Raw genomic sequence first — 115343 nt, forward strand, 5'->3', positions numbered from 1 at the left:
CGACAATTGACGAGCTTCGTTTGGATCAGTGATCCCCGTGATACGGAATTGGCTTCCGAAACGCGCAGAAATATTCGCCGCGTTAATCACTTTCTCATCTTTCATCAAAATTACACGGCCTTCGGCATCTTTTTTCCCGCTGTCTTTATATTCAACAAACAGCGTTGCCATTTGTTTACCCTGATTGTCACGGGTAAAATCAGACATGACAGAGCCACCCGCGCTATCAAGGCCAATACTTACTTGTGGCGCACCATTTTCATCACTACCTGAAGTTGAGTCAGTGATGTGGTCACCAGTCAGGACGACTCGCTTATACAGAACGTAAGGGAAGCCATTACGATCATACTTAACCTCAGAATCGCCTGGCACACGGCCATTTTCTGCCGCTGCTGGGTCAACACTTTGGTTAACTAAACGGAACTCTAAGGTTGCCGTTGCCCCTAAAATTTCTTTGGCACGCGCGGTATCTTGGATACCAGGTAACTCAACAACAATACGCTCCGCACCTTGGCGCTGAACAAGAGGTTCTGCAACACCCAATTGGTTTACACGGTTACGAATAATGGTAATGTTTTGAGATACGGCATAGTTACGAGCCTCACGTAGACGCTCATCCGTCATAACCGCAGTCATGGTATTATTGTTACCATTAGAAAATACAAGATCTTGGAACTTACGAAGGAGTATTTTCTCTGCTTGGCTACGATCATCAGCATTACGGAAACGGATCTCAACGCTGTAATTGTCGCCTTTACGGATAGAAGAGTACGGAACTTTTGCTTGGCGCAAATCGTTACGTATACCGTCCATGTTTTGTTCCTGCAATTTACTTAATGCAGTGTCCATATCGACTTCCATGAGGAAGTGAACCCCACCACGCAGGTCTAGACCGAGTTTCATCGGCTCACCACCAACAGCTTCTAGCCATTTAGGTGTTGCAGGTGCAAGGTTTAATGCAACAACATATTGGTCACCTAGAGCGCTAACCAGTGCTTCACGAGCGCGCAATTGAATATCCGGGTTGTTGAATCGGGCAAGTACAGCCCCATTTTCCAAGGCAATAGATTTGCTCTGGATATTGTCTTTTTCTAACGTTTTTTGGACTTGGATCAGCGTTTGCTCATTGGCGGCGGTTCCCCGCACGCCAGTGATTTGAACAGCCGGATCCTCACCATATAGGTTTGGAAGCGCATAAAGCAGACCGATGAGGATCGCAGCGATCAGCATCAGATACTTCCACAAAGGATAACGGTTTAGCACGGCAGTTCCCTTCGGGAAAAATCAGAAATTAAATACCTTTCATTGTGCCTTTAGGTAAAACAGCAGCAACGAAATCACGTTTGATAGTTACTTCGGTGTTCTCACTCAGTTCAAGAACAACATAACCATTATCAGAAACTTTGGTTACACGACCAATCAAACCACCTGTTGTTAAAACTTCATCGCCCTTAGTGATTGACTCCATCAGTTTACGATGCTCTTTAGCACGTTTTTGCTGTGGACGTAAAATCATAAAATAGAAGATCAAAGCAAACACGGCGAGCATAATAATCATCGTATACGGGTTGCCCTGTGCTGGCGCGCCTGCAGATGCCGCTGCTTCAGAAATAAAAAAACTCATTCAACTTTCCTCATTGTTATTGAACGCTATTTAAAACATAAGTACAGCAAAGCTTAATATGCTACACAGATTAAGCTCATTTCGCACTTAAATTCATTCCATATTTAATGAAGGTTGGCTTTTGCCAATCTTCTGATAGAAATCTTTCGCAAACTCTTCAAAGTTACCATCTTCAATCGCTTGACGAATACCAGCCATTAGACGCTGATAATAACGCAAATTATGAATGGTATTTAGCCTTGCGCCAAGAATTTCATTACAACGATCGAGATGGTGTAAATACGCACGACTATAATGACGGCAAGTATAGCAATCACACTCAGGATCGAGTGTTGAAGTATCCGATTTATACTTCGCATTGCGAATTTTTACCACGCCATTCGTGACAAATAAATGACCATTGCGCGCATTTCGTGTTGGCATCACACAATCAAACATATCGATGCCACGGCGAACACCTTCAACTAAATCTTCCGGTTTACCAACCCCCATTAAATAGCGAGGTTTATCCGCCGGAATTTGTGGGCATACATGTTCTAAGATACGATGCATATCTTCTTTTGGCTCACCTACCGCGAGGCCGCCTACAGCGTACCCATCAAAGCCGATCTCTACCAGCCCCTTAACTGAAATATCACGTAAATCTTCGTAAACACTACCTTGAATGATGCCAAATAGTGCGTTTTTGTTGTTTAATTCATCAAAGCGTTGACGGCTACGTGCAGCCCAACGTAAGGACATCTCCATGGATGTCTTCGCGTAATCCCAATCGGCAGGATATGGCGTACACTCATCAAAAATCATCACGATATCTGAGCCGAGATCGTATTGAATTTCCATTGACTTTTCAGGGCTTAAGAAGATTTTTTCACCGTTAATAGGGTTACGGAAATGCACACCTTCTTCTTTAATTTTACGCATAGCACCAAGGCTAAAGACTTGGAAACCGCCTGAGTCAGTCAAGATAGGACCTTGCCATTGCATAAAATCGTGTAAGTCACCATGCAATTTCATGATCTCTTGCCCTGGGCGCAACCATAAATGGAAGGTGTTACCAAGCAGAATTTGTGCACCTGTTTCTTTGACCTCTTCTGGGGTCATCCCTTTGACTGTTCCATAAGTACCAACAGGCATAAAAGCGGGGGTTTCCACCACGCCACGCTCAAAAATCAAGCGCCCACGACGCGCATTGCCATCCGTGGTTTGTAATTCATATTTCACGTTTATTTCTCCTAGCAGCAGAAAAACAGTCTGTTGCTGATATTAACTTTCACAGGCGAGCAGCTTATCCACCGCCTATCTAACTCACGCTACTGCCCAATCTGCTCAAAACGAGCATCAGGATTACGCGTGATATACATAGCATCACCATAACTAAAGAAACGATATTTTTGTGCTACTGCTTCTTTATAGGCCTGCATAGTATTTTGATATCCAGCAAATGCAGAAACTAACATAATCAGTGTCGATTCTGGCAAATGGAAGTTGGTGATCAAAGCATCAACCACTTGATACTCAAACCCTGGATAAATAAAGATTTGGGTATCATCAAAAAATGGGGCAATGAGCGCATCTTGGCTCGCTTTTGCCGCACTTTCTAATGAGCGTACAGAAGTGGTTCCGACAGCGACCACACGGTTACCTCTCGCTTTACATGCCAATACGGCATCCACAACCTCTTGTGGCACCTCTGCATATTCAGAATGCATGACATGATCTTCGATAGTGTCAACACGCACGGGTTGAAAGGTTCCCGCGCCGACGTGTAAGGTGACGAACGCCATTTCAACGCCTTTTTCACGTAGTGCATCCAATAAAGGCTCATCAAAATGCAAGCCAGCGGTAGGAGCTGCAACCGCGCCAGGACGTTGGCTATAAACGGTTTGGTACAGTTCTTTATCCGATTCTTCATCAGGGCGGTCGATATAAGGTGGTAATGGCATATGCCCGATTTCATTGAGGATACTCAATACATCGCGCTGATCATCAAACTGCACTTCAAATAAAGCCCCATGGCGCGCAACCATAGTCGCATTAACGCTTTCATCTTCACCTAAAATCAGCTCTGCCCCCTCTTTCGGGGCTTTAGATGCCCGAATATGAGCAAGTACGCGATGCTCATCCAGCATTCGTTCGACCAGCATTTCGATTTTGCCACCGCTCGCCTTACGACCAAATAGCCTTGCTGGAATGACACGCGTGTTGTTAAACACCAGCAGATCACCGGGTGACAGTTTCTCAAGGATATCCGTAAAAATACCATGCGTGAGCTGCCCCGTTGGGCCATCAAGGCTTAGCAGTCTACATGCGCTTCGCTGCGCTTGAGGATAATGGGCAATTAATTCTTCAGGTAACTCAAAAGTAAAATCGGAAACACGCATTGTCTTAACTTCAATCTAAAAAAACAGGCGACTAGTCTAGTGCTGAGCACTCAAAGGCGCAAGAAATAAGCGTATTTTTGCCGAAAAAACCTTCAATATTTAACAAATATTTCTCAAGTCACGAAAATTTTCTTCCTTATGTCATCGCTGCATCTCTGTTTTCTATTCGATTTCGTGCTAAACGGATATCTCTAGGCAATTTCAGATCCGTGTTAAAACAACAGACCATAGACATCTAAAGATGCGTGCACAGTAAACGGGCTATAATTTACCAAGCATCGAGTATATGATATCAACATGAACTTTCTTGCTCACTTGCATCTTGCCTATAAAGCGAATAGCTCCCTATTGGGCAATATCATGGCCGACTTCGTTCGTGGCAACCCAGAAGGCCATTATGCGCCCGATGTTGTCGCGGGGATCACTATGCATCGAGCTGTTGATAAGGCGACAGACTCTCACCCTTTAGTCAAAGAAGCGCGCGCACTGTTCAGGCCGGATTACCGTCGGGTCGCGCCGATCACACTTGACCTTGTATGGGATCATTTCCTCTCATTGCATTGGTCTAAAATCGAACAAACTATCGGATTGGCCGATTTTATCTATTATGCACGTCGCCAAATTGAACCTAATCTGCGTCATACGCCTGAAAAGTTTCAGGAGTTAAATGAGTTTCTCTGGCCCCAAAATTGGTTAATTCGCTATGCAGATAAAACATATATAGGGCAATCGTTGAATGGAATGGCACGTCGGCGGCCTAAACTACATGCGCTTAGCGGCTCTTTTGATGACTTTTTATTGCAATATAAGCCACTTGAACAGATTTTTTTCCAGTTTTATCCGCAAATGATACAACAGGCTGAACAAGGAATATTTGTCGGTCACCTCACAACACTGAAGCCTTGATCAATTATCACTTGTACTTTACCGTAATAAAACTATTGTATTGATATCAATTTGTTAAATAAGTATAATTGATAGATAAAAACTATCACAGAAATTGGTATTTATACCTTTATTCTTTGTAGGGAATTTCATATTCTCTCTTGATATATTGCCTAAATAATTTGAACGGTTTGTTGGCAACCAGCGAAAGGCTTCCTAGCAGCAAAATAGCGCTATCACTAGGCACCTAACGCGGTCCAATAAGTGGTTTAAACTATTATGGATATAAAACCTTTAATTCAAACTCATAGGAGTAAATTATGGTTCTGGTAACACGTCAAGCCCCTGACTTTACTGCTGCAGCTGTTCTAGGTAACGGTGAAATTGTTGACAACTTTAACCTGAAAAATCACCTAAACGGCCGTCCAGCGGTGATCTTCTTCTGGCCAATGGACTTCACTTTTGTTTGTCCTTCAGAACTTATCGCGTTCGACCACCGTTATGAAGAATTCAAAAAACGTGGTGTGGAAGTAATCGGTGTTTCTTTTGACTCTGAATTCGTTCACAACGCATGGCGTAAAACTCCTGTTGATAACGGCGGTATTGGTGAAGTGAAATACCCAATGGTTGCTGACGTCAAACGTGAAATCATGAAAGCATACGGCATTGAGCACCCAGAAGCTGGCGTTGCTCTGCGTGGCTCTTTCTTGGTCGACAAAAATGGCGTTGTGCGTCACCAAGTCGTTAACGACCTACCACTCGGCCGTAACATCGATGAAATGCTGCGTATGGTTGATGCGCTGCAATTCCACGAAGAGCACGGTGATGTTTGCCCAGCGCAATGGGAAAAAGGTAAAGAAGGCATGAACGCATCACCTAAAGGTGTTGCTGACTACCTGACTAAAAACGCAACTGGCCTATAATTCATAGCGTTTACTGTTTTTATGGATCGGCATAAACTTCGGTTTATGCCGATTTTTTATTTTTGACAATCCCATTTGCCCGCTTTTACTTTATTCTCTGCTTTTTATTCGTCTTTTTTCAAATAATTATTGCTAGAAAGTTCTTAATTGATGCTAAAGAACAATATATCTGAGGATATATAGCGCACCATACTTTTACAGGACTGCTATTTATAATATGGTTACATTTATCCATAAATAGTTACATTTTTAACTCAATATAGCGTCAATCGTAAAGTAGGAAAAAAACGATGAAATTTAAACTGTTAGCATCGGTTGTTATAGCTGGTACTTTGCTTGCAGGCTGTGATAACAACCAAACAGCCTCTGAAAGTAATTTCAAAAAATCCATTCAAGATTATCTCGATACTAAATCGGCTATTTGTATCAATACTGGCCCATTCCCTGCTGAGCTTTTAGCACAAGCAAATACTCGAAAAATAGAACAATTAGATAGTTTGGTTGATGCTGGATTATTAAACAAATCAGAAAAAAAAGTCGTTATCAAAGATATGTGGGGAACAGAACAAACAGGTGAAGGTGTTGAATTTACCTTAACGAGTGAAGGTCAAAAATTCTTTGATGAGGCAAAAGCCGAATTTTCTGGGCGTGGCAGCTTCTGTACAGGTAAGTTAGTGGTCACTGAAGTCACGAATTTCACAGAGCCTGCTGAGCGCGGTGGTCAAAAAATCTCTATCGCTAACTTTAAACAAAAAATTGAAGATGTGGCACCTTGGGCCAAAAATGAAAAAGTCATTGCCGCCTACCCACAAATCAAATCAACCCAAGAGCGTGCTGAAAAATCACAACAAAGCCCATTGGTACTGACCAATAACGGCTGGATCCATATTGCATTGTTCAACCAAAAATAAATTGGTCTCCCTAAGCAGAGCCACGATCAGGCTCTGCTTAACCCATTGTTTTATATTTTTAAGTTAATTTTTTCACTACATTGTTAACATTTCTCGATTGTATCTTTCAGTCTCTCCAGCTATTTTATGCTATACATAAAGAACACAATTAATTAACAAATGAATCACATTAGTTAATTGTGTTACTCAATTTCATAAAAAGCCCATTCCATTTTATTCATCGGGAGATACGAATGATAAAAACATCATGGCGCCCCTCTGTCCTATTACTTTCACTGCTTATCTCACCTCAACTCTTTGCCGCCTCAGAACCTGCTGTCGAGGCCAAAAAAGGAATGGTTGTGTCTTCTCAACACCTAGCCTCTCAAATTGGTGCCGACATCCTTAATGCAGGCGGTAATGCAGTTGATGCGGCTGTTGCTGTGGGATATGCCCAAGCCGTGGTTAATCCATGCTGTGGTAATATTGGTGGCGGCGGATTTATGACCATTCACCTTGCTAATGGCAAAGATCTTTTTATCAACTTTAGAGAAACCGCCCCAGAAGCCGCTAGCGCTAATATGTACTTAGATAAGAATGGTAATTTAATAAAAGATGCCAGCCTCTATGGTTACCTCGCATCGGGGGTTCCGGGAACGGTAAAAGGGCTTGATTATGCGCTCGAAAAATATGGCACAATGAGCCGCCAGCAAGTCATGGAGCCGGCAATTAAATTAGCCAGAGAAGGTTTTGTTTTAACGCGGGCAGATACCGATGTCCTAGATACCACTGTCGATCGCTTTAAGCAAGACCCAGAAGTCGCACGCATTTTTTTAAAACCTAATGGTAGTGCCTTTCAACCCGGCGATCTGTTAGTACAAACCGACTTAGCCAATACCCTTGAAAAAATTGCGAAAGAAGGCCCTAAAGCTTTCTATGAAGGCGAAATACCGAAGATCGTAGAAGAAGCGTCTAAAAAGAATGGGGGGATCTTAACCGCAAAAGATTTTGCTAATTATACGATCACCGACACCACACCAATTAGCTGTACCTATCGAGGCTATAAATTTATTTCAGCACCGCCGCCTAGCTCGGGAGGGGTAACCATCTGCCAAACACTCAATATCTTAGAAGGCTATAACCTTAAAGAGATGGGGTTCAATTCGGCAGAATATATTCATACTCTCACAGAGGCAATGCGCCATGCCTACATGGATAGAAACACTTTCCTAGGCGATCCGGCATTTGTCGATAACCCAACCGACAAGTTATTGAGTAAAGCCTACGCAGAAGAGCTACGTAAAGAGATCAAACCTAACCAAGCAACGCCATCAACACAAGTCCAACCCGGTGTAGGGCCACATGAAAAACCAGAAACCACTCATTACTCTGTTGTCGATGACAAAGGTAATGCGGTTTCAACGACTTATACCATCAATGGCCGTTTCGGCTCCGTGGTGATCCCGCCTGGTACAGGGTTCTTTTTAAATGATGAGATGGATGATTTCACCACCAAAGTTGGTGAGAAAAATATGTATGGTTTAGTTCAAGGTGAAAGAAACGCGATTGCTCCTGGTAAGCGCCCACTATCATCGATGAGCCCAACCATAGTGACCAAAGATGGTAAAGTGTTCTTAGTGCTCGGCTCCCCAGGCGGGTCACGGATTATTTCAATCACATTGCAAACCGCCCTAAATATCATTGACCATGGAATGCCTCCTCAAGAAGCCGTGAACGCACCGCGTATCCACCATCAATGGTTACCCGATGAAGTTTACTATGAGGAGCGTGGTGTCTCTAAAGATACCTTAGCGTTGCTCGATAAGATGGGTTACAAAATGGTAGAACAAACACCATGGGGCGCAGCAGAGTTAATTATGGTGCCCGTACCGGATGCTAAAGGAGATAAAACAGACTCATCAGGCAATGATGCCGCAGTTTCAGGCAAAGTTCGCCAAGGCTATATCTACGGTTCAAATGATGTTCGTCGTCCAGCCGGTAAAGCCGTTGGTGTCGATTAAAATCCACACTTAAAACAAATGGCGGGATAACCCGCCATTTAAATGATTAGCTAAGTGGAGAGACCCGCTTAGTGTTATCTACTAAAAAATCAACAAATTGATATTTTTAATGGTTTTCACAGTCTCTTATGGCCGCAGCCAAACACCTTGATGTTGACCCACGACCTGAAATTACCTTGCGTTATTTACGAATAAAATTATCCACAATAAGGCTGATCGCTTCTTCACTACGACCATGTAAAACCGCTTTTGCCGTATAAAGCCCCATACCGACAACACTATTAAGCTCTACATTCGGTGGCATAACCAATTCATTCGGTGAAGTATGCACGTTTAATACCGCTGGGCCATTATAATTTAGGAAGCGGATAACAGCGTCCTCCAATGCTTCTGGGGATTCAACTGATTCACCAAACATCCCTAACGCACTCGCCAACTTACCAAAATCAGGGTTTTCTAAATCGGTATAGTTATTCAATAACCCTTCAACTTTTTGTTCTAATTCAACAAAGTTAAGCGATTTATTGTTGATGATAACGATTTTTGCCGCCAATTTTTCTTGCGTCATAGTGAGTAGATCGCCTAATAGCATCGCTAACCCACCATCACCTGACATAGAGATCACTTGGCGATTAGGAAACGCTTTTTTCAATCCTAATGCTTGAGGCATTGCGTTAGCCATGGTGCCATGTTTTAAGCTCGTTAATGTTCTTCGCTGCCCATTGGTATTGATATAGCGCAGCATCCAAACCATTGCAGAACCCCCATCTGCCGTAAAAATAGCGTCGCTATCTGCATGCTTATCGAGTAGCTGAGCAAGGTATTGAGGGTGGATGACATGAGCTTTCGCCCCTTTTTCTAGCCAGCTAATTTTTTCGAGTGTCTTTTTGTGCAAATCGACAGATTTACGTAAAAACTCATCATCGGTTTTATTGTCAATTAAAGGCAATAATTGCAATAATGTTTCATTGACATCACCATTGAGCCCTAAATTGACAGGGTGGCGTTTACCGATATTTTCTAAATTAATATCAACTTGTACGATGGTTGCTTTTTCAGGGAAAAATTGAGGCCATGCGAAATCAGTACCTAACAGCAGCAAAGTATCGCAGTTTTTTAACATGATAAAACCGGACTCAATACCGATCATTCCCGTCATTCCCACATTATATGGGTTATCATATTCAATAAAATCTTTGGCTCGTGAGGTATGTGCAATTGGCGCTTTTAATTTTTCTGCCAATTGAAGAAGTGCTCCTCTGGCATCTTTACTACCAATCCCCGCATAAATACCTATTTTCTTACCTTTATTTAATACATCTGCCAGCGCTTTAATATCTTCTTGAGCAGGGATAATTCGCGGTTGATGATAATTGACGGCTATTTTATTTGGATAATCTATTTCAGACTTACTTATATTTACTGGAAGAATAATAACAGCGACACCTTTTTGACTTAAAGCTGCACTAATGGCATTTTTTGTCACTTCAATCGCTTTATCAGGGCTAATAATTTCTTCGCAGAATACTGAGCATTCACTATAAACGGATTTAAAATCGACGTATTGAGGGAAAGAACTATCGGTTGTATTAGTATCTAATTGGCTTGCAATCAAAATAACAGGCGCGCCATTGCGATGTGATTCATATAATCCATTAATAAAATGTAAGCTTCCAGGTCCACAGGAGCCTGCACATGCGGTGAGTTGGCCTGAAATAAAGGATTCGGCACCGGCGGCAAATCCCCCAACCTCCTCATGCCTTACATGGATCCACTCCATCTTACTTTCATGTATCGCATCCGTGACATAATTTAAAGTATCACCAACGATGCCATAACAATGCTTCACACCTGAATTTTGGAGAATATCAACAATCACGCTAGCAACATTTTTTTTCATGCAAGGCTCCAATAGCAGATTATTTCTTATAAACAAAAGATCACAGATGACTCTTGTCTACATATTTATATTATTAATATCACAATAAGTAATAACTGCAATTAAAAGCACTATTTTTATTTTAAACCTTTCTTTTTATGATATTTTTCCGTCAGAATAAGAAGTAAAAAAGGAGCTAATAAGCTCCTTTTTCTATTATTGAATATTGATATTTTTAGGCTTGTTTATGTTCGGCTGCGGGTGTGATCACTCGGTCACAAATTGCCGCTACAATTAACACCACAAATGATGGTAATAACCATGCCAAATCTTGTTGATATAACGGGATTCCAGTCATCCAATCAGGAATATACGTTTTCAGATGATCTGACGCTTTCGCTGCACCAATTAACCCCACAATAAAACTGGTCAACATGGTTGGGGCAATCACCACACTTGGGTTACGCCACCACTTTAAAGTAAAGCTTAATAAAATAAGCACAATACAAGGTGGGTAAATCGCCACTAATACAGGAACAGAAAACGCAATCAGTTTACTTAATCCAAGATTAGAAACGACCATGGAGAATGCACCAAGTACCAAAACTAGCGTGCGGTAAGAGATTGGCACATAGCGGCTAAAGAACTCCGCGCAAGCACAGGTCAAACCAACAGCCGTCACCATACAGGCAACAAAAATCAATACGGCAAGGAAGAAGCTACCATAGTTACCAAATGTATACTGAACATAGGCATGCAGAATATCAGCACCATCTTGAGGGTTTGGAATAATGGATGCGCTGTTTTCACCTAATTTAAATAGTGAAAGGTAAACCAGTGTCAGTAGCACTCCCGCAATCAGCCCCGCCCACATGGTATAGCGGGTCAGCAGTGAGGAGTTTTCGATACCTCGCGAACGAGCCGCATTAACAATCACGATACCAAAGACCATTGCCCCCAATGTATCCATCGTCAAATAGCCATTGATAAAGCCATTTGAGAAGGCCATATCGCGGTATTCATCTGTTGATAACATAGGTTGACCTGCCGGCCAAAGCACAGCCGCAACACCAAGGATAGCAAGGGCTAACATTTTTACAGGTGCCAGTATGTGACCTACACTATCCAGCAGTTTACCTGGGTATAGAGAAATACCGATGACTAGCACAAAATAGACTGCACTATAAATTAATAATGATATATCTGATTCGCCACCAAGTAGCGGTGCAATCCCCACTTTGTAAGAAACCGTCGCAGTGCGAGGCGTGGCGAATAGCGGGCCAACGGACAGGTAAGCAACAACAGCAAGCAATAGCCCCGCCGTTTTACCAACAGGTGTACTTAGGGCTTCAATACCCCCACCCACTTTGGCTAATGCCACAACGGTTAAAACAGGCAACCCCACACCTGTAACCAAAAAGCCTAGCGCGGCAGTCCACACTTGCTCGCCAGCCTGTAAGCCAACCATTGGTGGAAATATGATATTTCCAGCACCAACGAAGAGCGCAAAGGTCATAAAACCTAAGGCAAGAATATCTCTGGATGTTAAACGATGAGCCATATTTTATGTTAAATCTTTGTAACGGTGTTAGAAAATATAGAGTAACTAATCAGTAACTCTTTGAATTATAAATGGCGGTATAGAATTCTAATTAACAAGTTGATAAACAATACAATGTGTACGATTTATCACATCAGGCAAGATTAAAAATCAAAAAACAGAAAAAATCGCCAATAACTGGCTACAAGTAAAACTTTTATAGGGAAAAAAGGCAATAGCAAACCTAAAAACAAGAATAAATCTCTAAAGTATTTTTTATAACTAGTGATTACTGTCAGTAAAATAAGAATATGCGCTATATGATTTGAACAAAAAACAACCAATTAAACCATTATTTATCTTATCTTTTAAATCGATTATGGTTTTGCAAAGCGAAATATAGGTTTTTTAGAAAACAGAAATTTTTAATAACCCATCACAAATATAGAGAGATTCATTTTTTAAATAAGAAGGAGCGACATATCTGGCGGTGATAATGATATGTTGGATTGGGTCGATAAGAACGGCTGTTTGCCGCTCTCATCGAGGTATGTCACGTCTTTAATGAAGTGTTTTAGCTGTTTTTTTGTCTGATACAATCAATACAGGAGGCAGGGTAAAAGAGAATTCGCTCCCCTTGCCTAACTGACTGGTTATCATTAATTGGCTATTATGATGCTGCAAAGCGTGTTTGACGATCGCTAAACCAAGCCCCGTTCCTCCCCCTGTTTGGCGAGACCTCGCCTTATCAACACGGTAGAAACGTTCAGTTAAACGTGGAATATGCTCTGGGGGGATCCCCAACCCATTATCAGCAACGCCAAAACGTGCCCCATTATGTGTTTTCTGCCAACTGACTTGGATCGTTGTCCCTTCCGGTGTATGCATAATGGCATTATAGACCAAGTTAGCCACCGCACTACGAAGCTGCTCTTCATTACCGTAAACATACAGCTTTTCATCAACCATAAATTTAAACTGTTGCCGCCCTTGGCTTAAACTCATCGCTTCCTGTTCAATCATTTTTAAAATTACAGGAATATTTACCTGCTCATCTAAATTAATATGAGGCGCCACTTCAATGCGAGATAACTGTAACAGTTGTTTAATCAAATTATCCATTCGATGCGCCTGCTCTTGCATTACCGTTAACGCTTTTTTGTTGGCAGCTGAGGCATTTTCTTGATCATCTAATACTTCAAGATAACCTTGGATCACCGTTAGTGGTGTGCGTAGTTCATGGCTGACATTCGCAAAAAAGTCTCTACGTGCTTTTTCTAATCGGCGCTTTTCCGTGACATCCCTCGCAACCATTAATAGCTGACCTTCGGTATAGGGTAAGACACGAAATTCAACAATAGCGCCACTGTTTAGCTCTATCGTTAACGCTTGTTCATAGTTTTGTAATGTAAAATAACGGCTGAAATCTGGATAGCGTAATAAATTAAAAATCGGTTGCCCGCTATCTTCCGGCCAGCGAAAACCTAATAAATGTTGAGCATGGCGATTACACCAGAAAATATTCCCTTCAAGAGTCATCATTACGACAGCATCAGGGAGAGATTCTGCGCCACTGCGAAAGCGTTTGATCAACTGCCCTAATTCACGCCGACGTTTTCGGTTGCGCTGCTGAAGCTGATAGATCCCATAAAAGATTGGCTCCCAGCCGCCTTTACCATCAGGGGGCAGCATGCTCCGATCAAGCCATAACCAATATGACAACTTCATCAAGTTATAACTGTGCCAAATCAGCGCTGCGGTCAATGAGATGACTAAAAGCCATGCAAGATGGCCGATAAAAATCGATAAGATTAATGCAGGTAAGATGAATAAAAACAGCCCCCAAATTAGCTGTTTCCATGATAGGCGTTCAAGCACTGGTATCTCCTGTTATTGATCAGTAACGCACTGAGAAGCGATAACCAGTACCACGCACTGTTTGAACCATTTTATCATGCCCTTCAGCCTCCAAGGCTTTTCTGAGGCGGCGGATATGCACGTCAACCGTTCTATCTTCAACATACACATTCGCTCCCCATACATAATTGAGTAACTGCTCGCGGCTATATACTCGTTCAGGGTGAGTCATAAAGAAATGCAGCAGCTTATACTCCGTCGGCCCCATATCAATAGGAGTGTCATTACTGCTGACCCGATGAGACGTTGGGTCTAGTGTTAACCCGTTCATTTCAATAATGTCTTCTGTTGCCATCGGGGAAATACGGCGTAGAATGGCTTTCACACGAGCGACGAGCTCTTTGGGTGAAAACGGCTTTATTAGGTAATCATCCGCCCCCACTTCCAATCCTTTTACGCGGTCCTCCTCCTCCCCTCTTGCGGTTAACATCATCACAGGAATATCGCGCGTATCACTGTCACGTTTCATGTGTTTAATCACTTGAATGCCTGAACCACCAGGGATCATCCAGTCTAATAAAACAAGGTCGGGTAATGGATCAACTAACTGCGCGATGGCGGAATCATAATCATCAGCTTCAATCGACTGAAAACCATTCTGCTCTAATACAAAACAAACCATTTCTCGGATGGGCGCTTCATCTTCAACCACTAGAATGCGTCTTGCCATGATTAATCCTGTAAATAAGAAGAGATCATTAAAAGTGAAAGCATTATGCGTCACTTTTATGACAGAATTATGAATACCGTCATCAAATAACAATAATCCTTTCTATATTAGCGGTAAATTGTCATTTAAGTGAAACATTCTCGTCATACTTTACATTGTCGCGCCTGCTGCTTCGCCTATCGTTATCACATTGAATTGTCTGCTTGTTCAGAGATCCCCTTAAAGGGTCATGATAGGGTATACTGAGCATAGTATACATATAAAGCCGTAGGAAGGGGCCTTCATGCGTATTATCCATACCTCTGACTGGCACCTTGGCCAGTATTTTTTCACTAAAAGCCGCGCAGCCGAACATCAACAGTTTTTAACTTGGCTTATTGAGCAGGTCAAACTTCATCAAGTTGATGCCATGATTGTTGCGGGAGATATTTTTGATACCGGCTCCCCCCCAAGTTATGCCCGTGAGCTTTATAATCAATTTGTCGTCTCGCTACAGCAAACAGGTTGCCAATTGGTGATCCTAAGTGGTAACCATGACTCTGTTTCCGTCTTAAATGAAACCAGTTCACTGCTTGCCTATTTGAATACGGATGTCGTCACTTCAGGAGCAACGCCCCATGTGATCACATTAAAGAATGCACAAGGGCAACCCGGAGCACTGTTGTGTGCGATCCCTTTTCTACGCCCTAGAGATATTCAATTAAGTGTTGCAGGACAGAGCAGTGAAGAGAAGCAGCTATCATTACAAACAGCCATTCGTGACTATTACCAAGCTAGCTATCAGCTTGCCGAGCAGCAGCGGCAAACTATGGGGTTAGATATCCCAATTATCGCAACGGGGCATTTAACGGTTGTCGGGGCTGAATTGACGGAGTCTGTGCGTGATATCTATATTGGTACTTTAGACGCATTTCCCTCTGCCGCTTTCCCTCCGGCTGACTATATCGCCTTGGGGCACATTCATCGTCCGCAAGTTATTGGTCAACAGCAACATATTCGTTACTCTGGTTCACCGATTGCATTAAGCTTTGATGAAGCGAACCAACAAAAAAGTGTTTGCTTAGTGGAGTTTGATGGCCGCGAACTGTCGCAGATCCACCAACTTGCGATCCCAATTTTTCAACCTTTGCAAACACTAAAAGGGTCACTTGCAGACATTCAAAAGCAGTTACATGCACTCTCTATCGAGCCAGATACGCCCCCAGTTTGGTTAGATATCGAAGTCGCTTCACAGGACTATCTTGCTGATATCCAACAACGTATTAAAAGTATTATCAAAGGCTTACCCGTTGAAGTTGTATTGTTACGCCGTGCACGTAAACCACAAAACCCCCAACAAGCTCTCGCTAATGAAACCTTAAATGAGCTTACCGCCGAAGAGGTATTTTTGCGTCGTTTAGCGGAAGAGTCGCTAGATGATAAAGAAAAAGAGCAGCGCTTATTAGTACTCTTTAGGCAATCTTATGACGCTTTGCGTGCTGAGTTAGAGGGAAATTCATGAAAATCTTAAGTCTACGCCTAAAAAATATTAACTCTCTAAAAGGCGAATGGAAAATTGACTTCACCCAAGAGCCGTTTGCTAGCCAAGGATTGTTTGCGATCACAGGCCCTACTGGAGCGGGTAAAACCACCTTACTAGATGCTATTTGTCTCGCACTCTATCACCAAACACCTCGTTTAAGTACGCTATCCGTTAAACAGAATGAGCTTATGACACGCCATACTGGCGAGTGCTTGGCTGAAGTGGAATTTGAGGTCAAAGGTATCGCTTACCGCGCATTTTGGAGCCAACGACGAGCCAGCAACAAGCCAGAAGGAAAATTACAACCGCCAAAAGCCGAGCTAGCGATTGTCAGTGACGGCAAAATCATTGCGGAAAAAGTCAGTGACATACGAGAACAAATTGTTCAGATCACAGGGCTAGATTTCGGACGGTTTACAAAGTCTATTTTGCTTTCACAAGGGGATTTTGCCGCCTTTTTAAATGCGAGCGAAAAAGAGCGAGCCGATCTGTTAGAAGAGATCACCGGCACGGAAATTTATAGTCAAATATCCAGCTATATCTATCGCCAGCACAAACAGGTCAAAAATGATTTAGAGATTTTAAAAGCTCGAGCGCAAAGCATTCATTTGCTCACCGAAAGCGAACATCAAGCCCTCATCGAACAACAAACCGTATTAGCAGACCAAGAAAGGCAGCTTAATCAAAAACGAACGCGAAACCAACAAGCGTTATATTGGCAGCAACGCCAACAACAGTTAACTGCCCGCTTACATCAGTTAGAGCTTGATCAACAGCAGGCTGAAAAGGCATATCAAGACGCTGAGCCTCAGTTTAAAAAACTCTCAGACAATCTGCCTGCCGAAAATTTGCGTCCTTTATGGCAGGATGTGGAACGCCAACAACAGGCATTAAATGAATTATTAGAGAAGCAACAGAGCCTTTCACAACAGTGTGAAAATAACACTCAACAACTTGCGCCTTTACAAGCACAACTTGCTCAAGTCCAACATGAGCATAGCCAGCACCAAAATTATGTTCAGCAGCAAACCGTGTTGATCGATACCCACGTTCGCCCATTAGATAATGCGACTCTTCATCTACACCAACAGATTAAAGAAATTTCAGAACAAAAAGAGCAATATCACACGGAATATCAATCGAAGCACAGCTTAATTACTCGAACCCAACATCAAGCTCATTTGGACCGTGAAGAGTTACAGCAAATTGAACATTACCTACAGCAACATCCCCAAGATGCGGCTATTACCCAACAAATAGGTTTATGGCGGCAACAAGGTCAATTTATTGATGAATTGAGTCAAAAAGTACAAGCCTTAGAGCAAAAACAACAACTACTGCAACAAGAGCAGTCAGCATTAGTTAGCGAGCAACAACAGCAAATTGAGCAAAATGCCCAAACGCAGCACCAACTTGAACAGGATACTGCGGCATATCAACTCGTTGAAAGTCGCTATCTAGAGTGGCAAGAAAAACAAGATATTGAACAACTTAATCAATCAATAGAACAGCTACACACCAGATCACAACATGCCCAACTTTTACCTTTATTGTTATCTCAATGGCAAGAGCAGCAAAACCAATTAAAAATCAAACAACACCAGCAAGAGGAGCTAACCCAATCAATTTCTCAGGCTGAAAAGCAGCTCCAGCTAACTGAAATACAAATTACGCACCTTCAGCCTCATTTAACAGATTTGAATGTGCGGTTACGCTTAGAGCAGAAAATCGTCAGTTTAGAAAAGGAGCGCCAACAACTTATTGCGGGTGAGCCTTGCCCACTTTGTGGCTCTACCGAACACCCTGCAATTGAACAATATCAATCTGTAGAGCCAACGCAAACTGAACAGCGCTTAATCGCATTAACCAAACAGTTAGAAGAGCTTAAGCAAACGCAAGTCACTCAACAGTCGCTACTGCAAAGAGAAATGCAGCGCCAAGCAGAAAATCAACAGGCACAACAGCAGCTTATAGCTCAAGAGCGTCAGCTGCGAACACAATGGATGACCGCGTGCCAGAAGGCTCTCGCCCCTGAACTGACCACGACTCATGCTGCCGTAGAGCAGTTGCTCACGGATATCCAAAAACAGTTATCAGAGAAACAGCAGTCATTACAGGCGTTCACCGCCCTCGAACGTGAATATCAACAACTTAAACACCGATTACATGAGCAGCAGTCATTAAATAAACAGCAACAATCCTCGCTCGCCTTGCTTACTGAACGAATTAAGCATCAGCACCAACTTATTGATGAAACACAAAAAGAGCATGTCGTACACCAACAGCGCCATAATCAGCAGCAGCAACAGCTCCACGGGGCTTTGGCTGAATTTAGGTTGCCTGAAAGCAAAAGTTTTGAACAGTGGTTTACGTTACTAGAGCAGCGTGGTCAGCTATATGCTGCGAAAAAACAAAGTGCGCAAGATATTAGCCAAAAAATAGCGGTCGCTGAGGCGACGTTGCAAGTTGAGTTAGCTCAACAAACCCATTTAAGTAAACGGCTAGAAAATACGCAACAGCAATTGCAACAGTTACAACAACAGGTTGAACAAAAACAGGCGGCACGGCAGCTATTACTTGATGGGCAATCTATTTCACAATTTATGGGTCAATTGCAAGATCAGCAAAACAAACTGGCTCATCAGCAACAACAACTTAATGAGCAGGTCACGCATCATGAAAAACACTTAGCTTCTCTAAAAGGCAGCCTTAACGAGGTCATCACGACGATAGAAAAGACACGATATCAGTTAACCACAGCACAGCAGCGCTTCGAGCATGCCCTTTCGACTAGCCCATTTGCAACACAGCAAGCATTCTTAGCCGCACTATTATCGCCGGATGAAAAGCTGCAACTTGAACAATTGCAACAACGATTACTCCAGTCACGTTTACAAGCGCAAACCCGTTATAAAGAAGGTGAGCGCGCACGACAAGAACATTTGGCCCAAAAGCCCGATGATCATATTGAGGTAAGCTTGGAGGAGTGGCAGCAAGCAATTACTCAGCTTGATGAGGAGATTAAAAATCTCAATAAACAACAGGGGCAGATCTTCAGCCAACTCGAAGCAGACAAACAACAACGTCACCAACAACGTGGCTTATTACAAGAAATCGAGCAGAGCCAATCCCACTATGAAGATTGGGGATATCTCTGCGAACTGATTGGCTCAGCGGAAGGAGATAAATTCCGCCGTTACGCGCAAGGGTTAACCTTTGATTGCCTCATTTCTCTCGCTAATCTGCGCTTGGATAAGCTACATGGTCGCTATTTGCTAAAACGTAATCATAATGCGGATCTGGAATTACAAGTGATTGATGGCTGGCAGGCCGATACTATCAGGGATATTAAAACCCTCTCTGGCGGAGAAAGTTTCTTAGTCAGCCTAGCGCTTGCTCTCGCATTATCGGATATGGTGAGTAACAAAACTCAACTCGAGTCTTTATTTCTCGACGAAGGCTTTGGCACACTCGACCCTGAAACATTAGATATTGCCTTAGATGCGTTAGAAAGCCTGAATGCATCCGGAAAAACGATTGGGGTAATTAGCCATGTTGAAGCGATGAAAGAGCGAATTTCTGTACAGATCCCCGTGAAAAAGACCAACGGTTTTGGCTTTAGTGAATTACCTAGCCGATATCGTATCCGTTAAAATATAAATGGCGCTTTATCATAGGAACAAGGCATTCCTAGATAAAAGCGCCTTACCACATCAATCAAAAATTTCTTTCAATTTTCTATCATGAAGGGCTGATAGATGCTCCCCAATGCAATCATAAAAAATAACAATTTGTATTTAATTGATTTTAATAAAAAACAATTAAATTGACTCAGCCGAAAAATTTGAACCTTACCGTTAATTTTTTTTTCTATGATTTTCCCTTCACAGCGCTATAGTAATACTTAACAAATAGCTAGGAGACTCACATGTCAAACGCATTTATTGAAATGATTAAAAATCGTCGCACTATTTATAACCTCGGCGATGCATTACCAGTTTCTGAAGAGCATGTTACAAAATTAATTAAAGAAGCAGTAAAACATTCACCTTCTTCTTTTAACTCACAAACATCACGTGTTGTGATCTTATTTGGCGCAGAGCATAAAAAACTGTGGAACATCACCAAAGAAACATTGCGCGCCATCGTGCCAGAACAGGCATTTGCAGCTACTGAACAAAAAATTGATAGCTTCGCTGCGGGTGCTGGCTCTATCTTATTTTTCGAAGATATGGCGGTCGTGAAAGGCTTACAAGAGCAATTCCCACTTTATGCCGACAATTTCCCAATCTGGTCAGAACAAGCCAGCGGTATCGCACAATTTGCGGTATGGACAGCCTTAGCGCAAGAAAACGTCGGGGCATCACTGCAACACTATAATCCACTCATTGATACTCAGGTACAAAAAGAGTGGGGAACACCTGATAATTGGGTACTACGTGCTCAAATGGTATTTGGGTCAATTAATGCTCCTGCGGGTGATAAAGACTTTATGGATGATGAAATTCGTTTCAAAATCTTTAAATAATCAGAATAAAATTCGAATAAAAAGCCCTTGTTGATTAAAACAAGGGCAAATCACCTGCCAAATAATGTGATATATCACTTTTCAATACCAGCCAACACCAAGGGATCCGATTATTATTGATATGCAATATCAATTAGTTATTCCACAACCCATGCTATCAAACGCTAATCCTTTAGAATATAAAATCAATTAATAGCAATCTAATAAAATTTCATATTGATAATCTCTATTAGATACCGACTTATTGTCGGTATCTATCTATTTTTAGCTATCTTTTTAGAATATTACACTAAATAAATTAGTTTAAATTTCATACTGTTACAAAATAAACTAAATAAAATCGATATTTTATTAGCATAAATCATATTTTTTACTCGTATTTGAACTAAACTAGTCAGTGAGAATTTTGTAACGCGCTACTCGTGTTATTTAACTAGCGCTAGTTCAACTAGGAGGTAGAAGCAATGAAATGTTTATCCTCAATTGTAACAGTGACTGCTTTACTCATTTCCAGTTTTACTTTTACCCATGCTGCAACCAATCGAATCGGAGGTGGAACCATTACTTTTATTGGCTATGTCTATGAGCCACAATGCGCAGTTAAAGTATCCAGTAGCGAACAAATTGATCTTGAATGTTTCCGCAATGGTAAAAATATCACCAAAACCAGTTCACTTAAAAATGCCAAAAAACTCAGTTCTGATTTTGTAAAAGTCGAATATAATCAATTCAACAATAAACCCACTCTAAATGTGACCTACGATTAATGCTCTTTATTTATTAAAAGAGTTAGCGAAATCTTGCTAACTCTTTCAACGATACTAAAATTAACTAAGCTTTTATTTGATAGTTAAATTTAATTAGTATTTAACGTTATGGTCATTTTACTGTTTGCTTTACCTGGTTTAATTGGCTCAGTTCCATAACGAACATAGCGTGCTGTAAAGTTTAATAGCAGCTCATGTGTTGCAGCGCCTGTCGTTGGCACAGAAACGCTAGTCCAATTATTTGCTGTAGGAATTGGTGAATCAATTGCTCCTAAACGAAGTAGTTTATTTCTCTGCCCCGATGAATTTAATATTTCTATCGCGACCCCTTTTGCTGTCGAGCCTAAATTAGGATCTAATAATAAATAGTCAACCTCATTCATAGCCCTATTTTCTTCACCAGGTGCAAAACCATAACTAATTTTAGCCCCTTTCTGACATTCTAATGTGAAAGAAAAAGGAGTAGGAGTTGATGGAATATCATTTGATGAATGGCTACCTAAATAAACGGTTGATGTCGACGATTTCAAACCACAAGTTGTAACCTGACGTCCCCCGACTGGACGCTGACGTATTTTAAAAAAAGTGTAGCCTGCGGGTTCATAGTTATTATTTATCGTATTATTGATCCCAGGGCCTTTGAACCCAACAACCCCTCTATTAACGACCCCAACGGTACCTAACGAGTTACCACTGACATTTTGCTGAGAGCGAACCTGTTCAATAGAAAGACCCGAAAAATGTTTCAGCTTAATATTAATTTTTTGTGGGTTATCAGGATCTATGTCATATGCCATAGGCTTCGCATTCACCACATTATCAAATTGATATGAAGCATCTCTATTCATACCTAGAAATAGTTCAAAAGCCATTCCTTGAATATTCGTTCCCCAATATTTTATATTGTCATACGTAAACGCGGGAGCGGCGTTATCGAAAATATAAGTTTTAGGTAAATAGTATATTTCAAAAATAGAGGATGCATCAGCGATATCACATTTAAAAACGACACGATCTGGCGGAGCGCCCATTAATGATGCCATTTGAGTGCTCGTTATAGAATCAAAAGCAATTCTTGTTCCAGCAGGCTGAAATTGTAACCCATATATACTGACGTCAACCTTAGAGCCAATACTCACTTGTGTTCCAGGTATCCCACCATTTTGGATAATACAAGTGGAATTTGCTGTTCCAGCGAAAAATAAAATCATAAAACCAATTGATGTTATGGCTCGTTTAGATATAAACATAACGCCCCCAAAATACTTGTTAACGAATAAGTCTTCTTTAAAAACTTATGGGTAAATTAATAAAAAACATAATGATTAATAAGCCCAACACTGAATAGTTAATCTTTAAAAGATACTAATTTTCATATTTTAGAAAAGTATCGAAACTTATTAACCCTAAAAACCGTAAATTAAATAAGGCACAGTAGCACTTTAAGAAATCATTTCTTCTTAAACAACATACAACCTTAATAAAAATAACAAACAGATTCAGAAATAGAACTATTACTTGAGATGTTATAATCAAATTTACAACGTTGATGACTACCTTCACCCCATTTAACAATAACTGTTCCTTGTTCAGATTGAGAATTAAAATGTACTAAGCCACCTTGCCCAACTAAACCAATCTTATTATTATTTTCATCATAAATATCGGCACCAAACGGCACTGCTTTTTTATCTTGTAAAATAATACGATAAGTAATGTTGTTACCTTTTTGTGTATTAAATTTCACTAATACCGCAGACCCTGCATAAGGTGCTATCTTGGCTAAGTTATTATCTAATTCAACATCTGTATCCATATTTTCTGTATTAAGATACAGTGTATTATATTGATAAGGTACTAATGAAGGTACAACGGCTTTTCCGCTATCATTAATAACAATATTACTCCATGAGGCTACTGATGCACCTTCCGCTTCATTAGCTTCCACAATCGCAAAAGTATCACTTAAATAGCGAGACGGAATAACGCCACCTTGATAAGCCACTAATGCACCACTTGCTCCCACCGATAATGACTTGTAATTATTACCTTGTGAATAACCCGCGTTTACAGAAGCCGAAGAGAAATCTTTCTGAATATTTCCAGAGAAGCTACTGTTTGAATTACCAATATCACTCGCTGTCGCGTTCCAAGAAATAGAATTATCTTCACCGAAAGAGCTACTAATTGTCGTATTATTTGACCAACGATGATCTGAATCAGAACGTGTTATGGAGCTACTTAATAACGTATTCTGTTCTGGATACCAAAGTGAGAATGGTACAGAGACGTTAAACATATAGTTATTATCTCCACCCTGATCGCCATTTCGATACATTTTTATATAGGTAAAGCTATAACCAATACCTTTAAAGTTATTCATATAGCCAGCTTGCAATTGCTTAGTATCTGGCAAATTATCACGCCAAGTTTGCAATGAACCACTGACATACACAGTACCATAATCCGCTAAATTTTGGTTAACCGTTAATACATATTGGGAACGTCTTGGGTTAATGCTTTCGCCATTAAACAAATAACTATCACGATAAGAACTTGCTTCATATAAGCTTAAATAGTTCTGCGATTCATAACGGTAACCAGCTAACGCAATATTTGTACCAGTGGCATTAATGTCTTTATTCCACGTGACTCGCGCACGAGCACCGTTATAAGTACGTTTATTGTCTAATTCAGCTTTTGAGCTTGCCATATCAAAGCTAAATGCACCGACTTGTGTATTAACCGCAAAACCTAATAACCCAGATTGGTATTTATTGGAGTACTGCACCCCTGCAAATGGCGTTAGAATATTACTTAAACCATATTTTATTGTTGATTGAGCAAAAATATCGGAAGAAGTATGATCACCCCGTAACTTACCACTCACAATGCTATAATCAATCTGACCCGGCCTTAATAAACCTGGTACCGTTGAGAATGGCACGACAAACGTGGAAACACTTCCATTTGCTTCAGTCACTTCAACAGTTAAATCACCGCCATAACCTGTTGCATAAAGGTCATTGATCGTAAATTCACCGGGAGAGACATTCGTTTCGTATATTACAAAACCATTTTGTATTATTCTTACCCGAGCATTACTATTTGCAACCCCCCTAACTGTTGGCGCAAACCCTTGCATTGATTGTGGACGCATTCGGTTATCAGTCGCTAATTCAGCACCGGTATACGAAAAGCTATCAAATAGGCTTCCATCGGTAAAAGATTGCCCAACCGTTAATTCACTTTTTATTTGTGGAATAGCTCTCTGAACATACGTTCTGATGCTTTCATGATGAAATTTATCATCTTCATTGTATTGCAAATTAGATTGATGGCGAATTCTAAACAAGCCTAAATTAAGCCCAGCCGATATATTTCCGTAAGCAGAATGTTCGTCCTTACCATGACTACGAGTACTATACCCATTAAGGTTATAGTTCATAAAAAAAGCAGGAACCCCTTCATTAAGAGCACTGATTGGTACAGAGCCGCGTGCTGAATACTCCACCATTGCTTGAGGAATTAAAATATCTAATCGTAATATATCTTGCTTTAAATTAACTTGAACATCTTTTGATAATGATTTTAAGTCTTCACATTCACCATTAGACTCTATTAGCCCTAAATATTCTGGTTTTATGTTAAACCCATCAACATCTTCTTTGGTTAAACAAGGAACAACACGTCCCTGTTCATTTTCATAAAATCTAATCTCTTTATTATAAAGAAATTCATTATTTAAATATAAATCGACATACCAATTACCTGGAGTAATTTGGTCTTCTGTTAATTTATCTATTGATATATCTTTAGCATTACCTAATAAGAACCCCTCATTGTAAGAGTATTTCTTTTCATTTTGGTTTTCTTCTACCGCTAATGCAAATCTACCATACCCTAAAGACAAAGAAACAAGAACAAAAAGTAATTTTATTTTCATAGCAATACCATTTATTATAAATTAGACTCGTAGGAATCTAAGCCACCATAATCATTAATGACTGAGTAGCTAACTTTTTTTGCATTAATAAAATCATTGGGTATTGCTACACCTTTTCCTCTATTCAGATAAATATCAGAGAATGGCGCAACCATATTCCCTTCTAAGCTTAACTTTCTATTCCCTTCAGATAATGTAACATCCTGAAAAGTAATAAACCATGGCGAGTTATTTTTAACAAGCAACTCATTTCCTTTTGCCGTTTTCTTTATTGAGAAAGAAAGTTTTTCATTAACCTGTGCAGGCATTTTAATGTCTGTTGGTCGATAAAATAATTTCACTCTTGTTCGAATGGCAATTTGCATTGTATTCTTATTTTGAGAAGCAGTATCTTCATTCTCAGGTGGAATTTCTAACACGTTCAAATAAAAAATAGACTCTTTATCTTTTGGTAAAGAATCACCAAGATAAGTTAACCTTAAATTTTGACCTGCTCCAGCAGACATTTTAAATATCGGTGGTGTAATTGAAAATGGAGTTTTAATATTTTCAGGTAACTCATTAGGATCTCCATTATCTAGCCAAACTTGCACCAAAGCTGGCCATTTATTATCATTAACCTACTGTACTGTTTTACTTTTAGATTTTTCATTATATATAACACGAGTGCCATTAATAATAACGCTGGCATACATGGATGTTGATACAATGAATAATGAAATAAATAAAACGATTTTATTTATGATAGATAGCCTAGTTATCATAATGACCTAACCCTACTCTAAGTTGTAATAATTTAGTCTTTTATTGATCTGCCAGGGGAATGAATTCCCCCGGCAGAATTAACTTATTATGGATAAGTCAATGTATAGTTAACTTGTGCTGTAACAGCACCTGGAGCGGTTACTACATCTTTCGCATAATAGAATGCTTGGTATGCCAATGTAGCTGCACCATTAACGATTGGCTGGCTACCTGCTGGCGCGCCGTTTACTTTCGCAGCGTTACCAGCTTGGTCTGCTAAACCGATCTGTACGTTAGCAGGTGCAGTTGTTGGGATAAGATTACCAGTTACTGCATCACCACTTGTCAAACTTTCGAAGTTTGCTGCTACATCAACACCACTAACGCTACAGTTAGCCAGTTCGATAGTGAATGATGTATTACCTGCTGTTGCACCAGCAGAACTCAATGCAGTAGTCGATACTGTTGGCAGAGTGACTGTGAAGTCACCACCATTACCCGTAGTGACATCACAAGTTGTTGCAGTGATTTCACCGTTGAACGTAATAGTACCATCTGCCGCTAATGCTGATGCCGAAATTGACGATGCAATGAATAAAACTAAAAGTGATTTTTTCATATTTAACCTTTGTTAAGATAAAACAATTCCAATCCTTTATTATTAAAAATAAGGACAACTGACTACACATTTAAGTAAGAGCTAAATCCATTTAAGACAACATTCCAAAAACTAAATAACTAAAGTATTCGCGACAAATATATTTTTATCGTAAATAGTTTTGTCATAATCAGACAATAACACGACGATATCTACATTAAAGGCATTAGCAAATTTTGCTAATGATTCGACATCAATTCTATTAACTCCACGTTCAAATCTAGAAATTTGCTGTTGGCTTATTCCTGTTATTTTACCTAATGCTTCTCCACTCCAACCATTTTGCAATCTCAGTGACTTTATTCTTTGCCCAACAGACAATGAATATTTATATCTTTCATTTTCCATATGCGGGTACCTCTGAATTTATTATTCACACATTGATTCAGATTAGTTCTTGTCAAATATATTACGTATCCATAATTTAAAAACAAATAACACCACTCACGAAAGAGTAAAATATATTATGAAAATAAAAATAGAAACTAGAATTATCGGAAGTCAAACAACGCCAATAAAAACATAATGTTAATCAAATATCCCAAACCAGAATTAACATCTGATTTAGAAATCAACAAGCAATTAAAGAAGATAAAAAAACCACTTAATGTTGAAAAATCGACATTAACACCAAAAAAATCAATTTTATGTATTAATATATATCAACCTATTTGCATTTTTAGATTATCATCATTAATACTCGCAATTAGAGTAACTCATTTATATTAAAATTTAATCATAAATCAATCATCAATAATAGAAACTAGAAATAAAAAAGTGCCCCCTTTCACAATTTAAAATTGTGTAAAGTTACCTATTTAATTACATAACTAATATTTACATTACATTATCTTTGGATTTCATCTTGAAAAAGCGTCCTTTATAGAAAATCATTTTTTGAATGATATTATAAAAAATGAGTTCATCTTCTTTTTTTAGAAAAATTTCATATTAAAAAAATGAATATATTGAACAGAACTTTTTGTAATGAAAAAAAATTAATTAACATTAAAAATATATAAAAAAATTAATATTTCTCTTATTGTTTATTTCATTCTTAGATAGAAACACAAACACAATTAGACTAACCCTTTTGTTATATATCAGAATTGTATCTCCTATTTTCACCGCCTATTAATGATGTTTTTCAGCTTTTATCTTTAATAACGAGGTAGTGATTTTTATACCTTCAATAAAAAAAGCCCCATTATTATTAAAATGAAATTAACAATAACGAGGCTTTTAATGATCAAATTTTAATAATGGTACTAAATTCGATACTGCTTATTTCTCAGTTAAGTCTATTTGGTAAATAGCAAAACCAATATCATCAGTGCCTACCTGTTTTAATGGGTATTGAGCATTCTGCTGAATGAATTTCGCAGCTTTATCACTCTGAGAGGTTTCAAAACGAATATCGAGAGCCTTATCTGTTTTAATTGGCAAGAATGACCAATTATTATCAGCTCTACTGGTAACCTCACCGTGTTCTTTAGAAACTTTCGCAATATAAGAGGCCAATACGGCACGGTTTTCATCTGGGGAAGCAAACGCAATATGATTATCGCCCGTTCCGGCAAATTTACCGCCGTATGCTCGATAATTATTGGTTGCAACTAAGAAGGTAGCTTTCGGGTCTATTGGTTTCCCTTGATAAGTGACATGCTTAATTCTATTCGCCTGTTTATTGACTAGCTGGCAATCTACATCATATTTTGCAGGCTCAGTGAGGTCGATTTGATAATTTATCCCACTGATAGTGTCAAAATTATAAGTTCTAAAGCCATCCCAGTTAATTAAGCTTTGCGGTGATGTTGATTGAGGATCAATACGGTTAAACATACCCGCTGAACACTCCAGCCACTCGACCACTTCGGCACCTGTCGCTTTCACAACCACTAGTGTATTTGGATATAAATACAAATCAGCGGCATTGCGGAAGGTTAGATCTCCTTTTTCAACCTCAACAAATTCGTCAGGCGCATTTTTACGTCCACCTACTTTGAATGGAGCAGCTGCAGACAATACAGGCAAGTCAGCAAGGTCAGGGTCACCTTGAATATAATGTTTCGTATAATCAACTTGCGCATCATTCACTATCTGTACCGTTGGATCGCTTTGAACTAATGCCAAATAGCTGTACATATTATCGGAGGCTTTTCCGATCAATTTCCCAACAAACTGACGTGTATCGTTATGAGGTTTATCAATGATCTTCGCTAATTCATCATCACGCTCAACCAGCGCTTTTTTGTTGGCTTTATCATAAACGGGTCGAGCATGCGCATTCGCATCAACAACTTTCCAACTGCCGTCGTCATTATTGACGACTAAGTCGACGACACCAAGGTGATCCCCCCATTGGCCTGGCATCACCGCTGGGATCCCGTTAACGGTACCTTTGGTAATATCAACACCTTTAATATTGGCGAAATCTTTACTTGGAAATACCCCATGAGAGTGACCAAACATAATCGCATCTATTCCCGGTACTTCACTCAGATAATAAACAGAGTTTTCAGCCATTGCCTTATAAGGCTCTTGTGAAAAACCGGAGTGAGGGATTGCCACCACTAAATCAGCACCTTCTTTTTTCATTTGAGGCACAAATTTTTTGGCGGTTTCCGTAATATCGTTGACCGTCACTTTGCCACTAAGATTGGGTTTATCCCAAATCATAATTTGTGGGGGAACAAAACCAATATAACCAATTTTTAAGTTATGGGTTTTTCCATCACGATCTTTGACGGGAGTATCAACAATAATATAAGGAGTAAAATAGTTTTTACCCGTTTTAGCATCGATGATATTGGCGTTAACATAAGGGAATTTTGCCCCTGCAATTGCCTTTTGCAGATAATCTAAACCAAAATTAAATTCATGGTTACCAAAGTTACCTACAGTATAGCCCATTGTATTCATTAGACTATGAGCAGGATGTGACTCCCCTTCCTCAAGGCCTTTTGCTGCCATATAATCCGCTAAAGGACTGCCTTGAATTAAATCACCATTATCAACTAAGACGGCATTTGTCACTTCACCTTTAGCCGCCTTAATTAAACTTGCAGTACGCACCAATCCAAATTGATCCGTTGGTTTATCCTTAAAATAATCGAAATCAATCAAGTTGCTGTGTATGTCAGACGTTTCCATAACACGTAAATCAACTGTTGCGGCATTGGCATTGAATGCCACGAATAAAGCTAATGCTGATAATTTAAAAATAGTATTCACCGTAATTCCCCTTACGTTGATTTGTGCAAAATAACCCTTGCTTATATTCTCTGTAAAAATAGTACAAACAGCATTACATATAGTGAATGTGTGCGTTCTATTCGTTGATATTTCGATAAGCGTTGATAAACAGTGCCTCTCTTGTCCATCGAAGTCACTGTTTATCTTAATAAGCACTATTTAATCATATATAAGTCACAAAATTATTGACGGTACATAACTATTTAGGCCAAAGCCATGCAGCCCCACGCACCCCACTTGAGTCACCATGAATGGCCTGCCGAATTGGCGTATCACATTCACGACCGAATACCCAGTTTTTCACCAGTGAAGGTAATGTTTGATATAAGCCTTCGACATTACTCATTCCACCACCGAGCACAATGACATCGGGATCGAGCATATTGATAACTTGAGCTAATGCTCTAGCAAGCCGAGATTGGTAATGTGTCATTGCGGCTATTGCATGTGGATCCCCAGACTTCATCAATTCGATGATTTCTGAACCTATTTTGGTTTCACCAGACAATTTACGATAGTCCGCCATAAAACCTGTTCCAGATACGAATAGTTCAGTGCACCCTGTTAGCCCGCAATAGCATTGCTCTTCTTGAAGAAACAATGCGTCTTGGCTGTCTTGCCAAGGCAATGGATTATGGCCCCATTCCCCCGCGACCCCATTACCACCAGAATGAACCTGACCATTGATCGCAATACCAGCACCACATCCCGTACCAATGATCACTGCAAATACCACTTTTGCCCCTTTGCCTGCACCATCAACGGCTTCTGAAACAGCAAGGCAGTTAGCATCGTTGGCGACTTTTACAGGCCGCTCAAGTATTCGCGCTAAATCTACATCAAAAAATTGACCGTTGAGCCATGTGGAATTGGCATTTTTCACTTTACCTGTCACAGGTGATAGTGTCCCGGGGATCCCAACTCCCACACTTCCTTTTCTCGCCGTGGCCACTTCGGCATCATGAACAAGACCTGCAATCGCATTTAACGTTGCGTTATAGTCTCCTCTGGGCGTCGCCACGCGCTTTCTAAATAGAGTTTCGCCATTATCATCTAATGCAATCACTTCTATTTTTGTACCACCAAGGTCAATTCCAATTCTCATCATCACACCCACTACTTAGCTATTTTCTATATCATTGCCTGTATACCCTATCGATTTCAAGCGATTAGCGACAAAACTGAGGCCTATAAACACAACAAATACGCCAAGAAGGCATTTTTTTTCGCTTAATAACCGACAATTCGTTATCATAGCCACCGGCTAAAACAGGTAATCCATCAACAAAGGTAGGTTTTTCATGTGGTTCAAGAATATATTGGTCTATCGTCTGAATCGTGATCTGGCTCTCAGTGCTGACGATCTGGAAAGACAGCTTGCCCCTCTGGCCTATCATCCTTGTGGTAGTCAAGACATGATGAAAACGGGATGGGTGTCACCCATGAAAGGTTCTGATGCTTTGACCCATGCCGCGGGTAACCAAATACTGATCTGTGCCAAAAAAGAAGAAAAAATGCTGCCTTCCCCTGTCATCAAACAGGAGCTACAAGAAAAAATCGAAAAACTTGAAGCAGACCAAGGCCGTAAACTGAAAAAAACAGAAAAAGATTCTCTTAAAGATGAGGTTGTCCATGCCTTATTACCAAGAGCATTCAGCAAATACAATAAAACCTACATTTGGATTGATACCGTCAATCAATTGATTATTGTTGATGCCGCCAGCGCTAAACGTGCAGAGGATAATTTAGCACTATTGCGTAAAAGCCTCGGTTCACTGCCTGTTGTGCCGCTAACTTTTAAAGATCCTATTGAGCTAACGTTAACCGAATGGATCCGCTCAGGCTCTCTGCCTCAAGGTTTTGCCGTAATGGATGAAGCAGAGTTAAAAGCCATTCTAGAGGAAGGTGGCATCATTCGTTGTAAAAAGCAGGATCTGATTTCTGATGAAATTGCGACCCATATTGAGGCTGGGAAATTAGTGACTAAACTGGCTTTAGACTGGGAAGAACGGATCCAATTTATGCTGTCTGATGATGGTTCACTGAAAAGACTAAAATTCAGTGATACATTAAAAGAACAAAACGATGATATCGGTAAAGAAGATTATGCTCAGCGTTTTGATGCCGATTATGTGCTTATGACAGGGGAACTGAGCGCCCTGATTGCACGCCTTATTGATGTTCTCGGCGGTGAAGCTGAACATTAATCGATGCCATATCCCCAGATGGCAGCAGACGATCCACCGTGTTGCCATCACTTTTTAGACCTCGCTAGCATTGCCACTATTAATTCATTGACTGCCTACTCAATCTCTGGTGAATTGAATTACATCTTGATAACAAAATTATCGCAACGTTTATTTGTTAAATAAAAATAACTAAACGAATCACGTTAACTATCAAAATAAGGTCAACTTCAATCGCAGGAATTGTTATGAAAGAGCTCATCGAACCCGAAGTGGATGAACATTCAGTTGTCACGCTACAAAAAATTACGGCAGATAATTTTTCGGAAATTTGCCTACTCAGCCATACGCTCAGCGAAGCACAACGCGGTATGGTAGCGGATAATGCCTATTCTATTGTTGAAGCTCAATTTTCCGATTGTGCATGGTATCGCGGTATATATGCTGACGATGTTCCCGTTGGTTTTATTATGCTGCATTCGGGGCTAGATGATGACGAGCTTGAATATGATGGAATTATGCTATGGCGCTTTATGATAGCAGAGCCTTATCAAAAATTAGGCTTTGGTCGCGAAGCCCTTCTTCAAGTGATCCGCTATTTAAAAAAGAAAGGTTATCCACGACTTTATAATAGCTGTGGCGAAGGAGAAGAAAGCCCGTTTGAATTCTATAAAAAGCTTGGTTTTATTCCTACAGGGGCTTATTTAGATGATGAATGTGAACTTGTTCTTGATTTAACTAACTGGCAAGAAGAACCGTGATTTAGCAAATAGGGGGATTGCCACCTATTATTATTTAATGATTAACATGGCAATTCATAAGCCTATAATGCCAATATCTCTCTGAGGCGGGAACCTCGAAGCTCACTTCAGCAGATCATCTAACTCATTCAGGTTGCAGCAAGGCGGCAAACGAGCAGATCCCTAGAAGCATACATAAGTATGTCACTAGGGTCTGTGGAAGCCGCCAACAGCGCTGCAACTTAAAGTATGGCAAGTATCGTTATTTCTGGATCAAATAACGTATAGTTGGTCCATCTTGCTGAATATCCAGCACGGTATAACCATAATTTTTGGCATCCAAAGGGATATTATTAATTGATTGTGGGCAATCACTGACCACCTCTAATATTTCCCCTTTTTTTAAGGATGGCATCGCTTCCAATGTCGCTACGGCCGGATAAGGGCAAGGCTCCCCGACCATATCTAATCGATAGTCAGGAATGATTTCTTTATGACTCATACAACCTCCGCTGATGTTGAAACTGGTGATTGACGTTTACGGAAAAAATAGCGTTCCCACACCAACATCAAGATAAATGCTAAAGCTAACAACAGATAAGTCACCGCTAATCCCCCTTGTGGACCAAAGGTTTCTAGCAAATTCACTTTATCGAAATCTGTTGCTAACCAAGGGCCTAAATCATCCCAATAGTAAGCAAGGATGGTTGCTCCGATAATATTACCGAAACCGACCCACCAATAATGGACTTGCCCTTCTACGGCACGGTACATCCAGCCCGTTTCACAGCCCCCCGCAAGCACAATACCAAACCCAAACAATAACCCGCCAATAATGGCATTCGGGCCAGCCCATAAAATTTTTGGCGTTGCACCTAATTGTACATAACTAAAAATACCAATTGCGCTCACCGCCATACCAATAATAATGGCTTTTGCCATATGTGTTCTTCCGGTGATCCATAAGTCACGAAAAGCGGAGGTGAAACAAATTTGTGCTCGTTCAATAAGCAAACCAAACCCAATACCGCATAGAATGGCGATACCTAATACGGGCGCATCCCATAAGGTATAAAAGCCCCACGCGATCGCGACTAAAAAGATAGTCATCCCTAATTTAAAGCGTTTTTTTGCCACATCTAGGTGTTGTGTTAATGGAGAAGCAGCAGAGACTTTTTTGAGCTTAACAGGGATCCTGAACATCGGCATTAATGTGAATTTAGCACCGAAATAGGAGCCTACTGCGGTTGCGATAGCAAAATACCATGCGTGCAGAGAAAACTGAGGGATCCCAGTAAAAAATGCGGCTAAGTTGCACCCCATCGCTAAACGCGCACCAAAACCAGCGATAATACCGCCAATAATTGCTTGGAAAATACGTATCTTGTGTTGTGGCATACGTAATTTTACGTTATTTGCCCATAACGCAGCCGCAAAACACCCCGCAAACATACCGATGATCATCACACCATCAATTCTATCTAGGGGGCTACCTTCTAAGCCAATGACTTTAAAATATCCCCAGTTTTCGGGTTCAGCACCGAATAACTGCATGATATGCCCACCCCAACGGGTGAATTCACCAGTAACAGCCCAGAATGTACCTGTTAAACCAAAGTAATAGGTGGATAAGATCCCTGCCGCAATAACCGCAGGTAGAGGTTTCCAAAAACGGATGAGATAGTGAGATTTAAACTCAGACCAAGTCATTTTAACGTCCAATTCATTCGCGCCAGAACCTGGCAGAGAACCCCGCCGTTGTATAGCATGCCCGCTTCACAAGCCCCCAATGGTTGCAAGAAAGCAAATTGGCATATTCCCCACAGCAGATAGGGATAACATCATACTCCGATAATTAGTTTCGGGAAGCTATATGCTATAAATATTTCACGGTCTATCCCTTCAATCGCTGATTTTTACAGCAGATATAATAACCTATCGAAAATAAAAGGATGGCTCGCAATACCCTAGGTTGATTATATTGCATCTCAGGTTTTTCCATTAACATGAAGATTTTTGAAAACTTACATTAACTTTATGTTTTATAAAAGAAATTTAAGCAAAAAAAAAGCGTTATCAGAGATAACGCGGGAATGTGTAGTCTTATTTTATCTATAGTAGAGGAGTATAATATGAAATTGCCGTATAACGGCGTTGCATGCTATGCGTAGTCTGAAGTCAGCCCATTTGACTCCAGTAATAACATTTATCAACTTAAAAACGCATTCATCCGTAAGTTAAAAAATAATACGATATAGATCATTTTTACTAACTCAAATTATCAAGATGACTTTATTTTTCCCTAGTTTGGCGAATAAAGAAAATAAAAAAATTTGAAAGATGAAAAGTGTTTAAAAGTATTTCTAAATGTTATTGACCGCATTATAACTCAACATAATTGTTGCGCAAGTGTTTTTTTCATTTAACTAAAATTTCAGCGTAAATTCAATTTTAATGAATAAAATCATATTGTTACACTATTATCGTTAAATATAAAAAACATAATTATATATTTTTAATAATAATTTACATAAATAGCGACATCTTTAAAATGTTACAAAACAAATTATTCAATTAACTCTTCTTATCTAGATAATAATTAACATTTAATTGTTAGATTTATTTATATAGATATCATAATTTGAATAAGCATTAATCTAATTTATTTCATTATCTATTCTACTCAATAACACTTGTAATGGATAAATATAATCTGTATTTATACTCTCAATAATATAATCAGAATTTTATATGTAAAACAAAAGGTTATAAAAGATAAATAAAAAACCCTTTATCTACGCAAAAATAAAAAATACGCGTAATTACTTAAATACTCACAAAATAAAATAACATCCTAATAGAAAAATAGTTTATTTTTAATAATCACTTATTGAGAAACTAGGCAAAAAAAGATGTGTTAGTGGACAAAAAAAAACCATACAACTCAACGGATAAATCACAAAGAAGTCATAAAATTAATTCAAAAAACTAATCATTACTCGCAATACGTCATACCGAATCAAGAAAAAAATTGTGACTTAGGCACCTCAATGATGCAGTTTAGTGCCTGTAGATTTAAACCCTCAATAAAAAACGCACCTTATCACCCCCACTATATGTAAAGGGATAAAGTGCGCTTGCTATAGAAAAAGATACTAGCGAACTACTTAGACGCCGCCGCTTCCATGCCTACTAGGCCAATTTTAAGATACCCTGATTGACGCAATGCATTCATTACATCCATCATTGTTTCATAATCAACACTCTTATCCGCTTGGAAGAAAATTGTGGTATCTTTATTCGCATTTGTTGCCAGATCAAGAGAGGCCGCTAACTGCTCTTTTGTTACAGCTTGGTCTCCTATGAATAATTGGCTATCCGCTTTTACCGTCAGAAAGACCGGTTTTTCTGGACGTGGTTGCGGTTTCGCTGTCGAAGCAGGTAAATCCACTTTGATATCAACCGTTGCCAAAGGAGCGGCAACCATAAAGATAATCAACAGAACTAACATAACATCGATAAACGGTGTTACGTTGATCTCGTGCATTTCACCACTATCGTCTTGTTCGTCACCTAAACGCATTGCCATAATCGTTACCTTGCTTTGCTATTTGCCAGATCCAGATCGCGACCTAATAGTAACGCAGCCTGTGCTGCAACATCACCGACCTGACCACGGTAGTTATTAATCATTCTGGCAAAAATGTTATAAATAACAACGGCAGGGATTGCTGCGATCAAACCAATTGCTGTTGCTAATAATGCTTCCGCGATCCCTGGAGCAACAACGGCTAAGTTAGTGGTTTGTGAGTGAGCAATACCAATGAAGCTGTTCATGATCCCCCAAACCGTACCAAACAACCCAACAAACGGAGAAATCGCCCCAATGGTGGCTAAATAACCATTTCCACGCCCCATATGGCGGCTAATTGCAGCGATTGAACGCTCAAGACGGAACCCTGTGCGATCTTTAATACCAGAAAGATCTGTGCTTTGTGCTGACAGTGTTCTTTCCACAACCGCTTGTTTTAACAATAAACGGGTTACACTGTTTGCCTTAAAACCTTCAGCGATGCTCATTGCCTCATCTAACGATTTGACCTTATTAAGCTGTGCTACTTCAGCTTTTAAACGACGGCGCGCTGCCAATAACTCGATGCCTTTAGAGAAGAACAAGGCCCATGTAATCACTGATGCCAAAACCAGACCAATCATGACTGTTTTAACAACGTTATCTGCATTTTGGTACATACCCCAGACCGATAGGTCCTTATCAAAGCCACCTTGGTTTTCGGTCGCAATCTCAATACTTTCGCTAACCACTGGTGTTGTTGCACCATTTTCTGCTGCGGCTTGAGTTTGTGCCGGTGCTGTTGCCGATGGGGTATTTGTTTCAGTCGCCGGTGCCGCTGGTGTTGTTTGGGCTGACGCTGTGGATGTCGCTGGGGTTGTTGCTGGTGTGGTTTCAGCATTTGCTGTCCCCAACAGGCCTATCGCCAATAGAATAGAAGCTGTTAGTTTACGCATCAGTTGGCCTTATACTCTCTTTTTCTGTGTTCTATTAATAAATTCGTGCCGATGATTTCACGTTCACCGACTAACCTATAAAAGCGAAATTGACTCGCCCAATTCATCTCTTTTTTCAAAAGATGGTGCAGATAATATCAAACGCTGCGCGAATTGATAGTAATTATCATTACTATTCAATATTTTTTTCATATTTCTTGCGCTTTAACAAATATGCCCTCAACAACAGTGAGACTATTACTGAGTGACATGAAAAAAAATCCGATTGGACGTTTACACTTGTACATCTTCAACAAAATCATTTAACTTCAAGTATTCTCTTTTTGTTTCGTATCGCTCAGGAGCAGCTAAAGGACGCAATATGGCTAAGATCAAACCAGAAACTCAACTCGTGCACCTTGGTAGAAACCCTGCTTTTACTCAAAAAGGCGTGAACCCTATAATCCAGCGCACCTCATCCGTAATATTCAACACCCTTGCTGAGAAGCGCCATGCGACACAAAACAGAGCCAATTCTGTACTTTTTTATGGGCGTCGTGGAACACAAACTCACTTTGCATTTCAAGAGGCGATGACGGAATTAGAGTGTGGTGCAGGTGCGGTACTTTATCCCTCAGGGGCGGCCGCAATCACCAATGCACTGTTATCTTTTATCTCTTCGGGAGATCATATTCTTGTCACAGGCTCAGCTTATGATCCCACACAAAACTTTTGCGATAAGATCCTAACAAAACTAAACGTTACAACGGACTATTTTGATCCGATGATTGGAGCTGGTATCGCTGAGCTTATCCGTCCTAATACTCGAATAGTCTTTTTAGAAGCGCCCAGTTCTATCACTATGGAGATTCATGATCTCCCTGCTATTGTGCAAGCGATACGTCAAAAAGCCCCCGAAACTATTATTATGATTGACAACACTTGGGCCGCGGGCGTGTTATTAAAACCTTTATTATTAGGCATCGACATCTCTATCCAGTCTGCGACTAAATATATTAATGGTCACTCGGATGGTATGTTAGGCGTTGCCGTTGCTAATGAGCGCTGCATTGAACCCCTTCGCGAAAACTCTTATTTACTCGGTCAGACTGCCGATCCTGATACGGTATATATGGCCGGTCGCGGCTTACATACGTTAGCAACGAGACTCAAACAGCATGAAACCAATGGCTTAGCTGTTGCTCAGTGGTTAGCGCAGCGCCCTGAAGTTGAACGGGTTTTCCATCCCGCGCTTCCTTCTTGTCCGGGGCACTCATTCTTTGTTCGTGATTTTAGTGGCAGCAACGGGCTATTCTCTTTTCAATTAAAATCACGCTTATCCCAAACACAGTTTGAAAATTTCTTAAATCACTTCAGCCATTTTAAGATGGGGTATTCATGGGGAGGTTATGAATCTTTGATTTTGGGATACCAAAAAGAAGATCTTATCAGCATGCGTCAGTATGATTTTACCCCCAATGAGGGTACTTTTTTCCGTATTCATGTTGGTCTGGAGCATCCCCAAGATTTAATTGATGACCTCACATTGGCATTTGAACGTATCCAATAATGGTGTTTTGTTACACGCTTTCATCATCGACCCAAGATGAAAGCGTGAAAATTCAATCATCTTATTTATCAACTAATCCTCTCATTTAGTAAACAAATCAAACTTGGTATGGTTTTTTCCTGTAATATAAGAAAAGAAATTCGCTTTTTCGTAGATAGACAGGAACAATTATGGAAGTACTACGCGAAATCGTGCTGGCGCTTTGGCATCATGATTTCCTTAAACTCTCCAATCCAGAAGTGCTTTGGGTTATTTACACAGTTCTCTTTGTAGTCATTGTGCTAGAAAATGGGGTACTCCCCGCCGCTTTTTTACCTGGTGATACCTTATTGATCCTTTCGGGAGCCTTAATTGCAAAAGGAGTGCTGCACTTTATTCCGACCATTTTGCTACTAACAACAGCGGCAAGCTTGGGGTGTTGGCTCGGTTTTCTTCAAGGAAGGTGGTTGAGTGAAACAAAAATCGTTAAGCGTTGGCTCTCACAGATCCCGCATGAATATCATGATAAAGCCAACCATATGTTTCATAAACAAGGCCTTTACGCCTTACTCATCGGTCGTTTTTTAGCCTTTGTCCGCACACTATTGCCGGTATTAGCTGGGCTGTCTGAGCTAAGCCATCGACGTTTTCAACTCTTCAATTGGTTAAGTGGCTTACTTTGGGTAGGCATTATCGTGACATTAGGATATGCACTGAACCAAATTCCTTTTGTGAAGCAACATGAACAAATCGTCATTAGCGTATTAATGATCTTACCTGTACTTTTGCTCATCGGTGGGCTTATCGGCTCCATCATGATGTATTGGAAGCATCGCAAGTCTATCAATAATAAATCGAAATAATAAAAACCGCCTCATCATTGAGGCGGCATTAGACTTAGTTACGATGGCTGATTTTAATGCGCTGTTAAGGCCGCAAATAAGTATTGACCAATTTCAGGGGTCATCCACGTACCTTGTGAAATAACAGGGTTTTCGCGATAAATTTGACGAATTTTTTCCTGTAATTCAGGGTCTCCCCCAGTAAATTGATTAAACATGTTTAACCATGTTTTAGCCAATGATTGCACTTCTGGTGATTCAGGCGATACACCTGATTGCTGCGCTCTGTATAAGCCCGCAATCAATTCAGGCCATACTTTACCTGATTCAAAGTAGTGTTCACGCACAAATGCAAACTGTGAATCCGTTAAATAAGACTTAAAAATCGCAAGCTGGTGCTCGCTAAACCCTTTCGCCACATATTCAATCATTTCCTCAGTAATACCTGAAGACAATGCAAATTCATTATCCGACAAATGAATTTTATTCAATCTAGCGAAAAAGTCAGGGTTCCCACCAGTATCACGCTCTAAAGCGATCATCCACTCCGCTGACACTTTGCGCGCTTGTTCAGAGTCAGGTGTAACACCTTCTTGCATAAGGTTTTTAACGGTTTCTACGCGTTGCTGCCACTCTTGGCTTTTTAACGTATTCGCCGTATATAATGGCATTTTTTCTAATTCTTTCGGTGTAAAATACTTGTCGTACATAGACATCATCTCCAATATGGAAAACCAATCAGCCTGAGTGAGAATATCGCCAGCTTGCATTTGTAATTGAAGCTGCTCTAACCGATAGCGTAGTTTGGCTATCTGTTTCATCTGTTCAGAAAGCGCGCTAATACGCTCCTGTAACAATTGCGCCATATTCCCACTATGGCCATCTAAGATCTTACCGATGTCTTTGAGTTTAACGCCCACTTGTCTGAGCATTTGAATTTGAGTTAAACGCTCGAGACACTCTACGTTATAGAGTCGATAACCCGCATCGGTTCTCGCAGTTGGAACGAGTAATCCTATCTCTTCATAATGATGAAGTGTGCGAATGGTTAGCCCTGTTTTTTGTGCAATCTCACCCACTTGAAATAGCATATCGAACCTCCTGTGATTGATGTGCAGGTTAGTGCCTCACGTTACGTGAGAGTCAACCGTTTCTGACAATAATTTTATCTTTTTTTCTCTTTCTAGATCATCTTTATCTTCACAAACACACTGATTATAATTTTCGCGGAATAACCCACACTGAATAATAATGGTGAAATTAATGAGTATGAAAGCAATATGTATAGGATTGCTTTTACTCCCTTCTTTAGGGTTAGCAAATTCCCTAAACACCGGAGAGCCGAGTACGCCTGGGTATGAGAAAGCCGAGGAAGCTAAAGCGTGTATTGACCAATATGCTTTTGATATCGCAAGACAATATGACCAACCTGCCAGCCAAATAGCCGAAGCGGCTCTTGGTTACTGTGATCAAAAGATAGAGTCATTTCGCCAATACAACCGAGAAATGAGTGTTGCCAACATTCCACAAAGTAACCTCCGAGAGCTTTCTTTGCGGGGAGCCGCGCTCTATGCTGCCGACCAGCAATTCCATGATCTCAAACTTTCGTGGATAAAAGATATTGAATACAAAATATTAAAACACAGAGAAGCAACACAATAGCATTTTCTTAAAATAAAAAAGCCCTGCCACTTAAGATTAAGGACAGGGCTTTAAACTTATCTTATTGCATTATTTAATTAGAGCATGCATCTCTTGCACTGAAATCACTTTTTCCGTTGGATCAGCGCTTAATGACATTGTGGTCGCAAAGCCGCCATTCAACGTCGTATCATAGTGTACTTTATATTGTAATGCGCTACGGCGTATTAACTTAGAATCCTCAATCGCTTGACGACCAGCCGTAGTGTTCACAATATAATCGTATTCACCATTTTTGATCCTATCTTGGATATGAGGACGACCTTCATGCACTTTGTTGACCAAACGAGGGTTGATCCCAGCTTCACCTAAGACGATAGCCGTACCATGGGTCGCATCCAATTCAAAACCATGCTTAAGCAATTTAGCCGCCAAATCAACGACACGAGTTTTATCCCCTTCGCGCACAGACAACAATGCACGACCGGATTTTTTCATTGTCGAGTTACTGCCTAACATTGCTTTCGCGAAAGCCTCCGCAAATGTACGGCCAACGCCCATCACTTCCCCTGTTGAGCGCATCTCTGGCCCCAAAATTGGGTCAACACCTTGGAATTTATTAAACGGTAGCACCACTTCTTTTACAGAATAATAAGGAGGAATAATCTCTTTCGTCATCCCTTGTTCTGTCAATGATTGACCAACCATCACTCGCGCAGCAATTTTTGCCAGAGGCAGCCCAGTCGCTTTAGATACAAATGGAACAGTACGCGCTGCACGTGGGTTCACTTCGATAAGATAAACTTCGTTATCTTTTACGGCAAACTGGACGTTCATCAAGCCACGAACACGTAACTCAAATGCCAAGTTACGCACTTGCTCACGCATCACATCTTGAATTTCTTGGCTAAGTGTATAAGCAGGTAATGAGCATGCTGAATCACCTGAGTGCACCCCAGCTTGTTCAATATGCTCCATGATGCCGCCAATCAACACCATTTCACCATCACAGATTGCGTCAACGTCTACTTCAACTGCATCATCTAGGAAACGGTCGAGTAGTACTGGTGCATCGTTAGAAACACTCACGGCAGTTTGGAAATAGCGACGTAGATCAGATTCGTCATAAACGATTTCCATCGCACGTCCTCCTAAAACATAGGATGGACGTACCACCAGCGGATAACCGATGCCTGACGCTTTTTCAACCGCCTGCTCAATCGTCACTACAGTCGCATTTTGTGGTTGCTTCAGGTTCAAGCGATTAACCGCTTGTTGGAAACGTTCACGGTCTTCTGCACGGTCAATGGCATCTGGGCTAGTACCGATGACGGGTACACCAGCTGCTTCTAGGGCACGAGCCAGTTTTAATGGCGTCTGCCCGCCATATTGAACAATAACCCCTTTTGGCTGCTCAATACGTACAATTTCAAGTACATCTTCTAAGGTAACTGGCTCAAAATAGAGGCGGTCTGAGGTGTCATAGTCTGTTGAAACCGTCTCAGGGTTACAGTTAACCATGATGGTTTCATACCCATCTTCACGTAGTGCCAACGAAGCATGAACACAGCAATAGTCAAATTCAATACCTTGACCTATACGGTTTGGACCACCACCTAATACCATAACTTTAGGCTTATCGAAATTAGGGTTAGACTCACACTCATCTTCATAGGTGGAGTACATATAAGCGGTATCTGTTGCAAACTCAGCCGCACAGGTATCAACACGCTTATAAACAGGGTGTAAGCCATAACCTTGACGCAGTTTACGTAGCTCAGCTTCAGAGACACCAACAAGTTTTGCTAAACGTGCATCAGCAAAACCTTTGCGTTTCAAAACGCTTAAAAACGTTTTGGTTAACCCATTAATGCCTAGCTCTGTAACTTGTTCTTCTAAGCGCACCAGCTCTTCGATTTGCACTAAAAACCAGCGGTCGATGTTAGTTAGGTTGAAAATACCGTCAACGGATAGTCCTGCACGGAAGGCATCGGCAATATACCAAATACGCTCTGCGCCCGCGTCTTTTAACTCGCGACGAATACGTGTTAGTGCTTCAGGATCATCTTGGCTAACTTTTGGATCAAAACCAGTCGCGCCAACTTCAAGGCCACGTAATGCTTTTTGCATTGACTCTTGGAAGGTGCGACCAATTGCCATCACCTCACCAACGGACTTCATTTGCGTTGTCAGGCGGTCATTCGTGCCCGCAAATTTTTCGAAATTGAAGCGAGGAATTTTTGTGACGACATAGTCAATGGAAGGTTCGAATGATGCAGGTGTACGACCACCTGTAATATCATTCATTAGCTCATCAAGTGTGTAGCCAACAGCAAGCTTAGCGGCAATTTTGGCAATTGGGAAACCAGTCGCTTTCGAAGCAAGTGCGGAAGAGCGCGATACACGAGGGTTCATCTCAATAACAATCAAACGTCCATTTTTGGGATTGACGGCAAATTGAACGTTAGAGCCTCCAGTTTCAACACCAATCTCACGCAATACCGCCATCGAGGCATCACGCATAATTTGATATTCTTTATCGGTCAGTGTCTGGGCTGGCGCAACGGTGATAGAGTCACCCGTATGGATCCCCATCGCATCAAAGTTTTCAATTGAACAAACAATAATGCAGTTATCATTTTTGTCGCGTACCACTTCCATTTCGTACTCTTTCCAGCCAATGAGCGACTCATCAATCAGTAGCTCATTGGTTGGTGAGAGGTCAAGGCCGCGCGTACAGATTTCTTCAAATTCTTCACGGTTATAAGCAATACCACCGCCAGTTCCCCCCATCGTAAATGAAGGACGGATAATACAAGGGAACCCAACATCTTCAGCTACCGCGTAGGCTTCTTCCATATTGTGTGCGATACCGGAGCGCGCTGTATCCAAGCCAATTTTTTTCATGGCTTTATCAAAACGTTGGCGGTCTTCGGCTTTATCAATCGCATCGGCGGTGGCACCAATCATTGTCACACCGAACTCAGCTAATACGCCTTTACGCTCAAGCTCCAGTGCACAGTTCAAAGCAGTTTGCCCACCCATGGTTGGCAGCACCGCATCTGGACGCTCTTTTTCGATGATTTTACGCACCACTTCCCAATGAATTGGCTCAATATACGTTGCATCAGCCATTTCAGGGTCAGTCATGATGGTTGCTGGGTTAGAGTTGACTAAAATAACGCGATAGCCTTCTTCACGCAGTGCTTTACACGCTTGCGCACCTGAATAGTCAAATTCACATGCTTGGCCGATAACAATCGGGCCAGCCCCTAGAATCAGAATACTTTTTATATCTGTACGTTTTGGCATTTTTCTGCTCCCGATTATTTTGCGTTATGACGAGGTTGGTTCTGGCGATATTCATGGATAAGTTCGATGAAGTGATCGAACAATTTCGCCGCATCGTGAGGGCCAGAACTTGCTTCAGGGTGCCCTTGGAAACTAAACGCTGGCTTATCCGTACGGTGAATACCTTGCAGAGTGCCATCAAACAATGACTTATGTGTCACACGTAATGTGTCGGGTAATGTTGACTCATCGACAGCAAAACCATGGTTTTGTGCTGTGATCATGACAACATTTTGATCTAAATCTTTAACTGGATGGTTTGCACCATGGTGACCAAACTTCATTTTCATCGTACTTGCGCCGCTTGCTAACGCCAGTAGCTGGTGCCCTAGGCAGATACCAAAAACAGGAATTTCTGTTTTTAAGAAATCTTGAATTGCTTTGATAGCATAGTCACAAGGGGCAGGGTCGCCAGGCCCGTTAGAAAGGAAAATACCATCTGGATCCATCGCCAATACGGTTTCTGCTGGTGTTGTTGCAGGAACGACAGTCAAACGGCACCCACGATCCACTAGCATACGTAAAATATTACGCTTAGCCCCAAAGTCATAAGCGACTACATGTAACGGTAGCTCATCTTCACTTTTCGCACTCAGTTGACCATCAGCCAAAGTCCAAGAGCCTTGAGTCCAACTGTATGCTTCTTTCGTGCACACTTCTTTCGCCAAATCTAAGCCGTTTAGGCCAGAGAATGCGCGAGCTTTTTCCAGCGCCAACGCTGCATCTGGTGCATCACCGGCAATGATACAGCCGTTCTGAGCCCCTTTTTCTCTTAATAAACGCGTTAATTTACGTGTATCAATATCGGCGATAGCAACGACATTATGACGTTTCAGGTATTCTGATAGGCCTTCCTGACCGCGAAAGTTACTATAAACCAGTGGTAGGTCACGAATAATCAAACCTTGAGCATGAACATTTGGGGATTCTTCGTCATCAGCATTAGTGCCGACATTACCAATATGGGGATAGGTGAGAGTAACAATTTGGCGGGAATAGGAAGGGTCGGTAATTATTTCTTGATATCCGGTCATTGACGTATTGAAAACGACTTCTCCAACAGCGGCCCCTTCAGCACCAATGGCGCGCCCGTGGAATTCGGTTCCGTCTTCGAGAACCAGTATAGCTGACTTAATCAAAACACCCTCCAGGGAATAATAAATCACAATTAGTGCATATTAATTCAGATTTGAGGATCTAAATCAATGCCAAAATGCGTTTTTAAGCAAATTTTTGGCAAATTGCGCGCATTCTAATGATGAGATGAGGTCTTGTCTAGGAAAAAACGCATTTATTTCATTTTTTTGTTACTTTTTTAGTGATCAGCCCGATTTTTAGTGCGATGGCTAGCAAAACTAACACCAATAGTACCTAAGTAAACGGTTGCAAACTGAATTAAGTGAATATCTTATGGTAAAGCAGGAAGAGCATCGAAGAAAGTCTATTTTTTAAGCAGAAGGACTTAGAAAAAACAACTAAACATCAAAAAACAAAGGTAATTTATAAAACATATAACAATAGATGCAAATCACAAAAAATACGTAAATAACATCATGATTTGCATCAATAATATTAAAACATAAATCTATAAATTCTCTAAATCGAGAACATCTTTCATATTATATAAGCCTGCATTTTGAGCAACTACCCATGCAGATGCTTTAATTGCCCCATTAGCAAAGGTCATTCGACTGGAAGCCTTGTGAGTTATCTCTACACGCTCACCAATATCGGCAAACATTGCAGTGTGCTCACCAACAATGTCACCCGCTCGTACAGTCGCAAAACCAATTGTGCCAGCTTCGCGCTCTCCGGTATGGCCTTCACGCGCATATACTGCACACTCTTTAAGATCTTTACCTAGTGCATGAGCAATCGACTCACCCATAGCCAGTGCCGTACCTGAAGGGGCATCGACTTTATGGCGATGGTGAGCCTCGATGATCTCAATATCCGTGTAATCTCCCATCACTTTCGCCGCTTTTTCCAGCAATTTCAGCACTAAGTTAACGCCAACACTGAAATTTGCTGCAAACACAATAGGGATCGATTTAGCGGCTTCGGCGATGGCTTGTTTGCCTTGATCGTCAAAACCGGTTGTACCAATTACCATCGCCTTATGGTTAGCGCGGCAAAAAGCTAAATAATTCAACGTACCTTCGGGACGCGTGAAATCAATCACGACATCAAAATCATCAACAACTTTATCCAATGTATCAACGACAGCAATACCCAGTTTGCCGACTCCCGCAAGCTCACCCGCGTCCGTTCCAACTAATGATGAACCGACGCGCTCAATTGCCGCCCCTAACCGGATACCCTCTTGATTTTGTGTTGCCTGAATAAGCTGACGCCCCATGCGCCCTCCTGCACCAACAATTGCAACACGTACCATTGAATTTGCCATTTGCTATCCTTTTTGTCCGTTTTGCGGTGAATGTGAGGCCCAATACCACTTCACTCGCCACCACAACATCGTCATGTGAAAAATCATTGTGATATAGCTTAGCGAGCCTCTTGAGACTCTGCTAGCTCTAATCTTGAATTATTAACAAAAGCGTATAATGGCTAGAAATTATCAGAAAAAGTTGTGGGAAAAATAGGAATAGCCACAGAAGGGGGTCCTCTGTGGCTGGCGTGTGAGATAAGTCAGCTAATCATTAGAAATTAATTGAACGACGACTAATCGGCCGCCTTCTTCTGTCGATAACACAAACTGCAAGCCATCAGTCAATGCAATCTTATCGCCAATAGGTATCTGTCTTTTTTCTGGTAATACCATCAAGCCATCAATACGTTCATTCACTAGCCACCATTGGTTATTGTGGAAAATAAAATAACCAACACGTTTCTTTTGCTCATCCGTTGTTCGCTCATTAGGCGCAATAAGTCGATTAACATGCCAAGCATAAAGTGATTGCCCACTCCATACCATCAACCGGTGGTCATCTGGTCGATAATTTCCCGCTTTACGTGAAGAGTATAGGTTTAAGATCGGTAATTTACCTGAGTATGCAGTGCCACAATAAGGGCAAACAGGGTGCATTTTCCCAGAAAAAACATACCATTGCTGCTCACAATCATGGTTTTGACACGGTTGAATGAGATCGACAGTTTTTACTAGTGCCGTTTCCCACTCATCCGCAGTAGGCCTGAGAGAGGGTTCGTGCAGACCAGTAATAAACGCTTTTTCAAATAACGGCGTTAAATAAGGCCCCATCACGGTATAAGGGATTTTTTCAGGATCAGCCCAAGGCAAAGATGAAGGTTTAACCTGATTCAATTTAACGGCATTACTTCTATCGGTAGGGTGTTCAATAAAAAGCGCTTTTTCCCCCATTAATAAGCTTTCATCATTCATCTCATCATCCATATCATGAATTTTACCGCCACGCAGTGGATGTCGATAAAATAAATACATATAGATCAGAACTGATAACGCATGCCTATCTGTAGTAATACTCGGTAAAATACGATTTGGGTCGGATTTGGCTAAATGAGCCGTTTTGACCACTTCCGGTGCAATAAAATCTGGCGTACCGACCACATCGGGGGGATATTTTCCAGGAACCACTAACCCATCAATATCAATCACGCACGCATGCCCCTGTTCAGGGTCGATTAGCACGTTTTTATAGCTTAGATCACTGTGACACAGACCCGCAGCGTGCATTCGGCGAACGGCTCTTGCCAACAAAAGACACACTTTCAAGTAATTCAGCATATTGCCGCGTTCACGCGGATCTAAGAATTTATTTTGATTATTTGCGCTGGCAAACCACTTTCCTTCTTTTTCACGGCCTTTAATCGCTAGGAAGTCATTATTCTTAGAGCCATATTTAAAGAAAAAATGGGATTGATAAGTTGGAACAACAATACCAACCTTACCTTCATGCTTCACAATATCGGTTGGCCAACAAAACAAACCCTTCCAGTATTCACCACCAATTTGCTCAAAAATATTTTTTCTGTATTGCCCTGTGATCATATCAATACGTTCAAGCGCTTGCGCATTTTGGGGCGTTTTATAAAATGCGACGACATAGGATCTGTCTGGCGAAAAATAGACATCCTTCATTGAGCCTGAACCAATAATTTCGTCAACGTATTGAACGGTTTTCCCATCCTGAGTTGTACAGGTAATAATATTTGCCATAAAAACCACCAAATTTATATTTCAGAACGGTTACCAAGCAACAATGATGGTGCGATCATCATGATTACCTGCTGAGAAAAAATTTAACCATTCGGCAAGCTTTTTATCAGCCTCTACTGGGCTTTCTAAACAAGGCGTTATTTGCTCAAGAAGATCATCCCATCGCTGTGGATCTTTCAGGCCGTTATCGGTTTCAAAAATAGGATCAGAAACCCCATCAGTCATCAGGATCAGGTGAGTGATTTCAGGCCATTTACCAATCCCGATCCGCCGATTAAAGTCGTTATCATTGATTTCACTCTCATCGAGGAAACGGGTTTGCCCTGCGTACTCCCCACTGTCGGGTACACCAAGAAGACGTACTTTACCTGCTGGACCATAAACAGCAATTGCCCCATCCCCCATCCAAAACGAAGCCGCGAATAACTCATCGCCAACACGCATTGAAGCCGTCGCCAGTAGCGTCGTTGAGAATGATTTAATCGGTTGATCAACTTGAATAGCTTCATTTTTAATATTATTGATCGTCAATTGTGCTGCGTTATGGAACAACTTAGCAAAGTAGGCACCGATATATTTGGTTGATTCCGCATCCCATGACGTCAGCGCTCCCATAAATTGTGCTCTTTCTTCATCGCTAGCACTCGATAACCGCCCGTTAAGGTACTCACCGAATGTATTGACCGCAATACGTGAGCCTTCACGTGAGTTTTTTGCACTGCCTGCGCCATCAGCAACAATCATTAAGCTCCAACCACTTTTATCATCATGGTGAATATAAAAATCATCATCACGAAATGATCCAGCGTGTTCATGAGAGCGACCACGGCGGCTTGCTGCTGCAATACGCAATGGGCCTTCTGAAATAATTTGATGGTCAATATGCTTTTTAGGGTAAGGGCTATCTGCTGGTGGCTCATTAATTTGCCATAGACTACGAGGATCAGGATTGATAATAAAAATCCCCTCTGTGGTACAAGGCTCTCGGCCTTCACTTGACCAAACTACCGACATCTTAATGTTGCCACTTTGTGTTGGTACGCCTGATAACATTGATGTTTCAGCATCAAAGGTAACGCCAATCTCATCTGAAAAATCGACACGCTCAACGGTTGCCGTTTCACCATTACTCAATAACACTTGGACTTGAGAATTAAAGGCAAGCCCAACTCGCCCATTTGCGATCACAATGCTCGCAGTAGGAGGCAGAGAAACGGGTTCTTTCGTGATATTCGCATTGCCTGCTGCGGGGATCTGCCCCGGTTTAAGCACGGGCTCTTTTTCCAAAGATACAGGCTCGGTGACCTGCTGTGACTGGCTTTGCAAATAAGGCAATAATAGAGTCAGTTGTGAATCACTGAATTGGCACTCATTCAACCTATCAGCGAACTGTGCCTGCTCTTTAATATCTGCACATTTTTCTTGGATTTGCTCAAGAATCTTAAAAATGGCTTCAGCTATCTGTTTATCTTCATAAATTGCCACCAAAGCGCTTTCAGAAATAGGCATATTACGATTTCTAATTGCGTGCTCTAGCAGCAATTTAATCAATAGTGCATTTTGATCCATTACCCTTTTCCTCTAGTCACATCAAAATCAGACTGGTCATCACTATTGTTAAAAGAGATCCCCCTTTCACACCAAGGACAGATGACAGATTCAGGGCCATTGACACAGAGTAATTTGCCACAGGCACAGACGGCGAAAGCGGTCGCATTACCACAATATGGGCAACCTGGCGTACCATTTAGCTCGCTAGTGTTCACTTGTGACATATTCGCGCTATCATCGCTCCACGCAAAATAACTTTCATCAATGGTGTAACACCCTGTAAGGTTAAAGTGACTGAGGTTCAATTTGAAGTTCAGGTTAGGTAGATGTGTTGGTGGACGTTCATATTTCATCAAATAAGGCCGTTTAGAACGGTTACAACGCCCGACAAAAGTGACGCAAGTATCATCATAACTTGCCGCAATTTCATCTTTAGCTAACCGCACCACTTGCTCTGTCTTATGCAATAGTGGTGGTGCTTCATCGCCCACACTGCGACTTTGGGAAACAACGGATGCCGTAATCCATTTGATAAATTTAGTAAAATCCCCTTCCTGAGCTTCCGTAAACAATAAAACGTTCTCCGTTAATTGCGATAATACGTTTAAGTCGGCAGAGGCGCCTAAGCCAATCGCAATTAAATTGACTTTAGAGGCATATTTTTCTTTCCAACGCTGAATTTCCGGTGCCACATTATCGGTAGGTCGCCCATCTGTCAGTAAATAGACCACAGGCTTCCAATCCCCTTTTCTTTCATAAGTGGTTTTTTGGACTTGAGTATCTATTTGATAGGATAATTCTTTCAGGGCGCTACCAAGACTGGTTCCACCCCCTATGGGCAATTGAGGTGGATAGAAGGAAACAACTTCCGTTAACGGCACAATTGTTTTAGCAATACCCGCAAAAGCGATAATGGAAATCCAAGCTGTTTCTAATGCATGAGGGTCTTTTCTGAGATCGTTGACGATCATCTGTAGACCATCATTCATTTTTTTTAGGTTTTCTCCCACCATGGATTCAGAACAGTCAAGCACGAAGAAAATAGGCAGTCTTCTCATCACTAAACCTTATTACAAGTAAATTCCTTTCAAGCTGTCCTGTTGTTCATCAAACAGTGGATAGCCCAATAAAAGCAAAGTTTCATAATGAAACTTTGCTTTATTCCTATAATACAAGTTGTATTTCAGGAGGTGGAGGAGGCAAGGTATCCTGATTACTATTAATACCTGCGCTGGAACTCCCTGAAGAGACACTCGCTGAAACCCATTTAAAGAAACCGGAAAAGGCATTCGAGTCGAGTGTTTCAAGTGCAACGACTTGAGAGGTTAGCTGTTTCAGGTGGTCATGTTTTGCTTTTGGCCCCACGGCACAAGCAATAATGGAACCAAAAGAACGCTTTTTGATTTCTTTAATGGCTTCGGTATAAGCATAGCTGTCTGACGGAGTACCATCTGTCATTAAAAAAACTAAAGGTCGCCAATCCCCTTTTTGTGTATCGTCAGTACGTCTAATATCCCTATCAACACATTGAATTAAGCATTCCAATGCAGCGCCAGTGAAGGTCCCTCCAGAGCTAGGCACGACAATATCGGTAAATTGAAAGTTTTCTAATGCGGTAAGAGGAATAAATTCACGTGCTTCGTTATCATAGGTGATGATCGCGATATGAACACTCTCTAATGCGTAAGGATCTTGCCTTAGTGCATTAAGCATAGCTTGGATCCCAACGTTTACGGCATGTATTGATTCACCTCGCATTGAGCCAGATGTATCAATCAAAAGATAAACGGGTAACCTTCTCATTTAGCAATAATCCTTCAAATAAGAGACGAATGAATCTGAGTCTGAAGGTTGACCTATCGCATTCAATTTCCAGCCAGAGTCTTCTCTGACCAACTCAGCAAAAAGCATAGAGCGCTGGTGATTAAATTCTGCACCACCAGATAAATCGAAACGCGCCATTTCAACATTTTTCGCATCGACTGCACGAATAAACGCATTTTGTACTTTGCCAAAATGTTGTTGTAACTGCTTACCGTTATAAATCTGCACAATGAAGACAATTTTGGCATATTTGTCATCGAGGGTGTTCAGTTTTACGATAATCTGTTCATCGTCACCATCACCAGCGCCTGTACGGTTGTCACCCGTCAACCAAATTTGCCCTGATTTATGTCTTAGGCTATTAAAGAAAATAATGTCGCCATCAACAAGAGATGCTTGACCGCCTTCCATTCTGCCTAAATCTGCAACCTTACCATTAGCGTCACATAAAAAAGCAATGACATCTAAGTCGTACTCTTCTTGTTTACCGAAAAGACTTCCTAGAAAACCTTTTTTTTCTTCTTTAATATCCCAACCCAGCCCAATGGTGACAGAGGAAAGATCATATTCACTTTTCTTTAAACTGACGCCTTGGCCTTTCTTTAAGCTAACTGACATAAATTAATCCTTTTTAAAGTACCACATTAACTTCTGGTGGCGGTGGTGGTGGTGGTAAATCATTGAGATCAGCAATATCTTTTTTACTCAAATCCACTTTCTGACTACCTACGGAGATACTTGCAGATACCCACTTAAAGAAAGACTTAATCGTCGTTGAATCCGCGGTATCTAACTGAAGAACAACCTCGGTGATCTCTTTTAACACTTTTGTTTGTGCTGATTGCCCCGCTGCACAAGCAATGACGAGCCCCGTTCTTGCTGCTTTAAATTTGTTTAATCCGGCCTTCCAATCATCAGTTGGTGCCCCATCCGTCATAATAAATACCAACGGACGCCAATCACCTTTTGACTCTACGGTTGTTCTTTGCACTTCATTTTCGATACAGTGAGCCACAACGGAGAGAGCGTCTCCCAATGCTGTCGTGCCACTCGCTTGTAAATCAGGTAAGGAAAAATTGATAAGGTCGGTTAATGGAACAATTTGTTGTGCCGTTGAGTTGAAGGTAATAATGGATACATGGGCTGTTTCGAGTGCATAAGGATCTTGTCTTAGTGTCGATAACAGCGTTTGCACACCATTTTTCACCGCTTCAATCGGCTCTCCGTGCATAGAACCAGAGGTATCAAGTAAAAGATAAACGGGCAATCGGCGCATGAATGAGTCCTATTCAAAATTATGTTTTTTATTTATACAATATCTTAATGCATCTCAACATGAATTCAATCAATATTGCACTTAGTACTCGTAGCAAGGCAATCAGAACAATCCCGTTAATAGTTGAAAATTAAGTAAAAAAATAGCCGACTAAAATTAGTCGGCTATTATTCGGATTAATCATAATTCAGTAAATCTCAATGAATGCTAATGATACGCCTCGACTATATTTCTCGCCCACATTAGGGAAAAGCATCATTAACAATGCGATAACTTAAAGCATAACGAATAGATACACTTAATAAGTTAGCTTTTTTTATTTTCTGCGGAGATTTTTTGAATAAGCTGCTCAATAAAATTATCAACCAGTAATTCAACGGCATCACTACGAGTTGATTTATTTAAACGTGATAGTCGGTCAATCTTTCTTAACGTAAGCATTTTTAATGACAATGAAACTGACTTCTTTTTGTCTTTATCTAATCTTACCCGACTAGTAATTTCTTGATGCATTCTTTCTTCATTAGCCACTAATGCTTCGCGCATGCGACGGATCGTTTTATTATCCAATTGCCCTCTTTCGGTCATTTGATAAGCACGATTCGATTTACTGTATTTTATCTCTGCGCCATAAGCTTCACGCAGCTCTTTCAATACGCGTGTCAACGTTGGCTCTGAGCATTCTAGCGAAGAGATTATTTTTGTCGTAGCAACTGGCTTCCCCGGACTTAAAAGCGCGGCTAATGTATAAACTCTGATTTGGCGAGTACTGAGTTGCATGATTGTTGTCACTTACTTGAATAAAATCGAAAATTAAGGATACAAAATAGATTTGATACTTATATATGATAATATCTTTAAATATTAATAACATATATTATATCAAAAGAAAACTCACCTATTGGCGATAACATGCGAAAATCCATGTATGATAACCATTTTCAACCCAACTAACGATTTTACTTAAAATAATGTCGATAACACAAGCCATACTTCCTATACTATCGAATTATTTAAAACGTCAATCATCAACTTCATCATTGTGTTGCATTTAAACGCGGTGAACCTATTTTGCCTTGCTCTTGTGCGATACCGTAGATTTTTGAACGAGCTAAAATACCGATTGCCCAACGCCGATGAGTCGCAGGCTCGCACATAGCGCCCTGAGATTTAAACACCGCTTGAGTTGAGTTCAAAATACGTAAAGCGTCCGAATGTTCTGACTGAGAGACCATCAGTGCTTGTTCTATTTTACTGATCTGCTTAGGATGGATCGCCGTTTTCCCCACTAAGCCATTAGCAATATCAAGCATCAACTCTTTTTCCATGATTTGATGGTCGTCGATATGCTCGCAAACTGGAGCCGTTAAAAAGAAATTACGGGAGCCAAAAACCGCAACGAGCATTTTGATCACATACCCCATCGGTCCATCATATAACGTAAAATGGCGATTACGTCGCAATGAAATCACATTCATTAAATCATTTCCACCAATTCGTAGCGCAATAATTCGCTCATGACAAGGGTGTACTAGTAAATGATTTGCAAGTTCAGTCATTTGTATTACATCAAAGACTTCTTCTGTTTCCAGTGTCGGCATCATGCACAAATGTGTATTTTCGATGATATTCCACCAGACCGGGAGTGATTCTTGGGTAAATTTTGGCAGTACAAAACCGTCAATTGCACTGAGATCAAGATGTTGCACTATCCATTCACCCATTTCCGTCTCTCTTGGGCGAATAAACACTAACGGCCACGCCTGATTACCCGTTTGTTTTTTAACTTCAGATAATTCAAGTAGTAAAGCTTGCAGGTTATTTAGCGCCAGAGGAATATCCGATTCACTCACCGAATCTTCTAAACAGATGATTAATGAACGTAGTCCTGCTATTTTGTGATTCAAAATAACATCAGCAATATCAGTACGTGTTGCTGGCATATAAAGCGTAGCACCTAGTTTCCAAGGTGAGAGTCTCTGCTCCATTACTTTACCTTCTTAATAATCGTTACTGCACGATATTGGCCGATGTCATTGCCAACCTCAGTGATAGTAATATTTTTCTGTTGTGCTAAATAAACCAACAAAGCGACATCAGGATCACTCATTTTGCGCACTAAAACATGATCGGGAACACGACGTAATACCGCACGAGTTGCCTCTGCAATCCCTGGTTTGATACGGTTAATATTGGTAATACTGTATTGCTCTGCCAACGTGTTGATTACCTGCTCGCTACGCTGTTTGAGCGATGCGCATAATGGGGAGTTTGGAGACGGTGTGGCAATTGAAGCCATCTCTAAAGCATCTCGTTGTTTGGCAACGGTATCGACAAGCAGGCGGCTGCACTCAAATTGGCTTAAATGATCACATTTAACACAGCCATGAAAGCCTGATTCAGTCCATATTGAGCGTGAAATTAACCCTGAAACAGGTGCTCCCATGATACCAAATGGGATCAACCAATCATCATGGCTCGCAGACAACCATGCACACCCACAAGGATCTGCTAGTACGACGAGTCTAGGCTGCGCAGGATAGCCCTCACGCCCCGTTAATGAGCGCACTAATTCACCGGTTATGGCCCCTTTTCCCGTCCAGCCATCAACAAACACAATACCTTCGGTGCCATGACGCTGCTCAATCCACTCTAATGCCGTGGTATCGATTCCTCTATCGCGAATAATACTGATACCATAGTGATAAGACTCTTTCCCCATCGCACGTAGTGTTTGTTGCAACATAACACCTAACGGCACACCTGCCCTCACAAGACTCGTCAGCACAATTGGGGTCTTATCGAACTGCTGAATTAGCGCTTTGGCTAGCATCACAACCTCGCTAGCTAAACGTGCCGCGCCTGAATCAAGGGCTTTCGCAAATAAATCAAGGTGCCACGGAGTCGGTTCAGGCTCTTGGCTTAGCATATCTGAATAGTGCTTTGCCCCTGACTGTATAAGTTGCTCTTTTAGCTCAACAGGTGTCATTTCGATGGTGACGGGCTGCAACAAAAAATGGACATCATCAGGCAAATAGCTACCAGAAAAAGGTTCAAAATCACGCATCGTCTAATCCCTCAAAAATCTTTGTATTAATTTGAGCAGCAAACTGACTCTGTTTTGGCATTCCAAACCAACTACACAGCTTCATAAAACGATGATCGCTTAAGCTATCACCTAAACCAATCACAGGAAAAACGCCTCGTTCACTTCTCAATTTATTAAGTAAATAAGTCACCGCATGCCCTTTTTCTATCGACTCAGGCAACCAAGCAATATTGTTACTGTTACGATGAATATAGAAACCTTTGGTTGAAAATAGCTGCTCAATTTCATCGCCAATGGCATACAGCTCATCTAATTTAGTGCTATCGCGGTGCTTCATAACCAAATAAATGGGCGTATTATCATATTCATAATTAATTCGTGCCCAAGCATCGATATTGCGTTCGGCCATTAACGCGGTGATCTTTTGCTGCATCTGGATCAGTTGTTCAGTGTAATTTTGCAGGCTCGCTAATATTTGTGTTCGCCACTGCCTATCTTCTTCACCCTGTGGATTTAAGATCACCGCCCCGTGTGTCGTAATGGCCCAAGAACGAAAGGGGATGGTGACACGGCGGATCTCTTCCGTTCCACGCGCTGTAACAGGGATCAGATCAGCATTTTCAATCATCCAATCCACTAGCATGGCTTGCTCTTGGGTCATAAAGCTACGTGGCTCTAGGTCTCTGTCTAAGGCGCCAACCTGAAAAGGCATTAAGTCTAGCTCATCAACCATTTTCCGCCGGGTCTGAAACAAAGTGTCATCTAAATCGGTAAAAATCACCGGCCTACTCATAACTTAATACCTCAACTATTGGGGCCACTTTATTCAGTGCTTCAAGTAGTACGGGGTCCACACTCTCCTTGGGTGTTTCGATGCACAGTATGATGCGTGAGAAATGTTGATGGGCAACGTTATAAACAAAATTAGGGATCCCCAAGCCGTAATTATCCTTAAAGGCAATAGCAGATTGAATTGCATAATTAACAGAAATTGGTGAACGCGTTGTGGAGCTATATTTTACCTCCGCACCTTGTTGCTCTAACCTCTCTGCTAACAAAAAGGGTTCCCAAACAAATTCCCCTGAGCCAAGCACCAATATTTTTTCGTCGGAAGAGGCTTGGATATGGCGGCCCAAATCTCCAGCCGGTGCTGCTATCCCCAACCTTCCCCAACTTTGCTTACCTGTAATTGGGAAATGACCTGTTCCTGTAATATTCACATTTGGCATGATGGGGACAGGCGCATCTTTATTTTGCTGCCACTGCCATTGCCCCTGCACTAACGATAGAGTACGTATCGGTAAGGGGCTACGCTCTTGTAAAGCGTCACCACTCCAATCGGTTAAGGTGACAGCTATCACCTGTTTAATCTCAGTCAAACCGCCAGCGTCACGTAAAGCACAAAGTAAATTAATAAAGGTATTTCCCGTGGTTGCCTCATCATCAACAAGGACAACGGTTTGCGCATGCAATACACGGCGTCTTAATTCAGGGTCATGGGGTAAATAAAGCAGATGATCCGTCGCATGGCTGTGATTTTCTTTGAACTCACACAATAACTCACCCCCTTCAACAGGATGACGCGTCGACGTCAAATAGACAGAATCTTTATAATGTTTTCTCGCCTCATCAAACACGCCAGCCCCTAACCCCACGGCGGTTTCTGCCATGCCTATAAATAAAACAGGCCCTTCAAGTGTTGACGGAAATTGTTGGCATAATTGCTGATATGTTTTACGCATCAATTTTGGCTGGACAGGAATATGCCTGCCCAACACTTTACTCACAAATAGAAAGGCACGTTTCGGGTTACGTCTCTCTGCGATTTCAAAGAGTTCATCTAGCGTGTCCAAAGAACAAGTGGGAATAACACTCAAAGTGCCAGTCGTCAGATTGCGGCGGTAAACTACAGGCTCAGTCGTACTCTTCATTATTAGTTTTTATCCGTACTGATTAAATTGGTTGTTATTGAACTATAACTGATTGAATTTGTGATAGGCCGTATAATCGAAGGTGTGAATTTTGCTTTTTCAGCAACGACTTCCTCTTGGCTAATTAAACCAAGCTGCCGCAAAGCAAAAATACCAGGTAGGTTGATACCACTATGTTGTGTGTAACCTATTCCACCAGAAGGACGCATATTGATTTCAAGCAAAACGGCGTTCCCCTGAGCATCATTGCGTGTTTGCACATTAACAATCCCATCGGCTTGCATCACTTGCGCGCAAGCACAGCCTAACTCATAAGCTTCCCCTGAGTTTTCTAAGTGCTGCAAAGAGCCTTCTTTACGGCGAGCAACCGCAGCAATAACACGACCTTGTTCGACAACCATATCTACCGAATATTCAGGCCCCGGCAAATAAGGCATTAAGACTAAAGGTTCAAAGCCGCCTGCCTGTTCCATCGCTTGCAAATAGAGGCGAGGGTTAACTCGACGACTCTCAGGGTGAGTAAATGCCGCCATAGCAGAAACGGAATCATCAAAACGCCAAAATCCCATACCATAAATCCCTTTAATAGGTTTCACACATAATGGCACATTTTTAAAAGGGTTATTCACGATAAATGCTTTTAATTCATCAATTGAGTCAATCTGAATAGAGGGGACAACGGGCAAACCGTGCTTTTCCATTGATTGTGCAAAAGCATATTTATCATCGGCTAACTGAAGTGCACTAACACTCATCGCCCCCGTTGTTAATTTAACGCCAAGAGACTCAATTTGCTGGCGGTGAGATTCAAACCATTCATTATTTCGGCCAGCTTGGATTGCCGATATTTTCTCTTTTTCAACCAGACGAGTGATAAATGCCAATCGCTCAGCACTATCTTCTGGCTCTAATCGTGCATAGTCGGCCTGAGATAAAATTTCATTTCGGGCATGACGATGAGAAGCAAATATCGTTATGTTTTTCAGTTGTTGTTGAGCAAACTCACGAGCACCTTGAATAAGGTCTCGCTGCGAAGACAAGCCTTCCATAAACCATATTTTACTGTTCATCAATCCCTACATCCATCCGAAGCACCCAATAATAAGATCGGCAATAATGCGATTTAAACCGCAACATGTCAATCATATTGTGATTTATTACCGTTAATAGTTTAGAACTACATATATTTACATTTAGTTCGGAAAAATCTCATTAATCAATATACTAAAAATGAATTAATCATTTATATTCAACATGTTAAAATAAAAAGAAATAATATTGAAAAAAATAGCGTTGCCCAACTACTTCATCATGATATGATTAACTTTATATTTGGGATTTTAGTTATGTAAAAACCACTATTTCATCGTAACTTTGAAGGAATTTTATTATGGTTTCATTGAGCAAAAATCAAACCATCTCCCTGAGCAAGCAAGCACCTGCGTTGAATCATCTGATGTTTGGTTTGGGCTGGGATCCGGTTCAGGTTAAGAAAAAAGGATTTTTAAGTGGGCTTTTTGGTGGCGGTAATTCAATCGATTTGGACGCTAGCTGCATTTTACTTGATGCACAAGGAAAGCAAATTGATGTAGTCTCTTTCCGCAAATTAAAATCAAGCTGCAACTCTGTCATTCATTCAGGCGATAACCTTACCGGTGAAGGTGATGGCGATGATGAAACCATTTTTGTAGAACTCAATAAACTGCCAGCCAATACCGAATACCTCGCATTCACAGTCAATAGCTTCCGTGGTCAAACCTTCAATGAAGTCGAAAACGCATTTTGCCGCGTTGTTGATCACGCTACTAAAAAGGAGCTGGCAAACTATAAATTAACGGAACAAGGCTCGCATACAGGGATCATTATTGCTTCTTTGCGTCGTAATAACGGTCAGTGGGATTTCACCGCTCACGGTTCGCCTTCTACAGGTCGCACTATTCAAGATATGCAATCTGACATCGTTAATGTGGTGGTACGCCCATGAATATGACTCCAGGTGCTAATGCTACCGTTCCTTCTCAAACCCTGACGATCCGTATTCAATCTGGCATGGCTGTTGATGCCTCGGCTTTCCGTTTATACGATACAGGTAAAGTTAAAAACGATGCGGATATGGTTTTTTATGGTCAAACAACGAATGATGATCAAACCATTAGCTTTCGTCCTGAAGGCAACAATAGCCTCTTTACCGTCGATTTAAATCGTTTACATCCTAGCGTGCAAAAAGTTGCATTTACAGCAACTTGTGACGGCAACCAAACCATTGCTGGCTTGCAGCGTCTTGCTATTCAAGTTGATGCTAATAATGAAGTTTTGTTAAACGGCACGGTGGAAACTAATGGACGCCAAGAAGCGGCATTAATTCTCGGTGAACTCTATCGCCGTAATGACAGTTGGAAGTTCCGCTTTATTGCTCAAGGGTTTAATGGTGGACTAAAACCTCTCGCTGAGCATTTTGGTGTTGATGTTGAAGATACACCGACACCCGCGCCGACACCCACTCCAGCACCAGCCTCAACACCAACACCGCCCCCTGCTCCGGCTTCCGTGAATCTGAGCAAAGTGTCTCTAACTAAAGAAAAACCTTCAATTAGCCTCGTTAAAAAAGACGATTTTGGGAAGATAAGGATCAACCTTGATTGGCACCGTGGTAGTAATACTGGGTCAACAGGCTTCTTAGGTGGCTTATTTGGTGGTGGAAATAAAGGAATTGACCTTGATTTAGGTGCATTTGTTGAGCTACAGAACCGTGAAAAAGGGGTTATCCAAGCGCTTGGAAACACTTTCGGCTTCTTTAATTCTCCACCGTTCGTCGAGTTACAAGGGGATGACCGCACTGGTGATGTTTCAGGTGGCGAATGGATATATATCAATGGTCGTGAGTGGAAAAATATCAAGCAAATACTGATTTACGCCTTTATTTACGAAGGTGTACCAAGCTGGGATAAAACGGACGGTGTGGTCACTATTCATGTACCAGATCAACCACCAATTGAAACACGTTTAACCGAAGGAAATAATGGTCGCGGCATGTGCGCTATCGCGCGACTCGTGAACGAGCAAGGCGCTATCAAAGTTGAGCGTATCAACCAGTTCTTTAAAGGTCATAAAGATATGGATAACGCCTTTGGCTGGGGGTTTCGCTGGACTGCCGGTTCTAAATAATCAAAAGGAAATTAGGGGATATACCATGAGTTTTTTCAATAAAGTTAAAGATGCATTGAATACAGGCCGAGCAGAGTTAACCAAACAAGTCGGTCGTTTTAAAAACAAAAAATTTATGCAAGGCACCGTGGCTGTTTGTGCTCGTATTGCTATTGCCAGCGATGGCGTTAGCTCTGAAGAGAAGCAGAAAATGCTTGGCTTCTTAAAAGCCTCTGATGAGTTAAAAGTTTTTGATACCACTGAAGTGATTGAGTTTTTTAATAAGCTCATTACAAGCTTTGATTTCGACTCAGAAATTGGCAAGGGTGAAACAATGAAATACATCCTTGCACTAAAAGATCAACCTGAAGCCGCTCAGTTAGCTATCCGCGTTGGTATTGCGGTCGCCAAAAGTGATGGTGATTTTGACAATGATGAGAAAGCCGCGGTACGTGATATTGCAACTGCATTAGGCTTTTCACCAGCAGACTTTGGTCTGTAATTTTAATTAAGGACCCCGTTTAGGAATTATTATGGTATCCACTCATATTGGCTTTCCGACTGAAACCGTAATTGTGTTTGTGGTATTAGCAATCGGAGCTATTTTTATCGATTTATTTATGCACCGTGCTGATAAACCGATCACATTAAAAAATGCAATTTTCTGGTCCATATTCTGGGTTGCCATTGCTATGGCATTTGCTGGATTCCTATATATCCATCATGGCTCGGAAGTTGCCAGCCTATTCGTAACAGGTTATGCGTTGGAAAAAGTCCTCTCGGTCGACAACTTGTTTGTCATGATGGCGATTTTCTCTTGGTTTGCCGTACCGGATCGCTTTCGCCACCGGGTTCTATACTGGGGGATTATCGGTGCCATTATTTTCCGTGGGATCTTCGTCGCCATCGGTACAGGACTTCTCAGCTTAGGACCATACGTTGAAATCATCTTTGCCCTTGTGGTTGCTTGGACAGCGGTAATGATGTTACGTAGCGGCGATGACAGTGATGAAATTGAGGATTATTCTCAGCACTTAGCCTATCGTTTAGTCAAACGTTTCTTCCCAATTTGGCCTAAAATAACGGGGCACGCATTCTTATTAACACAAAAAGAAGTTGATGCAGAGCTAGCCAAACCTGAAAACAAAGATGTGACAATCGGCCGCGGTAAAAAAGCAGCACTTTACGCAACCCCACTTATGTTATGTGTGGCTGTCGTTGAGTTATCTGATGTGATGTTTGCTTTTGACTCTGTACCCGCTATTATCGCGGTAAGCCGTGAGCCACTGATTGTTTACAGCGCAATGATGTTTGCAATATTAGGTTTGCGTACGCTTTATTTCGTTCTGGAAGCATTGAAGCAATATCTTGTCTACTTAGAAAAAGCCGTCATCGTTCTTCTGTTCTTTATTGCCGTTAAACTTGGCTTGAATGCAACAGATCATATTTGGCATCATGGCTTTAGTATCTCTGCTAGCACAAGCTTGTTTGTGGTACTTGGGGTACTTGCATTAGGCATTATCGCAAGCGTACTTTTTCCAGAAAAAGATAAATCTGAGGATGAAAAGCATAGCTAACATTCTTTCACAACATATTTTTGCATAAATTTTCAAGGAGTTATAACAATGAGCGTTTCTCTATCTAAAGGCGGCAATGTTTCGTTAAGCAAAGCAGCACCAACGATGAAAAACGTCCTAGTTGGACTTGGCTGGGATGCTCGTTCAACAGACGGTCAGGACTTTGACTTAGATGCTTCTGCGTTTTTATTAGCCGCTAACGGAAAAGTACGTGGTGATGCAGACTTTATTTTCTATAACAACCTAGCATCTGCCGACGGCTCAGTAACTCATACCGGTGATAACCGTACTGGTGAAGGCGATGGTGACGATGAAGCGCTGAAAATCAAATTAGACCTGATCCCAGCGGACATCGATAAAATCATCTTCGTTGTCACTATTCATGATGCACAAGCTCGTCGCCAAAGTTTCGGCCAAGTTTCTGGTGCATTTATCCGTTTAGTCAATGATGACAACCAAATTGAAGTCGCTCGTTATGACCTGACTGAAGACGCGTCAACGGAAACGGCAATGCTATTCGGTGAATTATACCGTCATAGCAATGAGTGGAAATTCCGTGCCGTCGGTCAAGGCTATGCAGGTGGCCTAGCCTCTGTATGCGCTCAATACGGCATCAATGCATCTTGATATCAGTAAAATCAGTGATAAGTATTGGTAGCGAAAAAACGCTACCAATTTTCAACAGCAAAGGAGCTTTATATGGCAGTTTCCCTCGTTAAAGGTGGTAATGTATCCCTGACTAAAGAAGCACCGACAATGAATGTTGCTATGGTCGGTCTGGGATGGGATGCTCGTGTTACTGACGGCGCAGATTTTGATTTAGATGCTTCTGTATTTATGGTTGGAGAAGACGGTAAAGTTCTCTCTGATGCAAATTTTATCTTCTTCAACAACAAAGTAAGCCCATGTGGTTCTGTTGAACACCAAGGCGATAACCGTACTGGGGAAGGCGACGGTGATGACGAACAAGTCAAAATCGACCTGACTAAAGTTCCTGCTGAAGTGAAAAAACTGGTTTTCTCTGTCACGATTTATGATGCAGAAACACGTAAACAAAACTTTGGCATGGTAAGCAACAGCTTTATGCGTGTTTACAACAACGATACCAATGCTGAAATTGCACGTTTTGACCTATCTGAAGACGCGTCAACTGAAACAGCAATGATTTTTGGTGAGCTATATCGCCATGGTAACGAGTGGAAATTCAAAGCGGTAGGCCAAGGCTTCGCGGGTGGCTTGAGTGCATTAGCAGCTCAACACGGTGTCAATATCTAATTCACCTTAACTAAGATGAGCACTGCCCTCATCTATAAAGATTACTGGCAGTCATCAAGCTCTCATCTCTCTCTTGATGACTTTATTTTCCCAAGAGACTGATAATAAAATCAGTCTCTACTAACCACCTGTTTATGTTTATATTGGTAGTGCTTTTTATGGAAATGGCGCCAGTGTGCGTCTTGCGCAGCTTGCAATAATTCAAAATCCCCACGAGTATCACCCCAAGCGCGTAGGTGATATTGACCCAAGTCACCGTATACCTGCTCTAAACGTTTTACTTTCTGTTCACGGCGGCAGTTTTGGCCAACCAAATTCCCCGTTAATTTACCATTCACCACTTCAAGTTCAGTACTGATCAACTTGATGCCTAACCTTTTTGCAAACGGCTTAAGGACCAGAGATGGTGAGGCGGAACAAATCGTCACTTCAGCACCACTTTCAACTTCAGCGGCAACACCTAATACCCCTTCAGGGCGCATCAATTTCGTCCAATAAATCTTACAAAATTGTTCGGCTTTCTCTTTTAGCCACTTCTCGTCAACCCCCGTGAGAAAGGTCTTAATCAGCACTTCTTTTAATTCGTCACGCGTGAGCTTGCGCCTAGCACATTGCAAAGTAGGCAAAACCAATCTAATAATTTTGCGGGAAAAACGATATTTCCCGAACGCAAATTTTAAAAATGGGATAAAGCTGTCACGATATGTTAATGTGCCATCGAAATCAAAAACAGAAAGTACATTAACGGCATGGGCGGTATTGTTGGGCACGAATGAAAACTCCAAAAACGCTGCGTTGCCTCCAACCTGCCTCTATTAGGCAGATCAGAGGTATTCTATAATAAATAACTAGGCGCCTTGCCATTAGCTAATTTGCTTAACCTCAACACGTAACTCTTTAGGCACTTCAAACACAATATTTTCTTCGCGGCCTTGAAGCTCTACAACCTCATCGGCGCCAAACTCTTTCAGTTTATCGATCACTTGGCGAACTAAAATATCAGGCGCTGAGGCTCCCGCAGTCAAACCGATAATTTTTTTATCGACTAGCCACTCTGTTTTAATGTCTTCAGCACCATCGATGAGATAAGCTGGTTTTTTCATTCGGGAAGCCAATTCCGCCAAACGATTCGAGTTTGACGAATTTTTAGACCCCACAACCAACACAATATCTGCACGCTCAGCAAGTTCACGCGCTGCTTCTTGACGATTGGTCGTCGCATAGCAGATATCATCTTTACGCGGGCCAACAATGCTTGGGAAACGTTGAGTTAATGCATCAATAACATCAGAGGTATCATCGACCGAGAGCGTTGTTTGGGTCATAAAGCACAAATTATTTTCGTCTTTTACTTGCAGCTTCCAGACATCTTCTGGGCTTTCAACAAGGTACATTCCACCTTCTGGATTACTGTACTGCCCCATGGTACCTTCTACTTCTGGATGGCCTGCGTGACCAATCAAAATAGCTTCTTTGCCTTTTCGGCTAGCACGCGCCACTTCCATATGTACTTTGGTCACCAATGGACAAGTCGCATCAAATAACATCGTCAGATCACGTGAGCGCGCTTCTTGACGAATAGCTTGAGAGACGCCATGAGCAGAAAAAATCAGGATCGAGCCATCGGGTACTTCAGAGATCTCTTCAATAAAAATAGCACCGCGCTGACGCAGATCATCTACCACATAACGGTTGTGAACAACCTCATGGCGTACATAAATAGGTGCACCATAAAGCTCAAGTGCTCTTTCTACAATGCTGATCGCACGGTCTACCCCTGCACAAAAGCCACGAGGGTTAGCCATTAATATTTGCATTTTGACTCTCCAATTGCGGGTCAATCTCAAGTACTTCAATATCAAAAGTGATTTGTTGCTCTGCTAACGGATGATTAAAATCAATCGTCACAGATTCACCTTCTATTGATTTTACTACTCCAGGCATCTCACTGCCATTCATTGCAGTAAAAAGCATGATTGTGCCAATCTCAGGTATCCCTGTTTCCGTAAAATCACGCAGAGAAAAGTATTGAATTAAATCAGGATTATGTTTACCAAAGACCGTATCACCCGGTAATGAAAAACTTTTCTTTTCACCCACACTCAGCCCAACTAATTGCGCTTCTAATTCAGGTGAAAGTGAACCATCCCCTAAACTAAACAACGCAGGTTTACCCTGACTATGGGACGAATCGGCTGTCGAACCATCTTCTAGTTTCAACGTAAAATGCAACAATACCGCGCTTTGTGGTTGTACCTGAGTAGACATAAATCGAACCTATTTCTATTATAAAAATCAGCCCGGCAGAACCGGGCTGAGGGTTATTATATCAGTTAATTTGCTTTCTTTTTGTCCTTGTCAGGCAAGAAGCCTTCTAAGATCACTAAAGCGGCACCAATACAAATCGTAACATCTGCAAGGTTAAATGTTGGGTAATGCCAATTGCCTATATAAAAATCAATATAATCAATGACAAAGCCATGTATTAAACGATCACTCAGATTGCCAATTGCTCCACTGATAATCAACGCATAAGCGATATTGCTTAGTCGTTTTTGCGCGCTTTGGCGATACATCATTACCATTAAAATGACAGATATCGTCACCGCGATGCCAGCAAAGAACCAACGTTGCCAGCCTCCCTCATCAGCAAGAAAACTAAATGCGGCACCAAAGTTTTGTGCATACATCAAGTTGAGGTAAGGCATGATTGGATATAATTCATGCAGGTTCATCTCTTTCAAGACTAACTGTTTAATGCCTAAATCCAATGCAATCAGCACAACGGTTAACCACAACCAACGTAACCCAGTAGAACAAATAGGTCTCTTCATTATGCAAACTTACGTATTTCACCGTTTCCGGCTACGTTAGTGACACAGCGACCACACAATTCAGGGTGATCAGCAACGGAACCTACATCATTAGCATAGTGCCAGCAGCGAGGACATTTCTCACCAGCAGCCTTGCTAAAGCCAATTTTCAAGCCACTTAGCTCTGATTGTTGTGCATTCGCTGGTGCCTCAGCAATATCAGCAACTCGTACTTGAGAGGTCAACAACACAAAACGGAGCTCATCCGCTAAGCTATTGAGCTTCTCTGCAAGCGCTTTATCCGCATACAAGGTGACAGAGGCCTCTAATGAGCCACCGATATGTTTATCTGCACGTGCTTGCTCAAGAACTTTGTTAACTTCACCACGAACAGCAAGTAGCTCAGCCCAGAAATCATCATTCATGTTTTCTGTTTCTGCCAAACCAAATAATGCGTCATACCACTCTTCGGTTAATACAAACTTAGCACGCTCACCTGGCAGCTCGTTCCAAATTTCATCCGCAGTGAACGACAGTATTGGTGCAATCCAACGAACCAAGGCTTCCGCAATATGGAATAACGCTGTTTGGCAGCTACGACGAGCAAGGCTATCACTCTTCGCGGTATACTGGCGATCTTTAATGATATCCAGATAGAATGAGCCCATTTCGATAGAGCAGAAATGCATAAGGCGCTGAATGACTGACAAGAAGTCATATTCGTCATAAGCTTTAGTGATCTCTTTTTGAGCCTCAAGTGCACGCCCTACTGCCCATCTATCTAACACCACCATCTCTTCAGGTTTAACCATATCAGTTTCAGGGTTAAAGCCGTTCAGGTTAGCCAGTAAGAAACGTGCAGTGTTACGAATACGGCGATAAGAGTCTGCCGCACGTTTTAAGATCTCATCCGATACCGCAATTTCACCAGTGTAATCGGTAGATGCCACCCATAGACGTAAAATATCAGCACCCAGTTTGTTCATCACATCCTGTGGGCTAATTGTGTTACCTAAAGATTTAGACATCTTGCGGCCTTGACCATCGACAGTAAAGCCATGAGTCAGTACTTGACGATAAGGTGCTTTGCCTTTCATTGCCGTTGAGAGCATCAATGAAGACATAAACCAACCACGATGTTGGTCTGAACCTTCAAGGTACATATCTGCTGAATTACCGTGATACTCAGGACGTGCATCCACAACGGCAAAATGTGTCGACCCTGAATCAAACCATACATCCAGTGTGTCTGGCACTTTACGGTAGATTTCAGCTTCATCACCTAATAGCTCAGCAGCATCCAGATCCCACCATGCTTGAATACCATCAACTTCAACACGTTTAGCGACTTCTTCCATCAACTCCAACGTGCGAGGATGTAACTCTTCGGTCTCTTTATGCACAAACAGTGACATTGGTGTTCCCCACGTACGTTGACGCGAGATACACCAGTCAGGGCGGTTTTCAACCATTGATTCGATACGTGCACGACCCCAACCTGGGATCCACTGAACGATATCAATCTCTTTTAGTGATTGCTCACGCAAGCCATTCTTATCCATGCCAATAAACCATTGTGGTGTAGCACGGAAAATGACTGGGGTTTTATGACGCCAACAGCATGGATAGCTATGTGAAATAGCTTGCTTATACAGCAATGCGCCTTTTTCTTTCAGTAACTCAACGATGACATCGTTAGCTTTGAAGATGAACACACCATCCAAGGTTGGATAGGTATTCGCAAGGAAGCAACCATCTGGACCTACTGGGTTTGCAGTTTCTAGGCCATATTTTTGACCGACTACATAGTCTTCTGGACCATGACCTGGGGCGGTATGCACTGCCCCTGTACCGGCATCTAGAGTAACGTGATCCCCTAAAATAGCAGGCACATCAAAGCCCATAAATGGATGCTCGAAGCGCAATAATTCAAGGGCACTGCCTTCGCATTCGCTCAGCACTTCCCATGACTCAATGCCCACTGTTTTCATGACATCTTCAACGAGATCAGCCGCAAGGATAACGACTTCGCCATTGGCTTCAACCAACTGGTATTTAAACTCAGGGTTCAGTGAGATAGCACGGTTAGCTGGTAACGTCCAAGGCGTTGTGGTCCAAATGACTAGCGCTGGCGTTTTATCACCCACTACGCCAAATTTTTCGTACACCGCGTTGCTATCTACGGCAGGGAAACGAACGTAGATAGATGGTGACGTTTTGTCATAGTATTCAACTTCTGCTTCAGCAAGTGAAGACCCACAAGCAGTACACCAGTGAACTGGTTTTGCCCCTTTCACTAGGTGACCATTAGCGATAGTTTTCGCCAATGCTCTGATAATGTTTGCTTCTGTTTTGAAGTCCATCGTCAGATACGGCTTATCCCACTCACCCAAAACACCAAGGCGAATAAAGTCAGCTTTTTGGCCTTCAATTTGCTCTTTAGCATATTGACGGCATTGTGCACGGAATTCAGCGGCGGAAACTTTTTCCCCTGGCTTGCCTACTATTTGCTCAACTTTATGTTCAATAGGTAAACCATGGCAATCCCAACCAGGGATGTATGGGGAGTCAAAGCCCGCCAGCCCTTTGGATTTAATAATAATGTCTTTGAGAATTTTGTTGACTGAGTGACCAATATGAATACTGCCGTTAGCATACGGAGGACCATCGTGCAGAATAAATGTTTTTTTGCCCGATTTTGCTTTACGGATAGCATGATACAAACCTTCTTTGTACCAGCGCTCTAACATCTGTGGTTCGCGTTTGGCGAGATCGCCACGCATTGGAAACCCTGTTTCTGGTAGATTCAGGGTATTTTTATAGTCACTCATCGATTCTCAGTTCCATTTTCCGCTAAATTATCTGACATTTATTGCCGCTAAGTAATCCCTAGCCGCAATCACATCTTTAGCGATTTGCTCCTTAAGTGCGTCTAATGAAGCAAACCGCTGTTCGTCGCGTAATTTCTTACGCAACACGACATCAATATGACGTCCGTATAAATCCATATTGGCATCAATCAGATGGACTTCTAATTGCTGCCCTTTACCAGATACTGTTGGCCTAGTACCTATATTTGCTACACCAGGCAAGGGCTTATCCCCTAAACCGTAAACTTCTACAGCATACACACCCGTCACAGGTGTGACTAATCGTTTTAATGGCAGGTTTGCCGTTGGAAAACCGATGGTACGCCCAAGTTGGTTTCCATGCACAACACGCCCACTGATACGATATGGGTGGCCTAATAACGTTTCTGCTAATGCCAGATCGTTATCTTGTATTGCTTTGCGAATCGCAGTGCTACTGATACGCAACCCCGAATCACAAAAACTTTCTGTATCCGCGACTTGAAACCCATACTGGCTACCTGCTTGCTGTAGGAAAGCAAAATCGCCCATACGATTCTTACCAAAACGAAAATCATCGCCTATGGCGAGGTATTTTACGCCCAATTTTTTTACCAGTAGTTCAGCGACAAACTCATCTGGCGTTAAAGAGGCAAAATGTTGGTTAAACTCAACACACAGTAGGTAATCAATCCCACTGTCTGCCAAGTATTTCACTTTGTCTCGCAGACGCGTCAAACGAGCAGGCGCTTTATCACCAATAAAAAACTCAAGGGGTTGTGGTTCAAAAATCATCACGACAGAGGGTAACCCCAACTGCTCACCCTTTTGCTTCAAATTTTGAAGTAAAACCTGATGCCCACGATGGACACCATCAAAATTACCAATAGTCAGCACGCAACCATGATGGCACGCCCGGATATTTTGTATACCGCGAATTAGCTCCATAACAGGCTCAATACCGAGGAAATTGCTGGATTATACCTTGTACGACGCTTAAGGTTAACCCAAGTTCGTAAAAGGTTTCATTCAATCGCCATTTTTTGATCAATACACAAGTTACAGCCCAGTTTTAGCCTGAATAAAACCCCGACTAAGCGGTTTTAACGAAAAAAATTTAGCTGTTTCTGAATATAAAGATCAAAATATAGGGATAACCAATGGATTATCAATACAACAAAATTGCGCTGAGGTCTCGAAAAATCGTAAATTTTTCTGATTTTCGTCCAGACTTATGCAAGCCATTGTTCTCAATGACCAATAAACAAACAATTATTGCGTGATAATTATACTAACTGCTATTATCTTCAACTCAAAAATTTTTTCAGTAAAAAAATTTTTTATTATGTGCCATCAAATACGCTTTTTTTTCGCGTGAAGATCTGTATTCCTCTAGCATTTGCTGGTAGAATCTTGCACCATTCACAAACGCACTTACGTCGATGTACACGACGTTTATTTGCACAAATCCATTGACAAATGAAGGGCGAAAGGGCATATTCCTCGACCTTTGAATTGTCCTCAATAGAATACATTTGGGAGTTGGACCTTGGCTAATATCAAATCAGCTAAGAAACGCGCTATACAATCTGAGAAACGTCGTCAGCACAACGCTAGCCGTCGTTCTATGGTGCGTACTTTTATCAAGAAAGTTTACCTTGCTATCGCTGCTGGCGATAAAGAAGCGGCTCAGAAAGCATTCAATGACATGCAACCTATTGTTGATCGTCACGCCACTAAAGGCCTGATCCACAAAAACAAAGCAGCGCGTCATAAAGCTAACTTAGCAGCTCAAATCAAAGCTATGTAATTTTGCTTCTTGATTAGCTAAAAAAACCGGCTTCTGCCGGTTTTTTTGTCTGTTAAACTTTTTTCTCAAGCTTATCAAATGGCGCTGAGAACAGATTGGAAAAATCTTTGTTACAGACACGCTGAACCGCAGGATGTTGGATCATGCGTTCCGCAAAAATGACAAAATACTCTTCTTTAACGCTATCTAACCGACCGAGTTCGATAACATCCTCCCCTCCCAAAATATCCGCGGCATATAATGAGGGAGCAACAAAGATTGCATTGTGATGCATACCAAAGGCTTTCATTAAAGCAGCATCATCAAATTCACCAAGTACTTCAACTTGCAAATTCTTATTACGGATCCAAGTCAATAAGTGGCGTCCTAACATTGAACGGCGACCAGGGATCAGCAAACGACGCTCTTCTAAACATTCAGGGAATGGCTTTTTAGGTGCAGGGTCGCGGCAAAAGAAACTCACACTGCACTCGCCTAACTTCACAGAAAATAGGCCTTCTTGCTGTGATGAATCGACTGGGCAATCAGATAAAATCATATCAAGTTTGTGTTGGCTCAGTTGCTCAAGCAACATTTCATGAGTCGATTCAAAGCAGCGAAGATGGATCTGCTCATGTTCAACAACTGCCGTTTCTAAAACTCGACTTACTAACTGTTTCGATAAGGCATCAGCAACACCGACATCAAACAACAAATTTGATTCTCGGCTATAATTGACAATATCAAGCATTTCTTGGCTTAACATAAACATTTTGTCAGCGTAGCGAAAAATGAGTTGCCCAAGCTCTGAGGGAACTAAACCGCGCCCTTGGCGCTTAAATAATTTACCGCCTAGCCGCTCTTCTAATGCTTTTATTTGCCCGGTAATGGTTTGAGGGGTTAAATACAACGCTTCAGCCGCCCCAACGACAGACCCTTCTTTACAGACATGCCAAAAATAATAAAGGTGGTTAAAATTAAGGTGTGAAACCCGCATATCGATTCCTTCTGTACCGCCAATAATAATCAATACTGACCATACTATTTTTCACTGCTCCTTTTGCAGGAGTTATATAGATATACCCACAACACAAAAAAGGTGTGTTGCGGGTATATCATAGTCCATTAACTCGGAATTTCTTACTATTTATTTCTGAATTTATTGGAATTCAGACAATCACTATTTTTGTTGAGGTTTCGGTAACACTACCTTTAACAAAAAGTAACCTAAAAAGGCAGCTAATGTTGATCCAAGTAAAATTCCTAGTCTTGAATAGGTACTATAGCTATCATCCAACCCATCAAATGCCAGTCCGGTAATAAAGATAGACATAGTAAAACCGATTCCACATAAAACAGATACTGCGAATACTTGCCTCAAATTAATGGACTCAGGTAATTTTGCAAACCCAAGTTTTACCGAAACCCAACTAAAGAGAAAAATCCCTAAAGGCTTACCAAAAAGTAAACCTGCCGCAACCCCTAAAGGTAATGTACTCATCAATCCATCAAACGTGACGCCGTTTAATTGAACACCTGAGTTGGCAAAAGCAAATATCGGTAAAATCATATAAGCAACCCAAGGGTGTAGCACATGCTCAAGCTCTTCTGACGGTTTTGTATTATTTGTGCCATGCAGTGGTATCAAGAAACCGACAATGACCCCCGCGAGAGTTGCATGCACGCCTGATTTAAGAATACAAACCCAAAGGATCAGCCCGATAACTAAATAAGCTGCGGTATTTTCAACTCGCCGCCAATTCATGATAACCAGTAATGCCACACATAAAGCCGCTAAACCAAGCGCGACTAAAGATAACGAACTGGTATAGAAGAATGCGATAATCACAATGACACCAAGGTCATCAATAATCGCTAGTGCCAATAAAAAGACTTTTAACTCTGTTGGCACTCGCTTACCTAAAAGCGCCATAACCCCTAGGGCGAAGGCGATGTCTGTTGCTGCGGGTATTGCCCAACCTTGGCGTGTAATATCATCAGCGCCATTAAACAGCAAATAAATGAGTGCAGGTGCTAACATCCCACCTAGCGCTGCAACAGCAGGAAAAATAGCTTTATCTTTCCCTGCAAGCGACCCCTCAAGCAGTTCTCGTTTAACCTCAAGACCGACGACAAGAAAGAAAATCGCCATCAAAAAATCATTAATCCATAGAATTAATGGCTTATCGAGCTCTAGTGATGAGATCTTAACGGAGATAGGTATATCTAAAAACTGCTGGTATAGTCCCTGAGCTGGCGAATTCGCCATAATTAATGCGACTATGGCAGCAATAATTAGGAGTAGCCCTCCCGCTGCTTCTAACCTTAAAAATTTACGGATGATTGCTGTCATATATTTAACCCCAAAATAAACAGAGTGTTAATATTATGCTAATCATTAGTTCGTAAAAAGTCGTTTATTTATCAGTAATGATTCGACATTCTCGAGCAATATGAGAAATTACTCACTCTTTTTGTTTAATTACTGTTAAATTTAAATATAGACAAATTTATTTGAATCCATATTTTTCTTTTTTACGCAATCGCAGTACACATCCCGTTTATTAAGATAATATGCTTAACAGATCAACCACTAGCCACTTTTTTAGAGTAAACGCTCTTTTTCGTGCCGGCTCACAAAATAAAGCTTCACCATCCAGTGAGTGACAATCAACCTCGTAAGCCCTTCACAAAAAAGCCTCATTACGTAATACTGAATGACAACCTATTTCACCTATTCGTATTATGACAACCTATGTTTTGCTCGCTGTATTATTTGCAGCATTTTGTCACGCCAGTTGGAACGCCATCGTAAAATTCGGTAATGACCGTTTTTTCGGTTTAGTCATGATCTCATTATTTTCTGCGGTGTTAGCAATACCGGCACTGTTTGTGTTGGGGTTGCCTTCCGTTCATGCCATACCTTGGTTAGCCTTATCACTCCTTTTTCATCTTGGCTATGCCTATTTTTTAAGCCAAGCCTATACACATGGTGATTTAGGGCAGATATATCCCATTTCTCGAGGTTCTGCACCGCTTATTACTGCCTTACTCAGTTTGCTAATCTTCCATGAAATGATCTCTTTAATTGGGCTACTTGGGATCCTATTCATTATGAGTGGGGTGATTATTATTGCGTTTGCCGGAAGAAAGCTGACGCTCAATATCACAGGAAAAGCACTCTTTTACGCACTGTGCACTGCTTTTTTTACCGCCTGCTATACCTTATCCGATGGGCAAGGCTCTCGGGCTAGCGAAGATCCTATCGTGTATACGTTATGGCTATTTTTGCTTAACGGCATAGTACTTACTCTCTCGGGCGCTTTGAAATATCAAAAAACCCTGTTTCAAGGTATCAAACAGTATTGGCGCTCTGGTTTAATTGGTGGATTAATGCAGTTAGTGAGTTATGGCATTGCTATCTGGGCAATGAGCCAAGCCCCCATCGTTTTGGTTGCTGCGGTCAGAGAAACCAGCGTACTTTTCGCGATGTTTTTATCTATCGTTTTCTTAAAAGAGAGGTTCAACTTCATGCGCGTTACTGCTTGTATGATTATTTTAGCTGGTGTGTTACTCGCGAAGCTAAGCCATTAATACAAAGAAAGGCACTAATCTCAAAAAAAAGCCCGCAACTAAGCGGGCCGTTTAATTTATTATTTGTTAGTTAGGTCATCAAAGAATTTCTTCACGCCGTCTAAAAAGCTTTTTGAGCGTGGGCTATTCTTTTCGCCACTCGTACCACCGAGTGATTCTCCAAACTCTTTGAGTAGCTCTTTTTGCTTCTCATTCAATTTAACTGGTGTTTCAACGACAATATGGCACATGAGATCACCCTGCATACCACCACGAACAGATTTCACGCCTTTGCCTTTCATGCGGAAAATTTTACCGGTTTGGGTCTCTGCTGGGATTTTCAGTTTGACGCGACCATCAAGGGTCGGGACTTCTATTTCACCACCTAATGCCGCAACCGCAAAGTTAATCGGAACTTCGCAATGTAAGTTGTTGCCATCACGTTCAAAAATACTGTGTGGTAACACACGAACTTGAACAAACAGATCCCCTGCTGGTGCCCCATTTTCCCCAGCTTCACCTTCACCGGATAAACGAACACGGTCGCCAGTATCTACCCCTGCTGGGATTTTCACTGATAGGGTCTTATAGCGTTCAACGCGGCCATGACCATGACACTTGTTGCATGGATCTTTAATAATTTTGCCTCGGCCATGACAAGTTGGACAAGGTTGCTGTACAGAGAAGAAGCCCTGACGCATGTGTACCTGACCCATACCATGACATGTTGGGCAAGTATCTACGCTGGTTCCCGGTTTAGCACCATTACCATGGCAGACATCACAGGTTTCCAAAGCTGGGATACGGATCTCTTTGGTCACTCCACGGACAGCCTCTTCAAGGGTCAGCTCCATGTTGTACTGTAAATCAGAACCACGGCTTGGGCGCTGCTGTCTGCGGCCACCTCCAAAGATATCACCGAAGACGTCACCAAAGATATCGCTAAAATCAGCACCGCCGCCAAAACCGCCGCCGCCCATGCCACCTTGCTCAAAGGCAGCATGGCCATACTGGTCGTAAGCTGCGCGCTTCTGCTCATCGGACAGGACTTCGTAAGCTTCTTTTATCTCTTTAAATTGAGCTTCTGCTTCATCTTTTTTATCCTGATTACGGTCAGGATGATACTTCATTGCTAAACGCTTATATGCGCGTTTGATGTCTTTATCTGAAGCATTTTTTTCGAGGCCTAAGACCTCATAAAAATCTCTTTTCGCCATTTATTTTACCCTTAACATGCCGACACGGGCGTGGAGTTTCCTCGACGCCCGTGTTCGGTATCAGTAACCATTAATAACCATTAGCAAGGTCACTGCGCCCGCTAAGGGCATTATTTTTTGTCTTTATCGTTAACTTCTTCGAACTCAGCATCAACAACATCGTCATCTTTCTTCGCTTCTGCGCCTGCGCCAGCATTTGCTGAGCCAGCTTGAGCTTGTTGTTGTGCAATTTCCAGAAGTTTAGCTGAAGCAGTTACTAAAGCTTGGATCTTCGCTTCGATATCTGCTTTATCTTCGCCTTTGATTGCTGCTTCTAGCTCAGATGTTGCTTTTTCGATATTCGCTTTATCTTCTGCTGGCAGTTTATCGCCTGCTTCTTCAATTTGCTTACGCGTACCGTGGATCAGTTGGTCAGCTTGGTTACGAACCTGAACTAACTCTTCAAATTTACGGTCTGCTTCAGCGTTCGCTTCCGCGTCACGTACCATTTTTTCGATTTCCTCGTCGTTCAGACCGGAAGAAGCCTTAATGGTAATGTTTTGCTCACGACCACTGTTTTTATCTTTCGCTGATACATGCAAGATACCATCAGCATCGATATCAAACGTAACTTCGATTTGTGGCATACCACGTGGTGCTGGTTGAATACCATCTAAGTTAAACTGACCCAGTGATTTGTTATCACCGGAACGCTTACGTTCACCTTGCAGAACATGGATTGTTACTGCAGCTTGGTTGTCTTCTGCTGTTGAGAACACTTGGCTATGTTTCGTTGGGATAGTGGTGTTCTTCGGAATTAACGGAGTCATCACGCCACCCATTGTTTCGATACCTAAAGACAGTGGCGTTACGTCAAGTAACAGCACGTCTTTAACATCACCCGCTAACACACCACCTTGAACTGCTGCACCTATTGCAACGGCTTCATCTGGGTTCACGTCTTTACGTGGTTCTTTCCCAAAGAAATCAGCAACTGCTTTTTGTACCAAAGGCATACGGATTTGACCACCAACCAAAATAACATCGTTGATGTCATTTACGCTTAGGCCAGCGTCTTGTAGCGCAACCTTAACAGGCTCCATGGTACGTTTAACTAAATCTTCTACCAGTGACTCTAATTTCGCACGAGTCACTTTGATGTTCATGTGTTTAGGACCTGTTGCATCTGCTGTAATGTACGGCAGGTTAACATCTGTTTGCTGTGCAGAAGAAAGTTCGATTTTCGCTTTCTCAGCCGCTTCTTTCAGACGTTGCATTGCCAGCGGGTCATTACGTAGGTCAACACCTTGGTCTTTTTTGAATTCTTCAACTAAGTAGTTGATCAAACGGTTATCGAAGTCTTCACCACCTAAGTGAGTATCACCATTGGTTGCCAGCACTTCATATGTTTTTTCACCATCAACTTCATCAATTTCGATGATTGATAGGTCAAATGTACCACCACCTAAGTCATAAACTGCGATAGTACGGTTACCCACTTCTTTATCTAAGCCATAAGCCAATGCTGCGGCTGTTGGTTCGTTGATGATACGCTTAACATCAAGACCAGCAATACGGCCAGCATCTTTTGTCGCTTGACGCTGAGCATCGTTAAAGTATGCAGGAACAGTAATAACAGCTTCTGTTACTGGCTCACCCAAGTAATCTTCTGCTGTTTTTTTCATTTTTTTCAGAACTTCAGCCGAAACTTGTGGTGGAGCCATTTTTTGGCCTTTTACATCTAACCAAGCATCGCCGTTATCTGCCGCAATAATTTTGTATGGCATAATAGCCACGTCGCGCTGAACTTCTTCGTCTTGGAAACGACGGCCGATCAGACGTTTGATCGCAAATAATGTATTTTCAGGGTTAGTCACTGCCTGACGTTTTGCTGGCTGACCGACCAAAATTTCACCGTCTTGTGTGTACGCAATGATGGAAGGAGTAGTACGATCACCCTCGCTGTTCTCAAGAACACGAGCAGCTGTGCCATCCATAATTGCAACGCATGAGTTAGTTGTACCCAAGTCGATACCAATAATTTTACCCATCTAAAACGCCTCCAAAGGAATTCTTTTTTGTTCAATTTCATTACCAATCTATATGAGGCTCAATATTTCATTTTCAAGGGAGTTTTTACTCCGAGGCTCAATTTTTTTGCTTTACACAATTATTCGACTGATAACGAGTGATGCTTTAAAGATGGGGTCGTAAATTCATTCATCAAGGGGATGACTTAAAAAAATTTCATATTTTTTGCAAAAAAACCTGTCTTTCGATCATTGTTTCAGCAAAAAAAACTGCGTATGATTCGCCGCCAACCTAAACAAGCTGGCAAAAAATTTTATATCTTTTTGAATTTTAATCATTTTTCACCAGAGGTTATATGCAATCCAGCTCTATTGCTAATCCGGGTCCACTTGGTTTATTGGGCTTTGGTATGACTACAATTCTGCTCAATCTCCATAATGCAGGTTTTTTCCCTCTCTCATCAGTGATTTTGAGCATGGGGATTTTTTATGGTGGTATTGCTCAGGTGATAGCCGGACTTATTGAATATAAGAAAGGAAATACGTTTGGCGCAACAGCCTTTAGCTCATACGGGATGTTTTGGTTAACGTTAGTTGGCCTATTATTTTTGCCCACGCTGGGCTTAGCAGAGCCAACCGGACCTGCATTTTTAGGGGTTTACTTACTGATTTGGGGAGTCTTCACCTTCTTTATGTTCCTTGGAACATTAAAAGCTAATTTTGTTTTGCAATTTGTTTTTGGCAGCTTAACCGTACTGTTTGCATTGTTAGCCATCGGTAATTTAACAGGCAATAGCACTATTTTAACGATCGCAGGCTTTGAAGGGATTGTTTGTGGCGCAAGTGCATTCTACTTAGCAATGGCTGAAGTGTTGAATGAGCAATATGGCAAAACTGTTTTACCAATAGGGCAGCGCTGTTAATCGTCGTCGTAAGCAAGTCAGGTGAGTGAACCTCACCTGACTTAATAATCATGATTTAAGAGCGGATCGCCGACTTTGGCCTAAATGCCTTCACAACACTCGGATCCGTTTCGACATAAGGCCCATCGAGCAGTTGAATGCAGTAAGGCACACTAGCAAAAATCCCAGAGACGATGACATTCCCTTCCGCATCCTTTAACCCTTCCAGTGTTTCTGCAATGGCTTTAGGTTGACCTGGTAAGTTGAGGATTAATGCTTGATTGCGTATCGCCCCCACTTGGCGAGAAAGAATGGCCGTTGGCACAAATTTTAAACTAATTTGACGCATTTGTTCACCAAAACCAGGCATCTCGCGATCGGCAATCGCTAATGTTGCATCCGGCGTGACATCACGACGTGCGGGGCCTGTACCACCAGTTGTCAGTACTAAATGGCAGGCAAACTCATCCACTAGCTCACATAATGTTTGTTCTATCATGATTTGCTCATCAGGGATCAGGCGAGTTTCAATACGAAAAGGTGTTGTCAGCGCTTTCGCAAGCCATGCTTCTAAGGATGGGAGCCCTTTATCTTCATAAATACCACTTGAAGCACGGTCAGAAACTGAAACCAAACCTATGCGCAATTCATCCATACAAACCTCAATAAATAACCAATAAAAAGTGCTCATTGCGGGCAGCCCCCGCAAATCACGCGCATTAATACGTAGGTTATCATATCATGGGAAATATAAGGTTTCAGTGCTAAGTATCGCGATATTGCTTAGTGAAAATACATGAAGAAATGTAGGCCGTTCAGCATTAGCCGCGTCGTCAATGATTTCATTTAGTTAAATAATATTCAGGTTGCTTATCAGGGGCTCTTTTGTATTTGGTACTTACTGCTCCAAAATGCAAAAAACCCAGTGAAGACACTGGGTTCTCATAAAAAGTGAAGGCAGAAATTACAGTAGCTCTGCGATCATTTTTTCCAGTTTTTCTTGGTCAATAGCAAATTTGCGGATACCTTCAGCCAGTTTATCTACTGCCATCGGATCTTGGTTATGCTGCCAATAGAACTGAGATTCAGTCAGTTTAGCTTCTGGCTCTTTTGTCTTACCAGAGTCAGTTAATTTACGAACAACTTCGCCTTGCGCTTCAGAGAGTTCTTTTAACAGTGCAGGTGAAATCGTTAGGCGATCACAACCCGCCAGTTCCAAAATCTCACCAACATTGCGGAAACTTGCGCCCATAACGACGGTTTTGTAACCATGGGTTTTGTAGTAGTTATAGATCTCAGTCACAGAAATAACACCTGGATCTTCTTGCGGTGCATACTCTTTTTTATCGGTATTCGCTTTGTACCAGTCAAGAATACGACCAACGAATGGTGAAATCAGATAAACACCTGCTTCCGCACATGCACGAGCTTGTGCAAAAGAGAAAAGTAGGGTTAAGTTACAGTTGATGCCTTCTTTTTCTAATTTCTCAGCTGCACGGATGCCTTGCCAAGTTGAAGCCAACTTAATCAGAATACGGTCATTACTGATACCCGCTTCGTTGTACAGCTTAATCAGACGACGCGCTTTAGTGATACACGCTTCTTCATCATAAGACAGACGTGCGTCAACTTCCGTTGAAACACGGCCTGGAACCAGTTTTAGAATTTCCAAACCGATGTTGACTGCCAATTTGTCACAAGCATCAACAACCTGCTGTTCACGATGACTGCTTTGTTTACGGGCCCACTCGACCGCTTCGTCAATCAGTTTACGATATTCAGGAATTTGTGCTGCATTTAGAATCAAAGATGGGTTAGTTGTCGCATCTTGTGGTTTATAAAGCTTCATCGCTTCAATATCGCCAGTATCAGCAACAACGGTGGTCAGACTACGTAAGGAGGTTAATTTATCGGTCATTTCTTTAATCTCGTTGTTATAAAGGAATTGAGGCAAACGCCGCACCGTACAATGATAATATCACGCATCCAAGTTGCTGCAAGCGACTAAAACTATTCTATAGCAACTAATTGATATGCAATCGTTTTCGCAATTTAAATTAAAACTGAATCCTTTTAGCTTCGAATAAGCATAATCACAGTACGACAAAATAGAAAAATTGTTTTTACTTATCTCACCGATTAGCTATTTAATGGCAATTTTTGTTAAAGTGGTCGTCGTCATTTTATTATAGGGATCTTGCTATGCTCATCACAATCTCACCTGCCAAAACATTAGATTATGAAAGCCCGCTCGCAACACACTCTTTCACACAGCCTGAATTACTGAATGAGTCACAGCAACTGATTGAGGTTTGCCGCAAACTATCTCCAGCAGACATCTCAAGCTTAATGAAAATTAGCGATAAACTGGCTGGCCTCAATGCTGCACGTTTTGGTGAGTGGCATGCGGATTTCACGCCTGAAAATGCGCGCCAAGCTATTCTTGCATTTAAAGGGGATGTGTATACAGGAATGCAAGCTGAAACATTTTCTGCACAGGACTTTGAGTTTGCCCAGCAGCATTTGCGTATCTTATCAGGGCTATATGGCTTATTACGCCCTCTCGATTTAATGCAGCCTTACCGCCTTGAAATGGGAACGCGCCTAAAAAACCCTCGAGGCAAAGATTTGTATGAATTTTGGGGCAATATCATCACCGACAAGCTCAACAAAGCGCTTGCAGATCAAGGCGATCATGTATTAGTCAACCTTGCCTCAGATGAATATTTTAAAGCCGTTAATAGCCAAAAATTAGATGGTGTCATCATAAAACCGGTCTTCCTTGACGAAAAAAATGGCAAATATAAAGTGATCAGTTTCTATGCTAAAAAAGCACGTGGTTTGATGAGCCGCTTTATTATTCAAAATAAGCTAACCAAAACAGATCAATTGGCTGATTTTAACCTTGAAGGTTACCAATTCGATGAGAGCCAATCCAAAGGAAATGAGCTGGTCTTTACCCGTCCTGAACAACATTAATCCCCTAAATAAGGTGGTCGCTAGTGTGATCACCTGACTCACGACTCGGCAATATTGTCTCTTTTTTATCCTCCATCACATATTTACTAAAAATTTGTATTTTGGTTAAAAATTAGCATTGATTCACCATAGCGAAAATGACATTTGTGTCAGTATCGTTTAGGTCTCTGCCAACTATTTGGAGGTGAAGTATGCCTTATATTGCAAATACTGATCGTTACACGGATATGGAATATCGCCTATGTGGTCGCAGCGGGTTAAGGCTCCCACTAATCTCTTTAGGTCTTTGGCACAATTTTGGTGACAACAAATCCCCGGATAACTGCCGAGCCATGTTAAGGTATGCTTTTGACCATGGGATCACCCACTTTGATCTCGCCAATAATTATGGTCCTCCGCCGGGCGCAGCAGAAAGCCTATTTGGACGAATACTCCAACAAGATTTTTTACCTTACCGAGATGAAATGATCATTTCATCAAAAGCTGGCTTTACCATGTGGGATGGCCCTTATGGTGATTGGGGCAGTAAAAAATATTTAATTGCCAGCCTTAATCAAAGCCTAAAACGCATGGGTCTAGATTATGTTGATATTTTTTATCACCATCGCCCAGATCCTGATACTCCTCTTGAAGAAACAATGGGCGCCCTTGATCTGATCGTACGCCAAGGTAAAGCTCTGTATGTTGGGATCTCTAACTATCCTGCCGAGCTTGCAAAAGAAGCGATTGAGATCCTTAACCAATTAGGTACGCCTTGCCTAATCCATCAACCTAGATATTCCATGTTAGTCCGTGATCCAGAAGATGAATTACTTGATGTGCTTGAAGATGAAGGCGTCGGCTCCATAGCTTATTCGCCGCTTGCAGGTGGCATACTTACCGACCGTTACTTAAACGGTATTCCTGCCGATTCAAGGGCGGCAAGCAACCCTTCTCTTCCCCCAGAAAGGCTAACCTCCGCGGTACTCGCTCGGGTGAAAAAACTGAATGAACTTGCTTTGCAAAGAGGCCAAAAATTGAGCCAAATGTCCCTAGCCTGGGTATTACGCCATGATAGGATCACCTCTGTGCTCATTGGTGCAAGTCGAGTTAGCCAAATTGATGACGCTCTCGGTATGATGGCAAACCGCGAATTTACACCTGAAGAGCTAAAAACCATTGAACTTATCTTAGAAGACGCCATTTAAGCGCTTATCCGCTGCTCCTTTGTATTCCGAGTATGAAGTGGCAGCGCCATACCAACTTCCCCCCTCAACACAAAAACAGTGATTAACTGTCTCGTGGCTTCTTTTTTTGCTGATCACAAGTCAATAAATTAATTTAATATTATTTGAAGGAATATATTAAATTAATTCACCATTTAAATAAATAATCTCTTATAAATCAGGATATTTTAAATACAACACATTCTAAAAGCCCACTTTTATTGATAAATAAAAATGAACAAATAAACTGAAATAGCAGTTTGTTTAATTCATTTAACCAAGAGAATATTATATGAAAATAAAACATATCCTTATCGCTTCTCTGTTTACCCCTGCATTATCTTTCGCTTCTCTTCCTCAATATCAACTCCTTGATATGCTAATGGATCCGACCTCAGTATCGGGCCAATACTTTGGCAATGGTGGTAACGGTGGTCATGGCGGAAACGGGGGTAACGGCGGCAATGGTGGTAACGGTGGCAATGGCGGCAACGGTGGTAATGGTCGGTAATTAACTCGTAATCTTATATGATTATTCCCCCCTTCTAAATGGAGGGGGGTCGGAGGAAACTATGCAACGAAAATGGCTTCTCACTATCAGCACGCTATTTTTCTTAACTCCCGCAATATCAAGCCATTCACTCAGTTACAACAATCCACTACACAGCACAACGCCACCACATGCGATTTCGAGTGAGCACAATATCTTTTATGTGAATCATGGTGGAAATGGAGGTAATGGTGCCAACGGCGGTAATGGGGGCAATGGACTCAATAATGGTAATGGAGGAGATGGGGGCCATGCACAGCCCGGCAGTAACGGTAATGGTGGTAATGGCGGTAGTGGCGGAATCAATGGCGGGAACGGGGGCCGAGGCGGTAATGGTGACGGCTACGGTAACGGGGGTAATGGCGGTAATGGTACAGGAAATGGTCACGGCGGAAACGGGGGGAATGGGGGTCATGGTGGCAACGGTGGTAACGGCGGTCATGGTTCAGGAAGTGGCAATGGCGGCAACGGTGGAGATGCAGGCCCAGAAGGAGGAAAAGGGGGTAAAGGAGGTCTTGGTGGACCAAATGGTGGCAGAAACGGCCTAGATGGTGCAAGTTCAAATCGCTCTACGCACTAGTCCTCTACTATACCGACTTTCGTGATCTCATCGTGTCATCAATATTTGAATCAATGAACTATTATCATTACGATAAATAGAAACGGAAGCATATCGCTTCCGTTTCATGGATCCAGAAATCGCTATTTAGGTGCACGTTCCATTAAGAAAGCCCTTAGCTTCGCAAAATCCGACGGCAAAAAGTGTGATAGCAGAGGTAGCTCAGCACGCTCAGCTAAAGCTTCTGGTAGAGGAAGTTGTTTATTCAAAATCGCCTCTACACTCTCTTTAAACTTAGCGGGATGCGCCGTTCCTAAGAACAAACCATACTCACCATCTTGTAATTGATCGCGTAAAACACGGTAAGCGACAGCTGCGTGCGGCTCAGATACATACCCTTTTTTATCTAACTCACGCACCGTTTCTTTAGTCACCTCATCGGTCACCGCTCCATAACCAAGCTCTTTCAGAGACCACCCTTTACGACGGAATAGCTCCTCAATACGCGGCCAGTTATTAGGTTGGCTCACATCCATCGCATTCGATAAAGTCGCAACGGTTTGATGTGGTTTCCACTCCCCACCTTCAAGGTAACGAGGAACCGTATCATTGACGTTAGTTGCAGCAATAAAGCGTTTAATCGGTAAGCCCAGCGATTTAGCAAGTAAGCCCGCAGTTAAATCACCAAAATTACCACTTGGAACAGAAATAACGAGTTGCTCACGCTTCTCAGCAGGGATTTGAGCAACCGCTTCAAAGTAGTAACAAATTTGTGCTAACAAACGGCTAATGTTGATTGAGTTCGCTGAGTTTAAATGCAATGCTTTTTTCAGCGCCTCATCATCAAAAGATTGTTTGACCAAGGCTTGGCAGGCATCAAAGTCATCTTTGATTGCAACCGTGTGAATGTTTTCACCTAGGGTACAAAAGAGCTTTTCTTGTAGTGGGCTGATCTTACCTTCTGGATAGAGAATAACCACTTGCACATTATTTAAACGGTAAAATGCGTGTGCAACCGCCGCCCCTGTATCCCCAGAGGTTGCAGTTAAAATAGTCACAGGCTGGTCACCAGCAACTTGGGCAAGTGCTTGAGCCATAAAACGGCCACCAAAGTCTTTAAAGGCGAGTGTTGGACCATGGTATAGCTCTAGTGTCGCTACATCTTGCTCAACTTGAGTAACAGGAGCAGGGAATGCAAAAGCTTCTTTGACGCGAGCCGCCAGCTCAGCTTCAGGGATCTCATCACCAATAAATGCCGTTAAAATACGGCTACTACGAGTGACAAAATCCAGTTTTAGTAGCTCATCAATTTCAGCAGCGCTAAACTCTGGCAAATCTTGCGGGAAGAATAGACCTTGTTGTTTGCCCAATCCCTGTTTTACTGCCTGTGCGAAGCTCACTTGCTCGCTATTATCTTTCAAGTTATACAGTTTCATTGTTTACCCTATTGTCCTTGCCCCTGTGAGATCCAAACGGCAGATATGCACAAAGCCTTCATCATTTTGAACATAATGTTGTTGTAGATAATCGGCCATTTTTTCAGCGATTTGTTTATCATCACAAATGGCAAATAGTGTCGGCCCAGAACCAGAAATACCACATGCAAGTGCACCAATTTCATAAGCATTCTTACGCGCCTCGGCAAACCCAGGAAGTAGCTGTGTTCGATAAGGTTCAGCTACGACATCTTGGATCATAGTCGCAGCAAGCTTTGGTTGGCCTGTATGGCAAGCATGGATAAAGCCCGATAAATAACGCCCATGATTAACAATATCATGGCGCGGATAACTATTTGGCAAAATAGCTCGCGCTTCCGCGGTAGAAACCTTGATCCCCGGATACGCCATCACCCAATACCAATTCTCGAAAGCGGGAACAGGTTGAGAAATAATTCCGTTTTGCTCAATAATCAGTTGTAAGCCACCTAGGTAACAAGGAGCCACATTATCGTAATGTACACTGCCTGAAATACGCCCTTCTAGCTCCCCCATCATACTTAATAACGTGGTCTCATCAAAAGGCTGACCGGCAAACTCATTCAGTGCCATCAGTGCCGCAACAACAGAACATGCACTGGAGCCAAGCCCTGAACCAATAGGCATGTTTTTTTCGAGAGTCATCGCAACATTAAGCGGTTTACCAAAGCGTTCGCAAAACAGTTCCCAACATTGGTAAACAATATTATGTTCATTTTTTTTCGGTAATTTTGCGACAAAGCGGCCTTTATTCGTCAAAGAAAAGCTCTCAGCCGCTTCAACAGTGACACAATCCCCTAACAGCGTTCCATCTGCTGGCGATACCGCCGCGCCTAAGACATCAAACCCGACACTAACATTACCAATTGAAGCGGGCGCATAAACTTTAATCACTTATTAGACTCCCAATTTCCATGATAGAGTACGCAACATATCTGCAAATACGCCGGCTGCGGTAACATCATTACCTGCTCCATAGCCCCTGAGTACTAAAGGAATTGGCTGGTAATAGCGCGTATAGAAAGCCAATGCGTTTTCGCCATTTTTGACCTTGAAGAGCGGATCATTGCCATCAACCGCAACGATTTTCACTTGGCAGCGTCCTTCTTCTATCAATCCGACATAGCGTAACACTTTTTCTTCTGCTTCTGCTGCTTTTATACGCTCTGCAAACGGCTGATCAAGTTGCGGTAAGCGAGCCATAAATTCAGTCACATCGCCACTGCTATCAAACTCCGCAGGTAATACGGGTTCGATTTCAATATCTTCTAGCTCTAATTCATAGCCGGCTTCACGCGCGAGGATCAACAGCTTACGTGCGACATCCATGCCTGACAAATCATCGCGAGGATCTGGCTCGGTAAACCCTTTCTCTTTAGCTAGAGCCGTCGCTTCAGATAAAGACATCCCTTCGTCGAGTTTGCCAAAAATAAAGGAGAGTGATCCAGAAAGAATACCGCTAAAGTGAACTAGCTCATCACCCGCATTCAGGAGATTCTGTAAGTTTTCAATCACAGGCAACCCCGCACCAACGTTAGTGTCATAAAGGAACTTACGTTTTGATACTTCACACGCGGAGCGTAATTGGCGGTAATACTCCATTGATAAGGTGTTAGCTTTTTTGTTAGGTGTCACAACGTTAAAGCCGTCTTTTAAGAAACTGACATACTGCTGGGCAATTTCTTGGTTAGAAGTACAATCGATGATCACTGGATTGAGAAAGTGATATTCACGCTCCAATCTGATCAAGCGGCTCAGGCTAAACGGCTCGGTCGCTTGCGCCAACTCTTCTTTCCAATTATCAAGAGAGATGCCTTGCATATTCGTCAACATTGCTCGTGAGTTGGCGATCCCACAAACGCGTAAATCGATATGCTTTTGTTTCAGCCATTGCTGTTGACGATGGATTTGCTCAATCAGTGCGTTTCCTACCCCACCCACACCGATAATGAAGGCTTCAATGACTTGCTCAGCATTGAATAGCATTTGATGGCATAAACGAACCGCCGTGGTTGCTGCTTCATTGGCAATGACTGCCGAAATTGAACGTTCAGACGAACCTTGGGCAATCGCCACGATATTGATATTACCGCGTGTTAATGCCGAGAAGAAACGCGCTGAAATCCCTTTTAGAGTACGCATGCCGTCGCCAACGACCGAAATAATGGCTAACTGCTCCATGACATCAAGAGGGTCTAAGACGCCATCTTTTAATTCTAAATAGAATTCTTCTTCCAAGGCAGCACGTGCACGTACTAATTCCCCTTGAGGCACACAGAAGCTAATGCTGTATTCCGATGATGACTGCGTAATAAGTACAACCGAGATCCCCTTACGTGACATCACAGAGAAGATACGTGCGGCCATACCAACCATTCCTTTCATGCCGGGGCCTGAAACGTTGATCATCGCCATGTTATTCAGGTTGGTGATCCCTTTAACAGGGGTGCTGTCATCTGTTTGTCCATCCCCGATCAATGTACCCGGAGCACTGAGGTTAGTGGTGTTTTTGATAAGGCAAGGAATTTGGAATTGTGCGATTGGTGCTATGGTGCGCGGGTGCAGTACTTTTGCACCAAAGTAGGATAACTCCATCGCCTCTTGATAGGACATCCCTTTTAATAGGCGTGCATCAGGCACTAAACGTGGGTCACAAGTATATACCCCATCCACATCGGTCCAAATTTCGCAGCATTCAGCACGTAAACAAGCCGCTAATACTGCCGCGGAATAATCGGAGCCGTTACGCCCTAATACGACCAATTCGCCTTTATCATTCCCCGCAGTAAAACCCGCCATTAATACAAAGTGGTCTTTAGGGATGTTTAATTCCTTAATACGTTTAGTTGACTCATTAATATCAACAGTGGACTCAAGATAATGACCGACGGCTAATAAATTTTCGACAGGATTAATCACCGTGACTTTGTGCCCGCGTGCTGTTAGCACAGACTCCATAATGGCAATAGAGAGTTTTTCACCACGGCAAATAATTGAGGCGTTAATGCTATCAGGGCATTGGCCTAGAAGAGTAATACCATGCAGTACTTGTTTGATCTGTGCGAATTCTTGTTCAGTGAGTTTTTTCAGTCTATCGTAATCAAAACCGGGTTGTTTTTCTTTTAATCCTTTTAATAAGTTCGCAAAAATCATTTCTGCATCATTCACATGCGTGATGACATCCTGACCTGCAACCGTTTTATCAATCATTGCGACCAAATGGTTAGTGATTTTTGCTGGTGCAGATAGCACCAACGCCACTTGCCCATCGGCCAATTTACTTTCAGCGATGTCAGCAACATTCAGTACTCGTTCGTCATTTGCAACCGAAGTACCGCCAAATTTAAGCACACGCATGGTATTTCTCTCCTGATTTAACACCAAAAAAAAGCCCACATCTGATTGGATGCGGGCTTTTTCGTTTTTTATTTTTTGGATGCGTCAGCCCGCCCCGTTTCCTGTGGTTACGGTGGTGGTAATAATAATCGTAGTCAGGCTGATGTTACGCATAGATTTCTGTCTGTCTCTTGATTCGTTACTTGCTCCCTATACGGTTAAAGCAATTGCCCAAAAATGTCAAATTTATTTGCAAAAAAAGCCCGTTATTCAAAGCGTGACCTATCAAAAATTATCCTATTTTCTCAACAAAATTTAATCACAAATGAATAGGCCTCACAATTTGCTAATTTAAAAAACCAAAAAATTAACAATTGTCAGATTAAAATATCCATAAACTTTTTTTTAGCGTTAGCTTGAATAGTTGGCCATTTTTCACCCAAACGCATCGTTTGAGTAAACAAAGAATAAAAAACTTTTACTCTTTATCTGATAGTTAAACAGCCATTGAATCGGTAAGATTTTCTTCCTAACAAATTTTGTTAACGTGCTACAATTGATTTTGATATGTATCAACAAAAGTTATTTTTTTAGGTGGTAAATGCAGTATTAGCTGTTATATTGCTGTTAACAGCCCAACGTTGGGAAGGTGCCTAAATTTTGATTCAATTTAGAATCTGATGACGATAGAGGCGACAAAATAACCTTGACTCGAAAACATATTTATAACCCATAGACGCGTCGTTCCAGTAAAATAAAATCAAAACCACCTAATTTGGAAGCGGCTTATGAGTTCACAATTTTATTTTAAAACTTTAGGTAGCAAATATGCAGACCCCACACATTTTAATTGTTGAAGATGAGATTGTCACACGCAATACGCTGAAAAGTATCTTTGAGGCTGAAGGCTATGTAGTTCACGAAGCCACTGATGGCGAAGAGATGCACAATGTTCTGTCCGAGCATGACATCAACCTCGTTATCATGGATATTAACCTACCCGGTAAAAACGGCCTTCTCCTTGCGCGTGAATTACGTGAGCAAGAAAGTATTGCACTGATGTTCCTAACAGGCCGTGATAATGAGGTGGATAAGATCCTTGGCCTAGAAATTGGTGCGGATGATTATATCACCAAGCCATTTAACCCTCGCGAGCTGACTATCCGTGCACGCAACCTGCTATCTCGTACTATGAATTTAGCTGGTGGCACTGAAGAGCGCCGTTTAGTCGAAAGCTATAAATTTAATGGTTGGGAGCTCGACATCAACAGTCGCTCACTGATCAGCCCTGCTGGCGAACACTACAAATTACCTCGTAGCGAATTCCGCGCTATGCTACATTTTTGTGAGAACCCGGGCAAAATCCAAACTCGCGCCGATTTGTTGAAGAAAATGACAGGCCGTGAGCTTAAGCCTCATGATAGAACGGTCGACGTCACTATCCGTCGTATTCGTAAACATTTCGAATCAACGCCTGATACCCCAGAAATCATCGCAACAATCCACGGTGAGGGTTATCGCTTTTGTGGTGATCTCGACGAATAATCCCGCCATCGTTCGATAAAGACCGATGAATAAATAACCCCCAATAATTCCATTATTGGGGGTTATTTTATGCGGGAAGAGCCCCTGTAGACCCACTTAAAGACTTACCATGGCATAATAGGTACAGCGCTTAGTGCATTCTTCGGTGAGCCATCAATCATCTTGTCTGAATAAGTCAAATAAACAAGCGCATTGCGTTTGGGATCATAAAAACGTACTACCTGCAACTTTTTGAATACTAATGAAGTCCGTTTTTGGAAAACAACGTGCGGTTTTTTCGGTGAACGTTTGATCCGTTCATTCAGTTCAATCGGACCAACTTGTTGGCAAGATATCGCCGCATCAGAAGTATCTTCTGCTAAACCAAGCCCACCTTTAATCCCCCCCGTCTTCGAACGGCTTAAGTAGCAGGTCACATTTTCAACATCGGGATCATCAAAAGCTTCAACAACAATTTTATGGTCAGGGCCAAATACTTTAAAAACGGTATCTACCGAGCCAATTTCTTCCGCAAACGTCGCAAAGGGTAATGCAGACAACAGTGATGCCAATACGATCTTTTTCAACTTGCAAAAATGCATACAAATTTCCTTTTCAACCAGAAGACTTAGCCTCTTTGTTATATACTTTTTAAACAATTCGAGTGACATTTCAGCCATTATTAACCATAAGGCAGCCTGAAATATGACAAGTATAAAAGAAGTTAATCATTTTCTTTACAACTAAATGGTAAATACAACTCTTTTACTATAAACGAAAAAGGTAACTTGATATAGAATAGGCGTTCCTTGATAACCTATATCTGTTTTTTAAGTCTTATTGACTAGGGATATACATGGATCAAACAAATATTATTCGTGACCTTCTTCGCTGGATCGATGATAACCTAGATAAACCTCTATCACTCGATAATGTTGCGGCAAAAGCTGGCTACTCCAAATGGCATTTACAACGGATGTTCAAAGAGGTGACTGACCAAGCAATTGGCGCCTATATTCGTGCTCGACGGCTATCTCGCGCTGCTGTAGCTTTACGACTAACCAGCCGTCCGATTCTTGATATCGCGTTACAATATCGCTTTGACTCACAGCAAACTTTTACCCGCGCGTTTAAGAAACAATTTAACATCACCCCTGCTTACTATCGTCGTAGCGATGAGTGGTGTGCCACGGGTATTTGTCCACCTATTATTTTAGATGAACATAAACATTTAGATTATGAGTTCGTCGAGATGCAGGAGCAGCCTTTAGTGGGGCTTGAGCAAAGCTGTTCTTATGCGCTAGAAGAGTGGTCAACCGCCTGTTCACAGATGCGCCAAACTTTCTGGCACTACTATTTAGAACATACAACCTCAATTGCCTCTGAGGTCTTCGGCTTACACCACGCGATTCATAACGCCGATAAAGAAGATGAGCAGACGGTGTTCTATACCACCGCAGTAAAACCTGAAGATGCAAGTTTTAACAATGCAGAATATAGCCATCTCACTATTCCCGCTGGAGAATATGTGAAGTTTAGCTTTAGCGGTGAAGCAACGCGCGCAGCAATGCAAGAGTTCTTATATCAGATTTATGGCGTCTATCTGCCTAAGCTCAATATCACGCGCCGACCTGGCTATGATATCGAACACTATAAACTCAAAAATGTTGAGTTACGTCATATAGACCATAAAAATGATGACCCGAAATCGCATGTTGCGGCCTTTGATTACTATGTGCCGATAAAACGTTAATAATTTGGAGTTTCAATGGCTCGTTATCTTTCCAAGCTGTGGCATCATGGACTGTCCTAGCTAGCCGAGTCACATATTATTTATGTTCCCGACTATCTCCGTTAGTCTCCTAGCTGCAACTCGAATAAGTTAGAATCTATCATTGTTGGAACTCCAAATTTACACGGTCTCAACTACGCTTGCTGTTCATCTAACGCAGGCTGAGTAAGGTGGGTAACCTCACCAGTACTTTCAACGATCCAACCATTTGCGAGCCAAGGGCTGTTTTGGTAATCCACGCGTGAAATTGAGCAATTACGTAAGCGCAAGCGGCGTTCTGAATAAGCAGGAACCCCTAAAATACGGCTAACTAGCGTACTTAATGCGATCCCGTGGCTGACTAAAAGTGGTCGACTCCCTTTTGGTAGATCGAGGCAACTGTTGAGAGCGGCATACATGCGCTGATACAGCTCTTCCATCGATTCACCGTTTGGAATACGCCCGCCTTCTGTGCCATCAATAAGGCTTTTACGCCACTGCTCTTCTTGCTCTGTCAGGCTTTCTATTTCGCGCTGTTCCAGAACCCCCATATTTAATTCACGAAGACGAGGTTCTATGATAATTTCACAACGGCAAACATCCGCAATTATTTGTGCAGTTTCACGTGTGCGTCCCATATCACTAGTGATAATATGAGTAATGCCTTCTGATTTCATCCTTTCGGCAACTTGCCTTGCTTGCAGACGTCCAGTGGCCGTGAGTGGGCTATCAGATTGGCCCTGTATACGACGTGCCACGTTCCATTCGGTTTCACCGTGGCGAACAAGATAAACCTGTAACATAGATGTGTTCCGTTATTACTTTGCGAAATATGTGTTCAAAGGAAAATAATTAATGTACCAAGTTATAGCTGCAACGACTAATCCTGCCAAAATTAAAGCGATTCATCTTGCTTTCGATGCTGTTTTTGGGCCAGGCACTTATCAAGTAGAAGATATTAACGTTGATAGCAGCGTTCCACAGCAACCTATCGGTAATAATGAAACCCGCACAGGCGCAAGGCAACGTGTAATGGCATCAAGGCAAGTTCGCCCAGAGGCCGATTTTTGGGTCGGGATTGAAGCTGGCATTGATGAAGATATGACCTTTGCATGGATTGTTATTGAACATAAACAGATCCGTGGTGAATCACGTTCAGCGAGTATCATGATCCCAGAAAAAATCCTTGCGGGTATCCGTGAAGGGCGTGAGCTTGGTGACGAAATGGCAGATTTAACTGGCATCGATAACATCAAACAACAAGGCGGTGCCATCGGCTTTTTTACTAACGGGGTACTAACACGTACCAGTGTCTACCAACAAGCACTGATACTGGCGCTGGTTCCCATTAAGCATGAAATTTATAAAGAGCTAAACCAGATAGAAGATTAATTATAACGAAAAAATAACAATAGGGGCAGTCTTTGCCCCTATTTGTCTATATTAATGACACAAATCACACAATTAACACTGACAACTCATCATCTTGAGTCAGTATGGACTGATGCTCAACTCGGCTCCCTGTCATGGAGTAACGTGTATAGAGTGCTCTGTGTTCAATGAATATGCAGTGGCTATTTTAGCAATTGCGCTTCTAACCACTCTTTTACAGGCTGAGGTGCCGATTTTAAACTATTTGAGCCGCGTGTGATGGTAGCGATACCCACCCCAAGTTCATTTTTTAATTCCCTTTGGCTCATTTCACCACGCATCAACTCTTGCACAATTCTGACTCGAGTCGCAAGCGCCGTTCGTTCATCGGGTGTCAGCAACAATTGTAATATGGGATGTTGTAAGTCTTGCTCAAACGCAAGCTGTAGCAATTTAACAAAGCGTTGCCAATCATCGTTCTCATCGGTAGTGAGTGCTGGGTCATTCAGGTGATTTGCAGTCATGTTATCCAACCATACTATTTAACTAGTACAAATGATAACACACTATTTGGCAAATCACCTGTAAAACCTACTAATACTTCATTAACCACTCGTTATCGGTCAATACAGGCCCATGTTGCCCCATAAAGTAACGGTAGAATACGTCATAAGAGAGCACATTTTTCACATAGCCTCGTGTTTCTGAAAAAGGAATACTCTCGACAAAGGCAACAGCATCAAGACGACCGCTACTATTACCTAACCAACGCGTGACCCTTGATGGCCCAGCGTTATAAGCCGCACTTGATAGGATACGGTTATTAGAGAACTGCTGATAAACATCATCTAAGTAAGCCGTACCGATTTCAATATTCTTAACTGGGTTCACCAATTGGCTGGTATTGACATAACCATCAATCCCTTGTTTCTGTACCGTATGCTTCGCCGTCGCTGGCATGAGCTGCATTAGCCCCGTCGCCCCAACAGGGGATTTGGCTTGTGGGTTCCATGCACTCTCTTGACGAGCAATCGCCATGGCATAACTTTTAGAAATCGTTTTACCTTTTGTGTAGTGTTCAAACTCTTTTTCCCACGCTAATGGGAAACGTTCTTCTAAATGATTCCACAACTTCGCTTGGATAGTTGCTTGCACACTTAAATCCGCCCAATTGTTATCAAACGCATAACGGGCAAGCTGCTCTTGCTGATTTGGTGGTAGTGAAGCGACTAAACTTACCCATTCGGTACGAGCAAGATTGTCCATTTCCCAATACATTAATTCACGTACACGCTGGATTTCTGCTAACTTATCTAGCTGTTGGCTATCCGGTTTTTCAGCCGTTTTAATATACAGAGGGTATTCCGTGTTTAATTTTTGTGCTGCCACCATTGGGTAGAAGCCTCTGCCCTCGATGAGTTTGCGTAGAATAGCTTCACCTTCTGCTTTTTTGCCTTCATTCATTAAGGTGATGGCCTGCCAATATTGCCACTCATCTTTATGCCGTGCATCAGCGGGAAGCTGTTTCAGCCATTTTGCTACTCCTGCTTTATCCCCAGCACCAAGTGCTAAGCGAATACGGCGCTCTTTTAGGGCTGTTGAATCAGTTTCACTGATCACCTCATCGCGCCAGTTTTCTTGCTCAGGTGTGACCGCCCCCATATATTGCCAAGCAACACTATCTTTTAATTTTTGAGTTTCGGCAAAATTCATTTTTTGCGCGTTACTGATCCCCTTTAACGCGGCTCGTGCCTGATCTGGCGATTGGCGCGCATAACGGCTAAATGCAGCTATCGTGGCTTGACGTGAAAAATCGGTCGGTGTCATCGTCTTAGCAAAAGTGGTAACCGATGCAGGATCATTTTGCAGCTTCACTAATGCATCACCAATCGTCCTATAACTTGGTGGCAGACGCTTCGCTAAATAGGTAGCCATTGAGGTATTACCTGCATCAATGGCAAGGTGGATCCGTTCAAGGATCATTTCCGGTGTTAAATGGCCGGCTTTTTCCCACTCATTAAACAATTTATCGCAAGCGGCAGGCATTGAACGCCCATTAAGCCAAGATTTCTCCGCCCCTTGCCAAGCGAGCGTTTTATTGCCTGTAGCCCAATTAGCATAGAAATAGTTACATTTCGCCTCCGCAGGCATAGGCTCTTTAGGGCTGAATGCCAGCAAAGATTGCCACTCTTGGCGACGAGCAAGTTCATTCACAAAGCGATTTTTTAACGTTTTTGCGACTGGTAATGTCGGGTGAGCGTCAATAAATGCTTGTACTTGACTCGGCGAAATAATATCGAGGTCTTGCGTTAACTCTCGATATTCTAAATAAGGGTACAATGGATACGTTTGTAATGTCGGCAATAAACGTTCAACTTCATCCATTTGCTTGGCATCCCAAGCTTGTTTGATGGCTTGATAACGCTCTCGTTGAGCCTGTAAAGAGTCTGCCCATACCGTCGTCGATACCAACATCATGGCAATCGGCACTGCCATCAAGAATTTTTTCATACTGACTATTTCCCTATTCCCGCGCTGCTCTAAATTTTTCGCTTCTATAACTATACTCGAAATTATTCGAGTTGCATGTAGGTGTTCAGTGAAGTTTTCCCAAAAGACCCCATCAACTCATCGGTTTGAGTCACTAAACACAACTTGTATTGATATGGCCTGAAATATAACGCGTATCAGGTGGATACAACTTTGTTAAACGATTTTTATCAATATAAAATCTTTAGGTTGAAAGCAACAGGAGTGTTCTTGAAATTAACGCCTTGATAGAGAGCAGCCTCTTTCTATACGTCAAAACACCTAGTAAAATAGTGGTTAATCCACCGAATAGACTACGCTGAATCACGTAAAATGATGGATTTGATAATCGTCGGCTTTATGGCACATCGTTGAATAACATGATGAGTTATCTATAAAAATGGTTGTTAAATAGATAAAAATCAGTGAGCCATGTTTATTAATAGGTATGAATGCTTAAATTACTCAATATTGATGTATTATTTTCAGTAAAAATAGACAAATATTGATCTTTACTGTTAAATAATATCAGTGGATGTAAAAACTATTTAATTTTGTCAATATGATGAAGCTCATTTGGAATAATCTAAACTCCCTTTAAAATGAGATATGATATGGATTTCAAAAATTTATTTTTTTCTATTCTTGGGTGCGGATGGGCATATCTTTTAATATACACATTAACAGATATTCACTCTTCTCTTGTATCTCTGCCTTTCCTAATCATATTCTTCATTGTTTTTTATATACTCTCTACAAGGAATAAAAGGATGTTTGCGAAAAAAAGTAAAGATAAAGATAACGTTATCGAAGCGGCAAAAACGCATGAGTTAACGCCCGAAAAAGAAACGGTTGAAATTAAAGAAGAAAAAGTGCTTTCAACACCTTCAGCACGCAAGAGCACTTCTATTTCAAGTAGTTGCAACATTTCCGGTGACCTTGTTTTAGATGAAGACATCCAAATATTCGGTCATATAAAAGGGAGTGTTCGTAGCAATGACGGTATTGTCACGATCCAAAAAGAAGGAGTTGTTGAAGGCGAGATTTATGCTCAAACCATTTCAATCAACGGCATTATGAGAGGCTTATGTGTCTCTGAAAACTTGGATATTCTAGAAAATGGTCAGCTCGATGGGATCTGCCAAACTAAAAACCTAACCATTAAGAAAGGTGGAGTATTCACCGGAACCTCTGAAAGAACAGATAAAAAAATACAGGCCAGTGATGTACAAAGAGAGCTTAAACAGAAAAAACCTGATATCGTTAAGTTAGAATCAGCGCCTATTTCTAATCAATAAAATCTATTTATTTTCAGGCTTTAATGATATTAAAAATTAATTCTATAGTGGTCATCGCTCTGCTATAGAATTAATATCATCTACAACATATTTAGATGTCGATTTATTATGCTAATAATTTGCTAATAATCTATTTTAATCGCTATGTGATTTTTAATATTAATCGCTATTTAAATATTAATATCAAATAATAAGCTCTCAGTAATCTTCAAAACATAAAAACAGAAAAACCTATTTTATTGAACAGTCGCCGTTTGCCGCATCTTGCGAATGGTTAAGCGTCTGCTTTACACGCTGATTTTTGGGCTTTGATAGGCATCTTTAGCTTATCGTCAAAATCATCTTCACAAAATTTAGGTAACTCGGAAGAAAAAGTAATAGAGGTAAAAAGTATTAACCCTAAATAATCTTTTTTATATCAGATTTATTAATGAAATATTAAATGGCATGTCACTCTACCATGATCCAATAAATACCTTCATCAAAGCTAAACGAAAAGAAATTTCCATTAAGCCTTAAACTAAATTTACCCTAACAAGACTAATCGATATGTTTATCTATAAAACAAAACAGCCCCCGTATTAAAAAATAGCCAACAACCCCCGCTCCCTCCTGTTAATGATTATTTTTTGTTTACAATGTAAAAGGCCATTTACCCCATGATGAAACATGCGCGTTTTTACTTAATTTTGATCCCGTCTTAAGTGGGGGTTAATTCACAAGAAAGTATCGGAAACACACGCAACTATTGACTTAGAGTGAGGAACAATTAGAGTGAAGCTCAGAAAAATTTTAAGATAGAAAGTAACGTTTACAGCAGCAAAAGTCGCCTAAGGTATAATCGCGTGATAAGACGGTCATATGTCTGCTAAAAACACTATCAAATATTGAACTTTCGTTTATAAAACAATAGGTAAAAAAATTGGCTCAATATGTTTATTCTATGCTCCGAGTCGGAAAAATTGTTCCACCGAAGCGTCATATTTTGAAAAATATCTCTCTGAGCTTCTTTCCTGGGGCGAAGATTGGTGTTTTAGGTCTTAACGGTGCGGGTAAATCAACCTTATTACGCATCATGGCGGGTATCGATACGGAAATTGAGGGGGAAGCACGCCCTCAACCCGGTATCAAAATTGGCTATCTACCACAGGAGCCTAAGCTCAACCCTGAACACACTGTTCGTGAAGCGGTTGAAGAGGCAGTCTTTGAAGTTAAAAACGCATTAACGCGTTTAGATGAAGTTTATGCCGCTTATGCCGATCCTGATGCGGATTTCGATAAGTTAGCTAAAGAGCAAGGCGAGTTAGAAGCCATTATTGCTGCACAAGATGGTCATAACTTGGATAACCAGCTAGAGCGTGCTGCCGATGCACTGCGTTTGCCACCTTGGGATGCTAAAATCGAAAACCTATCCGGTGGTGAGCGTCGCCGTGTTGCTATCTGCCGTCTTCTGTTAGAAAAACCGGACATGCTGCTCCTTGATGAGCCAACTAACCACTTGGATGCGGAATCCGTTGCTTGGTTAGAACGTTTCTTACATGACTATGAAGGCACTGTTGTGGCGATCACCCACGACCGTTACTTCCTTGATAACGTTGCAGGTTGGATCCTCGAACTTGACCGTGGTGAAGGTATTCCATGGGAAGGTAACTACTCTTCTTGGCTAGAACAAAAAGATGAGCGTTTAGCGCAAGAGGCTTCAACGGAAGCGGCAAGACGTAAATCGATTGAGAAAGAGTTAGAGTGGATCCGCCAAAATCCAAAAGGCCGTCAGGCGAAAGGTAAAGCACGTCTGGCTCGCTTTGAAGAACTTAACAGCGTTGAATACCAAAAACGTAATGAGACCAGTGAATTATTTATTCCACCAGGTCCACGTTTGGGTGATAAGGTTATTGAAGTTGAAAACCTCAGCAAATCTTACGGTGACCGTGTTCTTATCGACAACCTAAGTTTCTCCATTCCAAAAGGAGCCATTGTCGGTATCATCGGCCCTAACGGCGCGGGTAAATCAACCCTATTCCGTATGATCTCAGGCCAAGAGCAGCCAGATTCAGGCACCATCACCTTAGGTGATACGGTGAAGATTGCCTCTGTAGATCAGTTCCGTGACTCCATGGACGACAGCAAAACGGTTTGGGAAGAGATCTCGAACGGACAAGATATCATGCGTATTGGTAACTTTGAGATCCCAAGCCGCGCTTATGTGGGTCGCTTTAACTTTAAAGGCGTTGACCAAGGTAAACGTGTTGGCGAGTTGTCCGGTGGTGAGCGTGGACGTCTGCATTTAGCTAAGCTGCTACAAGTTGGCGGTAACGTACTGTTACTCGACGAACCCACGAACGACCTCGACGTTGAAACATTGCGTGCCTTAGAAAACGCCTTGTTAGAGTTCCCGGGCTGTGCAATGGTTATCTCGCATGACCGCTGGTTCCTTGACCGTATTGCAACTCATATTATTGATTATCAAGATGAAGGTAATATCACCTTCTTTGAAGGTAACTTCTCTGAGTATGAAGATTACAAAAAACGGACTATGGGTGCCGAAGCTCTACAACCTCATCGCATGAAATATAAGCGCATGAGCAAATAAGCCAAGCCTCCTACAAACACAAATACCTCATGATGAGGTATTTGTGTTATTCCAATCTCTCACTTTCAATAACCCATTATATTATTCGTCTAACATCAGCAATTGCTGTACTAACGAAATACAGGTGAGAAAACGGGTATCATAGTCAGGAGAATCAACATGAACAAATTCCACGTTGTTTTTCTTTAGCATTTCAATTAACAAAGATTGAAACTCTTGCCGGTCTTTTTCACTCCCCAAGCTACGTAAACCATCGGCTACCCATGGGGTATTATTTTCTAATAAGATTACCAAATCAAAACGATACTCATCAATCAAGGCCTGTACGAAAGGATGCTCTTTGCCCTCATAGCGCTTACAAAAAGCCTGAGTGGTAATAAAATCGGTATCAATAAAAGCGACCTTATTGGCGTATTTAACCGCGAAATCAATATATTGAGCATGGCCTAATGCAATTTTATCGTAGTCAGAATATTGCAATGCCATTTCATCACCACCAAGATGAGAAAACACATAATCACGCCCAAACTCCCACGCACTGGTGGTATTAAAAATATTGGCCAGTTTGTTGACGAGTGTCGATTTTCCACTCGATTCACCACCGAGTATTGCCACTTTACGTACAAAGAAGGGCTTCACTTCTGTCGGAATATAATCCCAATATCGGAAAGGGGCCTGACGAATTTGATTACCACTGATATTCATGAAGGTCCGTTCAGGATCGATTAAGATAGTTTCTATCCCTAAGTACTTTTTATAGCGCGGTGCATCATTGGCTTCACCCGAATAGATAAAACTTGGGTGAATATTGTGCTTTTTCAAAAAGCCCTTCATTCCCTCACTCCACACTTCCCAACCGTGTGGATAAGGTTCGATACCTTGCTCATCGAATGAATGAATATGAATATTTTTTTGATATTTGAATGTTTGTAATAACCAACGTAGACGGTCACTGACTGTCGGCTGTTGTGACATGGAGCTATTCACGAATAGGTCTTTATCACGCGGCTCATCATGGCAAAGAATGACATGTAACTCATCAACTTGACTACAAGCACGCTGGATCAAGTAGATATGACCTGTATGTAAGGGATAGAATTTCCCGAAAACGACCCCAATGCTTTTTTGTTTATTTGGGTATTCCAGCCCTAAAAAGCGATGAAGTGCCGCGATCTTTTGTGCGCTCGGGCTTTTAATTTTGTTGTTGATAAGCTGGCTGAGATACCCTTTGGTCATATCAGAGGCATCAGCAACTTGCTGTAATGTATAGCCAGCTTGCTTAATTGCATTCTTAAGATAGTCAAATTCAGCCATTTAGTTCCCTTATTTGCTCTCAATAATTCGAAATGTAGCGCTATCGAACGCCACGAAAGTGCGAAATATGACGAGACGATTAATCAAATTCATCCATTACGCTTAAAGCATCTGACAACTTTTTCACACCATACACTTTCATATCGGGAGGTGATTTTTTGGGCATGTTCGCATGGGGAACAATCGCCCGTTTAAAGCCATGTTTTGCCGCTTCTGAAATACGCTCTTGCCCACTCGGCACAGGGCGAATTTCACCAGCTAAGCCAACTTCACCAAATACCACAAGGTCTCGTGGTAAAGGACGATCCCGAAAACTGGAGACTAAAGAAAGCAATAACGCCAAGTCCGCACTCGTTTCAGTGACCTTAACGCCGCCAACCACATTCACAAAAACGTCTTGGTCTGACATTTGTAAGCCACCATGGCGATGCAAAACAGCCAATAAAATCGCAAGACGGTTTTGCTCAAGCCCTACCGCAACTCGACGAGGATTTGACATCATTGAATGGTCGACCAATGCCTGTATCTCCACCAGCAGTGGGCGTGTGCCTTCCCATACCACCATGACGGAACTACCCGATGTGATTTCATCACCACGACTTAAGAAAATAGCCGAAGGATTATTTACCTCTTTCAAACCCTGTTCCGTCATCGCAAACACACCTAGCTCATTAACCGCACCAAAACGGTTTTTATGGCTACGCAAAGTACGAAAACGGTTATCGGCATCCCCATCCAACATAATCGAACAGTCGATACAGTGCTCTAGCACCTTAGGACCAGCTAAAGAGCCATCTTTCGTCACATGACCGACCATAATGATAGCGACACCGCGCGTCTTGGCGAAACGCGTCAAGTAAGCGGCGGTTTCACGCACCTGAGCCACACTGCCGGGGGAAGATTGGATATCAGCCATATGCATGACTTGGATTGAGTCGATCACCATTAATTTAGGTTGCTCTTGCTCTGCCGTTAAACAAATTTGCTCAATGCTGGTTTCAGATAGCATATTTAGCGAATCCGTCGGCAAACCAAGGCGATGTGCACGCATAGCAACCTGTTGCAGCGACTCTTCCCCTGTGACATACAGTGTTTTCATTTCGCGTGAAAGTAAGCACATGGTCTGTAGTAGCAATGTACTTTTCCCAGCCCCTGGGTTCCCGCCAATCAAAATCGCGCTCCCCGGTACGACGCCACCACCAAGTACGCGGTCAAACTCTTTAAATCCTGTGGTAAAACGCGGCAGCTCTTCAAGGCTAATTTCTGATAGCTTTTGCACACGGCTTACGCCAGCAGCATTTCCGGCATACCCCGTTAAGCGATCATGACGTGGCGATGATTGACTTGAGGCGAGGCGCACTTCTGTAATGGTATTCCATGCATGACAGGCACTGCATTGCCCTTGCCAGCGCGGATAATCCGCACCGCACTCATTACAGACAAACGCTCTTTTTGCACCTTTCGCCACAATATTGCTCCTATTAACCCTTTTTTAACTAACTGCCTTTAATTCAAAGTATATGCTATTCAATAATCCGCATAGTTGCTGCCCGTAATACTTAAAATACCCCGTCGCTTTACGGCTGCCCTGTATGATGAATATTACCGCTCTTCGTGCTTAAGCCCCCCGCTCAACACGCACATAACCCCCATTAAATCAGCATGACGGATAGCCACTTTGGCACGTGCGTAGACTTTTGGCTTCGCGTGATAAGCTATTCCTAACCCCGCCTTACGCAACATTTTCAAGTCATTTGCGCCATCGCCGATTGCCACGGTTTGTTCAATCGGTATTTCTAAACGCTCTGCTAACTTAACCAGCGTTTGTGCTTTAAATTTGGCATCGACAATTGGCCCTTTGACTTTACCGGTGAGCTTACCGTCTTTGATTTCTAGCTGATTCGCAACAGCGGCGACCAATTTTAATTGTTGACGTAAGTTATCGGCAAAGAATGTAAATCCTCCTGATGCAATCGCCACATGCCAATCCATCGCTTGTAATTTACGAACAAGGCTGGTTAAGCCAGGCATCAATGGCAGCGTATCCATGACTTGCTGCAAAATCATCACATCGGCCCCTTTAAGTAACGCCACACGCGCTCTTAAGCTTTCCGTGAAATCTAACTCACCTTGCATGGCTCGTTCAGTCACTTCCGATACTTGCTCGCCCACGCCATACAAACGTGCAATTTCATCGATACATTCAATTTGAATTGCCGTAGAGTCCATATCCATTAACAGCAGGCCCGGTGAACGTAAACGGGGAATTTGCCCTAATGGAACAACATCTAATAAACTTTCATCGGCTAATTTTTTGATGCGAGGAGTAATGCTTCCCGCAATTCTGACCACTTGATAGTCATCGATTCGCCATGATGAAACGATCACTATCGCTATCCCCAAACGCTGCTGAAAATCGCTGATCCGTGCCTTATCTAACCCTCGTCCATATAATAACCAACCACTGTCGCCAGCGCGGTAATCTAAAGGCATGACCTCTTCACCGCTCAATGACAGCGGTAACCCAGGCCACTTTTGAATTTCATCGGGTAAATAGCAATAGGTCAAACTCGTTGACATGAAAATTAGCTCCTGTAATCGACTCAACGTTTTATAATAAAAATATGCCCCAAAACTACCTTATCTGTACAAGCTCTGGCAACATGATGCCAGAGAATGGATAAAGAGCACTTAGTGATTTCTATGAAACTGACCTTTAAGCTTCACAAAACAGTGATAATTATTATCTGTGTCGCATTAATCACCCTATTAATGCATGGCATAACCTATTTAGGTAACAGCCAAAACCAAAACAGAGTCGAACAATTTAAACAGCTAACTCGAGTTTTGGCCGAACAAGTGGCTTTCAGCTTATCCGATTATATCGTTTCCGGCAGCAAAGATTTTAATCGAGAACGCATTATCGCCAATTTAAACAATGTCACCAAAGACAAATACATTTTGGATGCCAGTATTTATTCGGCGGGAGGAACCTTAATTGCGAGTGCGGGAGAGTCAGTTCCGGTACGTGAACGCCTTGCCATTGATAGCAAACAATCAACACAACCTTTTCAATATCAACTGGTTGTACCTATTCCCGGAAAAGAAGAGCCAAAAGGTTATTTACGGCTTACCATTGATACTGAGCTACTAACCACAGAAATTCAGCAAGCTGATAACAGTACCAATGTATTACGTTTCTTTATTTTATTAGCGCTCTGTATTGGGATTGTGCTGGCAAATACCTTATTCCGCACCAAGAAAAAGAAAGGCAAAAATGTACCGCCTCAGCTCGTTGTTGATGAAGACAGCGGCAATGAAGATGATGAAAATATGGCACCAAACATTGCCAAAAAACCTCATTTCGACCGAAAAAGAAGCGAACATCGGCCTTATCGCCCTAAAAGACGTCGTGCTAAAAGCAAGCCGAATAAGCCCAAACCCCCTGAAAATTAAGCCACGAACTCACACTGCTGAGGATCTCCCCTCAGCAGTTCAATTACATGGAATAAGTGTCAAAAACAATCGGTGCAACGAATTCGACTTTGCCATCCACTAATAGCGTTTCAGGAGGGGCTGGGAATGGCGCTGCGCGGTTTATGGTCGCAATCGCCTCTTTATCTAACAGTTTGGTTCCAGATGAATTAATCAGACTGGCACTAATCACCTCACCGTGACTGTCCACCATCACTTTGACCTGAGAGACACCGGTTGAACGAAAACGTAGCGCCGCCCTTGGGTAACGTTTCGCTTTTGCTAAACGCTGATGAACCTCACTGTGCCAACCTTGATGACCACTCACCGCCACCGAGGCATTACTGGAGAAGTTCGCACTGCTACTTGCTTCACTTCCCGCTGCTGGTGCCGAAGTCACTGCTGACTCTTGCGTACTGAGAGGCGCCTCTTCAACGACTTTTTTGACTTGTGTAGGTTTCTTTTTAGGTGGGTGTTTCTTTTCGCTGACCTTGGTTAAGGTTCCATTATTAACTAACGGTGTTTCGGGTAGTTTTTCTGTTTTTTCAACTAATTCAGGTAAAACTTCCTCATGTGTCGCCATCTGCTGTTTCGCAGCATGATTCACTTCAGGCTCTGAATGCTGCTCAAGCTGATAAACGCCTAGTTGTAATGATATTGCGGGTGGCAATACCCCTGTTGTCGGTATTGACGCCGTAAACCAGCCAATAAATATCACTGCGAGTGTTCCGTGGAAAAGAAGACTTAAAAATAAACCGCCCAGTGGACGGAAAATCGGGCGCTCTAACTTGCCCGCGATACTACTCATATTCTGCCTCACGACTTTATTTTTTGCAGATTATAGGCATAATACAAACAAAAATGATATTCATTATTATTAATAACATTCTAAAGTTAAAATAACTATTTGAAATAAAACAATAAAGCGATTTGAGCAAATCTTTATCACGCCTAAGCGTGTAATTTAACTTTTAACACCAGCGAAAAATGACTATTGATAAATCCCTTGCCCGTAAAATTAGCGGCGCATATCAGTCAACGTATAGCCAACTTGTCCGCTTTTTCCGCAATCGGCTAGGTAATAGTAACGATGCTGATGATTTATCTCAGGATGTGTTTACACTATGGCTTAATCGAAAAGAGCAATCTCCGATTAAAGAGAGCCGTGCTTATTTGTTCAAAATCGCCAATCATGTGTTAATTGACCATTGGCGACGTCATCAACGCCAACCCACGTCTGAAACAAACATTGATGATGCTTTACTTGAACAGCAGCTCGAAGAGACACAAGCTGATCCCAGTGAAATACTGGAGCATCAACAACGTATCCAGTGGCTTAGTGAGGCGATCGAGTCGCTCCCTCCACGGCGTCGCGAAGCTTTTTTGCTCTACCGATTTGATGGTTTGTCACAAAGTGAGATTGCTGAACGAATGGAAATTTCCATTAGTATGGTCGAAAAGCATATAGCAGCAGCTTTGGTACATTGTAAAAAACACCTTGATAATCAGAGCAATAATAATTAATGACACGTACAACACACTCTGAGCCGGATACATTAGATTCTATTGATGAGCAAGCAGCGCTGTGGTTCACCCGCAAGCACAGTCAGCAGATGAGCGCTGAACAAGCAAAGCAATTTGATATCTGGTTACACGCATCTCCTGAGCATGCGAAAGCCTATGAAGCGATTGCAGGGGTTTGGCGCGAGTTCGCTTCAATGCCACGGCCAGCGTCTATTGAACTCCCCCCGAAAAAACAGCTCTTTTTCCGGTTATGGCGCCCATTGGGAAATACCTTAGCAGCGCTATTTATTGCCGCTATTTTATTCTTACCCTATAGTCAGCTACCCTCAATGTTGTTCAACAATATGACTCTCGTCGCAACTAATATGCCAAAAGAGGTCACTCTATCAGATGGCTCTGCATTATTTCTCAATCGCCAGACACGCGTGCGGGTAGCCTATGAAACAGAGGTTCGGCGGATATATCTAGATGAAGGTAACGCTTATTTCAAAGTCAAATCCAATCCTTATCGGCCTTTTGTGATTTTAGCCGATGAAAGGCGCATTCAAGTCATTGGCACTGAGTTTGAAGTCGATAGACATCAGCAACAAGTCGCTGTCCGTGTTAGCAAAGGGATAGTGAGTCTGAAAACAGGGCAAGAGCAAGCAACGACTTACCTGTTTGCTGGGGATAGCGCGACTAGCTCTGCCATCAATAGCCCTGTCAAAATGAATAAAATTGCGCCTCTTGATGTGGCAAGGTGGCGTTTTGGTGAGTTGAGCTTTACTGATAAACCATTGGCTGAGGTGCTCTCTGAACTTAACGCTTACTCACCCGTCAACATTGAATTATCACCGCCTTCTTTAGCGCAAAGTAAAATCTCTGGTCGGATCAATTTACGTCAACCTGAGTCATTTTTCCAAGCACTTCCAATGCTTTTACCTGTACAAGTCGTTTATCAAGACAAAAATAACATATTGATTATTCAAAATAAAAAAAATAAATGAAAATTATTTCGATTTACAGGTGAGGATAATTCTCATTTCCCCCTCTACTTAAGCAGTTGTTATTTATTTTGCCATTTTTAGCACACTTTTTGTGCCGCTTAAGAATAAGGGATACTCATGTCTATTCGATTCACCCACAAACGGTTTAAGCCGCTTGCACTGTTCGTTGCCGTTAGTAGCGCAATAGTTTGCCAATCTGCTGCTGCGCAAGAAGTCGCTTTCTCACTTCCAGAACAAGCACTAGCCACTTCTGTGGCACAGATAACCCAGCAAGGAAATATCCAATTACTGTATGACAAGAGCCAACTCAATGGCCTACGCGCGCCTGCATTATCAGGTCACTACACCGCACAAACCGCATTACAAAAAATACTTATCGGTAGCGGATTAGAGTTAGTCAGTGATAATGGCATCTTCGTGATCCGTTCACAGAACCTTAATCAAGGCACATTAGTCCTCCCCGAAACACAGGTTTCTGGGGTCGTACAACAAAATCACCCAGCGACAGATGTTATGTCTGCGCCACAGTATGTGACATCGGAAGAGATCAGCCAACGTAACACGGGCGATGGCAATATTACGGATCTGATGAAAACCAACCCTGCCGTTCAATTTGCTAATAATGACAGCAACTCAATGAACCAAGGGGAAATAAAGCCTTCGCGTATTTCAATTCACGGCTCCAGCAGTTATCAAAATGCTTATCGTCTTGATGGCGTTAGCTTCAACAATGACTTTGACCCCGCAGATAATGGCCTTGGTGAAACAGCAACCCGCTTAAGCAGTAGCGATCAGGGGATCTATATCGATAGTCGTCTTATCGATAGTATGGCGGTCTATGACAATAATATTCCTGTCGAATTTGGTGGCTTTACGGGGGGAACCGTTGAGGTTAATAGCCGCCGTTGGCAAGGTGAAAACAGCGCACACGCCTATTATCGGTTAACCCGCTCCGGTTGGAACAATTTATTTCATGATTCCTCGCTTGGGATCGATACGACCAAGAATGACACCGCTAACCCTGCTCGTTTCCAAAATCGCTACGATAAAGATGATTTTGGTGGTTGGTTCGAATTAGGTGTCAGTGAAAATTCAGGTATCGTATTTTCAGCGTCACGCCGCAGTTCCACGATACCAATGACGGTAACTGGCGGCGATTCCGTTATCTTTGATGAAAATAATCAAGTGGAAATGGTTAATTTCGCTTCAGGTGAAAAGAAGCAGCACCGTACATCGGATAACTACTTCCTGAAATATTCGCTCGACCTATCAGATAAAAGCACATTAGATCTCTCAGCTAACTATGCTTCTTACGATAGTCGTCTATTTTCTGCTTCAGTCATGAATTCAGGTTATGATTCAACCCATGATGGACTGGGTTTTACCGCGGTTTTTAAACATCAATTTGATATTGGCCAATTCGAGTTAACCGCGAACACCCAAACACTCAAAGATGATCGTACTGATGACCAAAAATATTCACTCACAGTCCGTGCTATTGACTATTCCACCTATCAAACCACGGAAAGTAGCAGCGGCGGTTTAGGCGATCTCACCTCAAAACAGAAAAATCATGGGTTAAAGGGGGTGATGCGTTTTAATACCATGGAAGATGGCATAGGCCTCACTCATAAACCCACTTTAGGCGCAGAGCTCAATTACACCAAAGGCACTTATCGACGAGATAAAGACTACTTCCGTTATACATACACAGGTAGCATAGATGACAGTGGCATGTATAACGGTTACCTCAGTAATGTCACTCGATTCCAAGCAGGAAGCCGCGCTGCGGACTACACTAATTATGCTGTATTCCTTGATGACAATATTCAATACGGCAAGTTAACCATTCGTCCGGGGATCCGTTTAGATCGCGACGACTTCGTTAATCGTACCAATATAGCACCGCGTTTATCCGGTAACTACGACGTCTTTGGCGATGGCAAAACACAGATTATTGCAGGTGCGAACCGTTATTACGGTCGCTCAATGCTCACCTATGCCTTATATGGCGCACAAAATGATGGGATGCAATTATGCAATAGTTATGATGGCTGCTCCCTAGATCCTAATAAAAACGATTGGGATAACAAAAAAGATTATGAAGGACTTGATTCACTTAAAACCCCTTATAACGATGAGCTAACCCTTGCACTGCAACAGGAGATCTTATCAACCACATGGCGCCTACAATATGTCCACCGTGAAGGTTATGATGAGGTAAGAACGCGTACCAAATACGATACTCGTGATGCAAGTAAACGTAGCATTCGCACCTTTGATAATGGCGGTCGTAGTTCACATGACACCGTGACACTTTCCGTTAATAACAGCCAACCTTGGGAGTGGGCAGAAGCTTCTCATGTGATGACCGCTTCACTGACATGGCAGCAAAGTGAAAGTAATACGCCAAAAGATGCAGGCTATAACTCGTTTGATCCTGCCAATAAAGTGAACCTCAACAAGGTATGGTATGACGGTAAAGTCATCGATGCCTCGAAACTGCCATCCACCAGTTTCAACTCGCCATTCAAATTAAACTTAGAACTGACCAGTGTTTGGGATGATTACGACCTAACTTGGTATAACCGCCTGCAATGGTGGGGCGCACGCGACCAAGCTGTTCGCTATGACAATGCCTACGCATTTGATCCCGAGTATGGGCAAGTTCGTAAATACACCAAACAGCACTTCTCCAGTAAATACACATGGGATACCCGCCTTGGCTGGAAACCTGATTTTGCCTATGGCTTTGGTTTCTCTGTTGAAGTGAACAATATCTTGAATAACAAAAATATCGCAGACCGCTTTGTGTTCGAAGATAGGGTGTTGAAATCTTACGATCCAGGTCGCCAATTCTGGCTACAGGTCAATTACGACCTTTAAATCTTGTTAACAATGTGAGCAATCTACAACAACAATACGAAGAACGTCATGAAGACACTGAAACAATTTTTCTATTTAGTTAAACCTTTTTGGGGGCAGCGCGCTGCCCTTTTCTGCTGGCTACTGCTTGCCGCCTCACTGGGGCTAACCCTGTCATCGGTCTGGTTCAATGTCAAAATGAACATGTGGAACGGTGATTTCTATAATGCGTTACAGAAACTGGATGGTCAGGCACTCTATGGCCTCTTGCAATATTTTGTGGTGTTAGTAAGCGGATTAATTTTCGTGGTCGTTATGGGGAACTATCTCAAGCAAATGCTGATCATTCGTTGGCGTAAAGGCATGACAGAGTTAGTGCTCAATCGCTGGCTTTCTCCAAACAGTAAACACTACATGCTACGATTAACCTCACAAGAGCCAGATAACCCTGATCAACGTATTGCAGAAGATATTCGATTACTGATTGAATCGACACTGAATCTGCTGGTCACCTTCCTGCACTCAATGTTAACACTGGTCTCCTTTGCCACTATTCTTTGGACACTGTCAGGTAGCCTCTCATTCAACTTGGTGGGTACTGATTGGTCTATCCCCGGTTATATGTTTTGGGCCTGTATTATTTACACCCTTATTGGTATCGCCTTAACGCAATGGATAGGTTTCCCTCTACGTCGCTTAAATATGGATAAGCAGCGCCGTGAAGCCGATTACCGTAGCGCCTTGATCAATTGCCGTCAGCATGGCGATGCAATAGCAGGGCAACGTGGTGAGACGCAAGATAGAAAAGAGCTCATGCAGCGCTTCGGTGAAATTATTCGTAATTGGAACCGTTTAATTCGTTGCGAACGGAACCTCTCTTTTTACACCGTTGGCTACCAACAAGTGACCGCTCTCGCCCCTGTATTATTGGCGCTGCCCAAATTCCTCGCCGGCGAAATTATGTTAGGCGGTTTGATGCAGTTACGCCAAGCCTTTAGCAGTGTTGCCACTTCATTAGGCTGGTTTATTTTCGCCTATAAAGAAATAGCGGCATGGCAGGCTACCGTCTCACGTCTATATAATTTTGTGATTTTATTGGAAAATGATAAAGCGGCTGAGGTAGAAATCACCGAAGAACCACCTTTACTTGATGCCGCTGTTAAAGTGACTACCTCAGATAATCGCACTTTAATTGAGCATGTGCATGTCGTGGCTAAACAAGGGGAAGTCACTTTAATTTCTGGGCGCTCCGGCATTGGTAAATCAACCCTATTACGTACTTTAAGTGGCCATTGGCCATTCTTTGAAGGTGCGATTAAACGTACAAACCACCTAATGTGGATCCCACAACGCCTTTATCTTCCTATCAGCCGTTTAGACAGCTTACTGGCATACCCTCAAGATGCTAAGCAATTTACAGAGGCTGATTTTAAACTCGCACTTAGCAAAGTGGGTCTAGAGAAACTGCACTATCAATTAAGTTTAGAGACAGACTGGCATAACCGATTATCAGGTGGTGAGCAACAACGCATTATGTTTGCTCGACTTCTTCTGAATCGCCCTAAATTATTACTTTTGGATGAAACCACTTCAGCACTTGATGAAAATAGCGCCCTTGAGTTAATTCAACTCATTAAACATGAACTACACGATAGCGCTATTGTGTTGGTTACCCATCAACGTTTCCTATCACAAGTTGCCGAACACACTCTTCCGCTTCAAGAAGCGCAAACTCGCGCCAATATAACCACAGGATTGCCTGAATATGCTTCGTAAAATATTACTCGCCGCTTTTATTGGCCTCAGCCTCACAGGCTGTGGGGTGTCTGCTTCATCCAGTACGATGGGGCAGAATTTATTGCCTATCCGTACTGATTTGCAACATTATCAATTAGATAATGGCCTAAACGTTTACCTATTACCGCGTTCTCAACCAGGTGTTGAGCTACGCTTATTAGTAAAAAGTGGCTCGTTGCAAGAAAACGAACAACAGCTAGGATTGGCCCATTTTACTGAACATATGGCCTTTAAAGGTACAAAACATTTTCCAGGCACAACAGGCTTTAAACAGTTGGAACAGCAAGGATTGAAGCTTGGCAGTCATGTCAACGCGATCACTAGCCTCAATTCAACCTTATATAAGCTATCACTCCCGAACGCCACACCAGCACAAGTCTCAACAGCCCTACAAGTGATGGCGGATTGGGCATCCAATATCTCATTTGATCAACAAGCGTTTGAAAAAGAGCGCCCAGTGATTATTGAAGAGTGGCGTTTGCGCCAAGGAATGGGCTATCGTGTTAATGATAGCCTTGAGCATTTACGCTACCACGGTAGCCGCTATGCAGAGCGTAACCCAATAGGGGAACTCGATATCGTTCGCCAAGCACCGATTGAACTAGCAAAAGAGTATTATGCGACATGGTATCAGCCACAACGTATGACCCTGCTGGTGATTGGGGATTTCAATCAATCTACAGTACGTGACGAAATCAATACGCTTTTCGCCATACCAAAGCCAGAGACCTTGTCTCAAGACAATCCAGAATGGAAGCAGTTTGCTCACTCTAATTTGCTGTTAGTTCAACCAGTGTTTGATAAAGAGCAAGGCGCTCGTTATGTTCAATTTGCTTTGCAAAAAGACATTATCGCCCCTCTCAACACACGAGAAGGGCAATACGAAGATTTAATGGATAGCTTATGGCTCGCCATTCTAAATCAACGTTTCTCTGTCTTAGTGGATAATGGCGTATTACCCGCCATTAGTATTAATGAGCAAGGCTCGATGTTAGATAACCAGCGCTTACAACAATTAATGATTATCCACCCTAAAGGAGATGATTATATTGGCGCCACTCAGGTTTTATTTACTGAGCTACAGCGATTAGCGACTGAGCCGGTAACACAAGAAGAGCTTGATAGCGCTCGTCAAAATCTATTGAAAAAACTCAGCCAGCAGGCCGCCGCTGAACAGCGCTATGGCAATGATTATTTGGCAGGTCAATTAACCACCGCGCTTGAATATGAGATGCCAATGTGGAATAAACGCCAACAATTGGATAAGAGTTACCAACTGATTGGAAAAGTTAAACCGCACGATTTACAGCAGCACGTTGCTAACTTTTTAAATGAAGCTTCACCACGCTTAGCCCTAATTGGCCCTGATACTGACGCAAATAAAGTCAATCATGCGGACTTTAGTGAGCAGTGGCAAAATACCCGTCTAAGTTCACCGGGGCCATTCACCTTACGCTCTCAAGCGATCATTCTGCAATTGCCTAAAGTGGCTAAAGGCACAATCACTGAGCAGACTGCACTTCCTGTCGCAAAAACCGAACGTTGGCTACTTAGCAATGGTATTCAGGTCATCGTCAAAGCTGATAAAAATCTTAAAGAAGATATTCAGTTTAATTTACAGCTACCCGGCGGCCGTTCACTTGAAACCATGCAAACTGCGGGGCTAACAGATTGGGCATTAAAGCTACCAGAAAGTAGCGGTTATGGTGAATATAGCGCACGTGATTTGGCATTATTAGCGAAACAAAATCAGATTTCGCTTCGCCCTTATAGTGAATTGCTCACTCATGGTTTCCGCGGTAAGGCCCCTGTTGATAACCTCGAAACCGCCCTGCAATTACTGCACTTAAAATTGACAGTTCCGCAATTTAGCGGTGAAAAATTAGAGCAGCAGAAACAGTCATTTGCGTTGAACCTTGCCAAAACACCTGTTGAGCGCACCTTCCTTGATAATATTAATAAGGAAAGCTACCAGCACGGTGAACTGTTAGTCATTAACCCACAAGGTGGCTGGAAAAATTTCACCGCGGGCCAATTACAGCAAGCTAACCGCCAGTTACTCACTTCGACGGCGAATATGACACTGGTAATTAGCGGAGCAGTGAATACCCGTGACTTAAAACCATTATTAGAACAGTGGGTTGCTTCTATCCCTGCCAGTCATCATCAGCTGGCATGGCGTGATCAGGGGATCATGCCTAAAATGGCGAGCTTCAATAAAAATTACCCGATCAGCAGTAGTGATAAAAGTATGGTCAGCATCCAATTTGCTGCCCCTGCACAATGGACACAGCAA

General features: G+C 42.0%; 96 protein-coding genes, 1 pseudogene and 1 other annotated feature (2 of these 98 cut by a window edge). Of the genes and pseudogenes, 37 read left to right on the top strand and 60 right to left on the bottom strand.

Going from position 1 to position 115343, the window contains the following annotated elements:
- The 4 genes from secD to queA form a co-directional block, all read right to left on the bottom strand.
- A protein-coding gene (gene secD / locus PR833_RS06115; protein ID WP_014656779.1) for a protein translocase subunit SecD crosses the window boundary here: on the bottom strand, positions 1 to 1263 show its 5' portion. The gene continues 585 nt to the left of window position 1, outside the view; the window shows 1263 of its 1848 coding nt (coding positions 1–1263); it begins with the start codon at positions 1261 to 1263; its stop codon lies beyond the left edge, outside the window.
- Positions 1264 to 1291: 28 nt separating this feature from the next.
- The gene (gene yajC / locus PR833_RS06120; RefSeq protein WP_004926971.1) at positions 1292 to 1624 is read right to left on the bottom strand and encodes a preprotein translocase subunit YajC; all 333 of its coding nucleotides are present in this window, start codon (positions 1622 to 1624) and stop codon (positions 1292 to 1294) included.
- A gap of 93 nt (positions 1625 to 1717) precedes the next feature.
- Positions 1718 to 2845 (bottom strand): tRNA guanosine(34) transglycosylase Tgt, encoded by a 1128-nt coding sequence (gene tgt, locus PR833_RS06125; protein ID WP_004926970.1) that lies wholly within the window; start codon positions 2843 to 2845, stop codon positions 1718 to 1720.
- Between the two features lie 89 nt (positions 2846 to 2934).
- Positions 2935 to 4005: a tRNA preQ1(34) S-adenosylmethionine ribosyltransferase-isomerase QueA gene (gene queA, locus PR833_RS06130; protein ID WP_036941828.1), complete on the bottom strand. Its 1071-nt coding sequence runs from the start codon at positions 4003 to 4005 to the stop codon at positions 2935 to 2937.
- A gap of 297 nt (positions 4006 to 4302) precedes the next feature.
- On the opposite strand from queA, the gene PR833_RS06135 reads away from it, so the two are divergent.
- From PR833_RS06135 to ggt, 4 genes are all read left to right on the top strand, one after another.
- Complete coding sequence (locus PR833_RS06135) at positions 4303 to 4911, top strand: acyl carrier protein phosphodiesterase (RefSeq protein WP_014656782.1); 609 nt, start codon at positions 4303 to 4305, stop codon at positions 4909 to 4911.
- A 299-nt stretch (positions 4912 to 5210) separates the two neighbouring features.
- Entirely contained in the window at positions 5211 to 5813 is a 603-nt protein-coding gene (locus tag PR833_RS06140; RefSeq protein WP_004926964.1) for a peroxiredoxin C, read from the top strand.
- A gap of 290 nt (positions 5814 to 6103) precedes the next feature.
- Positions 6104 to 6724 (top strand): hypothetical protein, encoded by a 621-nt coding sequence (locus tag PR833_RS06145; protein WP_004926962.1) that lies wholly within the window; start codon positions 6104 to 6106, stop codon positions 6722 to 6724.
- 233 nt (positions 6725 to 6957) lie between these two features.
- Positions 6958 to 8724: a gamma-glutamyltransferase gene (ggt, locus tag PR833_RS06150; protein ID WP_004926960.1), complete on the top strand. Its 1767-nt coding sequence runs from the start codon at positions 6958 to 6960 to the stop codon at positions 8722 to 8724.
- A 181-nt stretch (positions 8725 to 8905) separates the two neighbouring features.
- Here the strand turns inward: ggt and PR833_RS06155 are convergent, their stop codons facing one another.
- From PR833_RS06155 to phoB, 4 genes are all read right to left on the bottom strand, one after another.
- Positions 8906 to 10624, bottom strand: coding sequence for a thiamine pyrophosphate-dependent enzyme (locus PR833_RS06155; RefSeq protein ID WP_272525969.1), 1719 nt, complete (start codon positions 10622 to 10624; stop codon positions 8906 to 8908).
- Positions 10625 to 10838: 214 nt separating this feature from the next.
- Positions 10839 to 12164 carry a branched-chain amino acid transport system II carrier protein gene (brnQ, locus tag PR833_RS06160; protein WP_004926953.1) on the bottom strand — a complete coding sequence of 442 codons (1326 nt, stop codon included), beginning with the start codon at positions 12162 to 12164 and terminating at the stop codon, positions 10839 to 10841.
- Between the two features lie 540 nt (positions 12165 to 12704).
- Positions 12705 to 14021: a phosphate regulon sensor histidine kinase PhoR gene (phoR, locus tag PR833_RS06165; RefSeq protein ID WP_004926950.1), complete on the bottom strand. Its 1317-nt coding sequence runs from the start codon at positions 14019 to 14021 to the stop codon at positions 12705 to 12707.
- Positions 14022 to 14040: 19 nt separating this feature from the next.
- Entirely contained in the window at positions 14041 to 14730 is a 690-nt protein-coding gene (gene phoB, locus PR833_RS06170) for a phosphate regulon transcriptional regulator PhoB (protein ID WP_014656785.1), read from the bottom strand.
- 283 nt (positions 14731 to 15013) lie between these two features.
- Between phoB and sbcD the strand changes: the two genes are divergently transcribed.
- The 4 genes from sbcD (at position 15014) to PR833_RS06190 (ending at position 21547) form a co-directional block, all read left to right on the top strand.
- Complete coding sequence (gene sbcD / locus PR833_RS06175) at positions 15014 to 16231, top strand: exonuclease subunit SbcD (RefSeq protein WP_272525970.1); 1218 nt, start codon at positions 15014 to 15016, stop codon at positions 16229 to 16231.
- Positions 16228 to 19905: an AAA family ATPase gene (locus tag PR833_RS06180; protein ID WP_272525971.1), complete on the top strand. Its 3678-nt coding sequence runs from the start codon at positions 16228 to 16230 to the stop codon at positions 19903 to 19905. Before sbcD ends, PR833_RS06180 begins: the two co-directional genes overlap by 4 nt.
- 275 nt (positions 19906 to 20180) lie before the next feature.
- Entirely contained in the window at positions 20181 to 20780 is a 600-nt protein-coding gene (locus PR833_RS06185) for a nitroreductase family protein (RefSeq protein WP_004926931.1), read from the top strand.
- Between the two features lie 464 nt (positions 20781 to 21244).
- On the top strand, positions 21245 to 21547 hold the full coding sequence (locus PR833_RS06190; protein ID WP_004926928.1) for a hypothetical protein: 303 nt from the start codon (positions 21245 to 21247) through the stop codon (positions 21545 to 21547).
- 89 nt (positions 21548 to 21636) lie between these two features.
- Here the strand turns inward: PR833_RS06190 and PR833_RS06195 are convergent, their stop codons facing one another.
- The 8 genes and pseudogenes from PR833_RS06195 to mak form a co-directional block, all read right to left on the bottom strand.
- Positions 21637 to 22797, bottom strand: coding sequence for a fimbrial protein (locus PR833_RS06195; protein WP_004926924.1), 1161 nt, complete (start codon positions 22795 to 22797; stop codon positions 21637 to 21639).
- A 227-nt stretch (positions 22798 to 23024) separates the two neighbouring features.
- Positions 23025 to 25493: a fimbria/pilus outer membrane usher protein gene (locus PR833_RS06200; protein WP_014656788.1), complete on the bottom strand. Its 2469-nt coding sequence runs from the start codon at positions 25491 to 25493 to the stop codon at positions 23025 to 23027.
- Between the two features lie 14 nt (positions 25494 to 25507).
- Positions 25508 to 25801 carry a fimbrial biogenesis chaperone gene (locus PR833_RS06205; RefSeq protein ID WP_272525986.1) on the bottom strand — a complete coding sequence of 98 codons (294 nt, stop codon included), beginning with the start codon at positions 25799 to 25801 and terminating at the stop codon, positions 25508 to 25510.
- A gap of 15 nt (positions 25802 to 25816) precedes the next feature.
- Positions 25817 to 26098: pseudogene (locus PR833_RS06210) on the bottom strand (fimbria/pilus periplasmic chaperone); the annotation flags it as partial.
- A gap of 245 nt (positions 26099 to 26343) precedes the next feature.
- The gene (locus PR833_RS06215; protein ID WP_004926913.1) at positions 26344 to 26856 is read right to left on the bottom strand and encodes a fimbrial protein; all 513 of its coding nucleotides are present in this window, start codon (positions 26854 to 26856) and stop codon (positions 26344 to 26346) included.
- A 111-nt stretch (positions 26857 to 26967) separates the two neighbouring features.
- On the bottom strand, positions 26968 to 27243 hold the full coding sequence (locus PR833_RS06220) for a helix-turn-helix domain-containing protein (protein ID WP_004926910.1): 276 nt from the start codon (positions 27241 to 27243) through the stop codon (positions 26968 to 26970).
- Between the two features lie 936 nt (positions 27244 to 28179).
- Positions 28180 to 30129 (bottom strand): bifunctional 2',3'-cyclic-nucleotide 2'-phosphodiesterase/3'-nucleotidase, encoded by a 1950-nt coding sequence (locus PR833_RS06225; protein WP_014656790.1) that lies wholly within the window; start codon positions 30127 to 30129, stop codon positions 28180 to 28182.
- A 220-nt stretch (positions 30130 to 30349) separates the two neighbouring features.
- A complete protein-coding gene (mak, locus tag PR833_RS06230) occupies positions 30350 to 31255 on the bottom strand; it encodes a fructokinase (RefSeq protein WP_014656791.1) in 906 nt (301 codons plus the stop codon).
- A gap of 196 nt (positions 31256 to 31451) precedes the next feature.
- Here mak and rdgC point away from each other — a divergent pair, with 196 nt between their 5' ends.
- Together rdgC and PR833_RS06240 are read left to right on the top strand one after the other, a co-directional pair.
- The gene (gene rdgC / locus PR833_RS06235) at positions 31452 to 32357 is read left to right on the top strand and encodes a recombination-associated protein RdgC (RefSeq protein ID WP_004926895.1); all 906 of its coding nucleotides are present in this window, start codon (positions 31452 to 31454) and stop codon (positions 32355 to 32357) included.
- A 227-nt stretch (positions 32358 to 32584) separates the two neighbouring features.
- Complete coding sequence (locus PR833_RS06240; protein ID WP_004926889.1) at positions 32585 to 33097, top strand: GNAT family N-acetyltransferase; 513 nt, start codon at positions 32585 to 32587, stop codon at positions 33095 to 33097.
- A gap of 241 nt (positions 33098 to 33338) precedes the next feature.
- Here the strand turns inward: PR833_RS06240 and yedF are convergent, their stop codons facing one another.
- From yedF to exbB, 4 genes are all read right to left on the bottom strand, one after another.
- On the bottom strand, positions 33339 to 33578 hold the full coding sequence (gene yedF / locus PR833_RS06245) for a sulfurtransferase-like selenium metabolism protein YedF (RefSeq protein ID WP_004926886.1): 240 nt from the start codon (positions 33576 to 33578) through the stop codon (positions 33339 to 33341).
- The gene (gene yedE, locus PR833_RS06250; protein ID WP_014656793.1) at positions 33575 to 34786 is read right to left on the bottom strand and encodes a selenium metabolism membrane protein YedE/FdhT; all 1212 of its coding nucleotides are present in this window, start codon (positions 34784 to 34786) and stop codon (positions 33575 to 33577) included. The genes yedF and yedE overlap by 4 nt, the downstream gene beginning before the upstream one ends.
- 1453 nt (positions 34787 to 36239) lie before the next feature.
- The gene (gene exbD, locus PR833_RS06255) at positions 36240 to 36665 is read right to left on the bottom strand and encodes a TonB system transport protein ExbD (RefSeq protein WP_004926875.1); all 426 of its coding nucleotides are present in this window, start codon (positions 36663 to 36665) and stop codon (positions 36240 to 36242) included.
- Between the two features lie 5 nt (positions 36666 to 36670).
- Positions 36671 to 37603, bottom strand: a complete 933-nt coding sequence (exbB, locus tag PR833_RS06260) for a tonB-system energizer ExbB (RefSeq protein ID WP_249890674.1) — start codon at positions 37601 to 37603, stop codon at positions 36671 to 36673.
- 361 nt (positions 37604 to 37964) lie between these two features.
- Between exbB and metC the strand changes: the two genes are divergently transcribed.
- Together metC and PR833_RS06270 are read left to right on the top strand one after the other, a co-directional pair.
- Entirely contained in the window at positions 37965 to 39152 is a 1188-nt protein-coding gene (gene metC, locus PR833_RS06265; RefSeq protein ID WP_040132821.1) for a cystathionine beta-lyase, read from the top strand.
- 170 nt (positions 39153 to 39322) lie between these two features.
- On the top strand, positions 39323 to 39994 hold the full coding sequence (locus PR833_RS06270) for a DedA family protein (RefSeq protein WP_004926866.1): 672 nt from the start codon (positions 39323 to 39325) through the stop codon (positions 39992 to 39994).
- Positions 39995 to 40047: 53 nt separating this feature from the next.
- Here PR833_RS06270 and PR833_RS06275 read toward each other — a convergent pair whose 3' ends face one another.
- Entirely contained in the window at positions 40048 to 41064 is a 1017-nt protein-coding gene (locus PR833_RS06275) for a MerR family transcriptional regulator (RefSeq protein WP_014656795.1), read from the bottom strand.
- Between the two features lie 172 nt (positions 41065 to 41236).
- Between PR833_RS06275 and PR833_RS06280 the strand changes: the two genes are divergently transcribed.
- On the top strand, positions 41237 to 41635 hold the full coding sequence (locus tag PR833_RS06280; protein ID WP_141173048.1) for a hypothetical protein: 399 nt from the start codon (positions 41237 to 41239) through the stop codon (positions 41633 to 41635).
- A gap of 69 nt (positions 41636 to 41704) precedes the next feature.
- Here the strand turns inward: PR833_RS06280 and carB are convergent, their stop codons facing one another.
- The 15 genes from carB to PR833_RS06355 form a co-directional block, all read right to left on the bottom strand.
- A complete protein-coding gene (gene carB / locus PR833_RS06285; RefSeq protein ID WP_036941863.1) occupies positions 41705 to 44926 on the bottom strand; it encodes a carbamoyl-phosphate synthase large subunit in 3222 nt (1073 codons plus the stop codon).
- Between the two features lie 14 nt (positions 44927 to 44940).
- Positions 44941 to 46104, bottom strand: coding sequence for a glutamine-hydrolyzing carbamoyl-phosphate synthase small subunit (carA, locus tag PR833_RS06290; protein WP_014656798.1), 1164 nt, complete (start codon positions 46102 to 46104; stop codon positions 44941 to 44943).
- 446 nt (positions 46105 to 46550) lie between these two features.
- Positions 46551 to 47372, bottom strand: a complete 822-nt coding sequence (gene dapB / locus PR833_RS06295; RefSeq protein ID WP_004926849.1) for a 4-hydroxy-tetrahydrodipicolinate reductase — start codon at positions 47370 to 47372, stop codon at positions 46551 to 46553.
- A 246-nt stretch (positions 47373 to 47618) separates the two neighbouring features.
- A complete protein-coding gene (locus tag PR833_RS06300; RefSeq protein ID WP_036941869.1) occupies positions 47619 to 49121 on the bottom strand; it encodes a helix-hairpin-helix domain-containing protein in 1503 nt (500 codons plus the stop codon).
- A 30-nt stretch (positions 49122 to 49151) separates the two neighbouring features.
- Complete coding sequence (locus tag PR833_RS06305; protein ID WP_272525972.1) at positions 49152 to 50690, bottom strand: PP2C family serine/threonine-protein phosphatase; 1539 nt, start codon at positions 50688 to 50690, stop codon at positions 49152 to 49154.
- The gene (locus tag PR833_RS06310) at positions 50690 to 51730 is read right to left on the bottom strand and encodes a TerY-C metal binding domain-containing protein (RefSeq protein WP_014656801.1); all 1041 of its coding nucleotides are present in this window, start codon (positions 51728 to 51730) and stop codon (positions 50690 to 50692) included. The genes PR833_RS06305 and PR833_RS06310 overlap by 1 nt, the downstream gene beginning before the upstream one ends.
- A 106-nt stretch (positions 51731 to 51836) precedes the next feature.
- Positions 51837 to 52475, bottom strand: a complete 639-nt coding sequence (locus PR833_RS06315) for a vWA domain-containing protein (RefSeq protein WP_004926837.1) — start codon at positions 52473 to 52475, stop codon at positions 51837 to 51839.
- Positions 52476 to 53114, bottom strand: a complete 639-nt coding sequence (locus PR833_RS06320; RefSeq protein WP_004926835.1) for a TerD family protein — start codon at positions 53112 to 53114, stop codon at positions 52476 to 52478.
- A gap of 13 nt (positions 53115 to 53127) precedes the next feature.
- Entirely contained in the window at positions 53128 to 53772 is a 645-nt protein-coding gene (locus PR833_RS06325; RefSeq protein ID WP_272525973.1) for a vWA domain-containing protein, read from the bottom strand.
- A gap of 306 nt (positions 53773 to 54078) precedes the next feature.
- Positions 54079 to 54552 (bottom strand): hypothetical protein, encoded by a 474-nt coding sequence (locus PR833_RS06330; RefSeq protein WP_004926830.1) that lies wholly within the window; start codon positions 54550 to 54552, stop codon positions 54079 to 54081.
- Between the two features lie 257 nt (positions 54553 to 54809).
- Complete coding sequence (locus PR833_RS06335) at positions 54810 to 55760, bottom strand: HpcH/HpaI aldolase/citrate lyase family protein (RefSeq protein ID WP_004926828.1); 951 nt, start codon at positions 55758 to 55760, stop codon at positions 54810 to 54812.
- Complete coding sequence (locus PR833_RS06340) at positions 55760 to 56839, bottom strand: cysteine protease StiP family protein (RefSeq protein ID WP_036941878.1); 1080 nt, start codon at positions 56837 to 56839, stop codon at positions 55760 to 55762. The genes PR833_RS06335 and PR833_RS06340 overlap by 1 nt, the downstream gene beginning before the upstream one ends.
- Positions 56832 to 57614: a hypothetical protein gene (locus PR833_RS06345; RefSeq protein ID WP_004926821.1), complete on the bottom strand. Its 783-nt coding sequence runs from the start codon at positions 57612 to 57614 to the stop codon at positions 56832 to 56834. Before PR833_RS06345 ends, PR833_RS06340 begins: the two co-directional genes overlap by 8 nt.
- Entirely contained in the window at positions 57607 to 58752 is a 1146-nt protein-coding gene (locus PR833_RS06350; RefSeq protein WP_004926817.1) for a phosphoribosyltransferase domain-containing protein, read from the bottom strand. The genes PR833_RS06345 and PR833_RS06350 overlap by 8 nt, the downstream gene beginning before the upstream one ends.
- 2 nt (positions 58753 to 58754) lie before the next feature.
- Complete coding sequence (locus PR833_RS06355) at positions 58755 to 59822, bottom strand: ATP-grasp domain-containing protein (RefSeq protein ID WP_272525974.1); 1068 nt, start codon at positions 59820 to 59822, stop codon at positions 58755 to 58757.
- Positions 59823 to 60142: 320 nt separating this feature from the next.
- Here PR833_RS06355 and PR833_RS06360 point away from each other — a divergent pair, with 320 nt between their 5' ends.
- The 6 genes from PR833_RS06360 (at position 60143) to PR833_RS06385 (ending at position 64748) form a co-directional block, all read left to right on the top strand.
- The gene (locus PR833_RS06360; protein WP_004926810.1) at positions 60143 to 60736 is read left to right on the top strand and encodes a TerD family protein; all 594 of its coding nucleotides are present in this window, start codon (positions 60143 to 60145) and stop codon (positions 60734 to 60736) included.
- Entirely contained in the window at positions 60733 to 61917 is a 1185-nt protein-coding gene (locus tag PR833_RS06365; RefSeq protein WP_004926807.1) for a TerD family protein, read from the top strand. The genes PR833_RS06360 and PR833_RS06365 overlap by 4 nt, the downstream gene beginning before the upstream one ends.
- A 25-nt stretch (positions 61918 to 61942) precedes the next feature.
- Positions 61943 to 62398, top strand: coding sequence for a tellurite resistance TerB family protein (locus PR833_RS06370; RefSeq protein WP_004926805.1), 456 nt, complete (start codon positions 61943 to 61945; stop codon positions 62396 to 62398).
- A gap of 31 nt (positions 62399 to 62429) precedes the next feature.
- Positions 62430 to 63473, top strand: coding sequence for a TerC/Alx family metal homeostasis membrane protein (locus PR833_RS06375; protein WP_004926804.1), 1044 nt, complete (start codon positions 62430 to 62432; stop codon positions 63471 to 63473).
- Between the two features lie 48 nt (positions 63474 to 63521).
- Complete coding sequence (gene terD / locus PR833_RS06380) at positions 63522 to 64100, top strand: tellurium resistance membrane protein TerD (RefSeq protein ID WP_004926803.1); 579 nt, start codon at positions 63522 to 63524, stop codon at positions 64098 to 64100.
- A gap of 72 nt (positions 64101 to 64172) precedes the next feature.
- A complete protein-coding gene (locus tag PR833_RS06385) occupies positions 64173 to 64748 on the top strand; it encodes a TerD family protein (RefSeq protein ID WP_004926799.1) in 576 nt (191 codons plus the stop codon).
- A gap of 110 nt (positions 64749 to 64858) precedes the next feature.
- Here PR833_RS06385 and PR833_RS06390 read toward each other — a convergent pair whose 3' ends face one another.
- The 6 genes from PR833_RS06390 to ribF form a co-directional block, all read right to left on the bottom strand.
- Entirely contained in the window at positions 64859 to 65518 is a 660-nt protein-coding gene (locus PR833_RS06390; protein ID WP_272525975.1) for an HAD family hydrolase, read from the bottom strand.
- A gap of 93 nt (positions 65519 to 65611) precedes the next feature.
- Positions 65612 to 66565, bottom strand: a complete 954-nt coding sequence (gene ispH / locus PR833_RS06395; protein ID WP_004926791.1) for a 4-hydroxy-3-methylbut-2-enyl diphosphate reductase — start codon at positions 66563 to 66565, stop codon at positions 65612 to 65614.
- Complete coding sequence (fkpB, locus tag PR833_RS06400; RefSeq protein ID WP_036941890.1) at positions 66546 to 67016, bottom strand: FKBP-type peptidyl-prolyl cis-trans isomerase; 471 nt, start codon at positions 67014 to 67016, stop codon at positions 66546 to 66548. Before fkpB ends, ispH begins: the two co-directional genes overlap by 20 nt.
- Positions 67017 to 67081: 65 nt before the next feature.
- On the bottom strand, positions 67082 to 67582 hold the full coding sequence (gene lspA, locus PR833_RS06405) for a signal peptidase II (protein ID WP_004926783.1): 501 nt from the start codon (positions 67580 to 67582) through the stop codon (positions 67082 to 67084).
- Positions 67582 to 70392: an isoleucine--tRNA ligase gene (gene ileS, locus PR833_RS06410; protein ID WP_272525976.1), complete on the bottom strand. Its 2811-nt coding sequence runs from the start codon at positions 70390 to 70392 to the stop codon at positions 67582 to 67584. Before ileS ends, lspA begins: the two co-directional genes overlap by 1 nt.
- 27 nt (positions 70393 to 70419) lie before the next feature.
- Entirely contained in the window at positions 70420 to 71358 is a 939-nt protein-coding gene (ribF, locus tag PR833_RS06415; protein ID WP_004926774.1) for a bifunctional riboflavin kinase/FAD synthetase, read from the bottom strand.
- Positions 71359 to 71959: 601 nt separating this feature from the next.
- On the opposite strand from ribF, the gene rpsT reads away from it, so the two are divergent.
- Positions 71960 to 72220: a 30S ribosomal protein S20 gene (rpsT, locus tag PR833_RS06420; RefSeq protein WP_014656814.1), complete on the top strand. Its 261-nt coding sequence runs from the start codon at positions 71960 to 71962 to the stop codon at positions 72218 to 72220.
- A 52-nt stretch (positions 72221 to 72272) separates the two neighbouring features.
- On the opposite strand, the gene nhaR is transcribed toward rpsT, so the two are convergent.
- Positions 72273 to 73196, bottom strand: a complete 924-nt coding sequence (gene nhaR / locus PR833_RS06425) for a transcriptional activator NhaR (RefSeq protein ID WP_014656815.1) — start codon at positions 73194 to 73196, stop codon at positions 72273 to 72275.
- A gap of 183 nt (positions 73197 to 73379) precedes the next feature.
- Positions 73380 to 74552, bottom strand: a complete 1173-nt coding sequence (nhaA, locus tag PR833_RS06430) for a Na+/H+ antiporter NhaA (RefSeq protein ID WP_004926760.1) — start codon at positions 74550 to 74552, stop codon at positions 73380 to 73382.
- 392 nt (positions 74553 to 74944) lie between these two features.
- On the opposite strand from nhaA, the gene PR833_RS06435 reads away from it, so the two are divergent.
- Positions 74945 to 75793 carry an EamA family transporter gene (locus PR833_RS06435; protein WP_272525977.1) on the top strand — a complete coding sequence of 283 codons (849 nt, stop codon included), beginning with the start codon at positions 74945 to 74947 and terminating at the stop codon, positions 75791 to 75793.
- 59 nt (positions 75794 to 75852) lie between these two features.
- On the opposite strand, the gene dnaJ is transcribed toward PR833_RS06435, so the two are convergent.
- A complete protein-coding gene (gene dnaJ / locus PR833_RS06440; protein ID WP_004926754.1) occupies positions 75853 to 76989 on the bottom strand; it encodes a molecular chaperone DnaJ in 1137 nt (378 codons plus the stop codon).
- Positions 76990 to 77099: 110 nt separating this feature from the next.
- The gene (gene dnaK, locus PR833_RS06445) at positions 77100 to 79019 is read right to left on the bottom strand and encodes a molecular chaperone DnaK (protein ID WP_004926752.1); all 1920 of its coding nucleotides are present in this window, start codon (positions 79017 to 79019) and stop codon (positions 77100 to 77102) included.
- A 335-nt stretch (positions 79020 to 79354) separates the two neighbouring features.
- Here dnaK and satP point away from each other — a divergent pair, with 335 nt between their 5' ends.
- A complete protein-coding gene (gene satP / locus PR833_RS06450) occupies positions 79355 to 79921 on the top strand; it encodes an acetate uptake transporter (protein WP_014656816.1) in 567 nt (188 codons plus the stop codon).
- A gap of 55 nt (positions 79922 to 79976) precedes the next feature.
- Here the strand turns inward: satP and mog are convergent, their stop codons facing one another.
- Entirely contained in the window at positions 79977 to 80555 is a 579-nt protein-coding gene (gene mog, locus PR833_RS06455; RefSeq protein WP_004926746.1) for a molybdopterin adenylyltransferase, read from the bottom strand.
- Positions 80556 to 80864: 309 nt separating this feature from the next.
- On the bottom strand, positions 80865 to 81818 hold the full coding sequence (gene tal / locus PR833_RS06460; protein WP_272525978.1) for a transaldolase: 954 nt from the start codon (positions 81816 to 81818) through the stop codon (positions 80865 to 80867).
- 284 nt (positions 81819 to 82102) lie between these two features.
- Here tal and yaaA point away from each other — a divergent pair, with 284 nt between their 5' ends.
- From yaaA to PR833_RS06480, 4 genes are all read left to right on the top strand, one after another.
- On the top strand, positions 82103 to 82879 hold the full coding sequence (yaaA, locus tag PR833_RS06465) for a peroxide stress protein YaaA (protein WP_004926740.1): 777 nt from the start codon (positions 82103 to 82105) through the stop codon (positions 82877 to 82879).
- A 191-nt stretch (positions 82880 to 83070) separates the two neighbouring features.
- Positions 83071 to 84066 carry an aldo/keto reductase gene (locus PR833_RS06470; RefSeq protein WP_004926737.1) on the top strand — a complete coding sequence of 332 codons (996 nt, stop codon included), beginning with the start codon at positions 83071 to 83073 and terminating at the stop codon, positions 84064 to 84066.
- Between the two features lie 310 nt (positions 84067 to 84376).
- Entirely contained in the window at positions 84377 to 84595 is a 219-nt protein-coding gene (locus tag PR833_RS06475) for a hypothetical protein (protein WP_004926727.1), read from the top strand.
- A gap of 61 nt (positions 84596 to 84656) precedes the next feature.
- Positions 84657 to 85214, top strand: coding sequence for a hypothetical protein (locus tag PR833_RS06480; RefSeq protein ID WP_004926724.1), 558 nt, complete (start codon positions 84657 to 84659; stop codon positions 85212 to 85214).
- A gap of 122 nt (positions 85215 to 85336) precedes the next feature.
- On the opposite strand, the gene thrC is transcribed toward PR833_RS06480, so the two are convergent.
- From thrC to thrL, 4 genes are all read right to left on the bottom strand, one after another.
- Positions 85337 to 86629 carry a threonine synthase gene (thrC, locus tag PR833_RS06485; protein ID WP_004926722.1) on the bottom strand — a complete coding sequence of 431 codons (1293 nt, stop codon included), beginning with the start codon at positions 86627 to 86629 and terminating at the stop codon, positions 85337 to 85339.
- Between the two features lie 3 nt (positions 86630 to 86632).
- The gene (gene thrB, locus PR833_RS06490; RefSeq protein WP_004926720.1) at positions 86633 to 87562 is read right to left on the bottom strand and encodes a homoserine kinase; all 930 of its coding nucleotides are present in this window, start codon (positions 87560 to 87562) and stop codon (positions 86633 to 86635) included.
- Positions 87563 to 87565: 3 nt separating this feature from the next.
- Positions 87566 to 90025 (bottom strand): bifunctional aspartate kinase/homoserine dehydrogenase I, encoded by a 2460-nt coding sequence (gene thrA / locus PR833_RS06495; RefSeq protein ID WP_014656818.1) that lies wholly within the window; start codon positions 90023 to 90025, stop codon positions 87566 to 87568.
- Between the two features lie 24 nt (positions 90026 to 90049).
- Positions 90050 to 90171, bottom strand: a sequence feature (Thr leader region).
- Positions 90110 to 90178, bottom strand: a complete 69-nt coding sequence (gene thrL / locus PR833_RS20400; RefSeq protein ID WP_071599685.1) for a thr operon leader peptide — start codon at positions 90176 to 90178, stop codon at positions 90110 to 90112. Its footprint overlaps the feature before it by 62 nt.
- 654 nt (positions 90179 to 90832) lie before the next feature.
- Between thrL and arcA the strand changes: the two genes are divergently transcribed.
- Positions 90833 to 91549, top strand: a complete 717-nt coding sequence (gene arcA / locus PR833_RS06500; RefSeq protein WP_004926714.1) for a two-component system response regulator ArcA — start codon at positions 90833 to 90835, stop codon at positions 91547 to 91549.
- Between the two features lie 104 nt (positions 91550 to 91653).
- On the opposite strand, the gene creA is transcribed toward arcA, so the two are convergent.
- Complete coding sequence (gene creA, locus PR833_RS06505; RefSeq protein ID WP_014656819.1) at positions 91654 to 92130, bottom strand: protein CreA; 477 nt, start codon at positions 92128 to 92130, stop codon at positions 91654 to 91656.
- A 254-nt stretch (positions 92131 to 92384) separates the two neighbouring features.
- Here creA and robA point away from each other — a divergent pair, with 254 nt between their 5' ends.
- The gene (gene robA, locus PR833_RS06510; RefSeq protein WP_004926707.1) at positions 92385 to 93281 is read left to right on the top strand and encodes an MDR efflux pump AcrAB transcriptional activator RobA; all 897 of its coding nucleotides are present in this window, start codon (positions 92385 to 92387) and stop codon (positions 93279 to 93281) included.
- Positions 93282 to 93454: 173 nt separating this feature from the next.
- On the opposite strand, the gene gpmB is transcribed toward robA, so the two are convergent.
- The gene (gene gpmB / locus PR833_RS06515; protein WP_004926704.1) at positions 93455 to 94102 is read right to left on the bottom strand and encodes a 2,3-diphosphoglycerate-dependent phosphoglycerate mutase GpmB; all 648 of its coding nucleotides are present in this window, start codon (positions 94100 to 94102) and stop codon (positions 93455 to 93457) included.
- 52 nt (positions 94103 to 94154) lie between these two features.
- Between gpmB and yjjX the strand changes: the two genes are divergently transcribed.
- A complete protein-coding gene (gene yjjX / locus PR833_RS06520; RefSeq protein ID WP_004926699.1) occupies positions 94155 to 94691 on the top strand; it encodes an inosine/xanthosine triphosphatase in 537 nt (178 codons plus the stop codon).
- Between the two features lie 182 nt (positions 94692 to 94873).
- Here the strand turns inward: yjjX and trpR are convergent, their stop codons facing one another.
- A complete protein-coding gene (gene trpR / locus PR833_RS06525) occupies positions 94874 to 95194 on the bottom strand; it encodes a trp operon repressor (RefSeq protein WP_004926695.1) in 321 nt (106 codons plus the stop codon).
- 70 nt (positions 95195 to 95264) lie between these two features.
- Positions 95265 to 97181 carry a murein transglycosylase gene (sltY, locus tag PR833_RS06530; protein ID WP_036941904.1) on the bottom strand — a complete coding sequence of 639 codons (1917 nt, stop codon included), beginning with the start codon at positions 97179 to 97181 and terminating at the stop codon, positions 95265 to 95267.
- A 788-nt stretch (positions 97182 to 97969) separates the two neighbouring features.
- On the opposite strand from sltY, the gene PR833_RS06535 reads away from it, so the two are divergent.
- A complete protein-coding gene (locus PR833_RS06535) occupies positions 97970 to 98497 on the top strand; it encodes a bactofilin family protein (protein ID WP_014656822.1) in 528 nt (175 codons plus the stop codon).
- Between the two features lie 922 nt (positions 98498 to 99419).
- Positions 99420 to 101087, top strand: coding sequence for an energy-dependent translational throttle protein EttA (ettA, locus tag PR833_RS06540; RefSeq protein ID WP_014656823.1), 1668 nt, complete (start codon positions 99420 to 99422; stop codon positions 101085 to 101087).
- A gap of 81 nt (positions 101088 to 101168) precedes the next feature.
- Here ettA and nadR read toward each other — a convergent pair whose 3' ends face one another.
- From nadR to serB, 3 genes are all read right to left on the bottom strand, one after another.
- Positions 101169 to 102401, bottom strand: coding sequence for a multifunctional transcriptional regulator/nicotinamide-nucleotide adenylyltransferase/ribosylnicotinamide kinase NadR (gene nadR / locus PR833_RS06545; RefSeq protein ID WP_004926682.1), 1233 nt, complete (start codon positions 102399 to 102401; stop codon positions 101169 to 101171).
- A 79-nt stretch (positions 102402 to 102480) separates the two neighbouring features.
- Positions 102481 to 103869 carry a DNA repair protein RadA gene (radA, locus tag PR833_RS06550; RefSeq protein ID WP_004926679.1) on the bottom strand — a complete coding sequence of 463 codons (1389 nt, stop codon included), beginning with the start codon at positions 103867 to 103869 and terminating at the stop codon, positions 102481 to 102483.
- A gap of 134 nt (positions 103870 to 104003) precedes the next feature.
- Complete coding sequence (gene serB, locus PR833_RS06555) at positions 104004 to 104981, bottom strand: phosphoserine phosphatase (RefSeq protein ID WP_004926677.1); 978 nt, start codon at positions 104979 to 104981, stop codon at positions 104004 to 104006.
- A 96-nt stretch (positions 104982 to 105077) separates the two neighbouring features.
- On the opposite strand from serB, the gene PR833_RS06560 reads away from it, so the two are divergent.
- Positions 105078 to 105857 (top strand): AhpA/YtjB family protein, encoded by a 780-nt coding sequence (locus tag PR833_RS06560; RefSeq protein ID WP_053110841.1) that lies wholly within the window; start codon positions 105078 to 105080, stop codon positions 105855 to 105857.
- Between the two features lie 43 nt (positions 105858 to 105900).
- On the opposite strand, the gene PR833_RS06565 is transcribed toward PR833_RS06560, so the two are convergent.
- Complete coding sequence (locus PR833_RS06565; RefSeq protein ID WP_004926672.1) at positions 105901 to 106683, bottom strand: energy transducer TonB; 783 nt, start codon at positions 106681 to 106683, stop codon at positions 105901 to 105903.
- A 179-nt stretch (positions 106684 to 106862) separates the two neighbouring features.
- On the opposite strand from PR833_RS06565, the gene PR833_RS06570 reads away from it, so the two are divergent.
- From PR833_RS06570 to PR833_RS06590, 5 genes are all read left to right on the top strand, one after another.
- Complete coding sequence (locus tag PR833_RS06570; RefSeq protein ID WP_036941906.1) at positions 106863 to 107399, top strand: RNA polymerase sigma factor; 537 nt, start codon at positions 106863 to 106865, stop codon at positions 107397 to 107399.
- Complete coding sequence (locus tag PR833_RS06575; RefSeq protein WP_061064679.1) at positions 107399 to 108385, top strand: FecR family protein; 987 nt, start codon at positions 107399 to 107401, stop codon at positions 108383 to 108385. Before PR833_RS06570 ends, PR833_RS06575 begins: the two co-directional genes overlap by 1 nt.
- 117 nt (positions 108386 to 108502) lie before the next feature.
- Positions 108503 to 111271 carry a secretin and TonB N-terminal domain-containing protein gene (locus PR833_RS06580; protein WP_272525979.1) on the top strand — a complete coding sequence of 923 codons (2769 nt, stop codon included), beginning with the start codon at positions 108503 to 108505 and terminating at the stop codon, positions 111269 to 111271.
- 48 nt (positions 111272 to 111319) lie between these two features.
- A complete protein-coding gene (locus PR833_RS06585; protein ID WP_004926661.1) occupies positions 111320 to 113026 on the top strand; it encodes an ABC transporter ATP-binding protein/permease in 1707 nt (568 codons plus the stop codon).
- Positions 113016 to 115343 carry the 5' portion of a M16 family metallopeptidase gene (locus tag PR833_RS06590; RefSeq protein WP_272525980.1) on the top strand. It continues 462 nt past the right edge of the window, so 2328 of the gene's 2790 nt are visible here — the first part of the coding sequence; its start codon is at positions 113016 to 113018; its stop codon lies beyond the right edge, outside the window. The genes PR833_RS06585 and PR833_RS06590 overlap by 11 nt, the downstream gene beginning before the upstream one ends.

Origin of the sequence: Providencia sp. PROV189, assembly GCF_028480065.1 — a bacterium.
Classification (GTDB): Bacteria; Pseudomonadota; Gammaproteobacteria; order Enterobacterales; family Enterobacteriaceae; genus Providencia; species Providencia stuartii.

Bases quoted from the DNA above. Each gene is read 5' to 3' on its own strand.
- PR833_RS06345 (WP_004926821.1), bottom strand. From the start codon at position 57,614: ATGAGTAGGCCGGTGATTTTTACCGATTTAGATGACACTTTGTTTCAG.
- nhaR (WP_014656815.1), bottom strand. From the start codon at position 73,196: ATGCGGGTTTCACACCTTAATTTTAACCACCTTTATTATTTTTGGCAT.
- queA (WP_036941828.1), bottom strand. From the start codon at position 4,005: ATGCGTGTTTCCGATTTTACTTTTGAGTTACCTGAAGAATTAATTGCC.
- robA (WP_004926707.1), top strand. From the start codon at position 92,385: ATGGATCAAACAAATATTATTCGTGACCTTCTTCGCTGGATCGATGAT.
- creA (WP_014656819.1), bottom strand. From the start codon at position 92,130: ATGCATTTTTGCAAGTTGAAAAAGATCGTATTGGCATCACTGTTGTCT.
- yedE (WP_014656793.1), bottom strand. From the start codon at position 34,786: ATGACTTGGTCTGAGTTTAAATCTCACTATCTCATCCGTTTTTGGAAA.
- PR833_RS06275 (WP_014656795.1), bottom strand. From the start codon at position 41,064: ATGCTATTTCAAGTGGGTGAGATTGCACAAAAAACAGGGCTAACCATT.
- PR833_RS06215 (WP_004926913.1), bottom strand. From the start codon at position 26,856: ATGAAAAAATCACTTTTAGTTTTATTCATTGCATCGTCAATTTCGGCA.
- PR833_RS06220 (WP_004926910.1), bottom strand. From the start codon at position 27,243: ATGGAAAATGAAAGATATAAATATTCATTGTCTGTTGGGCAAAGAATA.
- PR833_RS06475 (WP_004926727.1), top strand. From the start codon at position 84,377: ATGAAAATAAAACATATCCTTATCGCTTCTCTGTTTACCCCTGCATTA.
- ggt (WP_004926960.1), top strand. From the start codon at position 6,958: ATGATAAAAACATCATGGCGCCCCTCTGTCCTATTACTTTCACTGCTT.
- PR833_RS06140 (WP_004926964.1), top strand. From the start codon at position 5,211: ATGGTTCTGGTAACACGTCAAGCCCCTGACTTTACTGCTGCAGCTGTT.
- PR833_RS06300 (WP_036941869.1), bottom strand. From the start codon at position 49,121: ATGGCAAATATTATTACCTGTACAACTCAGGATGGGAAAACCGTTCAA.
- PR833_RS06375 (WP_004926804.1), top strand. From the start codon at position 62,430: ATGGTATCCACTCATATTGGCTTTCCGACTGAAACCGTAATTGTGTTT.
- PR833_RS06185 (WP_004926931.1), top strand. From the start codon at position 20,181: ATGTCAAACGCATTTATTGAAATGATTAAAAATCGTCGCACTATTTAT.
- PR833_RS06315 (WP_004926837.1), bottom strand. From the start codon at position 52,475: ATGAGAAGGTTACCCGTTTATCTTTTGATTGATACATCTGGCTCAATG.
- thrC (WP_004926722.1), bottom strand. From the start codon at position 86,629: ATGAAACTGTATAACTTGAAAGATAATAGCGAGCAAGTGAGCTTCGCA.
- PR833_RS06190 (WP_004926928.1), top strand. From the start codon at position 21,245: ATGAAATGTTTATCCTCAATTGTAACAGTGACTGCTTTACTCATTTCC.
- PR833_RS06370 (WP_004926805.1), top strand. From the start codon at position 61,943: ATGAGTTTTTTCAATAAAGTTAAAGATGCATTGAATACAGGCCGAGCA.
- PR833_RS06435 (WP_272525977.1), top strand. From the start codon at position 74,945: ATGACAACCTATGTTTTGCTCGCTGTATTATTTGCAGCATTTTGTCAC.
- PR833_RS06365 (WP_004926807.1), top strand. From the start codon at position 60,733: ATGAATATGACTCCAGGTGCTAATGCTACCGTTCCTTCTCAAACCCTG.
- PR833_RS06560 (WP_053110841.1), top strand. From the start codon at position 105,078: ATGGATAAAGAGCACTTAGTGATTTCTATGAAACTGACCTTTAAGCTT.
- PR833_RS06200 (WP_014656788.1), bottom strand. From the start codon at position 25,493: ATGAAAATAAAATTACTTTTTGTTCTTGTTTCTTTGTCTTTAGGGTAT.
- yaaA (WP_004926740.1), top strand. From the start codon at position 82,103: ATGCTCATCACAATCTCACCTGCCAAAACATTAGATTATGAAAGCCCG.
- yedF (WP_004926886.1), bottom strand. From the start codon at position 33,578: ATGAGTCATAAAGAAATCATTCCTGACTATCGATTAGATATGGTCGGG.
- PR833_RS06305 (WP_272525972.1), bottom strand. From the start codon at position 50,690: ATGGATCAAAATGCACTATTGATTAAATTGCTGCTAGAGCACGCAATT.
- dnaK (WP_004926752.1), bottom strand. From the start codon at position 79,019: ATGGGTAAAATTATTGGTATCGACTTGGGTACAACTAACTCATGCGTT.
- dnaJ (WP_004926754.1), bottom strand. From the start codon at position 76,989: ATGGCGAAAAGAGATTTTTATGAGGTCTTAGGCCTCGAAAAAAATGCT.
- PR833_RS06135 (WP_014656782.1), top strand. From the start codon at position 4,303: ATGAACTTTCTTGCTCACTTGCATCTTGCCTATAAAGCGAATAGCTCC.
- PR833_RS06585 (WP_004926661.1), top strand. From the start codon at position 111,320: ATGAAGACACTGAAACAATTTTTCTATTTAGTTAAACCTTTTTGGGGG.
- PR833_RS06180 (WP_272525971.1), top strand. From the start codon at position 16,228: ATGAAAATCTTAAGTCTACGCCTAAAAAATATTAACTCTCTAAAAGGC.
- dapB (WP_004926849.1), bottom strand. From the start codon at position 47,372: ATGGCAAATTCAATGGTACGTGTTGCAATTGTTGGTGCAGGAGGGCGC.
- terD (WP_004926803.1), top strand. From the start codon at position 63,522: ATGAGCGTTTCTCTATCTAAAGGCGGCAATGTTTCGTTAAGCAAAGCA.
- PR833_RS06570 (WP_036941906.1), top strand. From the start codon at position 106,863: ATGACTATTGATAAATCCCTTGCCCGTAAAATTAGCGGCGCATATCAG.
- ribF (WP_004926774.1), bottom strand. From the start codon at position 71,358: ATGGAGCTAATTCGCGGTATACAAAATATCCGGGCGTGCCATCATGGT.
- phoB (WP_014656785.1), bottom strand. From the start codon at position 14,730: ATGGCAAGACGCATTCTAGTGGTTGAAGATGAAGCGCCCATCCGAGAA.
- yajC (WP_004926971.1), bottom strand. From the start codon at position 1,624: ATGAGTTTTTTTATTTCTGAAGCAGCGGCATCTGCAGGCGCGCCAGCA.
- PR833_RS06360 (WP_004926810.1), top strand. From the start codon at position 60,143: ATGGTTTCATTGAGCAAAAATCAAACCATCTCCCTGAGCAAGCAAGCA.
- PR833_RS06240 (WP_004926889.1), top strand. From the start codon at position 32,585: ATGAAAGAGCTCATCGAACCCGAAGTGGATGAACATTCAGTTGTCACG.
- arcA (WP_004926714.1), top strand. From the start codon at position 90,833: ATGCAGACCCCACACATTTTAATTGTTGAAGATGAGATTGTCACACGC.
- PR833_RS06535 (WP_014656822.1), top strand. From the start codon at position 97,970: ATGTTTGCGAAAAAAAGTAAAGATAAAGATAACGTTATCGAAGCGGCA.
- satP (WP_014656816.1), top strand. From the start codon at position 79,355: ATGCAATCCAGCTCTATTGCTAATCCGGGTCCACTTGGTTTATTGGGC.
- exbD (WP_004926875.1), bottom strand. From the start codon at position 36,665: ATGGCAATGCGTTTAGGTGACGAACAAGACGATAGTGGTGAAATGCAC.
- PR833_RS06325 (WP_272525973.1), bottom strand. From the start codon at position 53,772: ATGCGCCGATTGCCCGTTTATCTTTTACTTGATACCTCTGGTTCTATG.
- metC (WP_040132821.1), top strand. From the start codon at position 37,965: ATGGCTAAGATCAAACCAGAAACTCAACTCGTGCACCTTGGTAGAAAC.
- PR833_RS06310 (WP_014656801.1), bottom strand. From the start codon at position 51,730: ATGAGAAGACTGCCTATTTTCTTCGTGCTTGACTGTTCTGAATCCATG.
- PR833_RS06270 (WP_004926866.1), top strand. From the start codon at position 39,323: ATGGAAGTACTACGCGAAATCGTGCTGGCGCTTTGGCATCATGATTTC.
- rdgC (WP_004926895.1), top strand. From the start codon at position 31,452: ATGTGGTTCAAGAATATATTGGTCTATCGTCTGAATCGTGATCTGGCT.
- tal (WP_272525978.1), bottom strand. From the start codon at position 81,818: ATGACCGATAAATTAACCTCCTTACGTAGTCTGACCACCGTTGTTGCT.
- lspA (WP_004926783.1), bottom strand. From the start codon at position 67,582: ATGAAGAGACCTATTTGTTCTACTGGGTTACGTTGGTTGTGGTTAACC.
- PR833_RS06480 (WP_004926724.1), top strand. From the start codon at position 84,657: ATGCAACGAAAATGGCTTCTCACTATCAGCACGCTATTTTTCTTAACT.
- PR833_RS06280 (WP_141173048.1), top strand. From the start codon at position 41,237: ATGAGTATGAAAGCAATATGTATAGGATTGCTTTTACTCCCTTCTTTA.
- PR833_RS06350 (WP_004926817.1), bottom strand. From the start codon at position 58,752: ATGAAGAGTACGACTGAGCCTGTAGTTTACCGCCGCAATCTGACGACT.
- yjjX (WP_004926699.1), top strand. From the start codon at position 94,155: ATGTACCAAGTTATAGCTGCAACGACTAATCCTGCCAAAATTAAAGCG.
- brnQ (WP_004926953.1), bottom strand. From the start codon at position 12,164: ATGGCTCATCGTTTAACATCCAGAGATATTCTTGCCTTAGGTTTTATG.
- thrA (WP_014656818.1), bottom strand. From the start codon at position 90,025: ATGCGTGTGCTTAAATTTGGCGGTACTTCGGTTGCAAATGACGAACGA.
- PR833_RS06575 (WP_061064679.1), top strand. From the start codon at position 107,399: ATGACACGTACAACACACTCTGAGCCGGATACATTAGATTCTATTGAT.
- sbcD (WP_272525970.1), top strand. From the start codon at position 15,014: ATGCGTATTATCCATACCTCTGACTGGCACCTTGGCCAGTATTTTTTC.
- PR833_RS06340 (WP_036941878.1), bottom strand. From the start codon at position 56,839: ATGCGTGATTTTGAACCTTTTTCTGGTAGCTATTTGCCTGATGATGTC.
- PR833_RS06205 (WP_272525986.1), bottom strand. From the start codon at position 25,801: ATGCCTGCACAGGTTAATGAAAAACTTTCTTTCTCAATAAAGAAAACG.
- PR833_RS06145 (WP_004926962.1), top strand. From the start codon at position 6,104: ATGAAATTTAAACTGTTAGCATCGGTTGTTATAGCTGGTACTTTGCTT.
- trpR (WP_004926695.1), bottom strand. From the start codon at position 95,194: ATGACTGCAAATCACCTGAATGACCCAGCACTCACTACCGATGAGAAC.
- nadR (WP_004926682.1), bottom strand. From the start codon at position 102,401: ATGGCTGAATTTGACTATCTTAAGAATGCAATTAAGCAAGCTGGCTAT.
- exbB (WP_249890674.1), bottom strand. From the start codon at position 37,603: ATGCGTAAACTAACAGCTTCTATTCTATTGGCGATAGGCCTGTTGGGG.
- ileS (WP_272525976.1), bottom strand. From the start codon at position 70,392: ATGAGTGACTATAAAAATACCCTGAATCTACCAGAAACAGGGTTTCCA.
- PR833_RS06320 (WP_004926835.1), bottom strand. From the start codon at position 53,114: ATGTCAGTTAGCTTAAAGAAAGGCCAAGGCGTCAGTTTAAAGAAAAGT.
- PR833_RS06155 (WP_272525969.1), bottom strand. From the start codon at position 10,624: ATGAAAAAAAATGTTGCTAGCGTGATTGTTGATATTCTCCAAAATTCA.
- mak (WP_014656791.1), bottom strand. From the start codon at position 31,255: ATGAGAATTGGAATTGACCTTGGTGGTACAAAAATAGAAGTGATTGCA.
- nhaA (WP_004926760.1), bottom strand. From the start codon at position 74,552: ATGACAGCAATCATCCGTAAATTTTTAAGGTTAGAAGCAGCGGGAGGG.
- PR833_RS06565 (WP_004926672.1), bottom strand. From the start codon at position 106,683: ATGAGTAGTATCGCGGGCAAGTTAGAGCGCCCGATTTTCCGTCCACTG.
- carB (WP_036941863.1), bottom strand. From the start codon at position 44,926: ATGCCAAAACGTACAGATATAAAAAGTATTCTGATTCTAGGGGCTGGC.
- serB (WP_004926677.1), bottom strand. From the start codon at position 104,981: ATGTCAACGAGTTTGACCTATTGCTATTTACCCGATGAAATTCAAAAG.
- PR833_RS06335 (WP_004926828.1), bottom strand. From the start codon at position 55,760: ATGGAGCAGAGACTCTCACCTTGGAAACTAGGTGCTACGCTTTATATG.
- fkpB (WP_036941890.1), bottom strand. From the start codon at position 67,016: ATGTCTACTCAGGTACAACCACAAAGCGCGGTATTGTTGCATTTTACG.
- PR833_RS06195 (WP_004926924.1), bottom strand. From the start codon at position 22,797: ATGTTTATATCTAAACGAGCCATAACATCAATTGGTTTTATGATTTTA.
- PR833_RS06330 (WP_004926830.1), bottom strand. From the start codon at position 54,552: ATGCAACTCAGTACTCGCCAAATCAGAGTTTATACATTAGCCGCGCTT.
- sltY (WP_036941904.1), bottom strand. From the start codon at position 97,181: ATGAAAAAATTCTTGATGGCAGTGCCGATTGCCATGATGTTGGTATCG.
- ispH (WP_004926791.1), bottom strand. From the start codon at position 66,565: ATGCAAATATTAATGGCTAACCCTCGTGGCTTTTGTGCAGGGGTAGAC.
- PR833_RS06580 (WP_272525979.1), top strand. From the start codon at position 108,503: ATGTCTATTCGATTCACCCACAAACGGTTTAAGCCGCTTGCACTGTTC.
- mog (WP_004926746.1), bottom strand. From the start codon at position 80,555: ATGGATGAATTGCGCATAGGTTTGGTTTCAGTTTCTGACCGTGCTTCA.
- PR833_RS06355 (WP_272525974.1), bottom strand. From the start codon at position 59,822: ATGAACAGTAAAATATGGTTTATGGAAGGCTTGTCTTCGCAGCGAGAC.
- PR833_RS06470 (WP_004926737.1), top strand. From the start codon at position 83,071: ATGCCTTATATTGCAAATACTGATCGTTACACGGATATGGAATATCGC.
- PR833_RS06385 (WP_004926799.1), top strand. From the start codon at position 64,173: ATGGCAGTTTCCCTCGTTAAAGGTGGTAATGTATCCCTGACTAAAGAA.
- gpmB (WP_004926704.1), bottom strand. From the start codon at position 94,102: ATGTTACAGGTTTATCTTGTTCGCCACGGTGAAACCGAATGGAACGTG.